The sequence below is a fragment of the Azospirillum fermentarium genome (assembly GCF_025961205.1).
Taxonomy (GTDB): domain Bacteria; phylum Pseudomonadota; class Alphaproteobacteria; order Azospirillales; family Azospirillaceae; genus Azospirillum; species Azospirillum fermentarium.
Window position 1 is genome coordinate 733,031 of record NZ_JAOQNH010000003.1, and the last position, 115,343, is coordinate 848,373.

Consider the following 115,343-nt stretch of genomic DNA (forward strand, 5'->3'; position numbering starts at 1 on the left):
GCCGCCCAGTACGCCCGTTCCGCCCCCGCCGGATCGCCCGCGCGGTGCAGCGCCTGCCCCAGATTGTAATGACATTCCGCTGTCCCGCCCCCGGCGGCGATGGCCGCCTGGAACAGGGTGGCGGCGGTGGCCGGGTCGCCCTCCAGGGCGGCGGCGATACCGGCCCGGTACAGGGCCCGGGGGTGGCGAGGCCCCGCAGGCGTCTCACCGGCCGTGGATGCACCGGAATCCGGGCCGGTCATGGGCCGCGCCCTTCCAACCGGGTCAGGGCCACCGGATCCAAGCCGGCCAGCCGCTGGGCCACGGCGGCCATCACCGCACCCCAATCGCCGGGGACCGGCTGGCGGAACAAGGTCATGGTGGGATACCAGGGGCTGTCGGTGCGCGCCAGCATCCAGCGCCAGTCGGGGCTGAACGGCAGCAGCGTCCACACCGGCACCCCCAGCCCGCCGGCCAGATGCGCCGCCACGGTGTCCACGGTGATCACCAGATCCAGATTGGCCATCGCCGCCGCGGTGTCGGCAACGTCATGGAGCAGCGGCCCCAGCGGCACCACCCCCGGCGGATCGTCGGGCGCGCCCCCCGGTGCGTCCTTGTGCAGGGAGAAGAAGGTCATGCCGGGCACCGCCAGCAGCGGCGCCAGCCGGTCGGGGGGCATGGAGCGGTCGCGGTCGCGGCTGTGGGTGGGGCGCCCGCGCCATGCCAGCCCCACCTTCAGCCGGCCGCCCGCCGCGGCGTCCAGCCGGTCGCGCCACAGCCGGCGGCGGAACGGGTCGGCGTGCAGATAGGGCACGGCGGCGGGAATGGTGTCCAGGCGCGTGCCGAACCGTTCCGGCAGGCTCATCAGCGGCACATGCATGGCGAACGGCAGACCGTCATGCACATGGGCAGGAGAGACGGACCGCGGCACCACCCGCACCCCCGTCCCGCCCAGGCTGAACCACAGCAGGGTGAACAGCGGCCCCTGCGCCTCGAACACCACCTCGTACCCCCGTTCGGCCAGCAGGGGCAGGTAACGGATGAACTGCAGGGTGTCGCCCAGCCCTTGCTCGGCGGTGACCAGCAGGGGGCCGCCAACGGCGTCGGGGTTTTCCCTCCTCCACACCGGTTGGGAGAAGGGGCGCAGGTCTTCGCCGAAACCCGGCCAGCGCCAGCGCCATTCGTGCTCCGCCCACCCCCGTTCGAAATCGCCGCGCAGCAGCAGGCACAGGGCGAGGTTCCAGTGGGCCGCGGGGAAATCGGGTTGAAGGATCAGCGCCTTGCGATAGCAGCTCTCGATATCCGCCAGGGGATCGAGCGCCTGCCGGGCGTTGCCCAGCGTCACCAGGGACGCCGCGGTTTCCAGGGTGCGGGCCTGATCGGGGGCCGCCGCTTCCGCCTCCCCCGTGCCGCCCAGCCACGCCAGCGCCAGCCCCAGGTTGCTTTCCGCCTCGCCGTAGCTGGGATTGATCGCCAGGGCGCGGCGGAAGCTGGCGGCGGCGGCACGGTAATCCCCGGCCCCCAGTTGGGCGTTGCCCAGGTTGCTGTGAGCCTCGGCCTCGCCGGGGTCGCCATCCAGCAGGGCGGTCAGCCGTTCGATGGATTCGGCGTGGCGGCCCAGGGCCTGCAAGGTGGCACCCAGGTTGGCGGCGGCGGCCCGGCTGCGGGGAAACCACTCCAGCGCCTGCCCGAACGCGGCCAGCGCACCGTCGAAGTCGCGCCGGTCGTAGAGAATCCGGCCCAGATGGACGGCGGTGTCGGCGGCCTGCTCCGCCTGTCCGTCGGCGGCCAGGGCGTGCGCCAGATTGTGGGCGGCCTCCACGTTGCCGGGGGCCATGTCCAGCGCCTGCTCCAGGAACACCAGCGCCTCGCCGGTGCGGCCCATCTGGGCCAGCACCGTGCCCACCAGCGCGCTGAGGTTGGCGTCCTGGGGACGGGCGGCCTGAAGCTGGCCATAGAGGGACAGCGCCTCTTCCAGCCGCCCCTGCTGGTGACAGGCGGCGGCACGGCGAACGGCGTCCTCGAACGACAGCGCGGGTGCGGACACGGATAAGCGTTCCTTATGCTCAATAGGCGAGTGTGACGCCGACGTGGAGGCGGTCGCTGTTGGTGTTGCCAAGGCCGGTGCCCGGCATGGCGTGGCCCCAGTCGAGGCGCAGGGAACCGTAGGGCATCTGATAGCGCAGCCCCAGCCCGACGCTGGACAGGGTCCAGGCACTCTTGGACCCGGCGAGCGGGCGCTTCTCCGACACCCGTCCGTAATCCCAGAAGGCGAACAGATCCAACGCGTCGTCCTCGGCACTGCCCAGACCCAGCAGGGCGGCGGGGGAAAGGGTCGGTGCGTGGAGTTCGTTGGTCAGCAGCACCCCCTGGTCGCCGTTGGCCTCCCGCTCGCCATAACCGCGCACGCTGTCCGCGCCGCCGGCGCCGAGCTGTTCCGACGACAGCAGGTTGGTGCTGGCCCACTGTCCCTGCACCCGCGCCACCCACGCGAGATCCTCGGGCAGGTCGAACCGGCGCTGGAGGCTGGCGCGCAGATAGGCGTAGCGGGCATCGGCATAGCTCCGCCCGATATGGGTGGACGAGGGACGGAACGCCGCGGTGGTGTTGTCGTCCGACAGCCCGCCGGGGCTGTAGAACAGGTTGACCGCCAGCCCGGTGCTGCCCCAGGTGTCGGGCCGGGTGGCGGAATAGCCCACCACCCCCTGGATGACCTCGGTGAAGCCCGACGACACGCTGATGCCGCCGAACTCCAGATCGTTGTTGGTGCGCTTGAAATCGGCACCGAACTCCAGGCTGTGGGTCACGGTGTCCAGCTTGGGCAGGCGCAGGGCGTAGCGGGCGGAGACCTGCGCGCTTTCCCCCGCCTGGCTCAGCGTGCCGCCCAGCTTGGGCAGGCTGCGGGAATGGCTGCCCATCAGCGTCAGCGTGTCCCGCCACGGCAGCGGGATCTGATAGGTCAGCGCGTGCGCGGTATAGCGCCCGTCGCCCGGATGCAGGAAGGCGTCGGGGCTGGTGGTGTACTGGTACGACATCAGGTGCCCCAGCCCCAGGGCATTGCCCCAGTTGACGCCGGCCAGCATGCGGTTCTCGCTGGTGGTCTTGGTGCCGGTGTTCTCGAACCCGCCGAACACCCGCAGCGGCAGCCGGTCGCGGGTGCGCAGCACGATGTCGCTTTCCCCCGGATTGGCGCCGCGCTGATAGACCAGATCGGTGCGGCGGAACGGGTTCTCGTTCAGCCAGTTGACGTCGTCCAGCAGGCTCTGGCCGCTGATGGTGTCCCCCCGCTTGGTGCGCACCGCCGACAGCAGCAGGCTGTCGGCGAACCACTCGTTGCCTTCGGTGGTGACGGCGCCGGCCTTGAATTCCATCACCACCATCTGGACGGTGCCCGACGCGATCTTCTGCTCCGGCACCACCACGTCCACCAGCGGGCGGTCGTGCTCGCGGAAATAGAGCACCGTCTTGCGCACGATCTCGTTGAGAAGGTCCAGCGTGACGGGACGGCCCAGATAGGGGGCCATCAGGGCGGTGAAGGCGTCGGCGTCCATCACCGCGCCGTCGGCGATGGACACGCCCGGGCGGCTCACGCCGGTCTTCACCACCTGATCGGCCCGCCCGACGAAGGCCAGACCGGTCAGGGCCGGCACCAGCACCTTCTGTCCTTCCGGCAGCGCCGGGGCCACCGGCGGGGCGGGCAGGTTCTGCTGCGGCGCCGGAGTGGCCGGCTGGTGCGGCGCGATGCGCTCGAAATTCTGCGCCAGGGCCGCAGGGGCCGTTCCCGACAGCAGCATGGCAGCAAGAAGAAGGCGGCGGCTGCCACGGGACAGGTTCGTCATGACCGGAAAGCTTCCTGTGTTGGATCGCCGAAAGGAACGGTGGGGACCGGTGGCGGATGGCGTCAGGGGGTGGGGCATGAACCGCACGTCCTTACCGGGCGGGCGGGTTGCCGCCGTCGGTGCCGTCTGCGGCCACGCCCCCGCCGCCCCGTGCCACCACCGTGCTCTGCACCGGCTCGTCGGCGCGGAAGGTGGTGAAGCTGGATGCGAAGGCCAGCGTCCCGCCGCCGCCCGTTCCTTCCACCGTGGCGGTGGCCGGGGAGGTGGAACCGGAGAAGCCCGCCGGCTGGCGGAACACCACCATGAAGCCACCCGTGGACAGGCTGTTTTCCACCGCACTGCCGATGGACGGCGCCGTGCCCAGGCCGGCATCCACCACCACGGGCGCATCGCCTGCCAGACGGCTTCCCAGGGGGGCCGTGCCGACCCAGCCGCCGGCCGAGGCCGTGTTCACGGCCGTGACCCGGTTGCCCGCGGCCGTGCCGGAGCCGGCGGATGCCGAACCCGGCCCCGACAGGCCCCCCGACACGCCGCTGGAGGAGCCCAACAGGGCGCCGCCGCTGCTGGTCATCGGCGTGGTCACCACCGGCAGCGTGTTGAGCAGCGCGGTGACGGACGTTCCACCGGTCCCCGACGGCGTGACCGTCAGCCGGCCCGCGGCGTTGCCGTTCGACGCCAGCACGTAATTGCCGGCATCCCGCCCGGTCAGCCCGGTCACCCGCAGGGTGTAGGACCCGATCCCCAGCGCCGACGGCGGGACGAGGTTGCCGGACGCATCGAAGGCCGACAGGACCGCGTCCACCTGATCCCCGTTCGCCAGCCCGTTCAGCGTCACGGTCCAGGAACCGGCGGTGCCGAAGGTGCTGGTGGCGTCGGGCACGGACCACGTGAGCGCCCTGCCCTCCACCGTGTACGAGGCGGCAGTCAGCGCGTAATTGCCGGCATCGCGGCCGATGAGCGACAGGCCGGTCACCGCCTTGCCGCTGTCAACCCCCTTGCTGCCGAGGATTCCGGTGCCGCTCAGCGCCACCTCGTCGCCGCCGGCGACACCGGCGAGGCTGAGGCCGGTGGTGCCGGTGGTGCCGTCATAGATTCCGCTGCCGGTGGCGGTCACCGCGCGGGTGGCGACGCTGTAGCCGGAGGTGCCGCTCAGCACATAGTTGGACGCCCCGCGGCCGGTCAGGGACAGGCCGGTGATGGTCTTGCCGGTCCCGGCGTTGCGGTCGGACAGCACGCCGGTCCCGCTGAGCGACACATCGTCGCCGGGCATCAGCCCCGCCAGGGACAGGCCCGACACCGCCGTGGTGCCGTCATAGACCTTGCCGCCGGTCAGGGTCAGCACCCGGGCGACGATGGTCAGGGTGGCGGTGGTGGACCCCAGGGTGTAGCCGCCGGCCACCGACAGTTTCGACAGGTCGAGGGCGATGGTGTAGCGCCCCACGCCGCTGCCGGCAAAGGCGGTGGTGGAGAACAGCGGCGTGCCGCTGAGCACCGAGGCCAGCGTGTCCGTCCCCAGCAGCCCCGACGCCCCATAGGTAAAGCTGGGCAGCGCGTCGCCATAGGTGATGGTCACGTCGAACGGCGACAGCGTCAGCACGGTGCTGCTGGGGGTGGTCGGCGTGGTCGGGGTGACCGGCGTGGTCGGTGACGTCGGCTCCGACGGGGGGGGCGGAGGCGGAGGCGGAGGAGGGGGAGGCGGAGGGGGCGGAGACGGCGGGTTGGGATCGGCGTCGCTGTACAGCAGTGTATTGGCGGAACCGGCCACCGATCCCGGCGGGGTGCCGGCATAGGTGGTGGTGTAGCGCACGGTTCCGCTCAGGCCGCCCAGGGTGTTGCCTGCCGGATTCCTGGCATAGACCAGCCAGCGCCCGTTCGCCGCGCTCAAGGCCGACGCGGAGCCGTTGTTGATGAAATTCCCGCCGGAGGTTGCCGCCAGCACCAGCGCCGCCCCGCTGCCCGATGCGGCCAGGGTGGCGCCGGGGTTGATGATGATATCCCCGCCGTCGGGACCGGCGTTTTCCACCGTGATGGTGCCGGCGGTGATGCCGTCGAGCGTGATGTCGCCGCTGGCCGTGTTGGTGTTGCCGGTGCCGGTGTCCAGGGTCAGTGTCACGGCCCCCGTCCCGGCGTCGATGGTCTTTCCCGCCGCCATGGTGATGACCGCGGCCCCGCTGTCGCGGGCGGTGTTCACCACCCCGGTGCTGGCCTTGGCGTTGGCCAGCACGGTGAAGGCGCCGTTGTCGGTGACGATGTTGGCGTTCAGCAGGATCGACCGCCCCGCCCACAGGCTGAAGGCGCCGCCGTTGCCCGCAGGGTTGTTGACGGTGATGTCGCTGTCCACCGTGATGTCGGTGTTTGCCTGCAAATTCAGCGCCGTGCCGGTGTTCAGCACCGCCGTCACCGCGTCGGGGTGGATGGTGATCGTCTGATCCTGGGCGCGGGCATAGGTCAGCAGAGTGACCGGCAACCCGACATAGACCCGCCCGGCAACCGAGGCGGACGCGCCGTTGTGGGCCAGGATAAGGGTTCCGTCGTTGCCGGCGGCGTACAGGGTCAACCCGCCGATGCCCACCCCGCCCAGAATCTGGCTGCCGCCCCAGCCGATAAAGCTGTTCACCGGCGATATCATGCCGGTGAGCGCTTTGCCGGTGCTGCTCCAGGCGGCGGCGCCGACCATCATGCTGGTCGGAGAGGAGGAATAAAGGGAGGCTGCATAGACATAACCCCCGTTGCTCAGAGGAACGACGGTGGCGCCCAGGCCGGCCATCATCGCCGAGCCGACGAGGCTGTTGCCGGCGGAGACGGCGCCGGTGATCCCTGCCGTTCCGCTGCCCCAGGTCATCGCACCGGCGTCCATCAGGACGCCGTTGTCCCAAAGGGCTGTGAATGCGGTGTAATCACCGTTGGCCAGCGCCTTGATTTCGCTGCCCACGCTATCGTTCGGGTTGGTCCCGACAAGGCTGTTGCTGGAGGAAACCGCCCCGGCAACCCCCACCGTCCCGTTCCCCCAGGTCACGGCGCCGACGCCGGCCACCGCACCATCCGTCCAGAAGGGACTCCCCACGGCATAATTGCCGTTGCCGGTCAGCGCGGTAACGGAATAGCCGACCCTGTCATTGGTGGAGATACCGACAAGGCTGTTGCCGGCGGAAACAAACCCGGTCATTGCCGCCGTACCGTTGCCCCAGGTCACCGCACCGGCGTTGGCCGCCGCCCCGTTCGTCCAATACGAACTGGCCGTGACATAGTTGCCGTTGCTCAAGGCGATGATCTGCGAGCCGATCCGATCCTGGGCACTCCCGCCGACGAGGCTGTTGGCGGAGGAGACGTAACCGGCAACGCCGGTGCTGCCGTTGCCCCAGGTCACCGCACCGGACTTGCTGACGGTGTCGTTCCAGTCGGGGCTGCCCACGACATAGTTGCCGTTGGTCAGCGGAACGATCAGCGAGCCGACATGGCTGAAGTGCGTCAGGCCCACGAGGCTGTTGGTGGTGGTAACGATGCCGGTGACGCCGGCGGTGCCGTTGCCCCACGTCGCCGCACCGTTCTCGGCCCCCATCCCGCCGTCCTTCCAGGAGGGGCTGCCGACGACGTAGTTGCCGTTGGTCAGCAGGGCCGTGACCGTCGTGCCGACCTTGTCGTCGGCATTGACGCCGACAAGGCTGTTGGAGGAGGAAACGACGCCGACGGCGGTCCCCGTCGCAGCACTGCCCCAGGTCACCGCCCCGGCGTTGCTCGCGCCACCGTTCTTCCAGGACGTGCTGGAGACGACGAAGTTACCGTTGCTCAGAATGGTGGCGGCGCTGCCAATCCTGTCCCCGGCGGTGCTGCCGCCGAGGCTGTTCGCAAACGGTCCTGCCAGGAAGGGCTGGTCCCCCGTCCATGTCGTGGCAGCGCCGTTGCCCCAGGTCACCGCGCCGCGGGCGCCGTTCCACTCAGGGCTCAGGATGAGGTAGTTACCGTTGTTCAGCGGGACGATCGACGAACCGATCCGGTCATTGGGGACCGAACCGAAAAAGCTTCCGGTAATGGCCGATGACGAATCCGTGCTGTCGTTGACCCCGGCAACCCCGACCGTGCCGTCGCCCCAGGTCACGATACCGGCATTCGCCCCGCCGTTGTACCAGGACGTGCTGGAAACCACATAGTTGCCGTTGGTCAGGGCCGTGACCGTCAGGCCGACCCCGTCATTGGCCAGAGCGCCGACGAGGCTGTTGGTGGTGGTAACGATGCCGGCGATGCCGGCCGAGCCGTTGCCCCACGTCGCCGCACCGGCACTGGTCCCCGGCCCGTTGCTCCACGAGGGGCTGTACGCCACATAGTTGCCGTTGGTCAGGGCCGTGACCGCGGACCCGATCTTGTCGCCGGCACTGCTGCCGACAAGGCTGTTGCTATCGGACACCAGCCCGGCGGTCCCCGCCGTGCCGTTGCCCCAGGTCGCGGCACCGGCACTGGCTTCCGGACCGTTGATCCCGACGGGAGCGGTCCAATCGGGACTTTGGACGACGTAGTTGCCGTTGCCGGTCAGGGCCGTGACCGCAGACCCGACCTTGTCGTTGGGGGTGCCGCCGACAAGGCTGTTGGCGGCGGAAACGATGCCGGCCACTCCGGCCGAGTTGCTGCCCCAGGTCGCCGCCCCGGCGCTGGTCATGCCGTCGTTGGCCCAGGACGGACTTTTGATGACATAGTTTCCGTTGCTCAGAACGGTGATGCCGCCCCCGCCGACGGCATCGCCGTTGTCGGAGCCGGTCAGCATGCTGATCAGCGCCCCGGTCAGCCCGTTGAACAGATACACCGCCCCGGCCGTGTTGCCGCCCACGACCGCGTTGGGATTGGTCACCACCACGTTGCCGTTGGCCAGGGAGGCGATGGCCGTGCCGTATCCCGACGTGGTGTCGCTGTTGGGATCGATGAGCTGGTACTGGGGCAGGAGACCGCCGGAGCTGCTGATGACGATGTTCTTGGGATCGAGCAGCAGCGTGCCGGCCTGTCCGTGATCCGACCCGGCGTCGCCGGTACCGGCGAACACCAGCGTGTCGTGGGACGACACCTCGATCAGCCCGCCGGCCCCAGTGCCCATACCGCGTGCCGAAGCCTTGCCGTAGAAGTCGGTCTTGCCCTCCGACCACACGATGATCCGCCCGCCGGCGGCCCCGGCCCCGGCCCCGTCGGCGTGCAGGCTGGTGGTGCCGCTGACCAGCACCGACCCGGCCTTCAGCATGGCCCCGCCGCCCTGGTAGTCGCCGCCCACGCGGATGCTGCCGCCCTGGGCGACGCCCGAGGTTCTCAGCACCGCATCCACCAGATTGATGGTGGAGCCGAACAGGTCGATGGACCCGCCGGAACCGCCAGCGGAACCGGCCCGGTGGAGGCCCGAGGTGAACAGGGTGGAGTCAGCCTCCCCGCTCGCCACCGTGATCGTGCCGCCATGGGCAAAGCCATGGGCCGACAGCTCCGAACCGCTGGTGGCGACGTAGCCCTTGCCATAGGCGACGTCGATCGACCCGCCGGCCCCGATCGTGCCCTCGGCGGCGATCCTGCCCTGGTTCGACACTTGGCGCGCCGCCACCTTCACCGTGCCGCCGCGGGTGCCGCTGGCCGACACCGTGCCGGCGTTGACGGCCATCTTCCCCTTGCCCGCCGACACGGTGACCGCGCCGCCGGAGCCGTCGGCGTTGGTGGCGGCGATGGTGCCGGTGTTCTGTACGTGGCCGTCGCCCGCCGACAGCCACGCCTCGCCCGCACGGGTCTCGCTGCCGGTGGCGCGCACGATGCCGCCGTTGTTGCCGGCCAGTGCGTAGATGTTGCCGCCCGCCGCCTTCAGCTCCGCCTGGGCCGCCTGGATGGTGCCCTGATTGTCCACCTTGCCGGGGCCGACCCGCACCATCACCCGGCCGTTGCCGGTGTCGTTGCTTTCGGTCAGCAGCACCTCGTGCCCACCGGCCAGCGCCGCCGTGCCCTTGGGTGCGGAGATGGTCCCCTTGTTCGATACCTCCCGCGCGATCAGCAGCACGTCACCGCCCGACGACGAGATGGAGCCGAGGTTTTCCACCCTGGCGGTGCTGTCACCCTTGAAGGTCAGCGCCCGCCCGCTCAGGAAGTCGTCGTTGGTGACGTCGTGGGTGCTGGCCACGAAACTGCCGCCGGTGGTCACGGTGCCCGTCGGACCCACGACCACCCCGTTGGGATTGATCAGGTACAGCGACCCGGTGGCGCTCAGCCGCCCCATGATCGACGACGGGTCACCGCCGGTCACGCGGTTCAAGGTGGCACCGCTGCCGTTGTCGAAGGCAACCGTTCCCCCCTGACCGATGGAGAAGCTGTTCCACGAGACGATGCCGCGTCCACCCGGCTGCGTCACCGTCATGGTGGAACCATTGGTGGTGATGGTCCCGCCGCCCGCGGTGAAACCACCCCCCTGGGGCAGAACCTGTCCTGCCGCCGGAACCGCGACCAGCAGGAGGCTCGTCAGGCAGGTCGTTTCAAGGGCTACTTTCCGCCATATCGTCGGCATCATCGCATCCGCCATCAGGTCTTGAGGGTTGGGCCGCTTCGGGTCAAAGGGGACTTGTCGTTCGAAGGTCCGCACGAGCGTGCAGGAAGGCACGAGGAAGCATTCCCATCACGCAAGCGATGAGTCCGCCGAAATAAATCTATGGTTTTCAGGTATTTTCTTGGCAGAAATACCAAAAATCGTCAAAAATACAAAGAAAATCCAATATTTATTATAATTATTTACTTCTATTGCTCGCGCTTCTCGATTGAAGCGCCGACATTATTCCGTCTTTCCTTCATCATCAGCAGGTTAACCTCCTGTGCTACCAACAGCGGCACCGCAGGGGATATCCGGCGGACAGGCAACCAGGACAGGCGGTATCAATGTTTCGGCGCCCCCTCCTAAAAGGCACCCTGGCACGCACTTTAATTACAAACAGAGGCTGTTGGAATTAAATATTTATAATAGATATTATTAGTTACGATTATATTCCAGTTCTCTTCCCGAACTCGATTCTTTATTCCTGCCAGCATGACGTATCCGTGAAGACGGTTACTCACACGCTGAAACAGCTTTTCTTGACATGCTCTTTGAATAAGCTTTATCAACCTGAGTTATGATGCTCCGCGGCTTTGATCTGAACCTTCTCGTAATCCTGGAAACGGCTCTTTCCGAGGCGTCCATCACACGTGCCGCCAAGCGCTTGCGCCTGACCCAACCGGCGGTTTCACAGGCGCTGGCACGGGCGCGGGAGCTGTTCGGCGACGAGCTGCTGATACGCAAGGGGCCGGGGATGGTGTTGACGCCCCGTGGCCGCAGCCTGCTGCCGGAGCTGAAGGAGTTTTGCACAAAGGCCGAAGCCCTGCTGTCTTCGACCGAATTCGATCCGCTCTCGGCGGAAAAGAGCTTCGTCGTCACCGCCAACGACGTATCGGAGCTGCTGATTCTGCCGCCTGTGATTGCCGCCGTTTCCCGCATGGCCCCCCGGTGCCGGTTCATCGTGCGGTCGGTGGAGCCGGTCTTCATCGACCACACCGTCGATCTGGCGGTCATCGGGGCGCCGCTTCCCGATGGCTCCTTCTCGTCGGCCGATCTTTACGAAGACCATTTCGTGATGCTTGCCCGCCCCGACCATCCGGCCCTGAAGGGGCGAATGTCTCCCGAAGCCTTCGCGTCCCTGTCCCACGCTCTTGTGTCCCCAACGGGCCAGGGGATCGCCGGCCCCATCGACATGGCCCTTCAGAAACTGGGATTGGCGCGGAAAATCGCCCTGTCCGTGACCCGGTTCACGACGCTTCCCAAAATTCTCGCATCGACGGACTTCGTGTCTGCCGTCCCATCCCGGTTTGCCGCACTTCCTGAAGTGCAAAGCTTCTGCCGGTCGCACCCCCTCCCGTTCGAAAGCCCCCGATTCCGTATGCGCCTTCTGTGGCATCGTTCGCGCGATACCGATCCGGCACACAAATGGCTGCGGGAACTCTTTCTCACGTAAAAAACGCTTAACTCCTCAGCCGCTGCCCTCCGGCGGATCGCCCATCAGCCCACCGCGAGGCAGGGGTGAACCTGCGCCGGATTTCCCGGAGTCATCCCAACCGCTTACCATACTATTGCACAAATTGCCTATGGCGCAGGGGACTTGATATATTGCTCTGATTTGGGCTTGGTTGGCGCGGCCGCTTGACCGCGCCCCCAGGGAGGATACGCTGATGGAGAACGCCAAAGCGGCGCACATCAACGAGTTGGTGCGTGTTTCCGAAGGCATCGCGTCGAACCGCGACGCCATCATCGCCGAATCCTGGCGGCGCTGCGTGGCGGACCACAAGCTGGACCCGACCATCGGACGGGAGGCCTATATCCTGCCCCATGAGCGGCTGTGCCTGCACCGCGATGCCATGGACGAGTTTCTGCGCATGGCCCGTTTCGGACTGGAGGCGTTGTACCGGCAGGTGGCCGGCATGGGTTATGCCCTGCTGCTGACCGACAGCAAGGGCATCACCGTCGATTTCATCGGCGACCGCGCCAGCGACAGCGACCTGCGGCGGACCGGGCTTTACCTGGGTGCCGATTGGAACGAGGGGCGGGCGGGAACCTGCGCGGTCGGCACCTGCATCGCCACGGGCGAGGCGTTGACGGTCCACCAGACCGATCATTTCGACACCACCCACATTCCCCTGACCTGCACGGCGGCCCCGGTCTTCGACAGCGGCGGGATGCTGGCGGCGGTGCTGGACATTTCCGCCCTGCGCTCGCCGGAACCGAAGATCAGCCAGTATCTGGCGCTCCAGATGGTGCGGTCCTACGCGCACAAGATCGAGAACGCCAACCTCTACAACAACTTCCGCCGGGACTGGGTGGTCAAGCTCTCCGCCTCCCTGGAATTTGCCGAGGTGGACCCGGATTTCGTGATCGCGGTGGACGGCGCCGGACGGATCATCGGCTTCAACCGCCGTGCCGGCCAGTTGCTCGCTGCCGAGGGCGGGAGCCGGACGCCGCTGCTCGGGCGCTCCTTCTCCGACCTGTTCGACTGCCACGTGGACGATCTGGTGCGGTTCGTCCGCTCGCTGCCGACCGATCAGCGCACCCTGCGGCTGCGGCGCAGCGGAACGCCCCTGTTCGCCCAGGCGATGCCGCCTCCGGCGATCACCGTGCCCCGCCCCCGCGGCACCGACGAGCAGCGCCTGCCCAAGCCGCTCCAGGCCATATCCGGCGGCGATCCGGCCCTGCACGGGGTGCTGAGCCGCGCGGCGAAGCTGGTGAACACGCAGATGAGCCTGCTGATCCACGGCGAGACCGGCACCGGCAAGGAGCATCTGGCCAAGGCCCTCCACCGGTCCAGCGTGCGGGCGGGCAAGCCCTTCATCGCGGTGAACTGCGCCGCCCTGCCGGAAGCGCTGATCGAAAGCGAGCTGTTCGGGTACGAGCCCGGCTCCTTCACCGGCGCCACGGCGCGGGGCAAGAAGGGGCTGATCCTGGAGGCCGACGGCGGCACGCTCTTCCTCGACGAGATCGGCGACATGCCCCTGTCGTCGCAGACGCGCCTGCTGCGCGTGCTGGCGGAGCGGGAGGTCACCCCCATCGGCCGTACCAAGGCGGTGTCGGTGGACATCCGCGTGATCGCCGCGACCCACCGGGATCTGGTGGATCTGGTCAAGGCCGGGCGGTTCCGCGACGATTTGTATTTCCGTCTCAACGGGGCGGTGTTCACCGTGCCGCCGCTGCGCCAGCGCGGCGATCTGGACTGGCTGATAAACCGGCTGCTGGCCGAGCGGGCCGGACGCGACGGCATCAGCTACACCCTGGCCGCACCGGCGCTGGCCGCCCTGCGCGCGCACAGTTGGCCGGGAAACGTCCGCGAGCTGGTCAACGCCCTGGATTACGCCTGCGCGGTCAGCACCGACGGGATGATCGAGCTGGCGGACATCCCCGAACCCGTGCAGCGCACCGGCGTGTTCGATGCCTGGCCGGCGGGGGCCACGGCCCTGGTGCCGGACCATGCCGACCCGCCCGCCCATCTGCGTGACCTGCTGCGGCGGCTGCACTGGAACGTGTCGGCGGTGGCGCGGGAAATGGGCGTGGACCGCTCCACCGTCCACCGGCAGATGCGCCGCTTCGGCATCGTTCCGCCGCACCGGCTCGACTGACAGCGCCACAATCCTAGGATTGGCACCGCCACACCTGTTGCATGCACCGTGCAACAGGGTGTGCCACAGGTGGGGTGGACGCAACACCATCACCCAACGCCCAAGCCCTTGGAAAACCTGCCGTTCAGCGGTGCCCACGGTTTGGCACGGCCTTTGCCATTGATCCCTCGCAACGCCAGTCCGGGGGGATCATCGTGGCACCAGCCGTGGGCATCATCGCCAATCCAGTTTCCGCACGCGACATCCGCCGGGTGGTCGCGAACGCGGCGAACCTTCAGATCGCGGACCGCGCGAACATCGTCCTGCGGGTGCTGGCGGCGCTGCGGTCCTGCGGGATCACGGACGTGGTGATGATGCCGGAGCACGGCGGCATCGGGCGCCATGTGGCGCGCGGGCTGGCGCGGGCGGCCGCCCACGGCGATGCCCCCTACCCTGCCGTCCACCGCCTGTCCATGCCGGTCACCGGCACCGTCGCCGACACCCACCGCGCCGCCGCCGAGATGCGCCGGGCGGACGTCGGGGCCATCGTCGTGCTGGGCGGCGACGGCACGCACCGCGCGGTGGCGGCCCACTGCGGCGCCGTGCCCATCGCCGGGATATCCACCGGCACCAACAACGCCTTTCCCGAACACCGCGAGGCGACCGTCACCGGGCTGGCGGTCGGGCTGGCCGTCACCGGGTGTGTGCCCGCCGCCGTTGCCTTTGCCGCGAACAAGCGCATCGACGTCGCCATCGATGGCGGCGTGGAGGACATGGCGCTGGTCGATGTGGCGCTGGTCACCGAACGCTGCGTCGGCGCCCGCGCCTTGTGGAAGCCCGAGAGCTTCCGCGAACTGTTCGTCACCTTCGCCGATCCCGAGGTCATCGGCATGTCGGCCATCGCCGGCCTGCTGGAGCCGGTGGGCCGGACGGAGAGCGGCGGGCTGATGGTCCGCCTCGCCGCCCCGCAGGGCGCGGCCACGGTGCTGACGGCCCCCATCGCACCGGGGCTGATGGCGCGGGTCGGCGTCACCGACTGGCGCCGGATGCCGGCGGGCGTGCCCTTCGTACCCGAGGTGAAGGCCGGCTCCATCGCGCTCGACGGCGAGCGGGAAATCACCGTTTCGGTGCGGAACCGCGTGTCCCTGACCTTGCAGGACGCGGCCTTCCTCACCGTGAACGTCGGCGGCTGCATGCGGCACGCCGCCCAGAACAGGCTGCTGGCCAGCGTCCCGGCGCCGGCCATGGCCGAACATTAAAATCTTTAGGGAGAAACATCCGTGAGCGACAACCCCTTTCCGCTGGCCAAGGCCGACCTGCTGCAAGCCTATCGGACCATGCGGACCATCCGCGAGTTCGAGGAGCGGCTGCACATCGACTTCGCCAAGGGCGACATCCCCGGTTTCGTGCATCTCTATGCCGGCGAGGAGGCGTGCGCCGCCGGCATCATGATGCACCTGAACGACAACGACCGCATCGCTTCCACCCACCGCGGCCACGGCCATTGCATCGCCAAGGGCGTGGACGTCCACGAGATGATGGCGGAGATCTATGGCCGTTCCACCGGCGCGTGCCGGGGCAAGGGCGGGTCGATGCACATCGCCGATCTGTCCAAGGGCATGATGGGGGCCAACGGCATTCTGGGCGCCGGGGCGCCGCTGGTCTGCGGGGCGGCATTGGCGGCCAAGGTGCGGGGCGACGGCGGCGTGGGCATCACCTTCGTCGGCGACGGCGCGTCGAACCAGGGCACCTTCCTGGAGAGCATGAACCTCGCCGCCGTGTGGAACCTGCCGGTGGTCTTCGTGGTGGAGAACAACGGCTACGCCGAATCCACCGCCATGGAATGGGCGGTCGCCTGCGACAGCTACATCGACCGCGCCACCGGCTTCGGCCTGCCCGGCGTGACGGTGGACGGCACGGATTTCTTCGCGGTGTACGAGGCGGCGGGCGAGATCATCAAGCGCGCCCGCGAGGGCGGCGGCCCGGCGCTGCTGGAATGCAACATGGTCCGCTTCTACGGCCATTTCGAAGGCGATGCCCAGACCTACCGCGCCAAGGGCGAGATCGAGAACCTGCGCGCCCACCGCGACTGCCTGAAGCTGTTCGCCCAGCGCCTGACCGAGGCCGGCACCGTCATCCCCGCCGAGCTGGAGGCCATCGACCGCGCCGTGGGCGATCTGATCGAAGACGCCGTGCGCTGCGCCAAGGCGGCCCCGCTGCCCGCCGCCGCCGACCTACTGACGGATGTGTACATCACCTATTGATGCCGTCACCCCCTTCAAGAAAAAAGCACCGGAGGAAACCATCGTGTCCCGCAAGATCAGCATGAAGACGGCCATCAACGAGGCTCTGGACCTCGAAATGCGCCGCGACCCGACCGTCATCCTGATGGGTGAAGACATCGTCGGCGGCACCGGCGCCCCCGGCGAGGACGACGCCTGGGGCGGCGTGCTGGGTGTCACCAAGGGCCTGTTCGCCAAGCACGGCAACCGGCTGATGGACACCCCGCTGTCGGAATCCGCCTATATCGGGGCGGCCATCGGCGCCGCCACCTGCGGCCTGCGCCCGGTGGCCGAGCTGATGTTCATGGATTTCATGGGCGTCTGTTTCGACCAGATCTTCAACCAGGCGGCCAAGTTCCGCTACATGTTCGGCGGCAAGGCCCAGACGCCGGTGGTCATCCGCGGCATGGTCGGCGCCGGCTTCCGCGCGGCGGCCCAGCATTCGCAGATGCTGACCCCGCTGTTCACCCACATCCCCGGCCTGAAGGTGGTCTGCCCGTCCAACGCCTATGACGCCAAGGGTCTGCTGATCCAGTCGATCCGCGACAACGATCCCGTCATCTTCTGCGAGCACAAGAACCTGTACGGCCATGAAACCGAGGTGCCGGCGGAATCCTACGCCATCCCCTTCGGCGAGGCCAACGTGCTGCGCGACGGCGGCGACGTGACCATCGTCAGCTACGGCCTGACCGTCCACCGCGCCCTGAGCGCCGCCGATGCCCTGGCCCGCGACAAGGTGGAGGCGGAGGTCATCGACCTGCGCACCCTGTCGCCCATCGACTGGGACACCATCATCGACAGCGTGGAGCGCACCGGACGGCTGGTGGTGGTGGACGAGGCGCACCCGCGCTGCAACCTCGCCACCGACATCTCGGCCTTCGTGGCGCAGAACGCCTTCGGCGCGCTGAAGGCCGGCATCCAGATGGTGACCCCGCCGCACACGCCGGTGCCGTTCTCGCCGTCGCTGGAAGACCTCTACATCCCCAGCGCCGACGCCATCGCCGCCGCCGTCCGCCGCACCCTTCCCCCGTCGCGCACCGTCGCCGCCGCCTGATCCCGGAGCAGCTTTTCCCATGACCACCGTGAACGAGCGCATCAAACCCATCGTCATGCCCAAGTGGGGCCTGTCCATGTCGGAGGGCAAGGTCACCGGCTGGCTGAAGCAGCCGGGGTCCACCGTCCGTCTGGGCGAGGATCTGCTGGAGGTCGAGACCGACAAGATCACCAACGTGGTGGAGGCCGGCGACACCGGCATCCTGCGCCGCGTGCTGGGCGAGCCGGGCATCGTCTATCCCGTCAAGGCTCTCATCGGCGTGCTGGCCGATCCCGACGTGCCGGACGGCGACATCGACGCCTTCATCGACGCGTACGCCGTGCCGGGTGCCGAGGGCGGGGGGGACGGAGCCGACGACGCCCCGCGCTACCTGTTCGCCGAAACGGACGCCGGAACGCTCCGCTACGCCAGGCGCGGCGAGGGGAAAACCACGGTGCTGCTGGTCCACGGCTTCGGCGGCGATCTCGACAACTGGCTGTTCACCATCGACGCGCTGGCCGAGAACGCCACCGTCTACGCGCTCGACCTGCCGGGGCACGGCCAGTCCACCAAGACGCTGGCCGACCCGACCCTGGCGGGCCTGTCGCAAGCGGTGCTCGCCTTCATGGAAACGGTGGGCATCGAATCGGCCCATCTGGTCGGCCACTCCATGGGCGGGGCGGTGTCCATGCGTGCGGCCCTCGACGCGCCGGGGCGGGTGGCGTCGCTGGCATTGATCAGTTCGGCGGGCCTGGGGCGGGAGATCAACCACGGCTACATCACCGGATTCATCGATGCGGCCTCGCGCCGCGACCTGAAGCCGGTGCTGGAGAACCTGTTCGCCGACGCCGGACTGGCCAGCCGTCAGATGACCGACGACCTGCTGAAGTACAAGCGGCTGGACGGCGTGGGCGACGCCCTGCGCGCCATCGCGGAGGCCATGTTCGCAAACGGGCAGCAGACCGCCACCCTGGGCGATGCCATCACCGCCGCCGCCGTGCCGGCCCTGGTGGTCTGGGGCGAGGAGGACCGCGTCATCCCCGCCGCCCATGCCGCGGCGCTGGGGACCGCCGCCCGGTCCGCGGTGATCCCCAAGGCCGGCCACATGGTGCAGATGGAGGCCGCCGGGAAGGTCAACGCCCTCCTGAAGGACCACATCACGGCACACGCCTGACCCCTTCCCCTGTCCGGCCCGGTGTGCGGATTGCCCCGCACGCCGGGCCGCGGAGACCAACCATGCCCGATCTCAAGGACAAGAGCATCGTCGTCACCGGTTCCGGCCGCGGGATCGGTGCGGCCATCGCCCGCGCGCTGGCCGCCGACGGCGCCCGGCTCGTCATCGCCGACCGCACGGCGGAGGATGCGGAAACGGTGGCGGAGTCCATCCGCGCCGCCGGCGGCACCGCCACCGCGGTCACGGTGGACGTCCGCGACCGCGCCGCGGTCCGCCGCATGATCGACACGGCGGTGGCGTCCCATGGACGCCTCGACGTTCTCTTCAACAACGCCGGCGTTGCCCAGACCAAGCCCTTTCTCGACATCACGGAGGAGGACTGGCGTTTCGTCACCGACGTCAACGCGCTGGGCGTGCTGATCGGCATGCAGGAAGCGGTGCGGACCTTCCGCGATCAGGGCGGGGGCGGAAAGATCATCAACACCGCCTCCATCGCCGGCAAGCAGGGGTACGAGCCGCTGGCCCATTACTCGGCCAGCAAGTTCGCCGTGGTGGCCCTGACCCAGGCCGCCGCCCGCGCCTTCGGCAAGGAGCAGATCACCGCCAACGCCATCTGCCCCGGCGTCGTCGCCACCGAGATGTGGAAGATCATCGACAAGGGCTTCCGCGACACCGGCCTGACCACGGCGGAGGACGAGGCGTTCAACCAGTTCGCCGCCGGTGCGGTGCTGGGCCGCCCCTCGGCGGCGGCGGATCTGGTGGGGGTGGCGCGCTTCCTCGCCTCGTCGGATTCCGACTTCATGACCGGCCAGTCCCTGCTGGTCGATGGCGGCATGGTCTTCGTCTGACCGCTCCGCGCCGCATCGAACATAAGACACATCAATCATAAGAACGGAGGAAACAACCATGGGCATGATGAAAGCCGCCGTATGGCATGGCCGCGGCGACATCCGGGTGGAGGAGGTTCCGCTGCCCGCACTGCCGCCCGCCGGATGGGCGCGGATCAGGGTTCACTGGTGCGGGATCTGCGGATCGGACCTGCACGAATACGTGGCCGGGCCGGTCTTCATCCCCGTCAACGAACCCCACCCCCTGACCGGCCTGAAGGGACAGTGCATCCTGGGCCACGAATTCAGCGGCGAGATCGTGGCGCTGGGCGAAGGGGTCACCGGCTTCGCCATCGGTGACACCGTGGCCGCCGATGCCTGCCAGCATTGCGGCACCTGCTATTACTGCAAGAAGGGGCTTTACAACATCTGCGAGAAGCTGGCCTTCACCGGCCTGATGAACAACGGCGCCTTCGCCAGCTATGTCAACGTGCCGGCGGAGCTTCTCTACACGCTGCCGCCCGGCTTCCCGACCGAGGCCGGGGCGCTGATCGAACCGCTGGCGGTGGGGATGCACGCGGTCAAGAAGGCCGGCAGCATCGTCGGCGAAACGGTGGTGGTGGTCGGGGCCGGGACCATCGGCCTGTGCACCATCATGTGCGCCAGGGCCGCCGGGGCGGGCCGGGTGATCGTGCTGGAGATGTCGGCGGCCCGCAAGCAGAAGGCCATGGAGGTCGGGGCCACCGTCGTCCTCGATCCCAAGGAATGCGATGCGGTGGCCGAGGTCAAGGCGCTGACCGGCGGCTACGGCGCCGACGTGTCGTTCGAATGCATCGGCCACCACGCCACCGCCAAGCTCGCCCTCGACGTCATCCGCAAGGCCGGCAAGGCGGTGCTGGTGGGCATCTTCGAAGAACCCAGTTCATTCAATTTCTTCGAAATCGTCGCCACCGAGAAGCAGGTCATCGGCTCGCTGGCCTACAACGGTGAATTCGCCGACGTGATCCGCTTCATCGCCGACGGGCGGCTGGACGTGCAGCCGCTCATCACCGGGCGGATCGCACTGGACGAGATCGTCACCCGCGGGTTCGAGGAACTGGTCCACAACAAGGACCGCAACGTGAAGATCATCGTTCAGCCCGCGGCCCTGACCGCCGCGGCGGAGTAACGGCCATGCCCGCGTCCCCCCGCACCCTGGTCCATCAGGCCGAAAGACCCTCCTGGCTGCGTGCCCGCATACCGGCCGGCGGCGCAAACGAGGACACCCGCGCCCTCGTCCGCCGGCATACCCTGCACACCGTCTGCGAGGAAGCCGCCTGCCCCAACATCGGCGAATGCTGGAGCAGGCGGCACGCCACCATGATGATCCTGGGCAGCGTGTGCACGCGGGCCTGCGCCTTCTGCAACGTGGCGACCGGACGGCCCGGCGCGGTGGATCCGCACGAGCCGGACCGGGTGGCCGAGGCGGTCCTCGGCCTCGGCCTGCGCCATGTGGTGATCACCTCGGTGGACCGCGACGACCTGCCGGACGGCGGGGCCGGGCAGTTCGTCCGGTGCATCGAGCGGATCCGCGCCGTGTCCCCCACGACGACGGTCGAGATCCTCACCCCCGATTTCCGCAACAAGCCGGGCGCCATCGAGAGGGCCGCCGACGCCCGCCCGGACGTCTACAACCACAATCTGGAGACGGTGCCGCGCCTCTATGCCACCGTGCGGCCGGGGGCGCGCTATTACCACTCGCTGCGCTTGCTCGACCGGGTGAAGGAGCGGCACCCGGAAACAGTCACCAAATCCGGCATCATGCTCGGCCTCGGCGAGGAGCGGGAGGAGGTGCTTCAGGTCATGGACGACCTGCGGACGGCGGGCGTCGATTTCCTGACCATCGGCCAGTACCTGCGCCCCACCCCGCGCCACCACCCGGTCGCCCGCTATGCCCCACCGGAGGAGTTCGCCGAGTACGAGCGCGTGGCGCGGGCCAAGGGGTTCCTGATGGTTGCCGCAAGCCCGCTCACCCGCTCGTCCTACCACGCCGGTCAGGATTTCATGGCCTTGCGGCAACGCGCCGGAAGGGGATGAGCCCGGACCGGAGCCGTCAAAAGGAAACCAGTATCCTGGCCTGAGCGGTGAGTGTTCCGCGGCTGGTTTCCGGTCCGTTGGTCAGCGCAACGCCGGCATTCACCCCCGCCTGGAGGCTCTGGCCGAGCGTGTAATCGACGCCGGCCCCCAGCCCCACCAGGGTGGTGTCGGCCCGCTCGCCGATGCCCTTGAGGGCCCCGAAATTGTAGTTGTGGCCATGGCTGGCATCGAGAAACACGAAGGGAGAGACGGCATCCTCCACCGGCCCGCCCCCAACGGCCCCGAGACGGCCCAGGGCGGCGAACGACGGCAGCCGTACCTCGTTGCGCAGCACGAAACCGGTATCGACGCAGCCATCGTTCAGCGTGTAGCCCCGGGTGGCGTAAAGCCCACCGATGGCAAGCTGTTCGGTTTCCGGTAGCGCCTTTCCGGCCAGTTGGCCGGTGAATTCGACGTTCCAGGAGACGCCGCCCAGCCAGGCAACGCCGGCAAGCGGGGCCGTCCGGCTGACCACCCCGTAGAGATAGGCGTAATCGGCGTCCTCGACACGACCGTTGGAAAAGCCGTTCCACGCTGCACGGCTGTTGCCGGGAACCACGCCGGCCCGGTTGACCACGGCGCGGAGGTCGATGGTGGTGGAGCCGCCGCCGGCCTGAGGCCAGGAACCGCCCCAGCCGACGGTCAGGTCGAACACCCCGGCTGCCCCGCTGGCGAGCCCGGTTCCCTGGCTCAGCACCTTCCGCGACAGCCACTTCGGCGTCACGCCGCCGTAAAGATCGCCCCATCCGGCAAGCCGCCCGTCGATGTTGGACAGCGCCGAGCGGTAGAGAATGGGCAACTCCACGGTGGTGTTGCGGATGGTGAGAAGGCCGCCGGCGCTGTCCTGCGACGTGGCGACGAAGCTGGGGGTCAGGCTCACCGCCTGCCGCGCAAAGGTGGGGATGATGATGCGCCCGGCATGGCTGGCGTAGGACGGGCGGCTGTTTCCCGACAGCGTCAGGGAGCCGGGGTCGGACACCGCATCGCGGCCGCCGGTCAACTGGTATGACAGGGTGAGGTCGTTCAGTGCCTCGACCCCCGCGGCGAAACCGACGAAAACGCGGTCGAGGTTCCGGCTGCGCAGGCTGCCGGTGTTGGACACACCGGCAAAGGCCTGCCATGGCCGGCGGCGGGAGATCTCCAGCGTCAGGTCGCTGGCCCCCGGATCGGACCCCGGTTCGAACACCCCGTTGAGCTGGCGGTAGGGGAAGCGGTTCAGCCAGTCGAGGTCTTCGGAAATGCGGTCGGCCTCGATCAGCGCACCGCTGGGCGCCCGCACGGCGGCGGCAAGGGCGGCGCCGTTTTCCGCCGCGGCACCATTCTCCTCCCTGACCCGAACCTTTCCGGTGCGGAAGGGCACGACGCGCAAATGCAGCACGCCCCCGGTGATCTCCTGGGGCGGGGCGGTGACCGAAACGAACGGCCACCCGGCCTCGCGGTAGGCTTTGGCGACGGCTGCCTGGGCGTCTGCCAGCCGCTTGCGCGTCAATGGCTGGCCGAGGAAGGGGCCGAGCGCGTCGGCAAAGCCCTGTTGTCCAAGCCCCTCCACCCCGGTAACGGTGATTCCCGCCGGTGGGGCGGGCATGACCGGATCGTTCAGTCCGATGAGGCGGAAGCCCGCCAGATCGACGCCCAGCGGGGTGTCGTCGGCCTCAAGCGCCGGAGTGCCGCCGGGGCGAAGGCCGCCGCCGCTTACGGCCGCCGGCGGCAGGTTGCGTTCGACCGTCACCGGCGCCTGGGCGAAGGCCGCCCCCGACAGCGGTTCCAAAAGGCTGAGCAGCACGGCCGGGGCGGCAAGCCAGGGTGACGGGGCACCAGGGCGGGCATGGCGGCGAGCGGCGGTGAAAGGCACGATGGTCATGACCGTATCCGTTCCGTTCGTCAACGCATGGAGAAGCGGAGGAAACGGCCAACGCGCGTGTTCTCCGGGTGCGGTGTCGTTGTGCACGCGCCGCCCGCCGCCGCACCGCCGGTGCAGGCCGCGGCAGAGCCGGCGGTTTCCTGGGAGGCGGGGGCTCCGGTGGATCCGCCGCCCACGCCTGTAGCGGTGGTGTTCGTGCTGTCGGGCACCGCCTGAGACGCTGGAGACGCGAAGGGGGATGCCGGGGTATCCCGGCTTTGGAAGGCCGTGGACACCGGCGCCGCCGTGACCACCACCAGATTGCGGGGCAGGACCGCATTGGTGAGCACCTGGGCCTGCTGCGCCACCACGGCCCCGGCGGTTACCGGAACCGTGGCGGTTTCGGCATTCTGCTGCCCCCCCGTCGTTCCCGCCGGCGTCACCGTCAGCACCGACGGGTTGAAGGAAAGGCTGTAGTTGGAGGACGCCGCCAGGGTGCCTTGGGTGATGGCGTAAGTTCCCGCCGGGGCCGCGGTGGTGGCGTCGGTGGCCAGGGCGCCGGTGAGCGTGTCGCCGTTGACCAGACCTCGGCCCCCAACGCTGTAGGTCAGGGCCGGGTTTGCGGTGCCGGCAAGACGACTCAAGCTATCCGCCGTCACCATGATCGGGCGGGCGCTCACCGTCAGCGTGCCACCGAGGTAGCTGACCGTGTAGTTGGACAGCCCGCTCCCCTGGGCCGACGAGGCCGTGATGCCGTAGCGGCCGGCTCCGGCGGTGGCCGCCGTGCCGCCGCTGGACAGGACCAGCGACGACACGCTGTCGCCGTTCTTCAGACCGGTGACCATGTAGCCGCTCAGCGCCGCCGTGTCACCGTAGGTCTTGGTCACGTCATGGGCGGTGATCGTCAGGGCCGCGGGATTCACCGTCAGCGTGCCGAGGTAGCTGACCGTGTAGTTGGACAGCCCGCTCCCCTGGACCGACGACGCCGTGATGCCGTAGCGGCCGGCTCCGGCGGTGGCCGCCGTGCCGCCGCTGGACAGGACCAGCGACGACACGCTGTCGCCGTTCTTCAGGCCGCTGACCGTGTAGCCGCTCAGCGCCGCCGTATCGCCGTAGGTCTTGGTCACGTCATGGGCGGTGATCGTCAGTGTGGCGGGGTTCACCGTCAGCGTCCCGCCGGTGTAGCTCACCGTATAGTTGGACAGCCCCGTGCCCAGGGCCGACGAGGCCGTGATGCCGTAGCTGCCGACCCCGGTGGCCGCTGCCGTGCCGCCGCTGGACAGGGTGAGCCCGGTCACACGGTCGCCGTTCTTCAGGCCGCTGACCGTGTAGCCGCTCAGCGCCGCCGTGTCGCCGTAGGTCTTGGTCACGTCATGGGCGGTGATCGTCAGTGTGGCGGGGTTCACCGTCAGCGTCCCGCCGGTGTAGCTCACCGTATAGTTGGACAGCCCCGTGCCCAGGGCCGACGAGGCCGTGATGCCGTAGCTGCCGACCCCGGTGGCCGCCGCCGTGCCGCCGCTGGACAGGACCAGCGACGACACGCTGTCGCCGTTCTTCAGACCGCTGACCGTGTAGCCGTTCAGCGTCGCCGTATCGCCGTAGGTCTTGGTCGCATCATTGGCGGTGATGGTCAGCGCGGCGGGGTTCACCGTCAGCGTTCCGCCGGTGTAGCTCACCGTGTAGTTGGACAGCCCCATGCCCAGGGCCGATGAGGCGGCAATGGCGTAGCTGCCGACCCCGGTGGTGGCGGCGGCCCCGGTGCTGGCCAGGGTGAGCCCGGTCACGCTGTCGCCGTTCTTCAGGCCCGTGACCGTGTAGCCACCCAGCGTCGCCGTGTCGCCGTAGGTCTTGGTCGCATCGTTGGCGGTGATGGTCAGCGCCGCCGGGGTCACGGTCTGTACGAAGTTTCCGTAATAGAACACGCGGTAGGCCGTGCCCTTGGTGCTGGTGACCGTGGCGTTCGCCGCGGTCAGGCTGGTGGTGGCCGGTGTCGCGGAAACGGTCACCGTCGGATCGACGGTGACCGCCCCGCCGGTCAGGGACAGGCTGTCGCCGGCCTTGCCGAAGACATAGGTTGTGGGACTGACTTCCCCGGACACCCCCGTAACCGTGCCCGTGCTGCTGCCGTAGACCGACGTCGCCGACAGTTCCTTGACCCGGAGGACCGGCTCCATGGAGTAGAGGACCGGGTAATAGCCGCTGCTGGGCGGTGCCCAGGTGCCGTCGAAGTCCCAGCCACTCGCCCCCGCCATGAAAGAGGCCGTGTTCTGGAACTCCGTCGTCGTCAGGCCGGTCACCCCCGTGACCGTGGCTTGGGAGCCGGCGTGGGCATTCGTCCCGGCAGCCGTGGTGTCGAAATAGGACGATGTGATGGTGCCGCTTGCATAAAAACCGGCGAACCCGCCGACCATCGATGATCCCGATACGGCTTTCGTCGTGTAGGCTTGGGTGATGGCGCCGGTATTCATGCCGACAAGGCCGCCGACGGACATGTTGCCGGATACCGCACCGCCTGTTGCATAGGAGTTGGAAATCGCCCCCGCGTTGTCGGCAACGAGGCCGCCGACGTCCGTGCCGATGGTGCCCGTCACCGCCCCCGTCGCGTAGGACAGGGAGATGCTACCGGAATTCTTGCCGACGAGGCCGCCGGCCGTGCTCCGTCCCGTCACGTCTCCCGTCGCGTAGGACAGGGTGATTTCGTTGGTGTTTTCGCCGACCAGACCGCCGACCATGTCGCCGCCGACCGTGGGTTGCGATACCGTCGCCGTGCTGTAGGATCGGGTGATGGTGCCGGTGTTCTTGCCGACGAGGCCGCCCACGGGAGCCCCCTGGACGCTCCCGGTGACGTAGGCGTTGGTGATGGTGCCGCCGTTCTGGCCGGCAAGGCCGCCGACGATATAGCCGGTGCCGGTGATGGCGATGTCGGTCAGGCCGAGGTTGCTGACGCTGCCGGCGGTGCCGATGACGCCGAACAGCCCCTGGTTCATCCCGGCATAATCTTCCGGCTTGATCGCCAGCCCCCGGATGACATGCCCCTGGCCGTCGAGCGAGCCGGTGAACGGCGTCGAACTGTTCCCGACCGGCACGAACCCATGCTTGATCCCGCTGGTGAGCCACACACCGGCGGCGGTGCTGCCGGCGGTCTCGCCGGCGTCCACGTCGGTGGCCAGCGTGTAGGCGGCGGACAGGTCCAACCGCATCAACTGAAGCTGGTGGGCGTTGGTGATGGCGGTGGAATACTCGGAGCGCAGGAAGGGCCGGGTCTGGCCCTCGACCAGATACCAGGTGTTGGTCAGGTCGAAATTGCCATAGGCCGCCGCACCGAAGGCGTCCGCCGTCTCGATGCCGATGACGTTGTCGACGGTGCCGTTGCCGGTACCGGCTCCGCCGGCCTGCCCCGTCGTGCCCTTGTCCCAATAGCTGGTGTTGATGCTGCCCTCGGCGTTCCGTCCGGCCAGGCCGCCCGCCTTGCAGTCGCTTGCCGTGCAACTGCTGCTCAGGGTCACCAGCCCCGTTGCATAGGCGTTGGTGATGGTGCCGTAGTACTTGTCGCCCACCAGACCGCCGATGAAATGCTCGCCGTCGGTGGCGTCGATGGCGCCGGTGACCGATCCGGTGGCGTAGACGTTGGTGACGGTGGCATCCTCGACCCCGCCCAGCAGGCCGCCGGCCTTGTTCTCCGTCGCCGTGACGGCGCCGGTGGCGTAGCTCTCCGACAGCGATCCCGACCCGCCCCGCAGGGTACCGATCAGGCCGCCAACGCCCGCCACCCCGCTTACCGTCCCCGTCGCGTAGGCTTTGGTCACCGTGTCGCCTTCAGTGTCGCCGATGAGGCCGCCGACACTGTTGGAGCCGCTCACCGCGCCGGCCGCATAAACGGTGTTGATGATTCCGTTCTGGGATTTGCCGACAAGACCACCGACGTTGTCGCCGCTTCCCGTCACGCTTCCCGTGGCATACGACTCCGTGACGGTGCCGTAGTTGCTGCCGGCCAGCCCCCCGAGGTTGACGGCGCTTCCCGACACGGTTCCCGTGGCATAGGACTGTGAAACGGTGACGGAGGTCCAGCCGACGAGGCCGCCGATGGCCTCGCCGTCTCCCGTCACGGTTCCCGTGGCGTGGGATTGGGTGATGGTCTCCTGGTTCCAGCCGACAAGGCCACCGACGTAGCGGCTGCCCGACACGGTTCCCGTGGCGTAGGAGTCCGTGACGGTGGCCGAGTTGAAGCCGACGAGGCCGCCGATATTGTCGGTTCCCGTCACGCCTCCCGATGCGTGGGATTGCGTGACGGTCCCGCTCTGGTGCCACCCGACGAGGCCGCCGATGTGGGTGTTTCCCGACACGGCCCCCGTGGCGTAGGACTGTGAGACCTCGGCGGTGAGGTAGTTGTCGCCGACGAGGCCGCCGACCTTGGTGTCGCCCGTCACGGTTCCCGTGGCGTACGACTCCGTGATGTTGGAGGCGTTCCACCCGACGAGGCCGCCGACACTCTCCCCGGTTCCCGTCACGTTGCCCGTGGCGTGGGATTGCGTGACGGTGCCCTGGTTCCAGCCGGACAAGCCGCCGACGTGGACGGCTCCCGACACGGTTCCCGTGGCATAGGACTGCGTGACGGTGCCGGAGTGGTAGCCGAGGAGGCCGCCGATGCGCTCGCCGGTTCCGGTCACGCTTCCCGTGGCGTAGGTCTGGGTGACGGTCCCCTGGCTCCAGCCGATGAGGCCACCCACATGGTTGGTGCCCGTCACGCTTGCCGTGGCATGGGACTGCGTGACGGCCGAGATGGCGGCGGTGGAGCCGACAAGGCCGCCGACCCGCTCGCTTCCCGTCACGCTTCCCCCCGTGGCGTGGGCATTCGTCACGGTACCGACGGTGGCGCCGGCCACCCCGCCGACCCTGGTCTTGCCGGTCACGGTGGCGTTGACGACGCCGAAGTCCCGAAGGCTGCTGCCGCTGCCGAGCGTTCCGAACAGGCCGATGTAATCGGTATCGGGGGCATTGACCGTCAGGTTGGAGACAGTGTTGCCCAAGCCGGCAAAGGTTCCGGTGAACGTGCCGGACACCGGCGCGCTGGTGTAGGTGGTTCCCGCCGCATCCAGGCTTTGCGCCAGCGCGTAGCGCCCCGTCAGCCCGGTGGTGTCGATGGCGTCGAGTGCCGCCATGTCATGGATGAGGGTGTAGCTCTGGAGCGAACCCGCCTCGCCGATCCGCAGCGTGGCGTTGGCTCCTCCCAGCGTGACCGATCCGGTGCCGCCGACGCTGTAGCCCTTGCCCGTGCCGTATTGCAGGACCAGCCCGGCGGCGGCCCCCGATGCGGTGACCGGGGCGTTGACGGCGATGTCGCCGGCTGCGGCCAGCGTCAGCACGGTGTCGGCGGACCACGCCACCGGTGCCGCCACGGTGATGGTGCCGGCCTGGCTGCCGCCGGCCCCGGTGGACACCGTGACGTTGGCCGACGCCAGGGCCGCCGTCAGGGTGGAAACACCGAGCACGCTGTCATCGCCGCTGGCAGAGAGGCCCGAGACGTTGCCGTCCGCCCCGGCGGAGATCGTCAGGTTGTAGGGATCGAGCAACAGCGTGCCGGTCCGGCCCGCCGCCGCGGTCAGATCCGCGGTGCCATGGAAGGACAGCGTTGCCTTGCCCGACACCTCGGCGCTGCCGCCGTTGCCGCCCGCACCGGCCCCCCGCGCGCTGACCGTGCCGAGGAACACCGTGCGCTCGTCCGACCACACCACCACGCTGCCGCCATCCCCGGCGGTGCCGTCGGCGGACAGCCGCGCCCCGGCGGCGACGGTGGCCGTCCTGGCGTTCGCCACATTGTCCTTCAGCGTCTTGCGGGCCGGGTCCGTGCCGCCCTGATAGTCGCCGCCCACCGCAACGGCGCCGCCGCGGCTGCCCGAGGCATCCACCGCCGCCGTGCCGGTCACCCGCACCGCCGCGCCGGTCACGGCCACCGTGCCGCCCTTGGCCCCCGTTCCCTTGGCCGACAGCGTGCCGGTAACCGTGGCCGTGCCGCCGGAAACCCGGATGTCGCCGCCCTGGACGGCGCCGTTTTCCCCCGCCTTGGTGGCGGTGACGGTGCCGCCCGCCTCCACCGTGCCGGTATCGCCGGCGGTCAGGTAGATGCGTCCCCCCTTTTCGGCGGTGCCGGTGGCGGTGACCACGCCGCCGGTGTTGCCGGCCAGAGCATAGACGTTGCCGCCGTTGGCGCGGATTTCCGCCGCCGCCGCCGCGATCCGCCCCGATGTCCGGGCCGCGGTGTCGGCCCCGCCGACCTTGACCTGGAACTTGCCGCCCTCGACGGCCCCATCCTTGACCAGCACCTCATAACCGGCGGCCAGACCCACGGTGCCGTTGGGGGCGGTGACGGTGCCGGTGTTGCCGACCTCCCGCGCGATCAGCGCCACGTCACCACCCAGCGAACCGATGGACCCGGCGTTGGTCACCGTCGCCTTGGAGGTGCCGGCAAAACTCTTGTCACCACCGTTCAGAAACGCCGCGTCGGGAATGTCGAGAGTGGAAGCGGTGAAGGAACCGCCGGTGACGACCCTGCCGCCGGGGCCGACCGCCACGCCGGCGGGGTTGACGAGATAGACCGAGCCGGTGGCCGTCAACGCGCCGTCGATGCGCGAGGGGATGTTGCCGGTGACCCGGTTCAGCGTCGCACCGCTGCCGTTGTTGATGGCGACGCTGTTCCCCGCCCCGATGGAAAAGCTGTTCCAGTTGATGACGGCATTTTTCGACGTCTGGTCGATGATGACGCTGGTGCCCGACGGGGTGGCGATGGACACCGCCCCGGCGGCCACCGACGGGCCGGCGGGCAGGGTCTGCGCCAGGGCCGGCACCGCCGCGCTTGCGGCCAGGGCGACACTGGTCATCAGCCCCCGGATCGACCGCCCGGAAAGGCCACGCGGCCCGCGCGTGGCGCACAGACCATCGGGCGCCGACGGCATCGGGGTTCCGGCAGCCTTGGCAAGACACCTCTTTCCGCTCACAGCCAACCCCTGTCGTTCCGCGTGGTGGCGCTCCGTCGGCACGTATTTCCCCAGCTCCATTCCCACGGTGGTGCGGAGCGGCTCAGGGTAAGGTTGCGACGTGCATCGCCGCGGAACGCTTATGGTTTAAACCATACGGAGGTGATCGGTCAGGCGGCACCCCATGAATATGGGGGCATGAAGGGAACGGCCCGCGATAAGGGGTTGTTGGGGTGCAAAGGGCCGATTATCGTCTGCCACGGGTCTGTTGATTTCACACCTGTCGGCGGCAGCCACAGCCGGTTAAGGGCGTGCCGTTCGAGCACCGCGGAGAACCCATGGCGCCGCCCGCCGATGATCCGATTCCCAGTTCCCGCCACGTTTCGGTCGTTCTGGTCGAAGACGATCCGCCGACGCGCGATCATCTGGCGCAAACCCTGGCTGCCGGCGACGGCATCGAGCTGCTGGCCGCCGCCGGCACGCTGGCGGCGGCACGGGCCGCGTGCGACCGTTTCATCCCCACGGTTCTGATCACCGATCTGCGGCTGCCCGACGGCCACGGCGCCGACCTGATCCGCGAGGTGCGGGAACGCTACCCGGCCACCGAGATCATGGTGATTTCCGTGCTGGGCGACGAGGACAGCGTGGTGACGGCGATCCGCGCCGGGGCATCGGGCTACATCCTCAAGGATTCCCAGCCGGTGGACATGGTGGACGCGGTTCACGGCCTGATCGAGGGGCGCTCGCCCATCTCCGCGTCCATCGCCCGCTACATCATCCGCCGGGTCCAGGACGGCTCGTTCAGTCCCGCCCAGAAGCCGGCGCCGCTGCTGACCCCGCGCGAGACCGACATTCTGTGGGGCATCGCCAAGGGCTTCACCTACAACGACATCGCCGACCGTCTGGGCCTGTCGCGTCAGACCGTGCCCTCGTACATCAAGAACATCTACCGCAAGCTGGAGGTGAATTCGCGCTCCGAGGCGGTCTTCGAAGCCATCGAGCGCAAGCTGATCCGGCTGGGAGAGTGAAACCGTGACCGCCGGCCCCGTGGAAACCTGCCGGAAGGCGCGGAGGCCACGTCCGGTGCGGTGGCGCGCCACCGTCATCCTGTTCTATCTGGCGGTTCTGACGGTGGGCATCGGCTCCCGGTTCTTCCATCTCTCCCCACCTCAGGGCGGTGTTCCCCTCGATCACGCCCTGTTCCAGCCGCTGGCGGGCGTCGGCCAGCCGGCGGACGTCCCGGAAACCACCGTCTCCCTGCCCCACAGCATGAAGGTGCCCGGTGCCGGCCGGTTCGGGGGTGGCCTTTACCGTCTGGAATTCACCTATTCCCCGGACAGCTCCGGCCCATGGTCGGTGTTGATCCCCGGTTATTCCGGCCGCATTCTCGTGCGGGTCAACGGCGCCTTGCTGTACGACAGCGATTGGACCCATTCGGGGCAGAGCGTCACCTTGATCTGGCCGGACATCATTCCGATCCCGGAGCCGGTGCTGAAGGACGGGACCAACACCGTGGACATCCAGGCGGTGATGCTGGTCGGGCGGAAAAGCTACCTCGGCAGCCTCCATGCCGGGCCGGACGCCCTGCTCCGCCCGGTGTACCAGCGGCATCATTTCCTTCTGGTCATGCTGCCGCGGCTGCTGTTCGGGTGGCAGATCGCCTTCAGCATGCTTCTGGCGATCGTCTGGATGGTCCGCCGCTCCGAATGGTCCTACATCCTGTGCGCCGGCATCCTGCTCTTCAACTCCGGCAGCAACCTTGCCTTCGTGATACCGGAATCGCTGGCATCGCCGTTGGTCATGCAGTTGTCCAACCTGTCGTTTTCCTGGGTGACGGCGCTGCTGGTCCCGTTCGCCTTCAGCTTCGTCAAGCGCCGGCCGCCGCGGGCCAGCCTCCTGCTTGCGGCCCTGCCCTTGGGAACGGTCGGGGGGTTCCTGCTTCTGCCCCCCGGCATCTTTCATATCCTGAACTGGTACGTGGCGGTGCCGGTTGCCATGGCGTTGGCGTGCTGCGCCGTTGCGGTGCTTCTCAACGCCGCCTTCCGGCACGGCAACGACGGCGCCCATGCGATCCTGGGCGCCACGCTGCTGGGCTTTCTGATGCTTTCCCATGAAATGCCGTTCCTGTACGGCGCCACCGGCGCGCGGCTGTCCATCAACCCGTTTTCCATCCCCGTGCTGATGCTTCTGAGCGTCACCAGCATCGTCCTGGTGTGGCGCTTCGCGGCGGCGCTCAACGCGGTGGACCAGTTCAACGCCAAGCTGCGCCGGGAAATCGCCGAGGCGGAAGCCGCCCTGCGCATCAGCCTGACCCGCGAGCAGACCCAGGAAAGGGCCATCGCGCTGGAGGCCGAACGCTCGCGCCTGACCCGCGACCTGCACGACGGGCTGGCCGGGCAACTGGTGTCGATGGTGGCGCTCAGCGGCCGGGCGGATGCCGATGCCCGCGATCTCGGCACGGCGGCGCGCAAGGCGCTGGCCGACCTTCGCCTGGTCATCGCCTCGACGGCCGAGGTCGGGGACGACCCCGGCATGATGCTGGCGAATTTCCGCGACCACATCGAACCCCAGCTCCGGGCCCTGGGCGTTGCGTTGGACTGGCGGATGCATGCCCTGCCGGAGGCGTCGGGGTGGTCGTCCTCCACCGTGCTGGAACTGTTCCGCCTGTTGCAGGAAGCGACCATCAACGCCGCCCGGCATTCGGGCGCCGGGCGGGTGATGATCGAGATCCTGCCCACGGACGGCGGGGTGCGCGTCGTGGTCGCCGACACGGGATGCGGCGGAGCCACCGACCGTCCCGGCGGCTATGGCCTTGCCAACATGCGCCGGCGCGCCCAGGCCATCGGCGCCCGGCTGTCCATCGACTCCAGTCCGGGCGGCACCTGCGTCATTGTGGATCTGCCCAGGCTGACAGCCGTGGCAGACCAGGCTGTTCTCTGAGATGTTCCCTGTTTTTGGGTCCGAACTCGGAATTTGGAAAGGAACCGGTGCGGTTCACGCGCGGGCGGTCCGCGACACCCGGACGGCGGTGCGGGACGCCCGCTTCCTCCACCAGATCACCACGCCGGTGACACTCACCACGGCGACGACGATCCCCATGACGGAGATCAGGATACGCCCCGGCAACCCCAGGATGCGCCCCGAATGCAGGGGGAACTGCGCCTGGATGAACAGGTCGGCCGCGGTCCCGGTCCACGGGAGATGCTCGCCCAACAGGCGGCCGTCGGCACCGTCGAAATAGAGCTGCGCCGGACCGACGCCGGCCGCACCGTGATCGCCGCCGGGGTGGAAAAAGCCCACGATGTGGAAACCGAACGACGGGGAATAGCCGACCGCCCCCACCGGTTCCTCCCAGCCGCGGCGGGCGGCTTCCGCCTGTCCCGCGGCGACGGCGGCGGCCAAGGGGACCACGGGTTCGATCGGCTGGTGCAGCGGGGCGCGCGGGCGGGTGTCGAACGGCGTCGGCGTCGGTTGCGACACCAGCGTCATCAGCGGCATGAAGGCTTCGCGGTACAGATTGAGCGAGAAGGCCGTGAAGGCGAGGATGAACAGAACCGCCCAGGTCCACAGACTGAACGCCCGGTGGATGTCCAGCGTGATCCGATAGGCCGATGAGCCGGCCTTGACCGTCCACGCCGGGGACCACCGCGCCCACCATGTCCGTCCGCCGGCCCCCGCCGTCCGCCGCGCCGGCAGGGTCAGAGAGAAGCCGCCGAAACAGTCGATGACCCAGCCCAGGGCGATGACGCCCATCAGCCACACGCCCCAGCGGTCGATACCGCCGATCTCGGGAATGTGCAGGCTGTAGTGAAGCTGATAGAGGAAGGAGATGAGGGTTTCGGTGGTGATGGGCCACGCCTGCCCCCACTCCCGCCGGCCCACCTCCTCCCCTGTCACGGGATCAAGGAAAAGCTGGTTGTACCCCGGCTCGAACAGCCGCCCCGTGGCGGGGTCCACCTTGGGCTGCACGAACAGCGGCAGGGTTTCCCCCGGTTCCGCCGCCAGCGGCAGATAGGTCACGCGGATGCGCGGGTCGCGTGCCTCCACCCGCCGCGCCGCCTCCAGCGCGTCCAGCGGCGGCCCTTGGGATGCGCTGTGGTGGAGATGGGGGTTGAGCCAGCCGTCCAGCTCATGATCCCAGGAAATCACCGCACCCGTGCTCCCGGCAAGGAACAGGAACAGCGCCGCCCCCAACCCGAACCACCGGTGCAGCAACATGACAGCCTGACGCATCGTAGCCTTGTCCTCTTATGGCGCGGCGTTTTTCCAGGAGATGGTCCGACGGCCCTGAAACCCGCCCCCCAAGGCCGCCGGGTCAGCCGCCGCTCACCAGCGCCGGCTGACCGTTGCCATCACGGTGCGCTGCTCGCCATAGTAGCAAGACCCATAGGCGCAACTGGCGACATAGGTCTTGTCGGCAAGATTGCGGGCGTTGACAGCCAGACTCCAATTGCCGATGTCATAGCCCACCATGGCGTCGATCAGGGCGTAGCCCGGCACCTCCTTGGGTGCGGTTTCGTTCATGCCGCGGTTGGGACCGACGTAGCGCACCCCCGCCCCCAGCTTGAGGCCCGAGGCGAAGCGGTAATCGGACCACAGCGATCCGCGGTGGCGGGACACCGCGTTCAACTGCTTGCCCACCTCGTCCGGGTTGCTGCTGGCGGTGACGTCGGCCTTGGGCGTCCAGGCGTAGGAGGCGGTGACGTTCAGGTTCGCCACCGGCTGTACCACCGCTTCGATCTCCACCCCGCGCACGGTGACCTCGCCCGTGCGGCGCGGCATCGAATCCGGGTCGTAGGTCACGTAATTCCGCCGCTTCAGGTCGAACAGGGCGATGGAATAGCTGTCACCGGTTCCCGGCGGCTGATAGCGCAGGCCGGCTTCGTACTGCCGCCCGGTTTCGGGCGCGAACGGCTCTCCCGTCACCGGATCGGTGGTGGTGCTGGGCATGAAGGATTCGGAATAGCTGACGTACGGCGCCAGCCCGCTGGGGTGCAGATACACCAGACCGGCGCGGTAGCTGGCCTTGCCGTTGGTCTGCGTGGTGCGGGAATCGTCCAGGCGGCTGTCGTTCCTGACATCCGCCCAATCGTACCGGGCGCCCAGCGTCGCCGCCCACCGCTCGGCAAGCTTGATCTGGTCCTGCGCATAAAGCCCGGTCTGCACCACCGTGGTGATCCCATCCAGATAGGGGGCGGCGGCGAACGCCCTGCCTGCGCCATAGACCGGGGCATCAAGATCCAGGGCCGCGGCCCGCCCACCGGAATAGGCGGCGGCATCCACCCGCGTGCGCTGGTAATCCAGCCCGAACAGGAGCGTGTGGCGCCACGCGCCGGCGTGCAGATCCACCTGCGCCTGATTATCGATGGTGATGCTTTGGGATGTTTCGGTGCTGCCGCTGGTGCGGCGGCTCAACACCCGGTAATTGGCCGGATCGGCGGCGTTGCCGTTGACCGCGATGAAGCGGCTGGCGTTCACCTGATGGTAATCCACGTCGATATGGCTGTAGCGCGCGTTCTGCCGCAGCGTCAGCCCGTCGTTCAGGCGATGCTCCAACAGGTATCCCAGCGCCCATTGATCCTGTTTCAGACGGTTGAAATCGGGGTCACCGGTAAAGACGCCGCTGGGCACCCTGGTTCCCGCGGGGGTGGGGATCAGCGATCCGACGGCGGGAAACGGGCGGGTGTAGGCCCCGGCATCGATGCGGGCGAACTGGGACAGCACGGTCAGCGTGGTGTCGGCACCCGGCTTCCAGGTAAAGGCCGGCGCGATGAAATACTTGTCGTTGGGCATGCCGCCGGCCGGCAGCTCGGCGTCCTGCACCACGCCGGTCAGGCGGTAGCTCAGGGTCTTTGCCGCGTCCACCGGGCCGGTGGCGTCGAACGCGAGCTGCCGGTGGGAATCGGACCCCACCTGCACCCGCACCTCGCGCATCGGCTCGTCCAGGGGCCGCTTGCTGACCACGTTGATCACGCCGCCGGGACCGTTCTGGCCGTAGAGCACCGAGGATGGGCCGCGCAGCACCTCGATCCGCTCGGCACCATAGCTTTCGGCCCGCCACACCGACCATGTATCGACGTTGCGCATTTGCAGCCCGTCGAGATAAAAGCCCGGCGTATACGCATCGAAACCGCGCACGGACACCCAGTCGAAGCGGGAATCGCTGCCGTAGGGGGCGATTTCGATGCCGGCGGTGTAGCTCAGCGCCTCCTTGACGTTGGTGGCCCCGATGGCCTGAATGCGGGCGGCGCTGATGACGGACACCGACTGCGGCGTCTCGATCAGCGGCGTGTCGGTCTTGGTGGCGGTGGCGCTGCGGGACGCCGCAGAGCCCTGGACCGGGCCCCAGGCGCTTTCCCGCGCCCCTTCCACCGTCACCGGCCCCAGCACCTCCGCCCCGTCCGCCTTGGGCGCCGGGACCAGGGTGACCGTGCCGGATCCGGTGACGCGGTGGGCGAAGCCCGATCCGGCCAGCAGGCGCGTCAGCGCCTCGTCCACCGACATGTCACCCTTCAGCGCCGGGGCGGTCTTGCCCGCCACATCCTCCGCCCGCAAGGCCAGCCGCAGCCCCGCTTGGTCGGCCAGCGCGGTCAGCGCCCGGTCCAGCGGCTGGGCCGGAAGGTCGATGCCGATCCGCCCGGCGGCGGCCTGGGCCGCGGCGGGCTGCGGCAGGGCCGGCACCGCCAGGGGGACGGTAAGCAGAAGTGCCAGGAACGAAACGGTGGAGCGCAACCCGATGACCATGAAAGCGGTTTCCTTGCCGACGCGGATGGAGCGGACGCGACATCGTGAAAATCAGTCGCGTTCTCATTTTCGACGACGACGGAGGGGCCACGGGTTTGCAGTAAAAAATTCGGTGCCGATGCTTTTTTATGGATGGCCTTTCACCATCCCCCGCCGGACACCGTTCAATAGATGACGGTCAGCCAGGGCAGATGCACGGTTTTCAGCCCCAGCCCTTCCGCCAGGGCCTGCGGCATCCCGGCGGGCTGGCGCAGGTCGAACACGCCGGTGACCGGCATCCGGCCCAGCGCCTCCCCCGCCACCACCACCCGCCCGCTCAGGTAGCGTTCCATCTCCGCCGCCACCGCGGCCAAAGGACGGCCATGAACGATCAGCTTGCCGCGCCGCCACGCGGTTTCCGTATCGGCGTCCACCGTGGCGACCGTGACGGGGCCATCACCCGGAACCGCGACGGCGCGGTGCCCGGCGGTCAGGCGGACCGGCGGCGCGCCGCCCGCCGCCACCTCGACCACGCCTTCCGCCACCGTCACCGCCGCCCCCCCGTCCAGCCGGCGCACGGCGTAGACGGTGCCGACGGCACGGGCCGACACGCCCCCCGCCGTCACGGTGAAGGGCCGGGACGGGTCGGGGGTGACCGCGAACAGCGCCTCCCCGGTGCGGATCTCCACCCGCCGCGCCGCATCCGTGAAGTCCACCAACACCTCGGCTCCGGCGTTCAGCGTCGCCCGGCTGCCGTCGGGAAGCACCGCCTCTTCCCGCCCTCCCGCCGGGGCGGCGTAGTCGGCGGGCGGCGGCATGGCCCACCGCCCGAGAGCGAGGGACAGCACGACGGCGGCGGCCACCGCCGCCGGGCGCCGCCAGGACCGGGATTTCGTCCGGGACGCGGTGCGGCGGTGCTCGGCGGCGGCGCGGGTGGCACCCAGATCGCGCCACAGCGCCTCGGCCTCCTGCGCCGCCGCTTCATGCTCCGGCGATCCGGCCCGCCACGCCGCGAGATCGGCGGAGGAACGGGCCAGCCGTTCCAGCGCCTCGTCCACCAGATCCCCCGGAGCGCCGGGCGTGTTGTCGTTGTGCTGCTGCATGGTCCCTCAGGCGGCTTCAGGCTCGGCCTGTCTTATAGACGAACGGCGGCACCGTTCCCGGAGCGTCCATTCCCATTATTTTTCAACCAGGCCGGCGGAATCCAGCCGGCGGCGGCAATGGCGCAGCGCCTGGGCGATGTATTTCGCAACCATGCTTTCCGACACCCCCAGCCGTGCGGCGATGGCGCTGTGGGTCAGCCCGTCCACCCGGTGCAGCAGCAAGGCCGTCCTGACCTTGGGCGGCAAGTCGTCCAGGGCCGCATCCAGCCGCCGCAGCCGTTCACGCGCCAGCAGCCGGGCCTCGGGCGACGGCGCCGGATCGACGGTGGCGTCGCCCGCCTCCGCCGGGGCAAAGATCCGCTGGGCGCGGCAGGCGCGGCGCTGGGCATCCACCGCCAGATTGCCGGCGACACGAAAGACGAAGGCCCGCGGATCGCGCACGTCTTCGGGTATGGCCGGCGCGTCACCATCCTCGGCCGCCGGGGCCGCCAGCCGCAGCCACGCGTCCTGCATCACATCGCCCGCCTGCCCCGCCAGCCCCGGACGGCGGGACAGACGGCGCACCAGCTCGTCGTAATGCACCAGGAAGGCGGTGAGCAGCCCCGGCGGCGCCCCCTTGCTCATGGATCGGAGCCCTCTTGCGCCCATGAAAAGACGCCGGCCCCGCTGGGGAGCCGGCACCGTGAGCTAACACAATTTGAGAGCGATTCGCAATCGCGCGTGTTGATCCGCGCCGCCGGGCGGATCGGACAGCCCCCGTCAGTTGGCGGGGGCGCCCAGCCGGTCCAGGTACGCCTGGGCGTCCGGCAGCCCCTCCGCCGCCGCACGGCGCAGCCAGCGCAGCCCGGCCTCGGTGTCCTTGGCCACGCCATGGCCTTCGTACAGCGCCACGCCGTAGTGGTAGCGGGCCAGGACGGAGTAGCCGGCCTCGTCGTTCTGTTCCGCCCCGCGCCGCATCAGGTCGGTGGCGGCCTGCGGATCCTTGGGCACGCCAAGGCCGGATTCATACAGCTCCGACAGCCAGATCATGGAATAGACGTCGTTCCAGCGGCGGATGCAGTCCTCGAAGATCCGCACCGCCGAGGCATGGTCGCCCGTCTTCGACGCGGCATAGCCGTACAGGCATTTGAACCGCTTGTCGGAGTCGATGTGCATTTCATAGCTGAGATCGCTGGTGCTCCGCCCGCCGTCCTGGGCCGGGGCGGCCCCCGGCCAGACGGCGAGCAGACCCCACAGGGGCAGAATCCATTTCATGCCATGTTCCTTCCGTTCGCCATTTCCCGGGCAGCGTCGAACACGATGGCCGGTTCGTCCAGCAAGGAGAAGTGCCCGCCCGGCACCATGCGCAGCCGGAACGCCCCCTGCGTCGCCGTGCCCCACGCCACCAGCGCCTCCAGCGGCACGCGGCCGTCCGCGCTGGCCCCGATGGTCAGGACGGGCATGTCCAGCGGCTGACCCAAGACATGGGCGTACCCGTACAAAAGCCCCAGATCGGCCCGCAGGATCGGCAGCGCCATCGCCATGAACGCCGGGTTGTCCAGAATCGCCGCCGGCGTCCCGTCCAGATGGCGCAGGTAATCGCACAGCGCCTCGTCCGACAGCTCCGGCAGGCCGCTGGACACCGGGTGCCAGCCGGGGGCATGGCGGGCCGATACGATCAGCCCCTGGGGCTGCGGTCCGCCATCGGCCCGCAGCCGGCGCACCGTCTCATAGGCCAGCAGCGCCCCCATGCTGTGGCCGAAGAACACCCACCGCTTGTCCGGCATCGCCGCGGCCAGAGCGGCGAAGGACCGGGCCAGGGCCATCGCCGCGGACGCCAGCGACGGCACGAACCCTTCGCGCAGGCGCCGGCCCCGGCCCGGCAGCTCCGCGGCGATCAGCGCGCAGCCGGCGGCACGGGCGGCACCGCGCCAGCGGAAGAAGCTCTGGGCGCTGCCCCCTGCGAAGTGGAAGCAGACCACCCCCACCGGCGGCGGCCCGCCGTCGCCGATCACCACGAAATCCGCCCCCCGGCCCGCCGCCGCGATGTCCGCCGTCACCGCCGTCACGGTGCGATGACCTCCAGCGTGCCGCTGATGACCTCCAGCGTGCCGCTCAGGTAGAGCTGCCGCATCAGGCTGCGCTGGATCTTGCCGCTGGTGGTCTTGCGCATGGCGGTCGGCGGCACGAACAGGATGCGGCCGATGGCGATGCCGTGCTCTTCGGCGACAGACGCGCGGATGGCCGCCTGGAACCGCTTGCCGTCGTCGGCCAGCCGGCGCTTGATGCTGCGGTCAACCTCGATGGCGGCGACGATCTCCTGCCGCTGGCCGTTGCCGCCGGGGCCGGCGGTATCGTGGCTGAACACCGCACAGCTTTGGGGCCGCGTGCCCTCGCACGCCTCCAGGATCGAGTATTCGATATCCTCGGGGTGCAGGTTGCGCCCGTCACAGATGATGACGTCCTTCAGCCGCCCGCCGATGTAGAGCTGGCGGTCCTCCGGCCCGAGGAAACCCAGGTCGCCGGTGCGCAGGAAACCCTTGCCCGGCCGGCCGTCCAGCCGGGCGCGGAAGGTCTTTTCCGTCGCCTCGGGGTTGCGCCAATAGCCGGCGGCGACCGAGGGGCCGGACAGGCAGATCTCCCCCACCTCCCCCGGACCGCAGGGGCGGCCGGTGACGGGATCGGCGATGACCACCTCCACCTCCCACGACGGCTCGCCGCAGCCGGCCAGGGCGCGGGCCCCCTCGGGCGTGGCGGGGGGCTCGATACGGCGGTCGGCCTCCATCCGGCGGACATCCACGGTGGTGATGCGGGTGGGCCGCCGCACCGGCCCGCCCGACACGAACAGGGTCGCCTCGGCCAGCCCGTAGCACGGCAGGAAGCTGTCGGAACGGAAGCCGTGCTTTTCGTGCAGGGCGGCGAAACGGGCCAGCGTGGCCGGACGCACCACGTCGGCACCGTTGAGCGCCACGGTCCAGCACGACAGATCGAGAGCGGCCAGCCTCTCTTCCGAATAGCGTTCCACCGCCAGGGCATAGGCGAAGTTGGGGCCGCCGGCCAGCGTGGCGCGGTAGCGGGAGATGGCCTCCAGCCACAGGGCCGGGCGGCGGACGAAGGTGTTGGGCGCCATCAGCACCGACCGGTTGCCCAGAACCACGGGCAGAAGCTGCCCGAGGATCAGGCCCATGTCGTGATGGTGCGGCTGCCAGAACACCATGTCGGTGGTGTGGTCCAGCTCCCACGAATCCCGCATCATGCGCAGGTTGGCCGTCAGGTTGCCGTGGGTGACCATCACCCCCTTGGGCGCGGACGTGGAACCGGAGGTGTATTGCAGGAAGGCGACCGCCCCCGGATCGGCGGCGGGGACGAGGGCATCGTCCGCCGGGCCGCCATCCGCGGGGGGAAGGGTGTCGGCCCCCACCCACGCCAGCGTTTCCGCCCCGGTCCCGGTGAAGCAGTCGGCCAGCCCGCCGATCTGCCCGGCGGGGGCCAGCGCCACGCCGGCACCGGAATCGGCGATGATGCCGGCGCAGCGTTCCACCCGGCGGCGGGTCGGCAGATTGACCGGCACCGCGATGCGCCCGGCCATCAGGCAGCCCAGAAAGGCGACGATGAAATCCAGCCCCTGGGGAAAGAACAGCATGATCCGGTCGCCGGCCGCGGTGATGCGCTCCAGGTGATCGGCCACGCCGCGGGCCCGCCGCCACGCATCGCGGTAGGTCAGGTGCCCGGCCTCGGCCCCATCGTCGTCCAAAAAGGTGAAGAGGATCCTGTCCGGGTGCAGCCGCGCCCGGAGGGCGAGCGCGTCGGGAACGGCCAGGGTTCCCATGGCGGACAGAAGCTCGTTCGGCGTCATCTGCGTTTTCTGAAACATGCGCGGTTTCCCATAGGGCCGGCGGGCGCCGTTCAGGCGGCGTGCCCGGCGACGGCGTGGGCCAGTTCGTCGATGGTCGGGTGTTCGAAGATCAGCGTCGGCGACAGGGTGAGGGTGAACGCGTCCTCCAGCACGCCGATCAGCGTGACCGCCGCGGTGGAGGTCAGGCCATAGGCGCCCAGGTTGACATCGCCCTCGATGTCGTCGGGCGGCAGCCCGGTGGTGTCGGCGATGAAGCCGGCGATGCGGCGGGCGATAGCGTCGGGGGTGGGGGCGTCGGGGATGGGGGCGTCGGGGATGGGGGCGGTCATGATGCCGTCCTTTCTGTGGCAGGGTCGGGGGGCCGCGGTGGGCATAGGAATTCCGCCAGCGTCAGGGCGGCAAAGCCGGACGGCCACCCCGCCCCGCGCCGCCGGCGGTTGAAGGGCACCAGCGTCCCGTCGCAGGGGATCAGCCGGGGACGAAGGTCGCGGACCGCCGCGGCGCGCAGCCAGCCGCGCACCGCGTCCGGTCCCGCATCGGGGGCGCCGGACAGGCCGGCGGCCTGCAGCTCCTCATCGGTGATGCCGTCCTGAAGGTAGAGGCGCTGCAGCACCGCCGCACGCCGGGCAACGCCGTCTTCCGCAAACGCCAGCGATGCGGTTGCGAAGGCCGGGTGGCGCCAGTCGGGCACCAGCCGCACATCGGCGGCGTCCGCCGCCCGCAGGGCATCGCGCAGGGGGGCATCCAGCGCCGCTTCGTCCGCCGTCAGGAACACCCCGCCGGCCATCACGAAATCGGCGCCCAGCGCCAGCAGGCCCCACACCGATTCCGGGGTGCCGCCGATGTCGCTCACCCCGACGAAGGGGGCCGCCGGTCCCAGCGCGTCCCGCCGGGCCAGCGCCGCGCGCAGCAGGTCGAACGGCGCCCCGCCGCCGCCCGGCATCCGCCAGGGGTGCAGATCGACGCACAGCGCGTCCACTGCCCTCTCCCCGTCCGGCGGACCGGCGAAGGCCGCCAGGGCATCGGCATCCTGGACACGGGCGATGATGCGGTTTCCCGCCTCGCGGCGGTACCGGCGCAAGGCCGGCGACGGTTCGGCGTAGCCGCGCGCCTCCACGCACCGGACGGCGTGGCGGTGCGCCAGATCCACCAGCCGCCCGTCGGCGTCCGGGTTCTCCGGGTCGGCGGTGATGGACAGGCCGAAGCGGCCCCGCACCTGGGGATCGGCGCCCAGCCCGGCCAGCGCCGCCTCCACGGCCGCCGTCTCCAGCCCCTCGGTGTCGAGCATGGACAGGACGCCGCCGCGCGCCAGGGCCGACACCAGCGCCGGGCCGGCGATGCCGCCGCCCAGCGATCCCGCCACCAGCGGCCCGCTGCACCCGAACGCTCGTGCGAAGCCCGCCGCCACCGGGGTTGCCTGTGCCCGGATGGCCGCGATCATGGGGGTGAGGATGGGGACCGTGCCGATTTCCTCGAACCGCTCCACCCCGGCCGCCAACAGGTATTCGACGCTGCGCATCCACAGGACCGGGCTGGCGACATGGCGCGACAGGGTGTCGGCGAAACACGCCGGATCATGGGGCCGGGCCGTCAGGTTGGCGATGACCGGGATGGCCGGGGTGCGGAACGTGACGGTGCCGAGAAAGTCCCGGAACCGCTCCCGCGCCGCCGCCATCGCCCCCGTGTGAAAGGCGCCGCTGACCCGCAGGGGGACGGCCCGGTGTCCCCGCTCGCCGCACAGGGCGGTGAAGGTGCGGACCGCCTCGTCGGGGCCGCCGACCACCACCTGCGTGGGGCTGTTGATGTTGGCGATCTCGATCCCGGCGATGCCGCAGCCGGCCACCAGCCGTTCCACGGCATCGGGATCGAGCCCGACCACCGCGGCCAGCCGCCCGCCGTCGGCCTCCGCCATCACCTCCGCGCGCTTCTGGACGAGGCGCAGCCCGGTGGCGAAATCGACCGCCCCCGCCGCTTCCAGCGCCGCGTATTCGCCGACGCTGTGCCCGGCGAGGAAGTGCGGGGCCGGACCCGCCCCGAACCGGGCGCGGTAGTCCAGGCACGACACCACATAGATGGCCGGCTGGGTGAATGCGGTGCGGTTCAGCACACCGTCGGGATCGGTCAGGCACAGGGTGGCGATGGAATAGCCCAGCACCGCGTCGGCCTCCCGCACCAGATCGGGGAAACGCTCGAACAGGCCCGCTCCCATGCCGCGGCGCTGGCTGCCCTGACCGGGGAAGACAATGGCCCTCATTCCGCTGCCCCCGCCTGAAGCGCCGGTTCCGCCGTCACGGCATCCGCCGCCATCGGAACCGGGCGTATCATGATGCCCTCCAGCGCCAGGGCCGGCGCCCCACCCGCTCCCCAGACATGGACGGACGCCGGGCCGGTACCCCCGCACCGCACCACGATGCGGGCCGGGCGGTGCGCCGCCACCGGATCGAAGGCGGCGGATGCGATGCGCCACGGCAGCCGCAACGCCCCGCCGTCCCCGGGGGACGAATGCCCGTGAAGGGCGTGCATGCCCAAAACCGCGGTGGCGAGCACCGCCGTCCACAGCGCCCCCTCCCCCGCCGGCCAGCCGGCGTCCGGCAGGCGCGCGGCCAGGAGCCCCGGCCCGCGTTCGAACCGTTCGGCACAGCGGAAGGGCCGGGCCAGATTGAGACCGCCCTCGGCCAGGGCGCCATAGACCGCATCCGCATCCACCGTTTCCAGCGGCGGCACGGGCGGCCCCGCGGTGGCGGGAAAGAGCGCCCCCACACGGGCCTGGAGCAGCACCCGCGGAACGCCGGCACCGGCCAGACCCTGCACCTCCAGCGCACCGCGGGCCAGGACGGTGCGGTGGGCGGTGACCTCGGCCGGGGGGCCGAAGGCCAGACCGGTCAGGCTGCGCCGCTGCTCCAGCGCCACGGCCAGGGCCGTCAGCGAGGACGGCGGGCGCACGGGCGACCACGCCCACGCCTCCCGCCACGAGCCGATCAGCCCATCCGCGGGAAGGGACGATACCGCCGGGGCCGGAACCGCCGGGACGGTGGGAGCGGCGGCGGTTCCCGGCTCGTACCACACCCGGTCCAGACGGAACGGACAGGCGGGCAGCGGCAACCGTGCCGGTGCGGTTTCGGCGGGGCCGTACAGGGCGGACCAATCCAGCGCCGCCCCCTTGGTTGCGCACCAATGCCGGCCCCACGCCAGCAGGGCCGCGTCATCGGGCCATGCGTCCGCCGCCGCGGGGGGCGTTGTGGACGAGGGACCGCCGCGGCGCGCCGAACCGCGGACCCACGCCGGGTCCGCCGCCACCGGGTCGGCCAGATAGCGGGTGAGCACGTCCAGCAGCCCGCGGCACCCGCGCGCCACCACCGCCAGCCGTTCCGGCAGGGCGTCGCGGCCCTCCATCAGGCTGCGGGCGATGCGGGCCGGGGTCACCGCCCCCATCAGGGCCGGGGCCAGCGCCGTCCGGCTGCACAGGTGGTCACCGCCGTCCACCACAGCCGGGGCCGGCGTGCCCAGCCGCTGCGCCACCTCGTGCAGCGTCACGCAGTCGCGGACGTCGGCCAGCCCCACCGTCCGCCCCAGCGCGGCCCCGGCGGCCCGGAGTGCCAGGGCAAACCGGGCCGGCGTCAGACCCAGCCCCGCCAGCGGCACCCCATCCGCCCGCCGGGCATCGGACGGCGGCAGGCCCAGCGCGGCAACCAGCGTCTTCAGCAGCGCGGCGTCGGGCACGGCAACGGTTTCGGCTTCCGCCAGGAAGGCGGCAAGCTGGCGCACGCGGGCCGTCAGACCATCCCCGTCATGGGCCGACAGCACAAAGAGACAGGGGCGACCGTCCTCCGCCCCATCGCCGCTGCCTGCCGGGGGATCATAGGCCGAGGAATCATAGGCCGAGGAATCATAGGATTGCAGCACCACATGGGCGTTGACCCCGCCGAAGCCGAAGGAGCTGACGCCGGCGTACAGAGAACCGTCCTCCCCATCCCCGCCGCCAAGGGAAGCGGTGGCGCAGGGAATGGTGAACGGCGTGCCGTCCAGGCGGATGTGCGGGTTGAGCGCCCCGTGGTGCAGGTTTCCCGGCACCGCGCGGTGACGCAGGGCCAGCAGCGCCCGGATCACCGCCGCGATGCCGGCGGCGGCCTCCAGATGGCCGATGTGGGATTTCAGCGCGCCCAGCGCGATCGGACCGCCCCCGGCGCCGTCGTCCCCCAGCGCCGTCTTCAACCCGTTGATCTCGATGGGGTCGCCCAGGGGGGTGCCGGTGCCGTGGGTTTCGATCAGGGCGGCGCGGCGCAGCGGCACCCCGGCCTTGTCCCACGCAGCGCCCACCACCGCCGCCTGCGCCCGGACGTTGGGAGCGGTGAAGCTGTGGGCCCGCCCGCCATGATTCACGGCGCTGCCGCGGATCACGCCGTAGATGAAATCGCCGTCCCGCTCGGCGTCGGCCAGCGGGCGGAGCACGGCCGCCCCCACCCCTTCGCCGCGCACATAGCCGTCGGCCTGGGCGTCGAAGGTGCGGCAGCGGCCCGACCGGCTGAGCATCCCGGCCTTGGCGAAGGCGATGAACAGTTCCGGGGCCAGCAGCAGGTTGACGCCCCCGGCGATGGCCAGGGTGCATTCCCCGGCGTGGATCGCCTGCACCGCCCGGTGGATGGCCACCAGCGACCCCGAGCAGGCGGTGTCCACCGCCTCGCTCGGCCCGCGGAGATCGAACAGGAACGACACCCGGTTGGCGATGGCCGTCAACGCGATGCCGGTGCCGCGGTAGACGTCGAGCGGCACGCGGTCGCGGCGCATCAGGGCCGGGTAGTCGGTGTGCCCCACGCCCACGAACACCCCGGCCCGGTGTCCGGCCAGGGTTCCCGGCGGGTGGCCCGCGTCCTCCAGCGCCGCCCAGGCGGTCTGGAGGAACAGGCGCTGGGCCGGGTCCATGGTCTGCGCCTCCCGCGGGGTGATGCCGAAGGCGCGGTGGTCGAAGCGGTCGGCCAGCGGCATGAACCCGCCCTGGTTGGCGTAGGTCCGGTCATGGCCGTCCTCCGGTTCCCCGAACACATCCTCCCACCGCCAGCGGGCGGGGGGAACGGGGCCCACGGCGTCGCGGCCCTGCACCTGATGGTCCCAGAAACCGCGCAGGTCGGGCGCGGACGGAAACCGCCCGTGGATCCCGACGACGGCAACGGGTGCCGCCGCGGGAACGGCGGCGGAAGGATCGGTGGAAACCGGATGCGGCACGGCCCTGCCCCCTTTCTCTTGCGGACCAGCCGGGTCAGTCGGCGGCGGCCATGCGGGCCTCGTCCGCCGCGGCGGCGTCGAAGGCCGCCGCCCGCGGCTCGACCGGGCGGGCGAACCCCGCCGCCCTGGCGCGCCGGGCGCCCTGGCGCCGCTCCACATCCAGATCGTGCATGTAGGTCGGCCCGTGCATTTCGTAATTGTTGCGCAGGGTGGACAGGAACTCGCGCTCGATCACCTTGATCTCGCGGGCGATGTCGGCCCTCTGCTCGTCCGGCGGCGGCAGGCGGTAGGCGCCGCTGAAATAATCGGCCACCATGACCGCCTGCTTTTCCATCATGTCCAGGAAGCCCCAGGTCACGGCCTGGAACACACCGACGAAGGCCACGTTGGGCACGTCGGGCAGGAACACGCGCTTGTACAGCGGGATGCGGTTGTCCTCGACCGTCAGGAAACCGGGATCGAAGAAGGGGAAATCGGTGCGGTAGCCGGTGGAATAGATGATCTTGTCCACCTCCAGGCTGGTGCCGTCGGCAAGATGCACGGTCTTGCCGTCGATGCGCCGCACCTCGGGCACGATCTTCAGCTTGCCGTCGCCGATGCGGTTGGCGAAGTTCTCCGACAGAGTGGGCAGGCTGGACATCATCAGATGGTCGGGCTTGGGCATGCCCATCTGACGGTTCTTGGCGATCACCAGATTGTACAGGCCGGTAAACATCAGCCCGAACAGCGGGTGGGGCAGCATCTTCTTCACCCACCAGCTGTTCAGCTTCCACATCACCTTGTCCATGCGGACGCCGAACAGGTAATGGGGCAGCACATAGACGCCGCGCCGCAGGGACAGATAGGTCATGGACGCGTCGTGGCTGACGTCCACGGCAATCTGCGCGCCGCTGTTGCCCACCCCGACCACCATCACCCGCTGGTCGCGGTAGCCGTGGCGGTAGCGGTAGAACTTGGAATGGACCGCCTCTCCCTCGAACGAATCCCGGCCGGCGTAGGTGGGATAGTTGGGGGTGTTGTGATGCCCGTTCGCCACCACCACGGCGTCGTAGAGCCGGACCTCCCCGTCCGCCAGCGTGACGCGCCAGAGGCCGCTGGGCAACCGTTCGGCCCGTTCCACCGCGCGGTTCAGATGGATGCCGCCGCGCAGGCCGAAGTAATCGACGAAGCTTTCCAGATAGGCGTGCACCTGCTGGTGCGACGGGAAATCGGGGTAGCTGGCCGGCATGGGAAAGCCGGTGAACTGGTACAGCCCCCGCGGTGTGTTCATGTTCATGTTGTACCAGACCGAGGTGTGCTCCCCGGTCGTGTCGAAGGCCCAGATGCCGCCGATGCGGTCGCGCTTGTCGAAGCAGTCGAACGCGATTCCCTTTTCCTTCAGCGCGCGGGCGGTGACGAGACCGCCCACCCCGGCGCCGATGATGCAGACGCGCAGATCGCCCGAACGTTCCGCCGCGCCATGCCCCGCCGTGGAAGGACCGGCGGTGGAAAGGCGGATGGGGGCCGGCGCCCGGCCCGTCGTGGTGTCGTCCATGCTGTTCCCCTTGGGATGAGGTTTGATGAGTCCGGCCAGATAGCCGGCCATGCGTTCGTTGCCGCGCCGCCGGTTGTGGGCCGCGCAATCGCGCAGGATCCCGTCCACGCCCAGGGCCAGCGCCCGGCGCAGGGTGGCGATGATGATGTCCACCTCGTCCCGCGCAATGGTCAGCGGCGGCAGGAAGCGCAGACAGGTGTTGTGGATGGGGCACACCGCCACCGCGACACCGGCCTCCCGGTCACGCAGCATCGCGCCCCACAGCAGATAGCCGAAGCTGCGCTCCACGAACGGGTCGTGGCCGGTCAGGTCCAGCTCGATGGTCAGCAGCAGCCCCTCGCCGCGCACATCGCGGACCAGGGGGAAATCGCGCTTCACCGCCTCCAGCGCCTGCTTGAAGTAGCGCCCCGTCTCCCGCGCGCGGATCATCAGGCCGCCGTCCTCGATGGCGCGCAGGCTGTTCAGGGCGATGTGGGCGCAGAGCTGGTTGACGCCGCGGGCCTCCAGATCCGCCACGCGGGCGGGGTTGGTGCGGCGGGCGCGGTCCATGACGGCCCCGCCGGCCAGCACCACCCCCATGGGAACCAGGGAGTCGCACAGCGCCGTGCCCAGCGCCACCAGATCGGGCGACGGCACCAGCCCGCCGCTGTGCAGCAGATGGCCGGTGACCAGATTGGTCTGGGTTTCGTCCACCCCCACCAGATAGCCGCCGCGGGCGCGGTGGCGGTTGACGAGCGCGATCAGATGCCCGGGCAGCGGGCGGGAGGCGTTGGCGTCCACCTGGATGGTCTCGAACCAGACCATGGCCACGGTGCCGCTCAGCAGTTCCGCCTCCAGCCGTTCCGCGGCGTCCGGGGCGGCGGGGTCGATGAACACCGTGTGCCGGTGAACCGGCAGGAAGGGCTTGCGGAAGATGTCGAACACCGTGTCGAAGGACGAGGCCGCCGTCAGCAGCGTGAACCCCAGCCCGCCGGTGAAGCACAGCAGCCGGCGCCGTTCCGGTGCCGCCAGCAGGCCCAGCGTCAGCGCCGCTTCCACGGCGGTGACGTTGCTCGACGCCGGCACCGCATGGGGCAGGCCCGTGCGTTCGGCCAGGAACGCGGCCAGATCGCGCCAGTAATCACGGGTCCGGTCATGGGCGCCGGCCACCGTGCCGATGACGTCCGGCGGGTTCAGGCCGCGGGGGCAGGTGCCGACGTTGACGAAGCAGTCGATGATGTCCCGCGGCGCTTCCCCCTCCTCGCTCAGGCGCGAGCGCACCCCGTGCGCCCCATGGAACCGTGCATCGAACCCGTGCTGCCGCGCCACCCGCGCATAGCCCGGATTGCCGTAGCGCAGGTGGGCGCCATAGGCGGCTTCGGGGCTGTCCCCGATCCGCCGCAGCTCCTCCCGGTCCGCCGGGGACAGGCGGCCGTCCAGGTGGGCCAGCAGGTGATCCCGCGCCAGCGCCAGGGTGAAACCGAAGCTGGTCATCACATGGCGCACATAGCTTTCGTTGGGCGTCATCAGCCAGGGGTTGCCCGCGGCCTCGTGCACCAGACAGGCGGCCACCGGCACCTGCCCGCCCGACAGGGATTCCCCCACCACGATCACATCCGGGTGTTCGGCCAGGGCCGGGGCGATCCAGCCGGCGGCCCCCCGCACCGGATCGTTCCGGTCCACCAGGATGCCCAGCACCCCGGCAACGCGCGCCGCGGCCAGGAACCGTCCGGCATCGGCGGCGGAGCCGGCGGGCGGCACCACGAAGGCGGCGGCGGCAAGGGCGCCGGGACCGGCGGCGCGCACCAGCGTCTCGGCCTCCGCCGTGTCGGCCAGCACGCGGATTCCGGGAACCAGCGCGTCGTCCAGCCCCCGCCGCAGGGGGTCGGTGTAATCCCCCCAGCGTCCGCCGGGGTCGAGCACCACCACCGTGCCCGTCCCCGTGGGAAAGCGGTTGCGCGCCCGGTGGCGCGACAGGCGCAGGGCGGCGTCGAACGCCTCTTCCAGCCCGGTCAGGAAGAAGGTGGCATAGGTGGCGGGTTCGGCCTTGCCCGCGGTGAACAGCCGGTTGAGAAGCACCGCGGTCTGCGCCGCCGGGGCCGACAGGATGGCGCAATGCCCCTGTTCGCCCGTCCGCACGTAATCGGCCAGTGCCCGCAGGCTGGCGGCGTCGGCGGCCCGGAAGACCGCGGGCACCCCGGCCCCGTCCGCATCCCCCGCCCCGGCCAGAAAATCCAGCAGCAGGCGGTTGAAGGCATCGTGGTGGGTAAAGCCCAGCAGGTGGCCGGCGTCGGGAAACTCCACCAGCCGCGCGCCCGGCACGCGCTCCGCGATCAGACGCCCATAGGACGGGGGCATGTAGCGGTCCTCCCCGCCCGCGGCCACCAGCGTGGGCACGGCGATGCTCTCCAGCCGGGGCAGCAGGGCGATGCCTTCGATGACGCGCTGGTAGATGGGCAGGGACGGGATGCTCCAGCCGCGGTTGATCTCCATGAACCGCTCGCTGCGCTGCAATTCGCTCATCAGCGTGCGGAAATCGGTGGCACCGTCGGGAACCGGCGTGCTGACCGTCACCGCCAGGGCCGAGCAGCGCGCGGGATAGGCAAGGCAGAAAGCCTGCGCCAGCACCCCGCCGAAGGAATAGCCCACCACCGGCAGCGGCTGCGTCACCCCCAGCCCGTCGAGCACCAGCGCCACGTCACGGGCCAGGGTGTCGAGCGTCAGCCCGTCGTAGATCTCCGCCCCGCCGCAGCCGGGCATGTGGATCATGATCAGCCGGTGCCGCGCCCCCAGATCCCGAAGCTGGAGCCGCCACATCACGCTGTAGTGCATGACCAGCCCACCCAGCAGCAGGACCGGCGGCCCATCCCCGTACACCGCGCATTCCAGCGCCGCCCCGCCGCCGGGGCGCGGCAGGGTGACGATACGGGCCTGATCGACGGCCCCCTGCATGGAGGCCAGCAGATCCCGGCTGGGTTCGTAACGCTTGGGCGGCTCTTGCGCACTGGCCCGCCACAGCGCCTCCAGATCGTCCATTCCGCCGTCGGGCGGCGGGGAAGCCGCCGGGACCGGAACCGGAGCCGCGGGCATGGACGCCGGCACGGACGGCGCGGCCGCCGCCGGGGCGCCGGCATAGACCGCCCGCAGCTCGGGTTCGTGGTTGGCGGCCAGCCAGCCGACGAACCGCCGCAGATCCTGGAACTCGAAGAACACCGTCGGCGGCACGGTGATGCCGTAGCGTTCGGTGAACAGGTTGCCGATCTCGGTGGAGGCGATGGAATCCAGCCCGTAATCCATCATCGGGCGGGTGGGCGAGAAATCCGCCGCGTCGATCTTCAGCACCGACAGCACCAGCGCCTGCAGATCCTCCTCCAGCCGCACGGCCAGGGATGCCCCCTCCGCCCCGCCGGGAACGGGAACGGGAGCGGGAGCGGAGACGGGAGGCGGTGCGTCCGCGCGGTCGAGCAGGAGAAGCGCGTCCTCGGCGCTGATCGACGGGCCGAAAGCCGGAAGAAGGGCGAGATTCATCGGTGGGCGCTCCCGGAAGACATGAGGCGGGCGGTGGTGCGGACGGCCGGGTCAGGCGGGGACGAGTTCCGGCAGCCCCTCGCCCAGCTTGGCGGTGGTAAAGTTCAGGGCCTTGATGAACTTCCACAGATCGACCTCGAACTGGTGGCGGGCGGTGGTCATGAACCGCTGCTGGCCCAGATCCACCAGCGACGGCTGCCGCTTCATCTGCTGGAAGGTGTCCCACGCGGGCGTGCGGTGGCGGCGGGCGCGGGCGTAGGTGGCGGCGAACCGCCCCATCATGTTGGCCAGATTGCCGATGCCCGAGGGGGTGTTGAGATAGCCGACGAACAGCAAATCGTCGCACGCCTGCGGCACCATGCGCAGGAACAGCGACCCGAATTCCCGCCGCCAGTCGAACGCGTCCGGCATCAGGAACGGCAGGTCGATGTCGTAACCGGTGGCCCACACCACCACGTCCACCGCTTCCGCCGAACCGTCGGTGAAATGGACGGTGCCGCCGTCGAACCGCTCCACATCGGGTTTCGGCGTCACGTCGCCGTGGCCGATGTAATAGAGGATCTGCGAATTCATGATCGGGTGGCATTCATGAATCGCGTGATCGGGTTCCGGCAGCCCGTAATCGGGGCCGCTGTAGCCCGCCAGCTTGAAGGTGCGCTGGACGTGCGCCCAGTATTGATCGGGGTCGGGGAACTTCGGCGCCTGCTCCATCAGCCATTCCTGGGTCGGACGGCCGTCGATGAATTTCGGCATGTAGTAGTAGCCGCGCCGGGTGGAGTGGAAGGCGCGGCCCGCCGCCTGCGCCGCGTCCACCGCGATGTCGCAGCCGGAATTGCCCCCGCCCACCACCAGAACGCTCTTGCCGCGGAAGAGGTCGGCGGACTTGTAGTCGGCGGCGTGCAGCATCCGGCCGCTGAAGCTGCCCCGGTAGGCCGGGATCAGCGGGCGCCGCAGCAGGCCGTTGCACACCACCACCAGGCCGTATTCCGCCTCCCCCCCGTCCTGGAACCGCAGGGTCCAGCCGCCGGGGCTGCGGTGCATGCCGGCCACCGCCGTGTTGAAGCGGGTCTTGCGGTCCAGCCCATGGGCCGCGGCCAGCCGCTCCAGGTAATCGAAGACCAGCGTGTGGCGGGGATAGTCGGGATAGTCCCGCGGCATGGGGAAATCGGCAAACTGGGTGTTGCGCCGCGAGCTGATGAGGTGGACGGAGTCGTACATCTTCGACGCCGGGCCGTCGGGCTGCCAGTTGCCGCCGAACCGGGCGGTGGCCTCGATGATCTCGAAATCCTCGATGCCGGCCTGCCGCAGGGCCTTGCCCACGCCGATGCCGCTGGCGCCCGCGCCGATGATGGCGATGCTCGTGCTGTGCATGATCGTCTTCAACCTCGTGAAAGTCCGGTGGTGGGGGCGGCCTCAGACCATCGCCCGCAACAGCGAGCGGGCCTCCTCCCGCGTGATTTCCTGGCGCGCGACACGCTTCAGAACGTCTTCCGGCGTCAGTGGGGGCGGCGTCAGTGGGGGCGGCGTCAGTGGGGGCGGCGTCAGTGGGGGCGGCGTAACGGTGGCCGGCGGCGGCGCGGAAGGCGCCGGGAGAGCCGGCGGATCGCCGATCCAGCAGCGCCGCCGCAAGAACGCGTATCCGGGCAGCGGCACCTTGCGCCACGATGCGTCCACCGGCGGCGGCGGTCCGCCACCGGCCCAGCGCCGGGCCAGCGCGTCCGGCGCCGTGCCGTTCTCATCCGGCGGCAGGCCGTCCGCCCGCCCGCGGAACACACCCGCGGCGGCCAGGGCACCGGGCGTGGCGGCGGGGTCCAGGAACAGGACGAGCGCCGCGCGCAGGGCGGTGAAGCCGCCGGCCACCACGGCCAGCCGCTCTTCGAAATGCTGGCGCCCGGCGGTCAGGGTCGCCGCCACCTCGCCGGGGGCGAAGCCGCGCCGCCCCAGACGGCCCGGCAGGTCCGCCGGGGTTTCGGCCCCGGCACGGTCAAGGAAATCCACGAAACGCCGCACCATGGCCGCAAGCTGTTCCGGTCCGCGGGCGGAGAAGGGGAACACCCACGGCCCCTCCCCCGCCGGCCCCGGGGGCGGCGGTGCGGGAACATGCTCCTCGACGATCAGATGGGCGTTGGAGCCCCCGGCGCCGAAGGAGCTGACAGCGGCCAGCCGCGGCAGGGGGTGCCCGCCGTCATCCACGGGCGCCGGCCAGACGGCGCGGTCCCGCTGCACGAAAAACGGCGTGGCGGCAAAGTCGATGTTGCGGTTGGGCGGATCGGCGTGCAGCGACGGTGCCAGCGTGCCGTGCTCCATCTGCAAGAGCACCTTGGTCAGGGCCGCCATGCCGGCGGCGGATTCCAGATGGCCGATGTTGGCCTTGACCGATCCCACCGGGCAGCGCCGGCCCGGCGGCAGGTGGGCGGCCAGCGCCTTGGTCAGGCCGCGGATCTCGATGGGATCGCCCAGGCTGGTGCCGGTGCCGTGCGCCTCCACATAGCCGAGCTGGGCATAGGGGGCGCCCGCCCGCTGGAAGGCGCGGCGGATCACGTCGGCCTGCGCGTCGGCGTTGGGAACGGTGAAACCGGATGTGCGGGCGCCGTGGCCGATGTCGCTGCCGCGGATCACCCCGCGGATGTGGTCGCCGTCGCGCAGCGCGTCGTCCAGCGGGCGCAGCAGCACCGCCCCCACCCCTTCGCCCGGCACATACCCGTCGCCGCCGTCGCCGAAGCTGCGGCACTTCCCTTCGGTGGAGGCGAAGGTCAGGTCGGACAGCATGCGGTACTTGTAGGGATGGACCGACAGGTTCACCCCCCCGGCGATGACCATGTCGCATCCGCCGCCGCGCAGCAGGTCGCAGGCCAGATGGATGCTGGTCAGCGACGACGAGCACATGCTGTCCACCGCGAACGACGGCCCGTCGAGATCCAGGCAGAACGACACCCGGTTGGCGATGGATGCGTAGGACGAGTTGGTCAGCACCCGCGGCCGCTCCACCCCCGCGGCGGCGCCATAGAACTGGTATTCACCGTACATTACCCCGGCGATCACGCCGACGCGGCGGCGGAGAGCCGCCCCGCCGCGGGCGCCCGACAGGGTTTCGGGGCTGTAGCCGGCATCCTCCACCGCGTGCCACGCCGCCTGCAGGAACAGCCGCTCCTGCGGGTCCATGCGTTCGGCATCGCGGGGGGAGATGCCGAAGAACAGCGGGTCGAATTTGTCCACGTCGGACAGGAAGCCGCCCCAGCGGGCGTACAGGCCCTGGGCCGCCCCCTCCTCCACCGCCCAGCGTCCGGGGATTTCGGTCACAAGGTCGTGACCGGCGGCCAGATGGTCCCAAAAAGCGTCCAGGCCGTCGGCCCCCGGATAACGCCCGGCAAGCCCGACGATGGCAATATCGCCGGCCCGCGGTGCCGCGGGGGCGGCGGGGACCGCCGGACGGGGGACGGCTTCGGCCGGGGGCGCCGTGTCCGGACGGGACGGCGGCGGCACCTCCCCCGCGCACAGGCGGGCGGCGTCGGCGGCGTGCTCGTCCATCATCATCCGCGCCAGGGCGCGCAGGCTGCGGCTTTCGAACAGGGCGGTCTTGGGAAGGCGCGGGAAATGGGGGTCCAGCAGCGCGTTCAGCTCCATCACCAGGATGGAATCCAGGCCGAAGGCGTCCAGGGCCGCATCCGGGTCGATCCGGCCGGGCGGCGTTCCCGTCACCGCCGCAAGCTGGCGGGTGAGAAAGGCCAGAAGCACCGCTTCCGACGCCCCCTCCTCCTCCGCCCCGTCCGGCGGAGCGGACGCGGGCACGGTGGACACGGGCAGGGCGGGAACGGGGGATGACACCGGGGCAACCGCCCTCAGCAGCCGCGCCACCGCATCCCGCCGCCCCCGCACGGGAATCAGCAGCGGCCGGCCCGCGGCCAGCCCGGCGTGCAGCGCCGCCACGCCGTCGTCGGCGGGCAGCAGCGACAGGCCGTTGCGGGCCAGCCATTCGGTGACATGGGCGGGGGCCTGCATCCCGTCCTCCGTCCGCCACAGGGGCCAGGCGATGGACAGGGTGGCGCCGCGGCGGGCGCCCGTGCGCACCAACTCCTCCCGCCGTTCGGCGAAACGGTCGAGCCAGGCGTTGGCATAGGCATAGGCGCTCTGCCCCACGTTGCCGTACACCCCGGCCAGGGACGAGCACAGGACGAAGCGCTTCAGCGGATCCTTGCGCGTCAGCTCGTCCAGCCAGCGGGCCCCGCGGACCTTGGCGTTCAGCACCGCGTCCCAGTCCGCCGCCGTCTGCCGCGTGAAGAAGGCGTCGCGCAGCACGCCCGCGCAATGGATGATGCCGGTGACGGGGCCGAACCGTTCGCGCACCGATGCCAGCAAGGCTTCCGCCTGGGCGCGGTCGGCGCAGTCGGCCTGCCAGTAATGGGCCGTGGCGCCGTGACGGCCGAGGTCCGCCGCCACCTGTTCCGTTTCGGGACCGGCGGGGGAGCGCCCGGCCAGGGCGATGCGCACGCCGGGCACCCGCGCCAGTTCCGCGGCGAAACGGCGCCCGATGGCCCCCAGCCCGCCGGTCAGCACCACCACGTCCCCGGCGGCGAACGCCGGCTCGCCGGCGGAGGACGGCGGCGGGGACGCGATGAAGCGGGTGCGCCGGACCATGCGCGCCGCACCGGTGCGGCGCACGTCGGTCACCCCGTCCCGCGGGGCGCGGGCGGCCTCGTCCAGAATGGCCGGGGCATGGGGAAGGGCGCGGTCGAGCTGCAGCACGGTGCCGGTCACCGCCGGCACCTCCAGATTCAGGGAGCGCAGCAGGCCGGTGACGGCGGCGCCCGGCGGCGGCGGCGCATCGCCACCGTTCCACGGCAGCACGGCCAGCACATGGACCTGCGGGCCGCTGGTGTGGCGGCACAGGCTGCGCAGAACCTCGGCGCAGCGGGCAACGGCGTCCAGCTCCTCGTCGGGCGGGCCGGCGATGGTAAAGACGATGACGCCGGGCAACGCCTGCTGCGCGGCGAGCAGGCGCCAGAGCAGGGCCGGATGGTCCGGGCTGGCCGGATCCCATTCGACGGTATGACCGCCGTGCCATTCGAACCGGCTGCTTTCCTGCGCCCGCCAGACCGCGCCAGCCCCCGCCGCACGCAAGGCGCCGCACAGACCGTCATCCCCGCCGAACACCAGCATGGCCGGCGCCCCATGGGGCGCGGGACCGGCGGGCAACGCCTCGTCCACCCACACGGGTTCGAGCAGATGCAGGGTCTCGGCGCCGGCATCGCCACCGAAGCGGCGGAAGGTGAAATCCTCCATCTCCACCAGCGCGGCACCGTCGGGGCCGAAGAGGGTGATGTCGAAGGATTCCATCCCCGCCGGGGGCGACGGGCGGCGGCGCACATGGACGAAGGCCCGTTCCCCCAGCCCGCCGCCGCGCAGACGCACCGAGGCCGCGCTGTAGGGGACGAAGGCCGCCGGTTCCCCCGCCCGCAGCGATGCCGACGACAGGAAGGCGCTTTGCAACGCCCCGTCCAGCATGGCGGGATCGAGCGGGCCGAGCGCCCCGCCGGGCCGCCCCTCGGGCCGCCGCCGCAGTTCCACCACCGCCTGCTCGTCGCCCAGCCACGCCCGCTCCAGGCACTGGAAGCTGGGGCCGTAGCCGATGCCCAGCCGTTCGAACACCGCGTACCAGCGGCGGGCGTCGTCCGGCGTGGTGCAGCCGGCGCGCGCCGCGTCCAGGGACGGCGCGGCGGCAGGCGTCCAGGGCAGCGCCTGCCCGCGGAAATGCACCGTGCCGCCACCGTCGGACGTGGCCTCCAGCGCCAGACGGGATCCGCCGTCCCGCCGCACGGTGCAGGCGACGGCGCCCGTGGCCTCCCCCTCCTTGAGACGGAAGGGCTGGGCCCAGGTGAGGTTGCGGAACTCTACCGCCCCATCCAGGCCGCAGCGCGCCGCCACCGTCTGGACGTGATGAAGGTAGGCGGCGGCGGGCAGCACCGGGGCGCCCTTGATCCGGTGGTCGCGCAGGAAGAAATCATCCGCCGCCACGGGGAAGGGATGGCTTTCGGTCCCGGTATCGGTTCCGGCATCCACCCAATGACGGTCGCGGGCGAAGGGATAGAGCGGGGCGGCGGCGGGCCGCGGATCCCCCGTCCACAGCGCACGCCAGCCGATGGCGGCCCCGCGGACCCACGCGGCGGCAAGCGCCGGGGCCTGCGGTTGCGCCGGCACCGCGGCGCCCTGCCCCGCCCGGCCGCGGTGGATGGCCGCGGCACCGTCCGCGTCCGGGGCATCGCTCAGCGCGCGGGCCAGCAGCGCCGCCAGCGCCGTCCGGTCCGCCGCCGCCACCGCCAGCCGGTGATCGAAATGCCGGCGCCCGCATTGCAGCGTGAAGGCCAGCCGCGCCAGCCACGCCGGCCCGTCCCCGCCACCGTCCGCGGTTTCCACATGGCGGGCCAGCGCCGCCACGGCGTCGCGCAGAGCCTCGGGTGTGCGGGCGGAGACGGGGAAGACCAGCGGCCCCGCGGCGGCGGATGCGGCCCCGTCCGCCATGGCCTCTTCGACGATCACATGGGCGTTGGCCCCGCCGGCGCCGAACGAGCTGATCCCCGCCCGCAGCACCCCCGCCGCCGGTTCCGGCTGCCAGACGCTCAGCTCCTGGGGAATGAAGAACCGCGTCCCTTCCAGCCCCAGCGCCGGGTTGAGGGTGCGGGAATGGAGGGACGGCGCGATGCGCCGATGGCGCATCTGCAGCAGCACCTTGACCAGGGCGGCGATGCCGGCGGCGGATTCGAGATGACCGATGTTGGATTTGACCGAGCCGACGGCGCAGCGGTGGCCGGTGCCGGTGGTGCCCATGGCCTGTTTCAGCCCGTCGATCTCCACCGGGTCGCCCAGCATGGTCCCGGTTCCGTGGGCTTCCACATAGCCGATGCTGGACGGATCGACGCCGCAGCCGTCCAGCGCACGGGCGATCAGGCGCGCCTGCGCCCGCGGGCTGGGCACGGTGTAGCCGTTGGTGCGGCCCCCGTGGTTGACGGCGCTGCCGCGGATCACGCCCCAGATGCGGTCACCGTCGCGGCGGGCGGCATCCAGCGGTTTCAGCACCACCGCGCCGACGCCCTCGCCGGGGACGAACCCGTCGGCACCGTCGCCGAACGACCGGCAGCGGCCCGTGGAGGACAGCATCTGCTGCTGGCAGAGCTGCACGTATTTCGACGGGTGAAGGTACAGGTTGACCCCGCCCGCGACCGCCGCCCGGCATTCCCCGCGGGCCAGGCTCTCGCACGCCAGATGCAGCGCCACCAGCGACGACGAACAGGCGGTGTCCACCGCCAGGCTGGGGCCGCACAGGCCGAGCGCATAGGAAACGCGGTTGGCTACCGACCACGGCATGGCGGCCGGCACCCCGGTCCCCCCCGCCTGCCAGTGGCCGGGGCCGAGAAGGGCATAGCTGTTGGTGGTCACCCCGGCGAAGACCCCGACGTCGAGTCCGCCGTCGCCGTGCAGGCTCTCCGCCCGTTCGCCCAACAGGGCGGCATCCTCCATGGCGTGCCACGCGCACTCCAGGAACAGCCGCTCCTGCGGGTCGATCAGGGCGGCATCGCGCGGCGGAATGCCGAAGAACTGGGCGTCGAACAGGTCCGCCCCGTCCAGGAAGGCGCCCCATTTGGCGTAGCTGCGCCCGCTGGTCCGCGCGGGCGTGCCCGCTTCGAAGAAGCCGGCCAGGGGCCAGCGGACGGGCGGGATCTCCCCCACCAGATCGGCGCCGCGGGCCAGGGCCTGCCAGAAATCGTCCAGCGTCCGCACACCCGGCAGCCGCGCGCCCACACCGACGATCGCCACGCTGAACGGGCCGCCACCGCCGCCGGCATCGAGAAAGGGGAGATCGGGCCATTCATCATGGTCCATCCCCGCGCCATGGTTTTCCCCCTCGTCACGGGCCACTGCCACCGGAACCGTGGGCGGCGGGGCGAAAGCCGGCGGGACGGGGCCGGCGGCCAGCCGCAGCACCGCGTCGGGATGGGTGCGCAGCAGGTGGGCGCAAACATCCTCCACCGTCCGGCAATCGAACAGGAGCGTCTTGGGCAATCCGGGAAACAGCGTCTCGGCGTGGCGGTTGAAGGCGACCACCGCCAGCGAATCCAGCCCGGCCTCATCGAACGGCGTGCCCGGCCCCAGACGGCCGTCGTCCAGCCCGGTGATGCCGCGCAGCAGGCCGAGCAGGTGCGCGGCAAGAGCGTCGTGAACCCGCAAGTCCTCCGCATGGCCGGTCATGGGCGATCTCCCGTTTCGGATGGGGTGGTGTTTTGAAGGACCGGCCCGCCGCCGGGGCAGCCGGCCCCCTGCCGCACCCGGTCTGTGCCGGGCGGCCTGCCGCGATGGTTGGGATCGGTCGGGTCAGAGAGTGATCGAGGCCGCCGGGTAGAACAGCGTGTTCAGCACCAGCAAAAGCGCCCAGAGACCGATTTCCAGCGTTTCGGTGATGGGCTGGATCCGGCGGAACGCGCCGTAGATGTGCACCACCAGCATGAAACCGTAGACACAGAACAGGACGTCGAACGCATAGCTGAGGCCGGTGCCCGTGGTCACCCCCCGAAGCATCAGGATCTCCACCACTAGGATGAAGGCCCCCAGGCAGCGCCCGAAATACACGGCAAGATCAAGATCGTCGGGAATACGCCACAACATCAGACGGGCCCACATCAGCGGAGCAACAAAAATAGGCAGCGCAAAGAACGATGTCGTGATGATCATCAGGTAGAAAAGATAGTCAGACGCATGTTGAGAGTACAATCCGAGCATAAACGCTTCCTCCTCCAGCGACGACAATCACGCCGTCTATGGAATCCAATTTTTAAGTTGATTTTTAAGCACCCAGCATCGCACACAGGCATCACTGATGCCTTCATGCATAATATGCGCCCCCATACACTATCGATTATCGCTGTATTTGGGGTTGTGCATCGGTGACTTGTTTGGCAGGGGAGCCTGTTTCTGTCAACGCGATTGCAAGAGGATCATCCCAAAGTATCAAGCCAGAGAATGGCGCGCGTCAGAGACGCATATGCATGTATGTAACACCATCATACGTTTGAAGTATCGAGTCCACACTCCCGTCCCACGCGGCGGGCCGGGCACGACGAAAAACGCCGGCAGCGGGGCTGCCGGCGTTCCGGGACTCCGTTCACGGCAGAGGTGGCGGGGTTACGGCACCCCGCCGTCCAGCGTCAGCAGGGACCGGTACAGGTCCGGGCGCCGGTCGCGGAACACGCCCCACGACCGGCGCTGGTGGGCAACCGCATCCAGGTCGAAGGTGGCGGTCAGCACCGTCTCCTCGCCGCGGCCCGCCTCAGCCACCTTGGCGCCGGTGGGATCGGCGATGAAGGACGAACCGTAGAAGGTGATGCTGGTGCCGTTGCGTCCCGCCTCGGTGCCGATTCGGTTGGACGCCACCAGCGGCATCAGGTTGGCGCCCGCGTGCCCCTGCATCACCCGCTGCCAGTGGCCACTGGAATCCAGCGTGGAATCATGGGGCTCCGACCCGATGGCGGTGGGGTAGAACAGGATCTCCGCTCCGGCCAGCGCCATGGCGCGGGCGCATTCGGGGAACCATTGGTCCCAGCAGATGCCCACCCCGATTCGGCCCGCCCGCGTGTCCCACACCCGAAAACCGGTATCGCCGGGGCTGAAATAGAACTTCTCGGTATAGCCGGGGCCGTCGGGGATGTGGCTCTTGCGGTAATTGCCCAGCACCCGCCCATCGGCGTCGATCACCGCCAGACTGTTGAAATAGCTCTGGCCCGCCCGCTCGAAATACGACAGCGGCAGCACCACCCCCAGCTCCGCCGCCAGAGCCGCGAAATGGGCGATCAGCGGGTTGCCGGCGAAGGGGGCCGCCAGATCGAAATAAGGGTGATACTGGTCCTGGCAGAAATAAGGCGCCTCGAACAGTTCCTGGATCAGCACGATGTGGGCGCCGCGGCCCTTGGCGTCCCGCACCAGCCGTTCGGCGCGGGCGATGTTGCCGGCCCGGTCCCAATCGCAGGCCATCTGGGTTGCCGCTACGGTGACGTTGCGCATGACGGACGGCATCCTTTCTTCCACGATGAAAGCCGCTGAAAAACGGCCCGACCATACGGGCTTTGCAGCAGCCGTTCAATAAAACAGCCCCGCCGGCCAGACGTTCGTCATCAAAGCGCAACACGAATGCCCCGCCTTGTTTTGCGGATATGGCGCTCAGCGGCGCAAGGGATCGGTTTCCAGCCGGTGCATCTCCTGCTCCCGGTTCAAGAGATCACGCTGTTCAAACGGCGACAGCCGGCCCATGGCGTCGTCGTGGCGCAACCGGTCCAGATCGGGGCGCATCAGATCCTGCTTGAAACGGGCGGTGGCGTCCTCCGATCCCGATGGTGCCGGCAACGGGATGGGGCGCGGCGGGCCGGGATCGTTCAGCATCGGCGGGGGGGTGGAACTGCCCCGCCGGGGCCGGGGCGGCTGGTCCGTCCCCCTGCCCTCCCCCTCCGCCGCCGGGGACGCGGTGACGGAGCCGGGCCGGGCGATGGACGGGACATAGGATTGGGTGGTGACGGGCCGCGGAGTCCAGCGCGCCTCGGCGGGCGGCTCCGGCGCACAGGCGGCCAGAATCAGCGCAGCCGCCGCAAACCCGTGTCGCATATGCATCATCGGATCCTCCCTCCCCCTTGAAAACCGCGGCGAAATGCCCCGCGGCACCGCCACACAAAGGGGGTAATCCATGTGATGAAAGACTTGCTTAACCTTGCATTAAAAGTTAGAGATTATGACGTTCGACAGGTTATACCGGTACCCGCTCCGCCAAAGATATAATCTTTCGTCAGTGCGGGGGTGCCCCTTTCGGGAGTGCAAGAGAGTCATGGCCCATTCCGTGTCCCGCGCCCTTTCCGCCATCCGCCGGTACGACCTCGACCCCGACCAGATCGACCGCACCATCCTCGCCGCCATCAACGTCACCCTTTGTCTCGCGTCCGGTGGTAACGATCAAGTCGCCGAAGGGTTCAACCGCGACGTGGCCATGAGCGGCCGGGCCTTTGGCCACCCCCTGTCCGACATGCCGGCCTGACGGCATCCTCTCCCTTGATCGGACAGAATCGGCATCGACGCCGATAATAAAAACTCACAGGACTTCCCCGGCTTCGTACGTACCAAGGAAAGCGTCGGCACCATCCGGCGGCCTTCGCCCACAGTTGGGGTACGTATGGGTATGGACGACAGAAGCGCACGGGCCATCGCCTTTTCCCTGTGGCACGAACGCAGCGGACTCGGACAGGCGCCGGACTCCTTTTCCCCCGCATCGGCCATCGCTTCGCTCTACCTGACCGCGGGGCACGCCATGCTGGCGCAGCACCGCAACGCCAGTGCAGCCCTGTGCGCCCGCTGCGCCCTGACCCACGCCCCGTCCCTGGCCGCCGCCCATCACCTGCTGGGACAGGCACTGGCGGCCCTGCACCGGCCCCATGCCGCCCTGCGCAGCCTGCGCGCCGCCGCGTCCCTGACCCCCCACAGCGCCGCCGTCTACCGCGACATCGGCCACACCCTGTCGGTGGTGGGGCACATGGACGCGGCCATGAACACCCTGCGCCTGGCCGCCCTGGTCAAGCCCGGCGATCCCGCCGCCTGGGTGGAGGCGGGTCAGGTCTACCGCCGCGCCGGGCTGCCGGGACAGGCCGCGGCCTGTCTGGTCCAGGCCCACCGGCTGCACCCCAACCGCGGCGACACGCTGGTCCAGCTTGGCCTGGTGCTGCATGGGGAGGGGGAAAGCGTGGGCGCCACCGCCTGTTTCCGCATGGCGCTGACCATCGACCCGTGCCACGCCCCGGCCATGCGCGCGCTGGCCGAGGTGTCGGGGCATTCCATCTGGTCCCGCCGTGCCGACCCCGCCCCGCCGGAGCCGGCGGTTCCGGCCTCCCCCGGCGGGCGGCGGCTGGCGGTGCCGGAATGGGCGGGCCAGCCGCTGGCCGGGCGCAGCCTGTTCCTGTGGACCGGCGGCGACGACGAGGATGTGGTGGCCGCCAGCCGCTATTCCGACCTGATCCGGGCGGCGGGCAGCGTAATCATCGAATGCGGGCGGCGGCACCTGTCGCTGTTCGCCCGCTCCTTCCCCCGCGCCGTCATCCGCCCGCGCCAGCCCGACACCCACGCGATTCCGTGGGAGATGGTGAACTGCGACCTGCACGCCTCCGGCGCCACGGTGCTGCGGCGGCTGCCGTCGTTTCCGCCGCGCTCGTCCTGGCTCTACGCCGACGACCGGCGCATCGCCGACTGGCACGGGCGGCTGGCGGAGGTGGGCGGCAGCCGGCTGCGGGTGGGCATGGCATGGCACGGCGTGCCGGGGGCGGAGCCGGAACGCTGGGGCGCCGTGCTGATGGCGCCCGGCGTCACGCTGGTGTCGCTGCAGCCCGGCGGCGGCAACGCCGAGATCGCCGCCGCCGAGCGGCGCTTCGGGGTGCCGGTCCACCGCTGGCGCGGCCTGGACCTGATGGAGAACATGGAGCAGTCCGCCGCCCTGATCGCCGCCCTGGACGTGGTGGTGGCCCCGCCCGGCCCGGTGGCCGATCTGGCCGGCGCCCTGGGCGTGCCGGTGTGGTGCCTGGACCCGGCGCCCGTCCTCGACCGGGGCTGGTCCGCCCGCCGTCCGGCGCTGCACCCGTCCACCCGCCGCCGTTTTTGCGCCCACACCGCCCGTCACACCCGCGATGCGCTGGTGCGCATCGGCCAGGACGTGCGGCGCCTGACCCGCGGCGCGGCGGCAGACGCATAAACCAGCGGTACGGAAAAGCGGCAGACCGTCAGTTCAGACGGTCCGCCGCCCTGTCGGCGTCGTCATCGCGGGCCTGCACACCGCCCCCCGTGCCGAAGGCGGCGTCGAAGATGCGGTCGGCCAGATCGTCCGGCGGCTCCTCCCCCGCCCTGGCCTCGGCCAGGGCGAGTTCCATCGCCACCATGGCATCCAGCCGGGCTTGCGCACCGGGCGACCGGGCCAGCAGCGCGCGGGCCGGCGCGGCCAAAGCCGGCGGCCACCGCTCCAGGTCGCCGCCGAACCGGTCGAGATGCTTCTGAAAATCGTCGTCAGTCATCAAAGGCGTCCTTCGCGGCCTGGGCGCTGGCCCGCAGCAGGCCGCGAAGCTGCTGACGCGCACGTTTGAGCAGCGATTCTACCGCCCCCAAACTGATTTGCATAACCGAAGCCGTGTCGGCGGCACTCAGCCCCTCGAAATAGAACAGGGTGACCGCCGCCTGCTGCTGCGGCGGCAGACGGCGGCAGGCGTCACCCAGCCGGGTGGCCATCTGGCGGCGCTGGATCAGGCTGACCGCATCGGGGGCGGCGTCGGCGGGTTCGGCCACCGCCTCCAGATCCTGCCCCACGGGCCGCCGGCGGTGGTCGATGCTGCGGTTGACGATGACGCGGTAGAGCCAGGTGGTGAAACGCGCGCCCTCGTCGCTCCACTGGGCGCGGCGCTGCCAGATTTGCAGAAAGGCATCCTGGGCGATGTCCTCGGCTTCGGCGTCGCTGCCCGACAGGCGCCGGGCCAGCGCGTAGGCGCGCTTCAGGTGCCGGCGCACCAGCCGGCGGTAGGAGTCCTGATCGCCGGCGCGGATGCGCGCCATCAGCGCTTCGTCGGGCATGTCGGTCCCGGACGCCGCCATGCCGGGCGACACCGGCGCCAGATGGCAGCCGATGCCGCCCGCCGGGCATTCCTCAGCCAAAGAGAGAGCCGTTCGCATGTTTCATCGACCTTTCGATGACCGATGCGGACGGTTCTTTAACCGTCGCTCCGGGGGGTGTGTGACGGCCAGCACCGCGTTCTGCGGGGCGGGGGGTGCCATGGGTTTGGGCAACGGTCTTCCATGCCTCCGTCATCACGCCAAGCTGGCGCGCCACGCCGTCCGCCGCCGCCACCGGATCGGGGCGGGCGGGGATGCTGGCCGCCTGATGGATCATGACACGGTAGAATCGCCGCAAATCCTGCGCGACGCCGCCGCCGCGGCCCATGTCGAGCACGGAATCCAGCGCCGTCAGGATGGTGATGGTGCGGTCCAGCTCGGCGAAGGCGGTGTCGAACCGCCGGGAACGGGCGGCTTCGCGGGCGCGCTGGACGTTGGCGGTGGCCCGTTCGAACAGGCGGGTGACGGCGATCAGCGGCGGAACCGTGCTGTTGGCCGTGGCATAGGCGGACAGGGCTTTGCTGACGGAAGGATTGGTCATCATGGCACGGGATTCCTTATGGCTCAGTCGTCGCTGCTGTCGGCCTCCTGCTGCAGGCGCTGCAGCAGGATGTTGGCGGTTTCCGCTTCGGCCTCCAGCCGGGCGTAATAGGCGGTCAGGCGGGTGCGGTAATCCTCGGCCTGGGCCTTGATGTCGTCGGATTTGGTGGTGAGCGTGGTGTTGGTGGCTTCCATCTGCGACACCAGCGTGGCGATGCGGCCGTCGTCGGCAGCGGCCAGCGCATCCAGCGTGGTGAACAGGCGGTCGGCGATGCCCTGGGTGAAACCGACATCCACGCTGGCGCTGGCGCTGCCGGTGTAGACCAGGGTGATGCCCTCATACGCCGTGCCCTTGTTGCCGATGATGCGGCTGCCCGACACGGTGAACAGGCTGCCGTCGCCGCCCACCGATGCCGACGTCAGGTTGCCGCTGTCGCCCACCGTGATGTCGAGGGTGAAGGACAGGCGGCTCTGGGTGCCGGTGTAGCGCAGAAGCTGGAGGTCGCTGGACGATGAAGTCATGGTGAGGCCGAGAAGCTGGCGCACCCCGTCCACATTATCGACCAGCATGGAATTCAGCGTGGTCTCGTCCAGGTCCAGCGCGTTGTTCGCGTCGAACGACAGCCCCAGATCGGCCAGCGACAGCGACCCGTCGCCGGTGGCGACCTTGGTGTTCAGCGCCTGATAGACGGATTTCACCGTCTGCCGCAGCAGGCTGTCGGCGAACAGGGTGGCGTCGTCGCTCTTGGTGCCGTCGCTGCTTGTCGCCTGCTGCGCCAGCGCGAAATCACGGAAGCTGTTGTAGGCGTCCACGAAGTCGGTGATGGCGTCCTTGATGGACGACAGGTCGGTGGATATCTCGGCGGTGATGGTGGTGCCCGGCTGGGCGGCATAGAGGTCGAGGGTCAGCCCGTCGATGGCGTCGTCGATGGAGTTGCCGGACCGGGTAATGGTCACCCCGTCCACCACCACGATGGCATCCTGGGCCGCCACCAGTTCGTTGGCCACCGCCCCGTCACCGTCGATGATGCCCAGCCCGCTCAGCACCGAGCCGGAGGAGTCGGCCAGCGTGATCGCCTTGCCGGTGTCGTTGGCGGTCAGGATGAGCTGATAGGAACTGTCCGACACCTTGACGATGCTGGCGGTGACGCCGCTGGTGGATTTCTGCGCGTTGATGGCGTCGCGGATCTCGGTCAGGCTGTCGCTGTCGTCCACGTCGATGGACAACGATGTGCCGTCCTCCACCCCGATGGTGAAGGAGCCGGACAGGCCAAGCGCCGTGGAGTTGCCGGTCTGGGTGTCGCCGCCGATCTTGTGGCGGGTGGCAAGCTGCTGCACCGCGATGGTGTGGGTGCCGACCTCGGCCCCATCCGCGGCGGTGACGGACAGCACATCGTCGGCGCTGACCGACGACGTGCTGCTGGACAGGTACGCGGTGCGCTGATCGAACAGGTTGGTGGTGCTGCCGGTGGAGGCGGTGCGGTTGCGCAGGCCCCCCAGCGCATCGTCCATGTCCTGCAACAGCCCCTGAAGCTCGGTGTAGGCGGCGATCTTGGCTTCGTTGGCGGTGATGGTCTGGTCGATGCGGTCGGCGGGTGACAGCCGTTTGGCAACCGCCGCTTCCACCAGGGCGGAATAGTCGATGCCGGTGCCGGAATCGGTGGATTGCAGGACCGTGGCCCCCGTGGACGCCGCGGTCGAATACGACGTGGAGGCTGTGGACGAGACGGTGGTCATGGTGCAACGGTCCTTCTCTGGGGATGCCAAGGGTAAGTTTCACCCTCTCCCCGGCGGGGAGAGGGCCTGTTACCAACAGTCACACCCCCGCCACGGCGTTTACCGCAGCAGCGACAAAAGCTGTTCGGGCATGGAATTGGCCTGGGACAGCACGGCGATGGCGGCTTGCGTCAGAACCTTGGTGGCGGCGAGGTTGGTCTGTTCCTCCGCCACGTCCACATCCATGATCGCCGACTGCGCCGCCTCGGTGTTTTCGATGGAGGTGTCGAGCACCTCGCCGCGGAATTCGAAGCGGGAGATCAGCGCACCCACGTCCGCCCGCGCGGTGGACAGGCTTTCCACCGCCGTGTCCAGCGCCGTCAGCGTGCTTTCCGCCGTGGTGGAGGTGCCGATGTCCAGGCCGTTGATGCCCAGCCCGGTGGCGTTCACGTTGGCGATGGTGACGGTGATCTTGTCGGTGGTCTCCGTGCCGACGCGGAAATCCACACCGGTGGACCAGTCGCCGGTACCGTCCAGCAGCGGATCGTCGTTGAAGCGGGTGCCCGAGGCAATGCCATCGACTTCTTCCAGCAACTGCTGGAATTCCGCGTCCAGATAGCCGCGTTCGGTGTCGGTCACCGACCCCGATTGCGATTGCGTCGCCAACGAGCGCATGCGCTGCACGATGTCGGAGATGCGCGACATGCCGCCGTCGGCGGTTTGCAGGATCGACGATCCGTGGGCGGCGTTGGTGGCCGCCTGCTTCAGGACGGTCACGTCCGATTGCAGCGAGGTGCCCACGGCCAGGCCGGCGGCGTCGTCGGACGCCTTGGTGATGCGCGACCCGCTGGCGATCTTCGACACCGAGGTCGCCTGGTTGTCGGAATTGATGTTCAGGTACCGCAGGGCCGAGTTGGCGGCGGTGTTGGTGCTGATGACGGGCATGACGGCTCTCCTTGATGTCTGACGGCGCCGGACGGGGGCCGGGCGGGAGCGGTCCCTCCCTTTCAAGGAAAGGGACGGTGGATCAATGGCTTGGCTTCTGTCTGGGAGTGCTCCGGCGTGATAGCCTCTTTTGGGACACACGGGACGCCGGGCAAAAACTGGCGCGGTTTTTTTCAGACGTTTTCCGTCAGGCCAGCAGGTCGTTGAGGTTGGTGCTTTGCAGAACCTTCATCAGGCTCATGGTCGCTTCCAGCGATGCCTGAAGCTGGGACAGGCGCACGGTGGCCTCGGCCAGATCGACGCTGCGCAGGTCGTCCACCTGGGTTTCCAGCACGAGCTGGGTGTCCACATGGCGGTCGAGCGTGCGCTCCAGTGTGCCCGAGGCGGTGCCCAGGCGCGCGCGGATCACCGACATGCCGTCCACGCCGTCGGCGGCCAGGGTTGACGCTTCGTCCAGCGCATCCCCATCCACCGGATCGGTGCTCATGGTGGACAGCAGGGTGAAGGCGCGCATGGCCTTTTCGATGGCGGGATCGTCGGCGGTGGCGCCGTATTCGATGACCAGATCGTCCGCCGCCTGGAAATAGGACAGGCTGCCGTCGCCGCTGTACCAGCTGGTGTCGGCGGTGGATGGCACGGTGACGGGGGGATAGCTGGACGTGTCACTGTTGACCGGGGCGGTGTCGGTGCGCGATCCGGCGAACAGGTAGCGCCCCTCAAGCCGGGTGTTGAGCAGGGCGACGAATTCCTTCATCAGCCCGGCGGCTTCCTCCTGCACCCCGGCCGCCGCACTGCCGGCCACGCCTTGCAGGCTGGTGATCAGGCTTTGCAGGCGGTTGGTGACGTCGATCATGCTGCCGACGGTGCTGTCCATGGTGTCGATGCGCCCGGACACCACCTCGCCCTCGTCGATGTAGCGTTCGGTGCGGCGGTAGGTGCTGTCCAGATCGACGATGCGCCCGCTGTCGGACGCCACCCCCTTGAAATCGGTGGATTTCAGGCCGCTGGACGCGGAGATCTGCGCCGTGGCCACCCGTGATTCCGCCTGCATCATGTAACGGACCAGGGTGTTCTGGTGGTTGGCGGTGGCGATGCGTTCCATGGCCCCGGCTCCTTATTTGATCATGCTGAGCGCCGTCTCGAACATCTCCTGCAGCACCTCCATGACGGCGGCGGCGGATTCATAGGCGGACTGGAGCGACGAGATGACCGCGGTTTCCTCGTCCACGTTCACCCCCGATTGCGAGGTCAGCGTGGTGGTGAGGCTGTCGGAATAGGCGGTGGCGTTGTCGGATGCGGTGTCGGCGGCGGACGCCGCGGTGGCGATGCCCTGGATGATGCCGGCGGCATAGGCGGCGGCGGTGCCCTGGCGCGCCGACATTCCCCCCGCCGCGTCGAACGGCAGCGTGCCGGTCAGAACGGCACTCAGCGCGCCGGCCGTGGTGGCGTCGCCCGAGGTCAGCGCCGTGTCCCCGGCGGCAAGGCCGCCGGCGGTGGACAGCACCGCGGTGGGCAGCCGGCTGCTGTCGTTCAGCAGCGCCGACGACACCCGCAGGTCGCTGGCCCCGGTGCCGGTCAGGATGTCGTTGAAACCGAAAAAGGCCGACAGCCCCGTGGACCCGCTGCCCACCGCCGTGTCGCCGCCCAGCGCAATGCCGGTGGCGCCGTCGGTGGCGGCGATGGTCAGTGTGCCGTCGCTGCCGATGCCGGCGGTGGCCGTGCCGGTGGCGTTGATGGCATCCATCAGATCCTGCACCGTGGACAGGGTGGACAGGTCGATGTCCACCACGTCCGCCGCCGTGCCGTCGCTGTTGGTCACCGCCAGGCGCAACGTGCCGGTGCCCGACAGGCTGTCCGCCGCCGACACCGTGACGGTCGAGGTCAGCGGCGACGGCGCCGGAACCGTGCTGCCGGCGTTGGCGGCGGTGTTCAGCGCGTCCTTCAGCGTGGCGGCCAGTTCGTCCAGCCGCGCCTGCTGGTTGGGCAGCGCCTCGTCGCGCAGGTCCACCAATGCGGCCAGCGTGCCGGAGGTGAGCGCGCCGGTGATGTCCTTGCCGCCGACGCTGATGGCGGAAAAGGTGGTGTCGGCGTTGACGCTGGACGCGGGCGTGTAGGACAGGCCGTGCACCGCGCTGTCCAGCAGTGCCGTGCCGCTGGACGTGGAAATGCGCAGGCTGCCGTTGCTGTCGGTCTGATACCGGACGTCGATGTCGCCGGCCAGCGTCTGGAGTGCTGTGTTGCGCTGGTCCTCCAGGTCGCCGGTGTTCTGGCCCAGCCCCTTGGCCTTGACGATCCGGTCGTTCAGGGATTTCAGGGTGTTGAGCGTTTCGTTGATGCGGTCCACCGTGCCGGCGATGTCCTCGTCGGCCTGGGCGCGCAGATCCTGCACCGTGGACGACAGGTCGCGCAGGCTCTCGGCCATGACGTTCACATTGTCCACCACCGCCGCCTTGGCGCTGTTGCTTTCGGGGGAGGTGGCGAGGGTGGCCAGGGAATCCGCCAGATCGTCGATGGCGGCGGCGATGCTGGTGCCGCTGCTGCCGTCGGTGCTGCCCAGCCGCTGCTGCAACAGGTCCAGCGACGCCGCCATGGTGCCGGTGTAGCCCACATCCGACGTGGCCCCCACCAGCGTCTTCAGCAGATACTGGTCCACCACGCTGGACACCGACGCGATGTCCACCCCGGTGGCGTAGGTCATCGCGATGGTGCGGCTGGTCTGATGGGCGGTCTTGCGGGTGTAGCCGTCGGTGTCGGAATTGGCGATGTTGGCCGTCGCCACCGCCATCGACACTTCGCTGGCGCGCAAGGAGGATGCGGCGATGGTGCCGGCAACGCGCAGGGACATGGTTCGGCCCTCCCCTTCCCTCTTGTTCCCAACCGCCGGGTCAGGCGGTGATGTCGGCGGTGTGGCGCACCGTGCGCCCGGTCAGCATCACGCCCACCCGCCCGCCGCGGGTCGCGGTGGCGCCATAGACCCCGGTGGGGGCACGGGTGGCGGCACTCAGCGCGGCACCGATGGCGTTCTGCCGCACCTGACGCGCCCTGGCGTCGGCGGCGAAGCGGGCCATCACGTGGCGCACCGGCCCCAGCGCATCACGGGCGGCCAGACGCACGGCGGCGCGCTGGGCCGGCGGAATGCGCTTGCTGCGCCCGGTGTCGAGCGCCTGTTGCAGCGCCTCCCGTTTCCGGCGCAGCAGCATCTGCATCTCGCCCGCCGCCAGCACGGCGGCCTGGGCCTGCCCGTTGCGGGCGGCGGTCAGGGCGCGTTCGGCCAGGGCGGCGATGGCGGTGGAGAATTCGGTGATGACGCCCACGGGGTCGGGGGACAGGTCGGCCATGATGGGATGCTCCGTCACATGCGTTTCTGAATGCGGCTATAGGCGGCCATGGCGATGCGGGTGGTGGCGGTGCGGTGCAGGGCGGTGCGCACCGCCGTCTGGGTGCCGCGCAGGCCCGCCAGCAGCGTCTGCACATCGTCGATCAGCGCCAGCCGCGCCGCCCGCCCAGCACCGCCGTTCAGCACCGCGGCGGCACGGGCGCGGATGCGGCGCGCCTCCACGAACAGGGTGTCGGCCTCGGCGAACAGATCCGGGGGAACTGGTGTCATGGCGCCCTCCTCACCGCTTCATGCTGATGAGGGTGTCGATCATGTCCTGGGCGGTGGTCATGACCTTGGACGCGGCGGAATAGGCCTGCTGGGCGACGATCATGCGGGTGAATTCGTCGGTCAGCTCGACGGTGGAGCTTTCCAGCGCCCCCGCCTCGATGGTGCCGGACCCGCTTTCCCCGGCGGTGCGCAACTGCACCTGCCCGGATTCATAGGTCTGCATGAAGGTGCTGCCGGTTTCGCTGTCCAGCCCGTCGGCGTTGGCGAAGGTGGCGATGGGGATGCGGTACACCGCCCGCGTTTCGCCGTTGTCGAACACCGCCCGCACCGTGCCGTCGCTGTCGATGGTGGTGCCGGTCAGGGTGCCGGGGGCGTGGCCGTTCTGGGTGGTGGATTCCACGCTGACCGACGGCTCGCTCTCTTCCGATGCGTGCTGGGTCAGCCCGTCGTTGCCGCCCACCGTGCCCAGATCCAGCGTGATGGAGGTGTCGGCGGCCCCCGTTGCCCAGCCGCCGACGGTCAGCGTGGGCGTGGTGGGGGAAAAGCCGGCGGGCGTGCCGTCCTCGTTGAAGGTGATGGTCACGGGCACGCCGCCCACGGTGCCGGTGGTGCTGGACGAATCGCTGGACAGCGTCGGATCGTCGGCGTCCAGGCTCCAGGCGTTCTCGCCGGTCTTGGTCCAGGTGAGCGTGATGGAGTGGCTGTTGCCAAGACTGTCGAACACCTCCACGTCGGAGGTGAAGCTGTCGCCCGTATCGGCGTCCGAGGGCAGGTTGGCGTCGATGCCCAGGGTGCTGGTGGCCTTGGGCGTGCCCTTGATGTTGGTGGTGTTGATCGCCTCCAGGCTGTCCACCGACCCCTTGTTGCGGGCGGCGATGGCGCCGTCCTCGTCCAGCGCCCAGCCGTAGAGGTAATAGCCCTCGGAATTGCTGAGATAGCCGTCGGCGTCGGTGGAGAAGGAGCCGTTGCGGGTGTAGCGGATGGCACCGTCGGCGGAATCGTCGGACACCACGAAGAAGCCGCTGCCGTTCACCGCCAGATTGGTGGTGACCGCCGACGACTGGATCTCCCCTTGCGCCGAGACGTTGCGGGTGTTGTAGGCCAGCACCCCGCCCGTGCGCTCGTCCACCGCTTCCGTCTGGTTGATGAAGGACTGGAAGCTGGTGCCGGTGCTCTTGAAGCCCGTGGTGCTGGAATTGGCGATGTTGGAGGAGATGGAGGCAAGCGCCTTGCTTTGCGCCATCAGCGCCGAGGTGGCGCTGTACATCGCGTTGGTGATGCTCATGGAAGCACCCCTGTGATCGGATGTTCGGGAAATGTGGGGAAGGCCGGCGGGGCGGCGGCGCCTAGCTCACCGACAGAACCGCGTCGGCCGTGATGGTCACGCCGCTGCCGAGGTCGAGAACCGTGGCGGAGGAGGAGGTATCGACGGCATTCACCACCGCCTTGATGCGGGTGGTGGTGGACACGGCGGCGTTGGCGGTGTCCACCGCATCCACGCTGAGGGTGAAGCTGCCGTCCGTATGGACGGTGCCGTCGGTGCCCACCCCGTCCCAGGTGAAGGAATGGGTTCCGGCAGAAGAATCGCCGGTCTGGCGGTAGACGACGCTGCCGTCCTCGTCACGCACGGTCAGCGCCACCGTCTTGGCATCGCTGTCCAGGTCGTATTCCCAGGACGCTTCACCGTCCTGAAGCGCGGTGGTGTCGCCCTCCGCCTCCACCGTGCGGCCGATGTAGCCGATGGCGGCGATGCCGGACCCCAGTTGGGTCATGGCGGTGGTCAGCGCGTCCAGCTTCTCCCCGTTCGACACGTCCTGTTCCAGACTGGCGAGCTGGACGAGCTGGCTGGTGTATTCGTTGGCGTCCACCGGGTTGGTGGGATCCTGGACTTCAAGCTGTTTCAGCAGCAGGGTCAGGAAGGACTGGTAATTGGCGGCCAGCGAACCGGCGGACGAGGACGACGAGGTGGTGGTGGTTGCCGCCGCCGATGTGGTGGATGAAATCTGCATCGTCCGCCTCCCGCGGGCAGACGGGGGGCGTTCGCGGAAAACGGGGGTTCCGCGGGCGTCACGCCGGTGTCTGCCATGGTGAATGGGCGCCGGCCCCCGGTGGGGGCGTTGGGCCGCTGTCGTCCTTGTTCATGGCTATCCACGGGGACGGCGGAAAAAACTGGCTGACTTTTTTCGCGGGGAAGCGGCACAAAAGACGGACGGCAACAGGGGGCGCTGCGATGGACCGTTTCACCGTGTCATTGGACGAGGAACTGCTGGCGCAGTTCGACGACTACATCCGCCGCCGCGGCTACGGCAACCGGTCGGAGGCGGTGCGCGACCTGCTGCGCCGGACGCTGGAGGGCGAGCGGCTGGCGGACGAGGATGCGGGCGATTGCGTCGCCTGCCTCTCCTACGTCTTCAACCATCATGAACGGGAACTGGCCCGGCGGCTGACCGAGCACCAGCACGCGCACCACGACCTCACCGTGTCCACCATGCACGTGCATCTGGACCACGAGACGTGCATGGAGGTGGCGATCCTGCAGGGGCCGACGCCGGACATCCGCCGCTTCGCCGATTCCGTGATTTCCGAAACCGGCGTGCGGCACGGGGCGCTGAGCGCGGTGCCGGTGGACATGGCCGGGCACCACCATCACCCCGGCGGCCATCACCACCACCCCCACACCCACGTGCGGCCCAAGACGTAACGGCGGCTCAGGCGGCGGCCTGCTCCGCTACCTCGTCCATGGTCAGGAGGGAAACCTCGGGCTCCGGCAGATCCACCCCCACCATATCCCCCATCACATGGTCCTGCACCATCAACAGCCGCCCGCTGTCGGACAGCAGGACGTTGTAGGTGCGCCGCACGATGGTGGGCGAGAACACCGCCCGGTCGGTGAAGGCCACCGACAGCAGCGACGATCCCGGCCGCATCATCTCGTCGATGTAGGGCGAGGACAGGTCGCGGGTGTATTCGGGCAGATAATCCTCCGACGGGCGCCCGACGATGGACGCCTGATAGTGCTTCAGATACGTCGCCAGTCCGGGCGAGGTCATCAGGCAGACGCCGTTGGCGTCCAGCAGCGAGGCATAGCCGGGGTGGCTCATCACCAGCGCCCGCACCGCATAATCCAGCGGCAGATGGTCAAGCTCGCGGAACAGCCCGCGCAGACGGGTCTGCATCATGGGCAGCGGGTCTTGCTTCCCGCTTTCCCAGCGGGAGATGGTCGCCTGGTCCACGTTGAGCAGGCGTGCCAGTTCGATTTGGGTCAATCCCCGTTCCCGGCGGTAACGGCGGATCAGGTCGGGCCACACCATGAGATCGATCCCTGCAAAGTCGGTCGCGCGCCCATAGTAAAGCAGTCCAAAATTTAAGACATAATTTATACGACACGCGGCCAAATGTTGCATTACCAGCGGTGGAAAACGAAACCTTCAACCACCCGCCGCCGGTATCAACTCCAGAACCGTCCGGGCTTCCCGGTGGAACGGCACGCCCAAAGCGTGCAAACGGGCCGCCAGCGCCGGCACCGCCGGCAACGGCAACCCCGCCCGCGCCATCAGGGCGGCGTCCGACAGAACCGCCCGTGCATCGCCTTGCGCCAGGACGGTGCCGCCGGCGAACAGCGCGGCATCGTCGGCGAAGGCATAGGCCAGATCCACATCGTGGGTGGAAAACACCAGCGTCATGCCCGACGCCGACAGATGCTCCAGCGTGGACAGCAGCGCCGTCTGACCGGCGTGGTCGAACCCGGCGGTGGGTTCGTCCAGCACCAGCACCGCCGGCTGCATGGCCAGGATGCCGGCGATGGCCACCCGCTTGCGCTGGCCGTGGGACAGCATGTGCGGCGGGCGATCCTCCAGCCCGGTCAACCCCATGCGCGCCACCACGTCGGCCACCCGCCGCGCCACCTCCGCCGCCCCAAGGCCGAGGTTGAGGGGGCCGAAGGAGATGTCCTCGGCCACCGTGGCGGCGAAAAGCTGGTCGTCGGCCTCCTGCAGCACCAGCCCGACCCGGCGGCGCCACGCGGTCAGCCCGGCCCGCCCGGTGTCCCCCGGCACGCCGTCCACCAGCACCACACCCGCCCGCGGGCGCAGCGTGCCGTTGAGGTGCAGGAGAAGCGTCGTCTTCCCGGCCCCGTTGGCGCCCAGGATCGCCAGCCGCCGCCCGTGCCGGGCCGACAGCGACAGCCCGCGCAGCGCCGGCTCCCCGCTGCCGGGGTAGCGGTAGTCCAGCCCGCGGGCCTCCAGAATCACATCGTCCACGGAATCACCCATCCCCCGGCCAGGATCAGCGCCGGCAGCCCCAGCGCCAGCGCCCATTCACCCGCACCCGTGCGCCGGCCCGCCGCCAGCACCGGCAGCCCGCCGTCGTAGCAGCGCGCCGACAGCCCCACATCCATCCGCCGCGCCGCGTTCATCGCCCGCCCCAGCAGCCCCGCCGCCAGCAGCGACAGCGAGCGCAGGTGCCGCCGCCAGCCGCCGGCATAGCCCAGCCGGAACGCCTGCGCCCGCGACCCCGCGGTCACCGTGTCGCCCAGCAGAAACAGCAGGCGGTAGGTCAGCAGCGCCACGTCGGCCACCGCCGCCGGCAGCCCCAGCCCACGCAAAAGCCCGATCAGCCGGCTGGCCGGCGTGGTCAGGGTCAGCAGCGCCAGCGCCGCCACCGCCGCCAGCGACCGGCCCACCGGCACCAGCGCCGTTTCCACCCCGCCGGGCACCCAGCCCAGCGCCAGCCCGCCGCGCCAGTCCAGCGTCAGGGCCAGCGCCGGCAGGCTGGCCAGCAGAAACCCCGCCGGGGGCAGCAAGGCGGCGGCCAGGGCCGCGGGCGGCACGCGGGCCGACAGCAGCGCCAGCCCCACCGCCGCCGCGAACACCGCCGCCGGGGCCAGGGGCGGCGCCCCGGCCATGGCCGCCAGCATCAGCCCCAGGCTCAGCGCCAGCTTGCCGCCGGTGCCGCGGTCCTTCCACGCCGACAGATGGGCCGCCCGGTCAAGGGCGCGCATCGCGCGCGCGCCGCTGCGTGCCCTGCCGTCCGGTGTCCCCGTCCCGCCGGCGGGACCGGCGGCCCATGTAATAGCCCAGCAGCCACGCCCCCACTGCGGCCTGCCCCGCGAACAGCAGGCTTTCGATTTCCTTGCTGGGGGGCTCCCACAGGGGTTCCCACCAGGGGGTGTAGCCGGGCCTCACCTCTTCGATCACGCCGGACGCCTTGTCGTCGGAGCCGCCGAAGCTGGGCTTCTCCTCCCACGGCATGACCAGCGGCAGCAGGACGATGGCCGCGGCCAGCCCCAGGACGATGCGGTTGTCACGCAACATGGCCGGAATCCTTCTCTTCACCGCGCATTTCCGCCAGCAGGCGCAGGTCGTCGGCGCTGTTGCGCGACAGCCAGTTGACCACCGCCACCGTCAGCAGCCCTTCCACCACCGCCAGCGGCATCTGCGTCACCGCAAAGATCGACAGGAATTTCACCGACGCCCCCGTGAAGCCGGTGGCCGGATCGGGGAAGGCCAGCCCAAGCTGCAGCGCCGTGGTGACATAGGTGGCGAGGTCGCCCAGGAACGCCGCCAGGAACACCCGCACCGGCACCGACAGCCCCACGGCCCCGCCGCCGCGCACCATGGCCCACGCCACCCACGGGCCGACGATGCCCATGGAAAACACGTTGGCCCCCAGCGTGGTCAAGCCCCCGTGGGCCAGCAGCAGCGCCTGGAACAGCAGCACGATGGTGGCCATCAGCGTCATCACCGACGGGCCGAACAGCGCCGCCCCCAGCCCGGTGCCGGTGGGATGCGAGCAGCTTCCCGTCACGCTGGGCAGCTTCAGCGCCGACAAGAGGAAGGCGAAGGCGCCCGACGCCCCCAAGAGCAGCCGGGCCTCGGGCTTTTCCCGCACGATGCGGCGCAGGCGCACCGCGCCCACAATGACGAAGGGTGCCGACGCCGCCGCCCACCCGGCGGCGTGGAGAGGAGGCAGAAAGCCTTCCATGATATGCATGAACCAGACACTCCCAGTTGATCCGGGAGGCCAGGGGAACGATGGAGGGGAAAGCCGGCAGACCCGCGTCCGGTCCTCTGGGCGCGGGGCCGTCCTGATTCCACGCCACCGGGACACCCCGCCCGGAGGAACGACACGAGACAGCGGACGCCGGCAGGTCTCCTGGCTTGCGGGTCGCCGCCACCGCGCCGGCCTTCCCGGCCGTCACCGGCCAGTGGCACATCAGGGGCGCGGCGGCTCACCGCCTACAGTTGCGGGGGCAGCCATGGCTTGCGCGAGCCCCAAGGGGCCTGCGGCACCATGTTCCCTTTTCATCGCCGGCCCCCGCGGACGGGAGCCGGAGAACCGGCATCACGCCCGCGACGGTACGGGGCGGGGGCGGATGTTGTCAAGGAAGGCGTACAACCCTTCGGCTAACGCCCCAGCTTCGCCGTCTTGGCCGGGTCGATCCACCAGGTGTCGGGGAACAGGGTGCTGCGGAACTCCTGGTCATACTTGCGGGGCGTCGCGGGGATGCCGAAACGGTCCCACGCCGCCACCCAGCTTTCCGGGTTGTACCAGTGGGGCACCATGTAGAAGCTCCACAGCAGCACGCGGTCCAGCGCGCGGGTGGCGGTCTTCAGCGTGGCCTCGTCCCTGGCGGCGATGACCTTTTCCACCAGCGCATCCACGATGGGGTCGCGCACGCCGGGGTAGTTGAACGATCCCCGCTCCCCCGCCGTGGCCGAGCCGAAGAAGGCCCGCAGTTCGGTGGCCGGCGGGCTGGCGAAGCTGAAGTTGGTGACGATGACGTCGAAGTCGAAATCGTCCGACCGCGCCTCGTACTGGGCGGAATCGACGCTGCGCAGGCTGGCGTCCACCCCGGCCCGGCGCAGGGTTTCCACATAGGGCTGGATGATGCGGGACAGGCCGCCGCCCGCCACCTCCAGGACTTCCACCGTCAGCGGCTGGCCGGCGGCGTTGGCCAGACGCCCGTTCTTCGGCTCCCACCCCGCCTCTTTCAGCAGGCGCAGCGCCTCGCGGGTTTCGGCGCGGTTGTTGCCGGCGGGGTCGCCCGCGGGGGGTTGGAACGGCTGGGTGAACAGCCGCGGCGGCAGACGGTCCCGGTACGGTTCCAGCAGCGCCAGTTCGTCCGGCCCCGGCACCCCGCTGGCGCCATAGTCGGAATTGGGGAAGTTGGACAGGGTGCGGTGGTACTGCCCGTACAACAGCGTCTTCTGCGTCCAGGCGAAATTGAACAGCATCCCCAGCGCCTCGCGCACGCGGGGGTCGGCGAACTGGGGCCGGCGGGTGTTGAAACGGAACGCCTGCGCCCCCAGCGGCAGCGCCGAGGGGATCACCCGCTTGACCACCCGCCCGTCGGCCACGGCGGGAAAATCATAGCCGGTGGTCCAGCGCTGCGCCCGGTTTTCCACGCGGATGTCGTAGCCGCCGGCCTTGAACGCCTCGAACATCACGTCGTCGTCGCGGTAGAAATCCTGTTTGATGGTGCCGAAATTGTACAGGCCGCGGTTGACCGGCAAATCGCGGCCCCAGTAATCGGCCACCCGCTCATAGGTCAGCGCCCGCCCCGGATTGACCGCCACCGTGCGGTAGGGGCCGGAGCCAAGCGGCGCCTCCAGCACCGTCTTACCGATGTCGCGCCCGTTGGCGGTCCACCAATGCCGGGCCTCCGGCGCCATGACGGTGGCAAAGTCGATGACCGGCTTGATCTCCCCCCGGCTGGACAGGGTGATGCGCACGCGGCGGTCGTCCAGCGCCTCCACCGCCGTCACCTTGGCCAGGGCCGATTTGATGATGGGGCTTCCGTGGGCCTGGATGGCGTCCCAGGTGAAGGTCACGTCGGCGGCGGTGACCGGCACCCCGTCGTGCCAGCGGGCGCGGGCGTCGATGGTGAACACCGCCTCGCTGCGGTCGTCGGCCACCTGCACGCTTTCGGCCAGCCGGGCATAGGCGGCGTCAAGCTCCCACCCCGACCCCACCATCAGCGGATCGTGGGTCAGCCCGACCAGCCGCGGCAGCACGCCGCGCACCGGGATCGGGTTCAGCGTGTCGAAGGTGGGGGGGAAATTGGACGCCACCGTGACGGTGCCGCCCTTGGGCGCGTCGGGGTTGACGTGGGGAAAATGGGTGAAGCCCGTCTGGAACATCGGCTCGCCGAACTGGCGCAGCGCCGTGACCGGCGGCTCCAGCGTGGCCGCGGCGGCCGCTCCCGCCCACAGCAGCAGGGCGGCGGCGGGAAGGAGGCGGCGGGCCGTCATGCTCCGGCCCCCTCGACCCGCTGGCGGCGGTTTTCCAGCAGGTGGGCATCGACCATGCGCAGCAGGGAATCCAGCCGCTTGTCGTTGCGCATGATGCGGCGCACCGTCTTGCCGTTGCGGGGATCGGCCAGCATCCACGCCTCCGCCGCCTCGTAATGCTCGGGGTGGATGGACAGGATGTAGAGCGCCGCCTGTTCGGCGGACGTGATCGCCGGCTCGTTCAGCGTCTCCAGCACGGCGGCGATGTACATGGGCAGCAGCTCGGCGAATTCGACCCTTTCATTGTCCTGGTCGTCGTCGGGCACCGGGTCGCGGCCCATGTCCTCAATCATCTCCCGCCGCTGTTCCGGCGTCAGCTCGAAAAAGGCGCCCAGCCCCATCATCAGGTCGCACAGGGTCTTCTTGCGGACCATCCAGTTGCCGCCCGCCGCCACCTGGGCGGCCAGACCGCCCAGGAACTCCTTCAGCGGGTCGGGGGCGGTGTCGTAAACGGAACGGGCCAGCGGGGCGATGGGGGCGGAGGTTGGCATGGGCGTGGGCGCCTTCTTCGTCAAAGGGCGGGATCAGGCGGCGGGAAGATCGCCGGCCAGTGCGGCGATGGTATCCTGATGGGTGCGGGCGTCGCCGGCGGCGATGACCTGCCCGGTGGACGCGGCACTCAGCGGCAGCCCCTGCCAGTCGGTCATGAAGCCGCCGGCCCCGGTCACCACCGGCACCAGGGCCGCAAAATCATAGAGCTTCAGCCCCGCTTCCACCACCAGATCGCAGTGCCCCGCCGCCAGCAGCCCATAGGTGTAGCAGTCGCCGCCGTACACCGTGACCTTGGCCGCCGTCTGCACCCGGCGGAAGGCCGGCAGATCCTCGCCGGGGAACAGGTCGGGCGACGTGGTGCCCAACAGCGCCCCCGCCAGCCCCCGCGCGCACGGGCGCACACGGGCCGGCTGGCCGTTGAAGGTGGTGGGGTGGCCGGCGGCCCCCACCCAGCGGTCGCCGATGATGGGCTGGTCGATCACCCCCAGCACCGGCGCCCCGTGGCGCAGCAGCGCCACCAGCGTGCCGAAGATGGGCCGCCCGCTGATGAAGGATTTGGTGCCGTCGATGGGGTCGATCACCCAGACGTATTCGGCATCGAGATTGGTGGTGCCGAATTCTTCGCCATAGATGCCGTCGCCGGGACGTTCGGTGGCGAGGATGGCGCGGATGGCCTGTTCCGCCTCGCGGTCGGCGATGGTGACGGGGGAGTGGTCGGCCTTGTCGTCCACCGCCACGGGCGTGCGGAAATAGCGGCGGATCACCGGCCCGCTGGCGTCCACCAGACGCCGGGCGAGGTCGATGAAGGCGGTGGGGCACGGTTCGGTCATCACGGCGGGTTCCCGGCTGTCGTCGGTCAAAGGCTCCCGCATCCTAAACGCCCGCCCGCCATGCGCAATGAAGAGTTTGCCGCAACCCCCGCCCTATGGCACCAAGGATGGCCGACGGCCCCCAAGGGATAGCCAACCATGATCCCCGATCCTCATCCCCACCGCCCCAACGTCTATGCCGCTGCCCCGCTGGACCGCGCCGCCCACCGACGCAAGGATCCGGGGTGGCTGGAAGCCGCCCTGGCCGATTCCGCCGCCCGGATTCTGCCCCTGTGGCGCGGCCAGAACCTCGTGACCGGCGGGACGGAGTCGCCCCGCGCCGCCTTCCTGCCCGGCGCCGTGGCGCAATCCTTGGCCGCCGCGGGCGTGCCGCCGGTCTTCCTCGGCCTGTACCGGGACGCGCCGCTGTTCGCGCTGGACCTGAGCCCGGAGGCCGATCCCCTGGCCCTGCCGGAACTGGCGGGGACGGAGGCCGCCTTCTTCGACCTGCGGGTCACCGGGCCGCTGATGGAGGGGGGCGAGGCGGCGGTGTGCGCGGGTGCCCGCGGGCTGACGTGGTGGAACGCCCGGCACCGCTTCTGCGGCGTCTGCGGCGCGCCCGCGGAATCGGCGGAGGGCGGGCACGTGCGGGTCTGCAGCAATGCGGATTGTGCAACGCACCATTTTCCGCGGACCGATCCCGCCGTCATCATGTTGGTGCATGACGGGGCCGGGCGCTGCGTGCTGAGCCGGCAGGAGAAGTGGCCGCCGGCCATGCATTCGGTGCTGGCCGGGTTCGTCGAGCCGGGCGAAAGCCTGGAGGACGCCGTGGCGCGCGAAGTGTTCGAGGAGGTGGGGCTGCGGGTCGCCGACGTACGCTACCGCTCGTCGCAGCCGTGGCCGTTCCCGGCGTCGCTGATGCTGGGCTTCACGGCGCGGGCGGTGGACACCGCCATCACCGTGGACGGCAGCGAGCTGGAAAGCGCCATCTGGGTATCGCGGGAGGAGATCCGCGCCATGCCCGCCGTGCCGCCGCCCGACGCGCCGTTCCGTCTGGCCCGCCCCGATTCCATCGCCCACCGGCTGATTGCGGAGTGGGCCGCCGGAAACGACTGAGGAGAGCGCCTGATGAGCCGTCTGCTGAACCGCCTGGGCCTGTTCCGCGACATGATGGGGGCGACCGCCGCCACGGTCCGCCGCCGGGTGCGGGGCCGCCCGCTCAACCCCGTCTGGCCGGGGTGGATGGAGGCGGCGCAGGAGACGTTGCGGCGGCAGACGCTGCGTGCCTTTCACATGACCGGCCCCGACGGGACGGGGATCGAACGCTCCCGCGCCGCCATCGACACCATGGAGGCCAAGGCCCCGGTGCTGCGGCGGGTGGAGATGACGGCGGACCATCTGGGCGGGCGCCCGGCCCGGCGCGCGCGCGGGGGCCGGATCGCGCGGCACGCGCTGTTCCTGCACGGCGGCGGCTACGCCTATTTCGCCAAGGGGCACGACGGGCTGATCGCCGCGGTGGCGGAGGCGCTGCAGGCCGACACCTGGGCGCCCGACTACCGCCTGATCCCCGAACACCCCTGGCCCGCCCAGTTGGAGGACGCGCTGGCCGCCTATGACGCCCTGCTGGCGGCGGGCATCAAACCGGAAAAGCTGGTGGTCGCGGGGGATTCCGCGGGCGGCCATCTGGTGCTGGCGCTGCTACTGGCGGTGCGCGACAGCGGGCGCCCCCTGCCCGCCTGCGCCATCGCGCTGTGCCCGTGGACCGACACCGACCCGGCCCGGCTGGAGGATTACCCCAGTGCGCGGACCAACGCCCGCACCGACTGGGTGTCGGTCGCCATGGCCGAACGCTGGGCCGCGTGGCTGCGGCGGGATCAGCCGGACCATCCCTATCTGTCGCCGGTGCGCGCCGACTGGCACGGCATGCCGCCGCTGCTGGTGCAGGGCGGCACGGCGGAGATGCTGATCGACGTGATCGCCGCCTTCGTCGAAAACACCCGCCGCTTCCCCGATAGCCGCGTGGACTACGAGCCGGTGGAGGGCATGCCCCACGATTTCCAGGCCTATGGCGAGGTGCTGCCGGCGGCCAAGGCGGCGCTGGAGCGTGCCGGTGCGTTCGCCGCCCGCCACGCGCCGTAACGGGTCACGTCTTCACCGCCCCCGTCTTCACCGCTTCCAGATTGAACGCCGCGGCCAGCAGGGCGCGGGTGTAGTCCTGTTGCGGGGTGGCGAAAATGGCCTCGGTCGGCCCCTGCTCCACCACCTGCCCGTCCTTCATGACGATGACGTGGTTGGACAGCGCCCGCACCACCCGCAGATCGTGGCTGATGAAGAGATAGGCCAGATTGTGCCGCGCCTGCAAATCGCGCAGCAGGTCCACGATCTGCGCCTGCACCGACATGTCGAGCGCGCTGGTCGGTTCGTCCAGCACCAGAAAACGGGGTTTCAGCACCAGCGCGCGGGCGATGGCGATGCGCTGGCGCTGGCCGCCGGAAAACTCATGAGGAAAGCGGTGGCGGCTCTCGGGCGCCAGCCCCACCTCCTCCAGCGCGGTGGCGATGATGGAATCGCGTTCGGCCCGCGTGCCGATGCCGTGGATGTCCAGCCCCTCGCCGATGATCTGGCCCACCGACAGGCGGGGCGACAGGCTGCCGAAGGGGTCCTGGAACACCACCTGCATCTGCCGGCGCAGCGGGCGCAGCCGCTTGGCCTGCCAGCCCTGGATGTCGGTGCCGTCGAAGCGGATGGCCCCTTGTGAGGCGGTCAGCCGCAAGAGCGCCAGCCCCAGCGTGGTCTTGCCCGACCCGGATTCGCCCACCACCCCCACCGTGTGGCCGGCGCGCACGCTCAGCGACACCCCGTCCACCGCCTTCACGTACCCGGCGGTCCGGCGCAGCACGCCCTTTTTAATCGGGAAATGCACCTTGATATCGGAGGCGGCCATCACTTCCGGCGCGTCCCCCGCGGGGGTGAGCGCGCTGCCGCGGGGTTCGGCGGCCAGGAGCTTTTGCGTGTAGGGGTGTTGCGGGGCGGCGAACACCTCGGCCACCGCACCCTGCTCGACGATCTCCCCCTGGTTCATCACGCAGACGCGGGCGGCCATCTTGCGCACCACGCCCAGATCGTGGGTGATGAGCAGCAGCGCCATGCCGAAGCGTTTCTGAAGATCCTTCAGCAGTTCCAGGATCTGCGCCTGGATGGTCACGTCCAGCGCCGTGGTGGGTTCGTCGGCGATCAGCAGATCGGGTTCGTTGGCCAGCGCCATGGCGATCATCACCCGCTGCCGCTGCCCGCCCGACAGCTCGTGCGGATAGGCGCCGAGCCGCGTTTCCGGCTTCGGAATGCCCACCAGCCGCAGCAGCTCCAGCGTGCGGCGGCGGGCGGCGGCGCGGTCCAGCCCCTTGTGCAGGAACAGCGCCTCGCTCACCTGCCGCTCGATGGTGTGGAGCGGGTTCAGGGACGTCATCGGTTCCTGAAAGATCATGGCGATGCGGTTGCCGCGCACCGACCGCAGCGCCTTCTCGTCCGCCCGCACCAGTTCGGTGTCGTGGAAGCGGATGGACCCCGACGGATGGCGGGCCATGGGATAGGGCAGAAGCTGGAGGACCGACAGCGCCGTCACCGACTTGCCCGACCCGGATTCGCCCACCAGCGCCATGGTTTCCCCCCGCGCGATGTCGAACGACACCCCGCGCACCGCCGGGATCGCGGTCCCGCCCTGGCGGAACTCCACCGACAGGTTGCGGACGGTCAGAAGGGTGGTGGTCATGGCTTCCCGCTTCCCATTTGCGCGATGGTCTTGCGCGGGTCGAAGGCGTCGCGCACCGCCTCCCCGATGAAGATCAGCAGGCTCAGCATCACCGCCAGCACGAGGAAGGCGGTCAGGCCCAGCCACGGCGCCTGCAGGTTCGCCTTGCCCTGCGCCAGCAGCTCGCCCAGCGACGGCGACCCCGGCGGCAGGCCGAAGCCCAGGAAATCCAGCGCCGTCAGCGTGGTGATGGAGCCATTCAGGATGAAGGGCAGAAAGGTCAGCGTCGCCACCATGGCATTGGGCAGCACATGGCGGATCATGATGGTCAGGTCGCCGGCCCCCAGCGCGCGGGCGGCGCGCACGTAATCGAAATTGCGCGCCCGCAGGAATTCCGCCCGCACCACCCCCACCAGCGACATCCACGAGAACAGCAGCAGCAACCCCAGCAGCCACCAGAAGTTCGGCGTCACCACGCTGGACAGGATGATCAGCAGGAACAGGGTGGGCAGCCCCGACCAGATTTCGATGAAGCGCTGGAACAGCAGGTCGGTCAGCCCGCCGAAATACCCCTGCACCGCCCCGGCGGCAATGCCCACCACCGACGACAGCGCCGTCAGCACCAGCCCGAACAGCACCGAGATGCGGAAGCCGTACAACAGCCGCGCCACCACGTCGCGCCCCTGATCGTCGGTGCCCAGCCAGTTTTCCGCCGACGGCGGGGCCGGGGCCGGGACCGGCAGGTTGTAGTTGATGGTGCGGTAGGAATAGCGGATCGGCGGCCACACCGCCCAGCCCTTGGCGGCGATCAGCTCCTGCACGTAGCGGTCGCGGTAATCGGCGTTGGTGTCGAATTCCCCGCCGAAGGTGGTTTCCGGGTAATCGTGGAAAACGGGGGTGTACCAGGCGCCGTCGTACTTGACCAGCAGCGGGCGGTCGTTGGCGATGAACTCGGCGAACAGCGTCACCGAGAACAGCACCAGAAAGATCCAGAACGACCACCAGCCGCGGCGGTTGGCGCGGAAATTGGTCAGGCGGCGGGCGGTCAGCGGCGACAGGGGGCGTCCCAACAGGCGGGCCATGGTCACACCCTCCGCGCGTCGAAATCGATGCGGGGATCGACCACCACATACATGATGTCCCCCAGCAGATTCATCAGCAGCCCCATCAGGGTGAAGAAATAGAGCGTGCCGAACATCACCGGATAGTCGCGGTTGATCGCCGCCTCGAACCCCAGCAGCCCCAGCCCGTCGAGGGAGAAGATCACCTCGATCAGCAAGGCCCCGGTGAACAAGATGCCGATGAAGGCGCTGGGAAAGCCGGCGATGACGATCAGCATGGCGTTGCGGAAGATGTGGCCGTACAGCACCCGCCGTTCGCCCAACCCCTTGGCGCGGGCGGTGATGACGTACTGCTTGTTGATCTCTTCCAGAAAGGAATTCTTGGTCAGCATGGTCAGACCGGCGAAGCCGCCGATCACCATCGCCATCACCGGCAGCGCCATATGCCACAGATAGTCCAGAATCTGCCGCCACCACGGCATGTCCGCCCACCCCTCCGACACCAGCCCGCGCAAGGGGAACCAGTCGAGATAGCGCCCGCCCGCGAACACCACGATCAGCAGCACCGCAAACAGGAACGACGGGATGGCGTAGCCGACGATGACCGCACCCGAGGTCCACACGTCGAACGGATGCCCGTCGCGCCGGGCCTTGGCGATGCCCAGCGGGATCGACACCAGATAGGTGATGAGCGTGGTCCACAGCCCCAGCGAGATCGACACCGGCATCTTGTCCAGCACCAGATCCATCACCCGCCGGTCGCGGAAATAGCTGGTGCCGAAATCGAACTGGGCATAGTTGGTCATCATCAGGACGAACCGCTCGTGCAGCGGCTTGTCGAAGCCGAATTCCTTTTCAAGCTGCTTGATGAAGGCGGGGTCCAGCCCCTGGGCGCCGCGGTAGCGGCTGCCCGCCTCCCCGCCCCCGGTGCCGCCGCCGGCGGCCGGGGCGCTGCCGGCGTCGCCGCCGCCGCTGCCGCCGATGCGGGCGGTGGCTTCCACCGCCGTGCCCTGCATGCGGGCGACGATCTGCTCGATGGGACCGCCGGGGGCGATCTGCACGATCAGGAAATTGATGACCATGATCCCGAACAGCGTCGGGATGATGAGCAGCAGGCGGCGGATGATGTAGGCCAGCATGGGCGGCAGCGCCTCCGTAGGCTCGTCAGCGGGGCATCAGCGGCGCAGGGCGCCCGCCTTCTGCGGGTCGAGCCACCACGTGGTGGGGAAACCGTGGGAATATTTGGCCTGTTTTTCAGGGTACGCAAAACGGTTCCAATAGGCCAGCCGGTCCTCGTCGTTGTACCACAGCGGCACCACGTACCAGCCCCACAGCAGCACCCGGTCCATGGCCCGGCTTTCCGCCTGGATGGTGGGCAGGTCGGTGCCGGTGGTGATGCGGTCCAGCAGGGCATCGACCACCTTATCGCGGATGCCGGCGAAGTTCCCCTGCCCCTTCACGTCGGCGACGGCGCTGGAGTAGTAGGATTTCAGCTCCGGCCCCGGCGGGGGGAAAAAGGTCAGGCCCAGGTTCACCGCGTCGAAGTCGTATTCGTCGGTGCGCACCTTGTACTGGGCGGTGTCGATGACGCGGATGGTGGCGGTGATGCCGGCCTTCTTCAGCGTCTCCACATAGGGTTCGTACAGGCGCACGAAGGCCGGATCGGACAGCAGGATTTCAAAGGCGAAGCGCTGGCCGCCGGCGGTGTTGACCATGGCGCCGTTCTTCAGTTCCCAGCCTGCGTCCTTGAACAGCCGCAGCGCCTCGCGCAGGTTGGTGCGGGTCAGGCCGTTGCCCTCGGTCGCGGGGGGCTCGAACGCCTTGGCCAGCACCTCGGGCCGCAGCGTATCCTTGAAGGGGGCGAGGATGGCCGTCTCCTCCGGCGTCGGCGCGCCGCTGGAGCCGTATTCGGATTTGGGGAACCAGCTTTTCAGCCGCTTGTACTGGCCGTACAGCAACTGGCGCTGGGTGGTTTCGAAATCGTACAGCCAGTTCAGCGCCTCGCGCACGCGGATGTCCTGGAACTGCGGGCGGCGGGTGTTGAACACCAGCCCGGACAGGCCGGCGGGGGTGTTGTCAGGGGTGGTGCGGCGGACCACGCGCCCGTCGCGCACCGGGTCGGCGTCATAGCCGGTGGCCCAGCGCTGGGCGCGGTTCTCTTCGCGGAAGTCGATGCGCCCGGCCATGAAGGCTTCGAACATCACCGTGTCGTCACGGTAATAGTCGTAGCGCACCTCGTCGAAATTGTTCATCCCGCGCATGATGGGCAGATCCTTGGCCCAGTAGTCGGCCACGCGTTCGTACGTGATCGACCGGCCCGGATCGATGGCCTTGATGCGGTAGGCGCCGGACCCCAGGGTCGGTTCCAGCGTCGTCTTGGTCAGGTCGCGCCCGCCGCTGGTCCAGTAATGCCTGGGCATGGGCGTCAGCCCCGCCGCCGCCATCACCGTCTTCATGGTGTCGCGGGTGCGCAGGGTGCACATCAGGCGGCGGGGGGTTTCCGCCGTGCATCCCTCGATATCGTCGTAGAAGGAGCGCAGGAACAGCCGCCCCTCCTTGCGGATGAAGTCGAAGGCGAAGACGAAATCCTCCGCCGTGATCGGCTGGCCGTCGTGCCACCGCGCCTCGGGCCGCAGGTTGAAGGCGACCCAGCTCTTGTCGGCGGGGTATTCCACCGTCTCGGCGATCAGGCCATAGGCCGACGACAACTCGTCGCCTGAGCCGGTCATCAGGGAATCGCTGATCATCCCGATGCCGGCCGGCCACGTCCCCCGCTCGATCAGCGGGTTCAGGGTGTCGAAGCTGCCGAAGGCGCCCAGCGTCACCGACCCGCCCTTGGGCGCGTCGGGGTTGACATAGGGCCAGTGGGGCATGGCGGGGCCGTACAAGGGTTCTCCGAACTCGGCGATGGCCCAGGCGCGCGTCACCCCGTTGGCCAGGGTTTCCGCCTGCGCCGCCGGGAACGCCGCCAACACCCACAGCACCGCCGCCGCTGCCGCCATGCTGGCCGCCGTCCTCACCGTCATCATCCGCCCCCACACCCGTAAAAGAGACTGTCCGTGTCCCAAGGTTGGCATCCACCCCACCCATATTCAAGGCGGGAGCGCCCTTTGCGACCATCGGCCAAGCTCACGCCCGGGGCAAGGGCCTTTCCCGTTTGTTGCCCGGACGGTGGGCAACAAAGTTGCTTTGCGTCGCTTTTGCAGCCGACGGCGGCGGGGCATTGCTTTTTGAAATCCTATCCATCGGCACCCTTGCACTTGATTTCAAATGCAAATATGTCTTTTCAAGAATAAATGATGGCAAAGATCACAGTAATTCTGCGGTCATTACTGCGCAGATGCGGAACTTATTGTGCCTTGCAACATGAAATGGCCGGCCATTTTCCACCGGCCCCTTCACAAACGCCCCATCCGTCGCCCGGTTACGGAGTTCTGCCCCATGCCGCTTTTCGACCATATGGACTTCGACGCCCATGAACAGGTGATTTTCTGCGCCGACGCCGATGCCGGCCTGCGCGCCATCATCGCCATCCACGACACCACGCTGGGGCCGGCGCTGGGCGGCTGCCGCATGTGGCCCTATGCGTCGGACGCCGAGGCGCTGACCGACGCGCTGCGGCTGTCGCGCGGCATGACCTACAAATCGGCCATGGCCGGGCTGCCGCTGGGCGGCGGCAAGTCGGTCATCATCGGCAACCCCCGCACAGGCAAGAGCGAGGCGCTGCTGCGCGCCATGGGCCGCAGCGTGGAGCGGGCCGGGGGCCGCTACATCGTGGCCGAGGATTCCGGCACCAGCGTCGCCGACATGAAGGTGATGGCGCAGGAGACCGCCCACGTGTCGGGCATCCACGACAAGGCCACCGGCGACGGCGGCCAGCGCAGCGGCGACCCGTCGCCGGCCACCGCCTACGGCGTGTTCACCGGGCTGAAGGCGGCGGTGCGCCACAGGCTGGGCCGCACCGACCTGGACGGGCTGACCGTGGCGGTGCAGGGGGTGGGCAACGTCGGCGGCCATCTGGCCCGGCTGCTGAAGGATGCGGGCGCCCGCCTGATCCTGGCCGACATCGACACCCCGCGGGTAACGGTGCTGGCCCGCGAACTGGGGGCGGAGGTGACGACGGTGGAGGGCATCTTCGATGCCGCGGCGGACGTGTTCGCGCCCTGCGCCCTGGGCTCCGTGCTCAACGACGACACCATTCCCCGGCTGCGCTGCGCGGTGGTGGCCGGAGCCGCCAACAACCAGTTGGGCCGCCCCCATCATGGGGAAGAGATCCGGCGGCGCGGCATCCTCTACGCCCCCGATTACGTCATCAACGCCGGCGGCATCATCGACATTCACCACGAGCGCACCGGCTACAACCCGGAGAAGGCCATCCGCCACATCGAAGCCATCGGCCCGACGCTGGCCGAAATCTTCGCCCGCGCCGACACCGAGGGGCAGCCCACCGGTGCGATTGCCGACGCCATGGCCCGCGAACGCATCGGCAAGCGGCGGTGACTATTCCAGGGCGCCGCTGCCGATGGCGCGCAGCGACAGGGTGACCCGGCGGTTGCGGGCCAGGCTGACCGGATCGGTGCCCGGCGCGATGGGGCGGGTGTCGGCGTAGCCGGCAGCGCTCAGGCGGGTGGGCGGGATCTGCTGCTCCACCAGCAGCCGCACCACCGCCGCCGCCCGCGCCGCCGACAATTCCCAGTTGGAGGGGAAGCGGGCCGAGGTGATCGGCACGGAATCCGTGTGCCCCTCCACCACCAGCGTGCCGGGGACGGCGCGCAGCAGCGGGGCCAGATAGACCAGCAGCGCCCGCCCCTCCCGCGTCAGGTCCGCCTGCCCGGTGGGAAACAGGATGGCGTCGCCGATGTCGATGGCGATGCCGTTCTGCTGCACATGCACCGCCACGCCGGGGGGCATGCCCATGGCCTCCAGCCGTTCACGCCACTGGTCGCTCAGCCGTTCGGGGGTGGGGGCCGCCACCTGTCCGGGCTCCAGCCGCGGGCCGGGATCGGGGGGGACCGCATCCTCCGCCACCGGTGCGGGCGGGGGCGGCGGGGCCGGGGCGGTTTCCTGCGCGTGTTCGGCCACGGGGGTGTCGGCGGGCGGCGGCTCGGGGGGCAACTGGTCCTTGACCGAGGTGATCGCCATCAGCATCACGAACACCGAGAACAGCAGCGTCACCATGTCGGAATAGCTGAGCAGCCAGATTTCCTGATCGTCGTCGGCGGGCGGGGCGGCATAGCCGCGGTCGGGCTGCCACGTGGCCGGAATGGCACCGTCCAGCGGCTCCAGGTGCTGGCGCGCGTCCGGGGGGAGAGGGTCAAGGGGCGCCATGAAGCTCGTCCCGGCGTTCACGGGTGAATTCGGCCAGGGCATCGGCCACCACCGTCGGCGACCGGCCCAGCCGCACCAGCAGGATGCCTTCCAGCAGGACGTTCAGATTCCCGACCCGGCGGGCGGTGCGCTGTTCCATCTTGATGGCGATGGGCTTGAAGACGACGTTGGCCAGCACCACGCCGTAGAAGGTGGCGACCAGCGCCACCGACATGTGCGCCCCCACCTCGCCCACGCTGGCGGTGCCCAGGCTGGCCATCAGCCCGATCAGCCCCACCAGCGTCGCCAGCAGGCCGAAGGCGGGGGCCAGACCGGCCAGGGTACGGAACAGCTTGGCCTCCACCGTTTCCCGCTCCACCAGCTTCTGGATGCGCCAGTTCATCACGTGCAGGATGTCGTTGACCGGCGCGCCGTCGGCCACGAGCTGCAGGCCCAGCTTCAGAAACGGGCTGCGCACCCGGCCCAGCACCGCTTCGGCATCGCGCACCTGGGCGCGGTGGTGGCAGCGGGCGAACTCCAGCAGGTCGGCGATGTCCTGATTGATGGGGGCGTCGTTGCGGAAGATCGCCGACAGCGCCGACAGCGCCGACAGCAGTTCCGACGTGCGGAAGGCCAGGAACGCCGCCACCGCCACCCCGCCGCCGACGATGGCCGCGCCCGTGGGGTTCCACAGCACCTGCGCCCCGTGCTCGGCGCCGATGTAGGCCAGCAGCCCCGCCGCCCCGGCCACGCCGAGCACGGTGGAGATCATCACGCCCGCCGGGCGGTGCCCCGCGGTTTTGGGTTTTGCCGGTGCCATGATCCGCCCCCCGCCCTACCCGCGCCCCAACAGCCGGGCCAGCAGGCCGGGGGGTTCGGGGGGGGCCTCCTCCGCCCCTTCGCCGCCGGGTCCGGCGGCTTCCACATCCGGCGGCGGGGCGGGTGTGGCGGACGCGGCGGGTGCCGCGGCCCGTTCGTCGGCGGCGTGGCCCTGGAACAGCCGCACCCCGGCCCCCAACGCGGTGTCCAGCAACGCCGCCGTGATGCAGCGCCACAGCACCAGCCGCCCGGCGCCGAACCGTTCGACGCCGGCGGCCAGATGCGCGGCGTCGGGGGCGTCGCACCCGATCACCTTGACGAAATCCACCGCCGCCCCGCCCAGATCCAGGGTTGCCAGCGCCTCCAGCGGCACGCGGTCCAGCGCCACGCCGAACCCCAGATCGGCCAGACGCGCCGCCGCCGCCGCGAAACGGGCCGGGGACAGCCCGGCTTCCCAACTGGCAAGTTCCACCGTCAGCCGCCCGCGCACCTCCGCCGGAATGGCGCGGACCAGATCGCCGAAACCGTCGTCCAGCACGGTGGCGCTGTGCAGGTCGAAGGAAAAACGCCGCCGCGTGGCGCCGCGGTCGCGGGCGATGTGGCGCAGCAGCCCGCGGTCGAGCATGGCTCCCACCTCGTGCCGCAGCCATTCGTCCCGGTGCAGCGCCAGATCCAGGCGGGAATCCAGCTCGTCCAGCGACACCGCCAGTTCGGTCAGCACCGGCTTCGGCGCCGCCGGGTCGGCGAAGGACCACAGGGTTTCTTCCCGCAGCAGCGGTTCCACATTGGCCCCGGCCAGGGTGCGTTCCATCTCCAAGAGCCGGCCCAGGGTGGCGCCGGACACCGGCGGGGTGACGGTGGCCGAGGCCGCCGGCGCGTCCGCAGCCCCCGGCATCAGGTCGGCGATCAGCCGCGGCACCTCGGTCCCCAGGTCGTAGACCCGGCACTGCACCAGCCCATAGCTGTGATGGCGCAGCACATGGGACAGCGCCGACGCACCACGCTCCAGCGCGTCCCGCGCCGCCACCGGCGCGATCACCAGCACCCGGAATCCCGGCAGGCGGAACACCTCGCGCGGGTGGGGGCCGGCCCAGCTTTCCAGATAATGCAGCAGCGACAGGGAAAAGCGCGGATCGTCGGCGTGCTCGATGGCCCCCATGTCCACCAGCAGCGCCGCCATGCCGGCACCGTGGGCGCGCAGATCCAGCAGGCGACGGACCAGGGCGGGATCGAGAGGGACCGCAGCGGGGGAATGGGGCTTCATGGTCGTATGCTCCGCAAGGGGCGCGGACAGGCCAGACAGAAGATCGTATTTGAACGATTTTCGCGCCACTTCCCCAATCCTGCAATGGTACGCTTTTACACACCTCCCGCCGACAATTCGATGACCTCGTTGGTGATATCCTCTTGACGCAAACGCCGCTCTGCCGCAGTCAGGCTGGTCAGCGTCTCGTCCACGTTGCGCCGGGCCGACACCATGACGACCAGACGGGCGGCGTTTTCCGCGGCGAAGCTTTCCATGGCGGCGTGCATCAACTGGGCGAACAGGTATTCGTCCGCCAGCCGTTCGACCAGCCGTTGCGGCTCCAGATTGACCAGCGGCGGCGGCCCGGCCGCCCCCGATCCGGTCACGCGGGCCGGGTCCACCGGCAGCAGCCCGTCGCGCACGATGCGTTCGGCGGCCCCCTCCACCCGCGGATAGACCACATCGATGCGGCCCAGGGTGCCGTCCAGAACACCGGCATAGATCGCCTCGGCCACGGCGCGGGCGGTGGCGGGCACGGCGTCGGTGTGGGTGGCCATGGCCACCGACCAGCCGACCGGCCGACCGCGTTCCTGCGCCAGCAGGACACCGCGGCTGCCCACCACCCACAGCGTTCCGGCGTCCGCCACCGCCGCCAGCAGCCGTTCGGTGAAGGCGCCGGTGAATCCGTGCTCGGGCGTGAACAGGATGACGGTGGTGTGCGCATGGAACCCGTTGCCGAACACCGGGCGGATGCCCCCGGCGGGCAGCCGGTCGAGCAGCGCCACCCCGCGGGCCAGGGCCGCGGCCATGATGCCGGCATAGGCACGGATGGCCGGTAGCGCGTCCGCCGCCTGCCGCTGGCGCACGGCGGCCAGCGAGCGCATGGCGTCCACCACCTGCCGCAACCCTTCGATGTTGCGGCGCCGGGCGGTGACCTCGGCCAGCCGTTCGGCCATGGCTATTTCCCCCCGGTTGCCAGTGCCTGGCGCACCGCGTCCATCAGCCGGTCGCGGGCGGCGGGATCGATGCCCGCCACCGCCCCGGCCAGCGTGGCGCGGAAGGCCGGAATCCGCTCCAGCGGCAGCGAATCGAGCAGCCCTTCGGTCAGGGCCAGCAGGGCCGCCACCTGCAGCGCCAGCGGCTGCGGCGCCAGCCGCGGCTGGGCCAGCAGGGCGCGCATCCGCCGCCCATGGTCCACGGCACGGGCGGTGCGGGCGTCCACCATGCCGCCGAAGCGGGTGAAGGCTTCCAGTTCCAGGAACTGGGCGTAATCCAGCCGCAGGCTTTCGGCCAGGGTGCGCAGGGGGCCGGGCTGGGTCTTGCCCCCCACCCGCGACACGCTGCGGCCCACGTCCACCGCCGGCTTCTGCCCCTCGTGGAACAGCTTGGCGTCCAGGCAGATCTGCCCGTCGGTGATGGAGATCAGGTTGGTGGGGATATAGGCGCTGAGGTTGCCGGCCTGCGTCTCGGCGATGGGCAGTGCGGTCAGGGAGCCGCCGCCGAGCGCGGCGGTCAGCTTGGCCGCCCGCTCCAGCAGGCGGGCGTGGAGATAGAACACGTCGCCGGGGTACGCCTCCCGCCCCGGCGGGCGGCGCAGCAGCAGCGACAATTGCCGGTGAATGGCGGCGTGCTTGGTCAGGTCATCGACGATCACCAGGGCGTGGCGCCCGGAATCGCGGAAATACTCGGCCATGGTAAAGCCGGCGAAGGGGGCCAGCCATTGCAGCCCCGGTGCGGCATCGGACGGCGCCACCACGAACAGGGTATGGGCGCCCGCCCCGCCACGGCGCACCGCCTCCACCACCTCGCGCACGCTGGAGGATTTCTGGCCGATGGCGATGTAGACGCAGACCACATCCCCGCCGGTCTGGTTGAGGATGGCATCCACGGCGATGGCGGTCTTGCCGGTCGCGCGGTCGCCGATGATGAGTTCGCGCTGTCCGCGGCCCAGGGGGAACAGGGCGTCCACCACCAGCGTGCCGGTGGCCATGGCCTCGGTCACCGCCGCCCGCGCGGCGATGGGCGGGGCCGGGCGTTCCACCGGGTCCAGCCGCTCCGCCGCCACCGCCGGCCCGTCGTCCAGCGGGCGGCCCAGGGGGTCGAGCACGCGGCCCAGCACCCCCTCGCCCACCGGCACCGACAGGATCTGCCCGCTGCCGCGCACCCGGTCGCCGGCCATCAGGTGGGACGAATCCCCCAGCAGCACGCAGCCGATGGTGTCCTCGTCCAGATCCTCGGCCAGGGCGGCGACGTCGCCGGGGAACAGCAGCACCTCCCCCGCCCGCGCGTCGGCGAGGCCGGAGACGCGGGCGATGCCGTCGCCCACCGATTCGATGCGGCCCACGCTGTCCACCCGTGCCGTGGTGTCGGCATCGGCCAGCCGCGCCCCGGCCTCGCCGGTCCAGGCGTCAAGGGACTGGGAGAGGCTCGGCATCGGCAGGTTCCTTTCGCGCCCGCTCCGCCGCCACGGCGGCATCCAGCACGCCGCGCCAGGATTGGGCCAGCACCAGGGCGGGGAAATGCAACTCCACCCCCGCCACCAGGGCGGGGTCGGTGTGGATGTCGAGCGGGACCGGACGGCCCAGCACCGCCGACAGGTGCGCCCCCCACGCCGCACGGGTGGCGGCGTCCACCGGATGGGCGGCGACGACCGTCAGGGTGTCCCCCGGCGGCAGCAGGCGGGCGCGGCGTTCGTCGGGTTCCGCCGCCAGCGCATCGCAGGCGCGGGCGAACAGCACCGGGGTCGCATCCGCCGCCACATCGGCCACCAGCCGTCCGGCGAGTGCGGCGGCCAGGGTGACGGCGCGGCCCTTCAGCCCGGCCAGCGCATCGGTGCGTTCCTGCGCCAGCCGGGCGCGGGTGTCGGCCAGCAGCCGGTCTGCCTCGGCCTGGGCGGATTTTGCCAGGGCGGCGCGCTCGGCCTCCGCCGCCGTGTGGGCTTGGTCCAGCAGGCCGGCGCGTTCGGCCTCCAATGCCGCGCGCTCGGCGTCCACCGCGCGGCGGGCCTCCTCGGCGGCGGTGCGTTCGGCGGCGGCGGCCGTGTGGATGCGCGCCTCCTCCGCCTCCCGCGCGGCGATCACGGCCAGCACGGGGCGCCACAGGAACCGGCGCAGCAACCACACCAGCACCAGGAAATTGACCGTCTGCAGGGCGATGGTCCAGCCGTCGATGGTCATCGGCCGTCCCCCTCAATTCTTCTAAGGCAATCGAATGAAAGGTCTCTTTTCCAGATTTTAGGATTACCGTCATTCCCGCGAAGGCGGGAATCCAGTGCGCGCGTCCGCGCGCCATATGAGTCACGAGGACTCATGTCGCCGCTGTCGCGGCTCTCGCTGGATTCCCGCCTTCGCGGGAATGACGAAAAACCCAAGAGAGTTCCGAGAACCTTCATCCGACCGCCCTGTTCATTCGTCTTGGTCAAAGCGGCCCCGATCAGGCGAAGGGGTTGGCGAACAGCAGCAGCAGCGCCACCACCAGACAATAGATCGCCATGGTCTCGATCATCGCCAGCCCGACGAACAGGGTGCGCGACAGGGTGTTGGCCGCTTCGGGCTGGCGGGCGATGGCCTCCATGGCGGCGGCGACGGCGCGGCCCTCGGCCAGCGCCGGGCCGATGGCCCCGAAGGACACGGCCAAGGCCGCGGCCAGGATGCTGATCATCTGGACGGTCATGGTCTCATCCCCTCTCGATGGTTCCGGCGGCACCGGCGATGAAGACGGCGGCCAGGATGGTGAAGATATACGCCTGAACCAGCCCGGTCAGGGTTTCCAGCAGCATCAGCGGCACCGGCACGAACAGCCCGGCCAGCGCCAGCACGATGCCGATGACGAACTCCCCGCTCATGACATTGCCGAACAGGCGCACCATCAGCGAAAAGGCCCGCGTCACCTCCCCCAGAAGGTTCAGCGGCAGCATCAGCACCGTCGGATGGGCGAAGCCGGCCATATAGCCGCGCACCCCCCGCCCGCGCACGCCATAGAACTGGGTGGCAGCGAACACCACCAGCGCCAGCGCCGCCGCGGTTTCCAGCGACGCGGTGGGCGGATGCACGCCGGGCAGCAGCCCCGACAGGTTCGCCACCGCCAGATAGAGAAACAGCGTGCCCAGCAGCGGCAGATACCGCCGCCCATCGGTCTGCATGGCGTCCGACACCTGCCCGGCAATGGTCAGGACGGTCAGCTCCAGCACCGTCTGGCGCCGCCCGCCCCCCGCCGGGGACAGGCGGTGGGTCAGCAGCGCCGACGCCACCGCCATCACCGCCATCAGCCCCCAGGTGGTGACCACCGGCAGCGTCACCGGCACCGGCCCGATGGTGAAGACCACGGCCACCGTCAGCGGTGAGTCGCTCATGATCCCCTCCCCCGGCGCAGCATCACCCGCCGCGCCCCTTCGAAACCCGCCAGGGCGGCCAGCAGCACCGGCGCCCCCTGGAACGCCGCCACCACGAACACCCCGGCGGCCAGCGCGAAACGGCCCAGATGCAGCGCCACCCCGGCTAGAGCGTGTTTCCGTTGACCGGAAACACGCTCTCTCTCTGCCTCTTCCTCAAACGCCGGCGCCGCATCCGCGGCTTGGCTTCCGCGGCACGTGCCGCCCAGCAGCAGCCGCACCTCCGCCGCCAGGGCGCGGAAGAAGACCGCCCCCACGGCGGCCCCGGCCGCCAGCCCCGCCAGGATGGGCAGGGGCGACAGGTCCAGCGGTGCGCTCATTCCCGGCCGATCCTTTCCCACGCCAGCCGGCAGCCGACGACGACGCCGGCGAACAGCAGCGACACGCTCCAGAAAATGCCCGAGTCCGGCCAGCCCAGCGTCCGGTCCAACCAGCGCCCGGCGAACAGCCCCAGCAGGGACGGCGCCACCACCAGCCAGCCCAGCGCCCCGATCATCGCCAGATTGCGGGCCAGGGGCCGTTCCCCCGTGGACAGCCACAGGGCACGGCGTTCGCGGTGCCGGCGCACCGGGTCGGCCAGATGATGGCCGTCGGGGTCGGGGGGACGGGTCATGCCGCACCTCCTCCGAATCCATCGCCGAGCGCATGATCCGACGGCGGGCGCCCGGCGCGCAGATAGCCCAGCATGTGCCGCACCGCCGTCCAATGGAGCCGCTGGGCGCCGGTGCGCGCCCCCGCCTCGTCGCTTTCCGTGCGGCGGAAACGGGCCAGCACCTCGGTTTCCAGGTGGGCGAGGTCGCCGCCGGGCACGGCCTCCGCCGTGGCGACGGCGATGGTGTCGCCGGCACTGACGGTCAGCACCCCGCCACGCACGGCGCAGAATTCCTCCCGCCCCGCGCCGTCGCGCCACGCCAGCACCGACACCGTCAGCGCGGTCAGGAAATCGGCGTGGCCGGGCAGGATGCCGAAGGCGCCGCTGGGGTCTTCGGCCCGCAGATGGGTGATGCCGTCGCGGCGCACGGCGATGGCGGTGGGGGTGGTGACGGTCAGCTTCATGACGCCGCCTCCCGCTGCTTCAGGCCCGTGCGGGCGTCGTCGAGCGAGCCGGTCATGTAAAGCGCCTGTTCCGGCCAGTCGTCGGTTTCGCCGTCGAGAATGGCGCGGCAGCCGGCAATGGTGGCGGCCAGCGGCACCGACATGCCGCGGCGCCCGGTGAAGGGTTCGGTGACCAGGAACGGCTGGGTCAGGAACCGCATCAGCCGCCGCGCCCGCCCCACCACCCGGCGGTCGGACGCGCTCAACTCCTCGATGCCCAGAAGCGCGATGATGTCCTGAAGCTCGCGGTACTGGGCGATGGTGCGGCGCACCTCCTCGGCCAGCCGGCAATGAGCCTCCCCCACGTGCAGCGGGTCGAGCAGCATGGAGGTGGAGGTCAGCGGATCGACGGCGGGGTACAGCCCCTCCGCCGCCATGGCCCGCGACAGCACGATGGAACTGTCCAGATGGCTGAACAGTTCGGCCACCGCCGGGTCGGTGAAATCGTCGGCGGGGACATAGACCGCCTGGATCGCCGTCACCACCGCACCGGGGACCGAGGCCACGCGCTCCTCAAGCGCCGCCACCTCGGTCGCCAGGGTCGGCTGATAGCCCACCCGCGACGGCAGCCGGCCCAGCAGCCCCGACACCTCCGCCCCCGCCTGGACGAAGCGGAACACGTTGTCCATCAGCAGCAGCACGTCGCGCGCCGCCTCGTCGCGGAAATACTCGGCCATGGCCAGCGCGGTCATCCCCACCCGCCAGCGCGCCCCCGGCGGCTCGTTCATCTGGCCGAACACCAGGGCGGTGCGGGCCAGCACGCCGGAGCGGCCCATCTCCTCCCACAGCTCCTGTCCTTCGCGGCAGCGCTCGCCGATGCCGGCAAAGACGGAAATGCCGGTGTAGCGTTCGACCATGGTGCGGATCAGTTCCATCACCAGCACGGTCTTGCCCACCCCCGCCCCGCCGAACATGGCGGCCTTGCCGCCGCGGGCCAGCGGGGCCAGCAGGTCGATGACCTTGATGCCCGTTTCGAACGGGTCGCGGCGGGGATTCTGCCGGGCCAGGGGCGGGGCGGGGCGGTGGATGGGACGGCGCGGCGCGTCGGCGGGCAGCGGCGCACCGCCGTCCGCCGGGTTGCCCATCACGTCCACCAGCCGCCCCAGAACCCCGTCGCCCACCGGCACCGTCAGCGGGCCGTGCCAGCGGCGCACCGGGGTTCCCCGGCGCAGGCCGGCGGTATCCTGGAGCGCGATGGCGCGGACGGTGGTGGTGTTCAGGTGCGACTGCACCTCGGCGGTCAGGGCGGCGGGCCGGTCCCACAGCACCGCGATGCCTTCATTCAGGGCCGGCAGCCCGTCTTGCGCGAACCGCAGGTCGAGCACCGACCCGCGCACCGCCACGACGGCTCCATCGCCTTGTGTTTGCACGCCGTCCGTCATGATCCCGTCCCGGACCGTTTCGACTGCCGCTTCATCAACGGTACGCCGGGACGGGGGGGAGGGGTATGATTCGTATCACCGCGGCCGGCCCGCCCGCGGCATGGCTGCCGCGCGGGGAAAGCGGATCACGCCGCCAAAATCACGCCGCCAGAATGGCCCGCAGCCCTTCGAACGCCGGGTCCAGAACGGTGGCGTCGGCGTCGTCGGGATAGACGGCGTAGATGGGCAGGGTCAGCGGGTGTTCCTCCGCCAGGATCTCGCCCATGCCGGCATCCACCAGCGGCTGCACCAGCGGGCGGGGGAAATGGCCGGTGCCGCCGCACTGTTTGACGAAATCAAGCCCCAGCGTGCCCACACCGATGGACACGGGGGACGATTGCGCGTCGGGGCGCTGCAGGCTGATGTTGCGGCGGAAGGTTTCGCCCCAATCGATATGGACGTACGGCGCGTCCCCGCCCCCGTCGCCCGCCGGCATGCGGAACAGCACCAGTTCCTCTTCCAGCAGCAGATGCACCGACAGCCCCGGCAGGGCGCGGGGGGAATAGAGAACCGCCAGATCCAGCGTGCCGTCCTGGAGCCGCTGCAACAGCCCGTCGGGCAGACCCACGTCGCAGCGCAGCGCGATGTCGGGGGCGTTCTGGCGCATCCAGGGAATCCAGCGGTTCAGCAGGCGGTTCCACACCCCCGCCTCGCCCCCCATGCGCAGCAGCGCCCGGTGGCCGGCGGGCAGTGCGGCTTCCTGGCGGGCCACTTCCCACAGGCGCAGCATGGCGGCGGCGTGGCGCTGGAAGCGGCTGCCGGCGGCGGTGAGGCTGGCGCCGGTCTTGTTGCGCACGAACAGGCGGCAACCGAGACGCTGTTCAAGCTGGCGGATGCGGGCGCTGACCGTCGATTGGGTGACGTGGAGCCGGGCCGCGGCGGCGACGAAACCGCCCGCGGCCACCACTTCCAGAAACGTCCGGGCCATTTCGATATCCATGCCGCCCTGCAGCCCTTTGAAAAACACCGTTCGCCGCCGCCACTATAACGCATCGGTTTTACCGATGATATCCATCAATAAATTTCGCTTTTGGCACCATAGTCGTAGGGTTAGCTTCCGCCATCCATTCAGGGCCGGCGGTCCACCCTCCCCCGCGGCAGGTACAGCCGGAAGATGTGGTGCATCTTTCGGCATCGGTGCGATTGAGCCTCGCCGGGCATTCCCTGAACCCGTAGACCTTGAGGAGTGCTGACGTGTCGATCACCCGTGTCGTTTTCTTTGCCTCTGCTCTCGCCCTGAGCGCGACCGCCGCCTATGCCGACGGCGACGCCGCCGCCGGTGAAAAGGTGTTCAACGTCTGCAAGGCGTGCCACACCATCGAGGCCGGCGGCCCGAACCGCGTCGGCCCGAACCTGCACGGCATCGTCGGCCGCAAGGCCGGCACCGCCGCCGGCTTCGCCTATTCCAAGCCGATGCAGGATTTCGGCGTCACCTGGGACGAGGAAAAGCTGAACGCCTACATCACCGATCCCAAGGCCACGGTGCCCGGCAACAAGATGGCCTTCGCCGGTCTGAAGGACGACGCCAAGCGCGCCGACCTGATCGCCTACCTCAAGAGCCAGTCCCAGTGATTTCGTGATCCGGCGGCCGCCCCGTTCCCCCGGCCGGGCGGCCTGACGGATCACGGCACGCTGTGTGGGGTCCCCTCCCCGCACGACGGGAGGACGGTGCCGCGGCGGGTTATCCCCTTATCCCGCCGCGGCACCGTCCATCTCGGCAGCCGGAACGGCGTTCGGATCGCCGAAGGCGGTTTCCCACGCCAGACCCGGCAGGGCGATGGACCGGCGCCCGCCACGGTCGGCACGGCACACGATGTGGCCGCGCTGTTCCATATAGGTCAGCAGCCGGCGGGCACGCCCCGCGGACCGGCTGCCGCAGGCCCGCGCCACCTCGTGGTCGGACGGGCACGGGTCGCCGTTCAGCGCCGCCCGCGCGATCATCAGATACACCCCCTGGATATCCTCCGACAGGCCGGACGCGATGGCCTGCACCTGTTCCCAATCGGGAACCTGGGCGGTGGCGGCATCGTCCACCCCCGCCCGCGCGGCGGCCAGACGGCGGCGGAAGGCCGGCAGGTCCAACGGCGGCCCCGCCACCCGGCGGATGCGGCAGCGCACGAGAAAATCCTGATACAGCACGGCCACCGAGCGGAAGGCGGCGTCGGGATCGGCCAGCACCTCCTCCATCACCGCGTCGATCTGCGGGCCGGGATCGGGCGGCGGTTCGGCGGGCACGGCGTCGGCGGCGTCCCCGTCCGCAGCGGCGGCGGTTTCGCTGGCCAGCAGGATGGCCGGGCGCACGCGGGCAAGCTGTGCCATCACCTCCGCCGTTGACGGCGCGGCGCGGCGCGGCGGCGGGGGCGGCGGCAGGGCCGGTCCGGTGCTGGTCAGAATAAGGCCGCGGGCATCCTCCACCGGCGTTTCCGGCAGGGGCAGCAGGCGCGGGCTGCCGCTGCGGGCCGCGGTCTCCACCGTACCGATGCGGATGGGCAGGGGCCGGCGCGACAGCGCGGGGCCAAGGGCGACGAAATGCCCGCGCTCCAGATCGCGGAAGCTTTCCGCCTGCCGCCGCTCCATGCCCAGGAGGTCGGCGGCGCGCGCCATGTCGATGTCGAGGAAGGTGCGGCCCATCAGGAAGTTGGAGGCTTCCGCCGCCACGTTCTTGGCCAGCTTGGCCAGACGCTGGGTGGCGATGACGCCGGCCAGCCCGCGCTTGCGCCCGCGGCACATCAGGTTGGTCATGGCGCCCAGGGACAGCTTGCGCGCCTCGTCCGACACCTCCCCGGCAGCGGCGGGGGCGAAGAGCTGCGCCTCGTCCACCACCACCAGCACGGGATACCAGTAATCGCGGTCGGCGTCGAACAGCCCGCCCAGGAAGGCGGCCGCCGCGCGCATCTGCGCCTCGGTATCCAGACCCTCCAGATTGAGGACGACGGACACGCGGTGCTGCCGCACCCGCCCGGCGATGCCCTGCAGCGCCCCTTCGGTGTGATCGGCGGCGTCCACCACCACATGGCCGAAACGGTCGGCCAGCGTGACGAAATCCCCCTCGGGATCGACGATGATCTGCTGCACCCAGGCCGCCGACTGTTCCACCAGCCGGCGCAGCAGGTGCGATTTGCCCGACCCGGAATTGCCCTGCACCAGCAGGCGCGTCGCCAGCAACTCTTCCAGATCCAGCGCCGCGGGCGTGCCGCCCGTGGTCGTCCCCATCTCGATCGCCAGCTTCATGCCCGTCCCAACAAACCGTCCTGCCCGGAAAGCCGGCCTCTATACAGCAAAACCGCCGCCCGTGGGGAGCGGCGGTTTCGCAACAGTCCGGCGGGAAACGGTTACTCCGCCGCCACCGCTTGGGCTTCCATCATCGACCCGGTGTTCTGGTAGCGGACGTGCCAGGAGAACGCCTCTTCCAGCAGGTGCGGCGTGTGCCCGCCCCGCTTCAGGGCGCGGCGGAAATAGTCGTCGGCCATGGCGCGGTAGGTGGGGTGGACGCAGTTGCGGATGATGATCTCCGCCCGTTCCCGCGGGGCCAGGCCACGCAGGTCGGCCAGCCCCACCTCGGTCACCAGAACGTCCACGTCGTGCTCGTTGTGGTCCACGTGGCTGACCATGGGCACGATGGACGAGATGGCCCCGCCCTTGGCCAGCGACTTGGTGACGAACACCGCCAGATAGGCGTTGCGGGCGAAGTCACCCGACCCGCCGATGCCGTTCATCATCTGGGTGCCGTTGACGTGGGTGGAGTTGACGTTGCCGTAGATGTCGCACTCCAGCGCCGTGTTGATGCCGATGACGCCCAGGCGGCGGATGACCTCCGGGTGGTTGGAGATCTCCTGCGGGCGCAGCAGCAGCCGGCCCTTGTAGCTGCCGATCCTGGGCAGCACCTCGGCATACTTGTCGGCGCTCAGCGTGATCGACGAGCCGGACGCGAAGGTCAGCTTGCCGGCGTCGAACAGGTCAAAGGTGCTGTCCTGCAACACCTCGCTGTACATGGTCAGGTCGTGGAACGGCCCCTCGATCAGGCCGTGCAGCACGGCGTTGGCGATGGTGCCGATGCCGGCCTGCAGCGGGTTCAGGCTGCGCGACAGCCGGCCCTTGCGCACCTCGCTCTCGAAGAACTCGATCAGGTGGCCGGCGATGGCCTTGGTCTCGTCGTCGGGGGGCAGGATGTTGGCCGAGCTGTCCGCCTTGCGCGTCACCACGATGGCGGCGATCTTCGACGGGTCGATGGGGATATAGGGCAGGCCGGCGCGGCTTTCCGGCGTCACCACCGGGATCGGCTCGCGGAACGGACGGCGGGTGGGGATGTAGACGTCGTGCAGCCCCTCCAGCTCCAAGGGCTGGGTCAGGTTCAGCTCGATGATGACCTTTTCCGCCAGGATGGCGAAGGTGGCGGTGTTGCCGATGGAGGTGGTGGGGATGATGCCGCCGTTCTCGGTGATGGCGCAGGCCTCCACCACGGCGATGTCCACCGGCCCCATCTGGCGCGAGCGCAGCAGTTCGACGGTTTCCGACAGGTGCTGATCGACGAACATCACCTCGCCGCGGTTGATGGCGCGGCGCAGGACGGGATCGGCCTGGAACGGCAGGCGGCGGGCAAGCACGCCGGCTTCCGTCAGGATCTTGTCCACGTCGTTGCCCAGCGAGGCGCCGGTCATCAGCGTGATCTTCAGATTGTCGGTAGCGGCCCGCTCGGCCAGCGCCAGAGGCACGGCCTTGGCGTCACCGGCGCGGGTAAAGCCGCTCATGCCCACAGTCATGCCGTCCTTGATCAGCATGGCCGCTTCTTCCGGGGAAACCACCTTTCCCCAGAGCGACTTCAAACGGATTCGATCCTGATACATCAAGCGTCCCTACGGTTTCTTGGCAATTCTTGGGCAGTGCCAGGGGAGCGTTTCCGTTTATCTTTTCTTTCTTCATGCGTACGGCGAAATGATGTGTCCCCACAACAGACAGAATGGAATATCAGCGTCCTCTTACCCGCATACCGGTCCGTATGGTATCAAGCCCTTTCCGCTTGGCTCAGAATCCAGCGGCGGAACGCGGCCAGCGGCGGGTATTGCCCCCGCGCCGGGGGATGGACGAGGTAGTACGAGCGCGCGCTGCGGTAGGGGGGAACCACCATGGGCACCAGGGTGCCCGCCTGCAACTCCGCCTGGATCAGCAGCGTGGGCAGCAGCGCCACCCCCAGCCCGGCGATGGCCGCCTGGGCGGTGATGGCGAACTGTTCGAAATGCATGCCGGTGCCGGCGTGGCGCCCGATGCCGTGGGCGGTGAACCATTCCATCCACGCATAGGCACGGCTGGTGGTGTGGAGCAGCGGCAATGCGGCGATGTCCGCCGGCCCCGCCACCGCATGAGCCGCATGGAAGGCGGGGGAGGCCACGGGCAGCACATCCTCCCCCATCAACCGGTCGCAGACGGCACCGGGCCAGTCGGGATCGCCGAAATGGATGGCGGCGTCGATCTCCGCCCCCCGAAAATCGAAGGGTTCCAGACGGGTGATGACGTGCAGGATCACCTCCGGGTTCCTGGCCTGAAAATCGGGCAGCCGCGGCACCAGCCAGCGGGTGCCGAAGGTGGGCAGCACCGCCAGCGCCAGCACCCCGCCCTTGGGGGCAGCGATGACGCGCAGGCTGGCCGCCCCGATGCGGCGGAGCGCGTCGGCCACCGATTCCGCGTAATCCTGCCCCGCCGGCGTCAGGGCGACGCGCTGCCCCTCGCGCACGAACAGCGGACATCCCAGCAGGTCTTCCAGCGCCTTGATCTGGCGGCTGACCGCCCCTTGGGTCAGGCCAAGCTCCTGGCCCGCCGCGGTGAAGCTGCCGGTGCGGGCGGCGGCATCGAAGGCGGTCAGTGCGCTCATGGACGGCAGGTGGCGGCGGGGCGGCGGCATGAGGGGTTGCTCTCGGGAGTGGCGGTCGGATCATGAGAATAACTCATGACCAACGGAAAGGAAGTCGGTTGCGGCCCGCCCCCATCCCGGCCACACTGCCGGGCGTCGGGTGCATGATCCAGGGAACGGGTTGAGAGCCATGAAAACGGGCGGGCAGTTGATCGTCGCGGCGCTGGAAGCGCAAGGGGTGCAGCGCGTCTACGGCGTGCCGGGCGAAAGCTATCTGGCGGTGCTGGACGCGCTGCACGATTCCTCCATCCGCACGGTCATCACCCGCCACGAGAGCGGTGCCGCCATGATGGCGGAGGCGGAGGGCAAGCTGACGGGCCGTCCCGGCGTGTGCTTCGTCACCCGCGGCCCCGGCGCCACCAACGCCGCCGCCGGCATCCACGTGGCGCAGCAGGATTCCACCCCCCTGGTGGTCTTCGTCGGCCAGATCGAGCGCGCCATGCGCGGGCGCGATGCGTTCCAGGAGGTGGACTACCGCCAGATGTTCGGCGGCATGGCCAAATGGGTGGCGGAGATCGACAGCGCCGGGCGGGTGCCGGAGATGATCAGCCGCGCCTTCCACACCGCCATGAGCGGGCGCCCCGGCCCGGTGGTCCTGGCCCTGCCCGAGGATATGCTGGTGGAAACCGCGGATGCGCCGGTGGCCGCCGCCGCCGTGGCCGCCGAATCCGCCCCCACCGGTTTCCAGACGCAGGAGGCCGCCCGGCTGCTGGCGGCGGCCAGGCGCCCGCTGGTGATCGCCGGGGGATCGCGCTGGACCGCGGACGCGGTGGCGGCGCTGCGGCCGTTCGCCGAGGCGTGGCGGGTGCCGGTGGCCTGTTCCTTCCGCCGGCAGATGCTGTTCGACCACACCCACCCGCTCTATGCCGGCGACGTGGGACTGGGCATCAATCCGAAGCTGGTGGCCCGCATCAAGGACGCCGACCTGCTGGTCCTGCTGGGCGGACGGCTGTCGGAGGTGCCGTCCCAGAGCTATGGGCTTCTGGGCATCCCCGACCCCGGCGTGCCGGTGATCCACGTGCACCCCGGTGCGGAGGAACTGGGCCGCGTCTACCGCCCCGCCCTGGCGGTGAACGCGGTGCCGGGCGCCTTCCTCGATGCGCTGGCCTCCCTGCCCGCCACCCCGGCGGCGGCGGACTGGGCCGCGGCGGCCAACGCCGACTACCACGCCTGGAGCGACACCCCGCCCACCACGCCGGGGGCAGTGCAGATGGGGGCGGTGATGGCGTGGCTGCGCGACACGCTGCCCGAGGATGCGGTCATCACCAACGGCGCCGGGAACTACGCCACCTGGATTCACCGGTTCTGGCGCTTCCGCCGCTTCGGCACGCAACTGGCGCCGGTGTGCGGCAGCATGGGCTATGGCCTGCCCGCCGCCGTCGCCGCCAAGCTGGCGGCCCCGGAGAAGACCGTGGTGTGCTTTGCCGGCGACGGCTGCTTCCAGATGACCGGGCTGGAATTCGGCACCGCCGCGCAGGAAGGGGCCAACATCATCGTGGTGGTGGTGGACAACGCCATGTACGGCACCATCCGCATGCACCAGGAACGGGACTATCCGGGCCGGGTCACCGGCACCGCGCTGCGCAACCCCGACTTCGCCGCCTTGGCCCGCGCCTATGGCGGCCACGGCGAAACGGTGGAGCGGACCGAGGAGTTCGCCCCCGCCTTCACCCGCGCGCAGAACGCCGGGCGTCCGGCGATCATTCATGTGAAGATCGACCCTGAAGCCCTCACCCCCACCCGCACCCTGTCCGAAATCCGCGCCGCGGGGAAACCGCGCCGATGACCGGCCTATTCGGCACGCCCCCCATCGGTACGGACCAGGGTGTAGCCGGAAAACCGCAGCACCGGGCGGCCATCCTGCCAGCCCGCCACCAGCGGCCCGCCCTGGAGCGTGTCGCCGCCCATGGCCGCGGCGGCATCGTCCGACAGGGGGGTGAGCACCACGCTGCCCTCCCCCTTGTCGTAGCCGAAGGTGCGGCTGCTGCTGCGGACCCGCGCGGTCAGCACGCCCCGGTCGATGGTCAGGTCGAAGCGGTGGATGGTCAGCATGTCGTCGCCGTCGCTGCCGGTGTAGGTGCCCAGCCGCCCGCGCCAGGCATCGGGGATGGGGCCGTCCTCCAGCCGTTCGAACACCAGGGGGGCCTCACGCCCCTCCACCACCCCATAGCGGCGCCCGTCCACCGTCGCGAAACGCACGGCGGTGCCGGGCAGCGCGACGTCGAACAGCCCCAGGACCGCGGTGTGGACGGCGAAACGGTCTCCCGCCACCGGAATCAGATCCACCGCGCGGCCCAGCGCCGTGGTCTTCAGCCGGTTGCCCGCGGCGGTCATAGTGACGCGCTCGCCGAAAATGGCGTAATCACCGCTCAGCGCCGCCAGGACCGCGGGCGGCAGGGCCTGTTCCGCCGGCTCCGTCACGGGCGGCGGCGGGGGCGGAGCGATGCCGGTCTTGGCCTCCCGCGCCAGTTCCAGCGCCTTGGCGGCGACGGTCTTGACCAGTTCGGCGGCTCCTTCGTCGTTGGCCAGCACCACCACGCCCAGCTTGTGGGGGCGCGAGACAGCCACCAGGGCGTGGAAGCCGGGTGTCATGCCGCCGTGCCACGCCACCGGCCCGACACCGGGCACGTCGATCCCCGCCAGCAGCCAGTCGAGCCCCAGGCGGCGCCCGAAATTCAGCGGCAGGCCGGCGTATTGCGGCTGGAACATCTGGTCCAGCGTGGCCGGGCGCATCAGCGGGCGGCCATCGGGGCCGCGCCCGCCGTTCAGGACGAAGCGCAGGAAGCGCGCCAGATCGGCGGCGTCGGTCACCAGCCCGCCCGCGGGATCGTCGCGCAGGCCCACCGGCGGCACCGGCTCGCCCCGGCGGTGGCCGGTGACCACGGGGCCGCGGGCCGTGGCGGTGCGTTCGAACGCGCTGGCGGTCATGCCCAGCGGGGCCAGCAGGGCATGGTCCATCGCCGCGGCGAACGGCTGGCCGCTGGCCCGCTCGATCATCCGGCCCAGAACGGCATAGCCCAGGTTGGAATAGATGTAGCGGGTCTGGGGCGGGGCCAGCGGCGGCGTGCCGCGCACCAGCGCGTCCACGGCGGCCAGCGGCTGGGGTTCGGCCACGAACATGCCGCGCAGGTGGTTGGGCGACAGGCCGCCATGGTGGGCCAGCAGGGCACGCACGGTGACGGGCCGCCCGGCCTCCTCCCGGACCACGCCCGGCAGCACGGTGGACACCGGGGCGTCCAGCCCGATGTCGCCCCGGTCCACCCGGCGCATGATCTCGGTGGCCGTCAGCAGCTTGGACACCGAGCCGACGCGGAAGCGGGCGCCGGTGTCCAGGGGCTGCCCCGCCGCACCCTGCCCGTACGCCCTGGACCACAGCACGCCGTTCTCATCGGTGACCGCCACCACCACGCCGGGGACCGCGGCGCGGGCCATCGCCCGCGGCACCAGCCAGTCGAGGGTCTCGGTCATGAAGCGGGTGTCGCCCGGCGCCACCGGCCCGGCCCGTTCCGGCATGCCGGCGCAGGCGGCCAGGACGAGACACGCGGCCAGGGCCAGAAACCGGGCGCCCAAAGGACGGCCCCGCACGGGATGAACATCAGGCATCAAACCGCATCCTTGTGGAAAAGCCGTCCCCTGCCGTTCTCCTACAGGGTGTGGACCGGACCGGCAAGGGGCGCCGTGCCGCAGCTCCGGCGGCCCTTTCCGGGGATCCCCCGTTCTTTTCCTGTTTCCCTTTGTTTTCCCGCTTCCTCGGGCCGATTTTCGGGCCATCCTTCGCGCTGACGACCTGTCTGGAGTTTTGCCGATGTCACCCCATGATCTTCTCTCCCGCCTCGGCGTCACCCTCGCCGCCCCCGGCATCCCCGGCCTGACCGCGCGGTCCCCCATCGACGGGGCGGTGCTGGGCACGGTGCCCACCGCCACCGCCGACGATGTGCAGGCCGCGCTGGAACGGTCGCACGCCGCGTTCCTGGCGTGGCGGGCGGTGCCGGCCCCGCGGCGCGGCGAGCTGATCCGCCTGCTGGGCGAGGAGCTGCGCGCGGCCAAGGACGACCTGGGCCTGCTGGTCACGCTGGAGGCCGGGAAGATCGTTCAGGAGGGCCTGGGCGAGGTACAGGAGATGATCGACATCTGCGACTTCGCGGTCGGTCTGTCGCGCCAGCTCTACGGCCTGACCATCGCGTCGGAGCGGCCCGGCCATTCCATGCGCGAAACCTGGCATCCCATGGGGCCGTGCGGCGTCATCAGCGCCTTCAACTTCCCCGTGGCGGTGTGGGCGTGGAACGCGGCGCTGGCGCTGGTGTGCGGCGATCCGGTGGTGTGGAAGCCGTCGGAAAAGACGCCCCTGACGGCGCTGGCCTGCGCCGCGTTGTTCGAACGGGCGGTGGCCCGCTTCGGCGATGCGTCGGCGGACCTGCTGATCGTGCTGAACGGCGGGCGTGACGTGGGCGAGGCGATTGCCGCATCGCCGCTGGTGCCCATCGTGTCGGCCACCGGCTCCACCCGCATGGGCCGCGCCGTGGCCGCGGTGGTGGCGGAACGGTTCGGGCGCCCGATCCTGGAGCTGGGCGGCAACAACGCCATGATCGTGGCGCCCAGCGCCGATCTGGACATGGCGGTGCGGGCCATCGTGTTCTCGGCGGTCGGCACCTGCGGCCAGCGCTGCACCACGCTGCGCCGGCTGATCGTCCACCGCAGCGTCAAGGACACGCTGGTGGCCCGGCTCGCGGCGGCCTACGCCACCATTCCCATCGGCGACCCGCGGGAGGCCGGCACCCTGATCGGCCCGCTGGTGGACGAAGGCGCGTTCCAGGCCATGCAGCAGGCGCTGGAACAGGCCAAGGCCCAGGGCGGCACCCTCGTCCAGGGCGGCGCGCGGGCGCTGGCCGACCGCTTCCCCCATGGCTGGTACGTGGCCCCGGCCATCGTGGCGATGCCGGAACAGTCGGCGGTGGTGCGGCACGAGACCTTCGCCCCCATCCTCTACGTCCTGGCCTATGACACGCTGGACGAGGCGATTGCGCTGCAGAACGCCGTGCCCCAGGGGCTGTCGTCCTGCATCTTCTCCACCGACGTGCGCGAGACGGAGCGGTTCCTGTCGGCCACCGGCTCCGACTGCGGCATCGCCAACGTCAACATCGGCCCCAGCGGGGCGGAGATCGGCGGCGCCTTCGGCGGGGAAAAGGAAACCGGCGGCGGGCGCGAATCCGGCTCCGACGCGTGGAAGGGCTACATGCGGCGGCAGACGGCGACGGTGAACTATTCCTCGGCCCTGCCGCTGGCCCAGGGCATCCGGTTCGAGGTGGGGTAAGGGGATGGGTGGTACGTCCCTGACGCACGGGCTGTGGGGGCGCACCGCCCCCGCGGCCCCGGCCACCAAACCGCTGGACGGCAGCACCCGCGCCGACGTGGCCATCATCGGGGCCGGCTTCACCGGCCTGTCCGCCGCCCTGCACCTGGCCGAGGCCGGCACGGACGCCGTGGTGCTGGAGGCGGAGGAGCCGGGGTTCGGCGGGTCGGGCCGCAACGTCGGTCTGGTCAACGCCGGCCTGTGGCTGCCCCCCGCCGACATCGCCGCGGCGGTCGGGGTGGAGACCGGGCAGCGGCTCAACGCCGCGCTCGGCGCCTCCCCCGCCCTGGTGTTTTCCCTGATCGAACGGTTCGGCATCGACTGCGAGGCGGTGCGCAACGGCACGCTGCATCTGGCCCACGCCCCCGCCGGCTTTGCCGATCTGGCGCGGCGCCACGCGCAGCTTTCGGCCATCGGCGCCCCCGTCACCCTGCTGGACGAGCGGGAGACGGAAGCGCGCACCGGCAGCCGTGCCTTTTACGGTGCCCTGCACGACGCCCGCGCCGGCACCATCCAGCCGCTGGCCTATGCCCGCGGGCTGGCGGCGGCGGCCCTGGCGGCGGGGGCGCGCATCCACACCGGCACCATGGTGACCGGGCTGGAGCGGGGGGCCGGCGGCTGGACCGTCGCCACCGCCCGCGGCACGGTCACCGCCGACACGGTGATCCTGGCGACCAACGCCTACACGGGTGCCCTGGCGCCCGGCCTGTCGCGGACGGTCACACCGGTGCATTACTTCCAGTGCGCCACCGAACCCCTGCCCGAACGGACGCTGGCGGAGATCCTGCCGCGGCGCGAGGGCACGTGGGACACCGGCATGGTGATGGCGTCGTTCCGGCTGGACCGGGCGGGGCGGCTGATCGTCGGGTCCATCGGACGGCTGGACCACGCGGGTGCGGTGGCCCACCGGACGTGGGCGGAGCGGGTGATGCACCGCGCCTTCCCCCAGACCCGCGGGCTGGCGCTGGACGGCGGGTGGTTCGGGCGCATCGGCATGACCGCGGACCACATCCCCCGCTTCCACGAGCCCGAACCGGGGCTGCTGGCGGTCATCGGCTACAACGGACGCGGCGTCGGGCCGGGCACGGTGTTCGGCAAGGCGCTGGCCGCCTTCGCCCGCAGCCGCGACGCCGCCGACATGCCGCTTCCCCGCACCAGCCCCCACGACTGGCCGTGGCGCCCGGTGCGTGCGGCGTTCTGGGAAGCCGGGGCGGTGGCGTGGCACACGGTGGACTGACGTCCGGCCCTCACCCAACCCTCTCCCCGGCGGGGAGAGGGCCGGCAGGCCGCCTCTTGCGGCCCTGCCCCGCCATCCGACGCACGGCGTTGACCAGCGGCATCTCGATCAGGCGGTAGACCGCCACCGCCGCCACGACACCCGCCACGCAGACCACGGCGGCAAAGGCGATGTCCCATCCCCCGCCCATGGGCAGGCCCGCCGCCTTCCACGCCACGCGCAGGACACCCAGCGTGAACAGGTGCGACAGGTACAGCGCATAGGAGGCATCGCCGATCAGCCGCAGCACCGGCACCACCGGCATCCGCCCACGGTTTTCCAGGCACAGCACGCCGGCCACCAGCAGCACCGCCGGCAGCCCCCACGCCGCCAGCCGCGCCGGGCCGGACACCGCGTAATCCTCCATGAACAGGGTGGTCAGCAACGGGATCAGCACGGGGAACGCCAGCACCCCACCCCATCCCAGCACCACCGAGCGCAGCCACCCGGCCCGGTACGCCACCCCCAGCAGCATCCCCGCCACGAATTCCAGCATCAGCGGGTCGGTGTAGGTCACCCACACCGCACTTTCGGGGCGCACCGCCAGCCCCAGCAGCACCAGCCCCCCGATCACCGCCGGCACCGCCACCAGCCGCACCGCCGCGGTGCAGCCCACGAACAGGGCGAACACCCCATAAAAGAACATCTCGAACTGCAGCGACCATCCCGGCACCAGCACCGGAAACACCATCCCCGGAAACGCCGGATGGAAATCGGGGATGAAGAGGAACGAGGCCAGGATGTGCCCCCCGTCGGTGGAGCGGTTGTGCAGCGCCTGCGGCAGAACCAGCCCGGCCACCACCGCCAGGGCCGTGAACACCCAATAGAGCGGCACGATGCGGATGATCCGCTTGATCAGGAAATCCATCGGCGAACCCCGCCCGTCGCCGGCATCGCCGCGGGCGGTGATGGTCCACATGATGAAGCCGCTGATGACGAAGAAGATGTCCACCCCCGCCACCCCCACATGCCCGAACGGCCCCAGCCCACGGAACAGCGCCGGAAACTGGTCGATGGCATGGAAGTACAGCACCATGAACGCCGCCAGCCCGCGCAGGTACTGGATGCCGGTGATGGTCTTCATCAGGGGGGCCTCATCGGTGGTGCGGTCTTGGCCGATGAGCTTGATGGTTTGTGCGGCCGGGCGGCTTTTCAAAAACTCTTCATGCCTACCCCCTTGACGGGGGTAGGCCGGCGGAAAAGGGGCGGGGCGGCCCGGAGGGGCCTACCCCCACCGGACTCACAGCACGTTGAACAGGTAGAGCAGCAGGATCACCGGCAGCGGAATCCCGATCAGCCACAAAAGCACGCCACGCATGGCCCAACCTCCCGTCTCATCAATGGTTGCCTGAGGGGATAACGCCAGGGCCGCGCGGTTGGTTGCATCCCCCGCTGGGGGTCATCCCCCTGGAAAAACTCGCCGCCCATACCCACGCTCAAGACAGGGCACTTCACCGGAACGGGCGCGAGGAGGACCGGATGACGCGGATATTGTTGCTGGGCGCGGGCAAGATCGGCAGCATGATCGCCCACCTCCTCCATTCCAGCGGCGACTACAC

The 115,343-nt window shown here is 70.0% G+C and carries 83 protein-coding genes, 2 pseudogenes and 1 riboswitch (2 of these 86 running past the window's edge); of the genes and pseudogenes, 22 read left to right on the forward strand and 63 right to left on the reverse strand.

All coding sequences use genetic code 11. From position 1 onward, the window contains the following. The 4 genes and pseudogenes from M2352_RS26645 to M2352_RS23540 form a co-directional block, all read right to left on the reverse strand. Positions 1-242 (reverse strand): annotated as a pseudogene (locus M2352_RS26645) (O-linked N-acetylglucosamine transferase, SPINDLY family protein) (its annotated part extends 1,102 nt beyond the left edge of the window); the annotation flags it as partial. Beyond that, on the reverse strand, positions 239-2,026 hold the full coding sequence (locus M2352_RS23530; protein ID WP_264666966.1) for a tetratricopeptide repeat protein: 1,788 nt from the start codon (positions 2,024-2,026) through the stop codon (positions 239-241). The gene M2352_RS23530 and the pseudogene M2352_RS26645, both read right to left, overlap by 4 nt. A gap of 19 nt (positions 2,027-2,045) precedes the next feature. Next, complete coding sequence (locus M2352_RS23535; protein ID WP_264666967.1) at positions 2,046-3,818, reverse strand: ShlB/FhaC/HecB family hemolysin secretion/activation protein; 1,773 nt, start codon at positions 3,816-3,818, stop codon at positions 2,046-2,048. Positions 3,819-3,909: 91 nt separating this feature from the next. Then, positions 3,910-10,335, reverse strand: a complete 6,426-nt coding sequence (locus tag M2352_RS23540; protein ID WP_264666968.1) for a two-partner secretion domain-containing protein — start codon at positions 10,333-10,335, stop codon at positions 3,910-3,912. Between the two features lie 595 nt (positions 10,336-10,930). Here M2352_RS23540 and M2352_RS23545 point away from each other — a divergent pair. From M2352_RS23545 to lipA, 9 genes and pseudogenes are all read left to right on the forward strand, one after another. Then, positions 10,931-11,806: a LysR family transcriptional regulator gene (locus tag M2352_RS23545; protein WP_264666969.1), complete on the forward strand. Its 876-nt coding sequence runs from the start codon at positions 10,931-10,933 to the stop codon at positions 11,804-11,806. Positions 11,807-12,020: 214 nt separating this feature from the next. Next, positions 12,021-13,955 (forward strand): sigma-54-dependent Fis family transcriptional regulator, encoded by a 1,935-nt coding sequence (locus tag M2352_RS23550; protein ID WP_264666970.1) that lies wholly within the window; start codon positions 12,021-12,023, stop codon positions 13,953-13,955. A gap of 194 nt (positions 13,956-14,149) precedes the next feature. Then, complete coding sequence (locus tag M2352_RS23555; RefSeq protein WP_264666971.1) at positions 14,150-15,193, forward strand: ATP-NAD kinase family protein; 1,044 nt, start codon at positions 14,150-14,152, stop codon at positions 15,191-15,193. A gap of 21 nt (positions 15,194-15,214) precedes the next feature. Then, on the forward strand, positions 15,215-16,198 hold the full coding sequence (locus M2352_RS23560) for a thiamine pyrophosphate-dependent dehydrogenase E1 component subunit alpha (protein WP_319802065.1): 984 nt from the start codon (positions 15,215-15,217) through the stop codon (positions 16,196-16,198). 43 nt (positions 16,199-16,241) lie between these two features. After that, on the forward strand, positions 16,242-17,270 hold the full coding sequence (locus M2352_RS23565; protein ID WP_264666972.1) for an alpha-ketoacid dehydrogenase subunit beta: 1,029 nt from the start codon (positions 16,242-16,244) through the stop codon (positions 17,268-17,270). A gap of 19 nt (positions 17,271-17,289) precedes the next feature. Beyond that, complete coding sequence (locus tag M2352_RS23570; RefSeq protein ID WP_264666973.1) at positions 17,290-18,423, forward strand: acetoin dehydrogenase dihydrolipoyllysine-residue acetyltransferase subunit; 1,134 nt, start codon at positions 17,290-17,292, stop codon at positions 18,421-18,423. Between the two features lie 62 nt (positions 18,424-18,485). After that, a complete protein-coding gene (locus M2352_RS23575; protein ID WP_264666974.1) occupies positions 18,486-19,271 on the forward strand; it encodes an SDR family NAD(P)-dependent oxidoreductase in 786 nt (261 codons plus the stop codon). A gap of 58 nt (positions 19,272-19,329) precedes the next feature. Next, positions 19,330-20,418, forward strand: a complete 1,089-nt coding sequence (locus tag M2352_RS23580; protein WP_264666975.1) for a 2,3-butanediol dehydrogenase — start codon at positions 19,330-19,332, stop codon at positions 20,416-20,418. Further along, positions 20,415-21,326, forward strand: a pseudogene (gene lipA / locus M2352_RS23585) (lipoyl synthase); the annotation flags it as partial. The gene M2352_RS23580 and the pseudogene lipA, both read left to right, overlap by 4 nt. A 16-nt stretch (positions 21,327-21,342) precedes the next feature. Here lipA and M2352_RS23590 read toward each other — a convergent pair. After that, positions 21,343-23,226, reverse strand: a complete 1,884-nt coding sequence (locus M2352_RS23590; protein ID WP_264666976.1) for a ShlB/FhaC/HecB family hemolysin secretion/activation protein — start codon at positions 23,224-23,226, stop codon at positions 21,343-21,345. A gap of 20 nt (positions 23,227-23,246) precedes the next feature. Continuing rightward, a complete protein-coding gene (locus M2352_RS23595) occupies positions 23,247-30,155 on the reverse strand; it encodes an MBG domain-containing protein (RefSeq protein WP_264666977.1) in 6,909 nt (2,302 codons plus the stop codon). Positions 30,156-30,514: 359 nt separating this feature from the next. Between M2352_RS23595 and M2352_RS23600 the strand changes: the two genes are divergently transcribed. Beyond that, positions 30,515-31,204, forward strand: a complete 690-nt coding sequence (locus M2352_RS23600) for a response regulator (RefSeq protein ID WP_264666978.1) — start codon at positions 30,515-30,517, stop codon at positions 31,202-31,204. A 4-nt stretch (positions 31,205-31,208) separates the two neighbouring features. Then, on the forward strand, positions 31,209-33,116 hold the full coding sequence (locus M2352_RS23605; RefSeq protein ID WP_264666979.1) for a sensor histidine kinase: 1,908 nt from the start codon (positions 31,209-31,211) through the stop codon (positions 33,114-33,116). 54 nt (positions 33,117-33,170) lie between these two features. Here M2352_RS23605 and M2352_RS23610 read toward each other — a convergent pair whose 3' ends face one another. From M2352_RS23610 to M2352_RS23685, 16 genes are all read right to left on the reverse strand, one after another. Next, positions 33,171-34,409 carry a PepSY-associated TM helix domain-containing protein gene (locus tag M2352_RS23610; protein WP_264666980.1) on the reverse strand — a complete coding sequence of 413 codons (1,239 nt, stop codon included), beginning with the start codon at positions 34,407-34,409 and terminating at the stop codon, positions 33,171-33,173. Positions 34,410-34,502: 93 nt separating this feature from the next. Continuing rightward, on the reverse strand, positions 34,503-36,920 hold the full coding sequence (locus tag M2352_RS23615) for a TonB-dependent siderophore receptor (protein WP_264666981.1): 2,418 nt from the start codon (positions 36,918-36,920) through the stop codon (positions 34,503-34,505). 164 nt (positions 36,921-37,084) lie between these two features. Continuing rightward, positions 37,085-38,002, reverse strand: a complete 918-nt coding sequence (locus M2352_RS23620) for a FecR family protein (protein ID WP_264666982.1) — start codon at positions 38,000-38,002, stop codon at positions 37,085-37,087. A gap of 75 nt (positions 38,003-38,077) precedes the next feature. After that, positions 38,078-38,626, reverse strand: coding sequence for a sigma-70 family RNA polymerase sigma factor (locus tag M2352_RS23625; RefSeq protein ID WP_264666983.1), 549 nt, complete (start codon positions 38,624-38,626; stop codon positions 38,078-38,080). Between the two features lie 135 nt (positions 38,627-38,761). Then, on the reverse strand, positions 38,762-39,256 hold the full coding sequence (locus tag M2352_RS23630; RefSeq protein WP_264666984.1) for a tetratricopeptide repeat protein: 495 nt from the start codon (positions 39,254-39,256) through the stop codon (positions 38,762-38,764). Continuing rightward, positions 39,253-40,050 carry a thioesterase II family protein gene (locus M2352_RS23635; protein WP_264666985.1) on the reverse strand — a complete coding sequence of 266 codons (798 nt, stop codon included), beginning with the start codon at positions 40,048-40,050 and terminating at the stop codon, positions 39,253-39,255. Before M2352_RS23635 ends, M2352_RS23630 begins: the two co-directional genes overlap by 4 nt. Then, on the reverse strand, positions 40,047-41,855 hold the full coding sequence (locus M2352_RS23640) for a fatty acyl-AMP ligase (RefSeq protein WP_264666986.1): 1,809 nt from the start codon (positions 41,853-41,855) through the stop codon (positions 40,047-40,049). The genes M2352_RS23635 and M2352_RS23640 overlap by 4 nt, the downstream gene beginning before the upstream one ends. 32 nt (positions 41,856-41,887) lie before the next feature. Continuing rightward, complete coding sequence (locus tag M2352_RS23645) at positions 41,888-42,166, reverse strand: acyl carrier protein (RefSeq protein WP_264666987.1); 279 nt, start codon at positions 42,164-42,166, stop codon at positions 41,888-41,890. Then, the gene (locus M2352_RS23650) at positions 42,163-44,091 is read right to left on the reverse strand and encodes an acyltransferase domain-containing protein (RefSeq protein ID WP_264666988.1); all 1,929 of its coding nucleotides are present in this window, start codon (positions 44,089-44,091) and stop codon (positions 42,163-42,165) included. Before M2352_RS23650 ends, M2352_RS23645 begins: the two co-directional genes overlap by 4 nt. Then, the gene (locus M2352_RS23655) at positions 44,088-47,057 is read right to left on the reverse strand and encodes a polyketide synthase (protein WP_264666989.1); all 2,970 of its coding nucleotides are present in this window, start codon (positions 47,055-47,057) and stop codon (positions 44,088-44,090) included. Before M2352_RS23655 ends, M2352_RS23650 begins: the two co-directional genes overlap by 4 nt. A gap of 34 nt (positions 47,058-47,091) precedes the next feature. Then, positions 47,092-52,098, reverse strand: coding sequence for an alpha/beta fold hydrolase (locus tag M2352_RS23660; RefSeq protein WP_264666990.1), 5,007 nt, complete (start codon positions 52,096-52,098; stop codon positions 47,092-47,094). Between the two features lie 51 nt (positions 52,099-52,149). Next, positions 52,150-53,469, reverse strand: coding sequence for a flavin-containing monooxygenase (locus M2352_RS23665; RefSeq protein ID WP_264666991.1), 1,320 nt, complete (start codon positions 53,467-53,469; stop codon positions 52,150-52,152). A 42-nt stretch (positions 53,470-53,511) separates the two neighbouring features. Continuing rightward, a complete protein-coding gene (locus M2352_RS23670; protein ID WP_264666992.1) occupies positions 53,512-60,339 on the reverse strand; it encodes an SDR family NAD(P)-dependent oxidoreductase in 6,828 nt (2,275 codons plus the stop codon). A 123-nt stretch (positions 60,340-60,462) separates the two neighbouring features. Further along, positions 60,463-60,867 (reverse strand): hypothetical protein, encoded by a 405-nt coding sequence (locus M2352_RS23675; protein WP_264666993.1) that lies wholly within the window; start codon positions 60,865-60,867, stop codon positions 60,463-60,465. A gap of 402 nt (positions 60,868-61,269) precedes the next feature. Further along, positions 61,270-62,145: an N-carbamoylputrescine amidase gene (gene aguB, locus M2352_RS23680; protein ID WP_264666994.1), complete on the reverse strand. Its 876-nt coding sequence runs from the start codon at positions 62,143-62,145 to the stop codon at positions 61,270-61,272. A 156-nt stretch (positions 62,146-62,301) separates the two neighbouring features. Next, positions 62,302-62,748, reverse strand: a complete 447-nt coding sequence (locus M2352_RS23685; protein ID WP_264666995.1) for a hypothetical protein — start codon at positions 62,746-62,748, stop codon at positions 62,302-62,304. Positions 62,749-62,956: 208 nt separating this feature from the next. On the opposite strand from M2352_RS23685, the gene M2352_RS23690 reads away from it, so the two are divergent. Beyond that, positions 62,957-63,163 carry a hypothetical protein gene (locus tag M2352_RS23690; protein ID WP_264666996.1) on the forward strand — a complete coding sequence of 69 codons (207 nt, stop codon included), beginning with the start codon at positions 62,957-62,959 and terminating at the stop codon, positions 63,161-63,163. A gap of 141 nt (positions 63,164-63,304) precedes the next feature. Beyond that, a complete protein-coding gene (locus tag M2352_RS23695; protein WP_264666997.1) occupies positions 63,305-64,861 on the forward strand; it encodes a tetratricopeptide repeat protein in 1,557 nt (518 codons plus the stop codon). Positions 64,862-64,889: 28 nt separating this feature from the next. Here the strand turns inward: M2352_RS23695 and M2352_RS23700 are convergent, their stop codons facing one another. The 11 genes from M2352_RS23700 to M2352_RS23750 all read right to left on the reverse strand — a co-directional run bounded on the left by M2352_RS23700 (position 64,890) and on the right by M2352_RS23750 (position 74,583). Beyond that, positions 64,890-65,177: a hypothetical protein gene (locus M2352_RS23700; protein ID WP_264666998.1), complete on the reverse strand. Its 288-nt coding sequence runs from the start codon at positions 65,175-65,177 to the stop codon at positions 64,890-64,892. After that, entirely contained in the window at positions 65,170-65,826 is a 657-nt protein-coding gene (locus tag M2352_RS23705) for a sigma-70 family RNA polymerase sigma factor (protein ID WP_264666999.1), read from the reverse strand. The genes M2352_RS23700 and M2352_RS23705 overlap by 8 nt, the downstream gene beginning before the upstream one ends. Then, on the reverse strand, positions 65,801-66,310 hold the full coding sequence (locus M2352_RS23710) for a flagellar export chaperone FliS (RefSeq protein WP_264667000.1): 510 nt from the start codon (positions 66,308-66,310) through the stop codon (positions 65,801-65,803). Before M2352_RS23710 ends, M2352_RS23705 begins: the two co-directional genes overlap by 26 nt. A 20-nt stretch (positions 66,311-66,330) precedes the next feature. After that, positions 66,331-68,043: a flagellar filament capping protein FliD gene (fliD, locus tag M2352_RS23715; RefSeq protein WP_264667001.1), complete on the reverse strand. Its 1,713-nt coding sequence runs from the start codon at positions 68,041-68,043 to the stop codon at positions 66,331-66,333. Positions 68,044-68,142: 99 nt separating this feature from the next. Continuing rightward, entirely contained in the window at positions 68,143-68,967 is an 825-nt protein-coding gene (locus M2352_RS23720; protein WP_264667002.1) for a flagellin, read from the reverse strand. Positions 68,968-69,154: 187 nt separating this feature from the next. Beyond that, a complete protein-coding gene (locus M2352_RS23725) occupies positions 69,155-70,069 on the reverse strand; it encodes a flagellin N-terminal helical domain-containing protein (RefSeq protein ID WP_264667003.1) in 915 nt (304 codons plus the stop codon). A 12-nt stretch (positions 70,070-70,081) separates the two neighbouring features. After that, positions 70,082-71,812: a flagellar hook-associated protein FlgK gene (gene flgK, locus M2352_RS23730; RefSeq protein ID WP_264667004.1), complete on the reverse strand. Its 1,731-nt coding sequence runs from the start codon at positions 71,810-71,812 to the stop codon at positions 70,082-70,084. Positions 71,813-71,852: 40 nt separating this feature from the next. Next, on the reverse strand, positions 71,853-72,305 hold the full coding sequence (locus M2352_RS23735) for a hypothetical protein (protein ID WP_264667005.1): 453 nt from the start codon (positions 72,303-72,305) through the stop codon (positions 71,853-71,855). Between the two features lie 14 nt (positions 72,306-72,319). After that, complete coding sequence (locus tag M2352_RS23740; RefSeq protein WP_264667006.1) at positions 72,320-72,574, reverse strand: hypothetical protein; 255 nt, start codon at positions 72,572-72,574, stop codon at positions 72,320-72,322. Between the two features lie 10 nt (positions 72,575-72,584). Next, the gene (gene flgE / locus M2352_RS23745) at positions 72,585-73,859 is read right to left on the reverse strand and encodes a flagellar hook protein FlgE (RefSeq protein WP_264667007.1); all 1,275 of its coding nucleotides are present in this window, start codon (positions 73,857-73,859) and stop codon (positions 72,585-72,587) included. 61 nt (positions 73,860-73,920) lie between these two features. Continuing rightward, positions 73,921-74,583: a flagellar hook assembly protein FlgD gene (locus M2352_RS23750; RefSeq protein WP_264667008.1), complete on the reverse strand. Its 663-nt coding sequence runs from the start codon at positions 74,581-74,583 to the stop codon at positions 73,921-73,923. A 221-nt stretch (positions 74,584-74,804) separates the two neighbouring features. On the opposite strand from M2352_RS23750, the gene nikR reads away from it, so the two are divergent. Next, on the forward strand, positions 74,805-75,275 hold the full coding sequence (gene nikR / locus M2352_RS23755) for a nickel-responsive transcriptional regulator NikR (RefSeq protein ID WP_264667009.1): 471 nt from the start codon (positions 74,805-74,807) through the stop codon (positions 75,273-75,275). Positions 75,276-75,282: 7 nt separating this feature from the next. Here the strand turns inward: nikR and M2352_RS23760 are convergent, their stop codons facing one another. The 8 genes from M2352_RS23760 to hisN form a co-directional block, all read right to left on the reverse strand. Further along, on the reverse strand, positions 75,283-75,885 hold the full coding sequence (locus tag M2352_RS23760; RefSeq protein WP_264667010.1) for a helix-turn-helix domain-containing protein: 603 nt from the start codon (positions 75,883-75,885) through the stop codon (positions 75,283-75,285). Between the two features lie 117 nt (positions 75,886-76,002). Then, positions 76,003-76,833 (reverse strand): energy-coupling factor ABC transporter ATP-binding protein, encoded by an 831-nt coding sequence (locus M2352_RS23765; RefSeq protein ID WP_264667011.1) that lies wholly within the window; start codon positions 76,831-76,833, stop codon positions 76,003-76,005. Beyond that, the gene (locus M2352_RS23770) at positions 76,821-77,573 is read right to left on the reverse strand and encodes a CbiQ family ECF transporter T component (protein WP_264667012.1); all 753 of its coding nucleotides are present in this window, start codon (positions 77,571-77,573) and stop codon (positions 76,821-76,823) included. Before M2352_RS23770 ends, M2352_RS23765 begins: the two co-directional genes overlap by 13 nt. Continuing rightward, positions 77,560-77,886, reverse strand: a complete 327-nt coding sequence (locus M2352_RS23775; protein ID WP_264667013.1) for an energy-coupling factor ABC transporter substrate-binding protein — start codon at positions 77,884-77,886, stop codon at positions 77,560-77,562. The genes M2352_RS23770 and M2352_RS23775 overlap by 14 nt, the downstream gene beginning before the upstream one ends. Beyond that, positions 77,876-78,565 carry an energy-coupling factor ABC transporter permease gene (locus M2352_RS23780; RefSeq protein WP_264667014.1) on the reverse strand — a complete coding sequence of 230 codons (690 nt, stop codon included), beginning with the start codon at positions 78,563-78,565 and terminating at the stop codon, positions 77,876-77,878. Before M2352_RS23780 ends, M2352_RS23775 begins: the two co-directional genes overlap by 11 nt. A 135-nt stretch (positions 78,566-78,700) precedes the next feature. Next, positions 78,701-78,930: riboswitch (cobalamin riboswitch) on the reverse strand. Positions 78,931-78,978: 48 nt separating this feature from the next. Beyond that, positions 78,979-80,826, reverse strand: coding sequence for an extracellular solute-binding protein (locus M2352_RS23785; RefSeq protein WP_264667015.1), 1,848 nt, complete (start codon positions 80,824-80,826; stop codon positions 78,979-78,981). Next, positions 80,823-81,356: a hypothetical protein gene (locus tag M2352_RS23790; protein ID WP_264667016.1), complete on the reverse strand. Its 534-nt coding sequence runs from the start codon at positions 81,354-81,356 to the stop codon at positions 80,823-80,825. The genes M2352_RS23785 and M2352_RS23790 overlap by 4 nt, the downstream gene beginning before the upstream one ends. Before the next feature lie 33 nt (positions 81,357-81,389). Then, positions 81,390-82,187 (reverse strand): histidinol-phosphatase, encoded by a 798-nt coding sequence (gene hisN / locus M2352_RS23795; RefSeq protein WP_264667356.1) that lies wholly within the window; start codon positions 82,185-82,187, stop codon positions 81,390-81,392. A gap of 138 nt (positions 82,188-82,325) precedes the next feature. On the opposite strand from hisN, the gene nudC reads away from it, so the two are divergent. Both nudC and M2352_RS23805 read left to right on the forward strand, forming a co-directional pair. Beyond that, entirely contained in the window at positions 82,326-83,282 is a 957-nt protein-coding gene (gene nudC, locus M2352_RS23800) for an NAD(+) diphosphatase (RefSeq protein ID WP_264667017.1), read from the forward strand. Between the two features lie 12 nt (positions 83,283-83,294). Then, a complete protein-coding gene (locus M2352_RS23805) occupies positions 83,295-84,305 on the forward strand; it encodes an alpha/beta hydrolase (protein ID WP_264667018.1) in 1,011 nt (336 codons plus the stop codon). Positions 84,306-84,309: 4 nt separating this feature from the next. Here the strand turns inward: M2352_RS23805 and M2352_RS23810 are convergent, their stop codons facing one another. Genes M2352_RS23810 through M2352_RS23825 form a run of 4 tightly spaced genes read right to left on the reverse strand, consistent with a single transcriptional unit; the run spans position 84,310 to position 90,004 of the window. Continuing rightward, positions 84,310-85,935 (reverse strand): ABC transporter ATP-binding protein, encoded by a 1,626-nt coding sequence (locus tag M2352_RS23810; RefSeq protein WP_264667019.1) that lies wholly within the window; start codon positions 85,933-85,935, stop codon positions 84,310-84,312. After that, positions 85,932-86,996: an ABC transporter permease gene (locus tag M2352_RS23815; protein WP_264667020.1), complete on the reverse strand. Its 1,065-nt coding sequence runs from the start codon at positions 86,994-86,996 to the stop codon at positions 85,932-85,934. The genes M2352_RS23810 and M2352_RS23815 overlap by 4 nt, the downstream gene beginning before the upstream one ends. Positions 86,997-86,998: 2 nt before the next feature. Continuing rightward, a complete protein-coding gene (locus tag M2352_RS23820; protein WP_264667021.1) occupies positions 86,999-88,114 on the reverse strand; it encodes a microcin C ABC transporter permease YejB in 1,116 nt (371 codons plus the stop codon). Positions 88,115-88,150: 36 nt separating this feature from the next. Continuing rightward, positions 88,151-90,004 carry an extracellular solute-binding protein gene (locus M2352_RS23825; protein WP_264667022.1) on the reverse strand — a complete coding sequence of 618 codons (1,854 nt, stop codon included), beginning with the start codon at positions 90,002-90,004 and terminating at the stop codon, positions 88,151-88,153. Positions 90,005-90,416: 412 nt separating this feature from the next. Between M2352_RS23825 and M2352_RS23830 the strand changes: the two genes are divergently transcribed. Next, positions 90,417-91,475, forward strand: a complete 1,059-nt coding sequence (locus tag M2352_RS23830; RefSeq protein WP_264667023.1) for a Glu/Leu/Phe/Val dehydrogenase dimerization domain-containing protein — start codon at positions 90,417-90,419, stop codon at positions 91,473-91,475. Here M2352_RS23830 and M2352_RS23835 read toward each other — a convergent pair whose 3' ends face one another. From M2352_RS23835 to M2352_RS23895, 13 genes are all read right to left on the reverse strand, one after another. Beyond that, entirely contained in the window at positions 91,476-92,303 is an 828-nt protein-coding gene (locus M2352_RS23835) for an OmpA/MotB family protein (protein ID WP_264667024.1), read from the reverse strand. Next, entirely contained in the window at positions 92,290-93,102 is an 813-nt protein-coding gene (locus M2352_RS23840; RefSeq protein ID WP_264667025.1) for a motility protein A, read from the reverse strand. Before M2352_RS23840 ends, M2352_RS23835 begins: the two co-directional genes overlap by 14 nt. A gap of 15 nt (positions 93,103-93,117) precedes the next feature. Beyond that, complete coding sequence (locus M2352_RS23845) at positions 93,118-94,365, reverse strand: hypothetical protein (RefSeq protein WP_264667026.1); 1,248 nt, start codon at positions 94,363-94,365, stop codon at positions 93,118-93,120. Positions 94,366-94,460: 95 nt separating this feature from the next. Beyond that, positions 94,461-95,303 carry a F0F1 ATP synthase subunit gamma gene (locus tag M2352_RS23850; RefSeq protein ID WP_264667027.1) on the reverse strand — a complete coding sequence of 281 codons (843 nt, stop codon included), beginning with the start codon at positions 95,301-95,303 and terminating at the stop codon, positions 94,461-94,463. A gap of 2 nt (positions 95,304-95,305) precedes the next feature. Beyond that, on the reverse strand, positions 95,306-96,781 hold the full coding sequence (locus M2352_RS23855) for a F0F1 ATP synthase subunit alpha (RefSeq protein ID WP_264667028.1): 1,476 nt from the start codon (positions 96,779-96,781) through the stop codon (positions 95,306-95,308). Further along, positions 96,756-97,523, reverse strand: coding sequence for a F0F1 ATP synthase subunit B family protein (locus tag M2352_RS23860; protein ID WP_264667029.1), 768 nt, complete (start codon positions 97,521-97,523; stop codon positions 96,756-96,758). Before M2352_RS23860 ends, M2352_RS23855 begins: the two co-directional genes overlap by 26 nt. A 256-nt stretch (positions 97,524-97,779) precedes the next feature. Further along, positions 97,780-98,019, reverse strand: a complete 240-nt coding sequence (locus tag M2352_RS23865) for a F0F1 ATP synthase subunit C (RefSeq protein ID WP_264667030.1) — start codon at positions 98,017-98,019, stop codon at positions 97,780-97,782. A gap of 4 nt (positions 98,020-98,023) precedes the next feature. Continuing rightward, positions 98,024-98,698: a F0F1 ATP synthase subunit A gene (locus tag M2352_RS23870; RefSeq protein WP_264667031.1), complete on the reverse strand. Its 675-nt coding sequence runs from the start codon at positions 98,696-98,698 to the stop codon at positions 98,024-98,026. After that, a complete protein-coding gene (locus M2352_RS23875; RefSeq protein WP_264667032.1) occupies positions 98,695-99,057 on the reverse strand; it encodes an N-ATPase subunit AtpR in 363 nt (120 codons plus the stop codon). Before M2352_RS23875 ends, M2352_RS23870 begins: the two co-directional genes overlap by 4 nt. Beyond that, positions 99,054-99,350: an AtpZ/AtpI family protein gene (locus M2352_RS23880; protein WP_264667033.1), complete on the reverse strand. Its 297-nt coding sequence runs from the start codon at positions 99,348-99,350 to the stop codon at positions 99,054-99,056. The genes M2352_RS23875 and M2352_RS23880 overlap by 4 nt, the downstream gene beginning before the upstream one ends. Beyond that, a complete protein-coding gene (locus M2352_RS23885) occupies positions 99,347-99,793 on the reverse strand; it encodes a F0F1 ATP synthase subunit epsilon (RefSeq protein ID WP_264667034.1) in 447 nt (148 codons plus the stop codon). Before M2352_RS23885 ends, M2352_RS23880 begins: the two co-directional genes overlap by 4 nt. Continuing rightward, positions 99,790-101,214, reverse strand: a complete 1,425-nt coding sequence (atpD, locus tag M2352_RS23890) for a F0F1 ATP synthase subunit beta (protein WP_264667035.1) — start codon at positions 101,212-101,214, stop codon at positions 99,790-99,792. The genes M2352_RS23885 and atpD overlap by 4 nt, the downstream gene beginning before the upstream one ends. A gap of 139 nt (positions 101,215-101,353) precedes the next feature. Then, positions 101,354-102,181, reverse strand: a complete 828-nt coding sequence (locus tag M2352_RS23895; protein WP_264667036.1) for a LysR family transcriptional regulator — start codon at positions 102,179-102,181, stop codon at positions 101,354-101,356. A gap of 266 nt (positions 102,182-102,447) precedes the next feature. Between M2352_RS23895 and M2352_RS23900 the strand changes: the two genes are divergently transcribed. Then, positions 102,448-102,825, forward strand: coding sequence for a c-type cytochrome (locus M2352_RS23900; protein ID WP_264667037.1), 378 nt, complete (start codon positions 102,448-102,450; stop codon positions 102,823-102,825). Between the two features lie 117 nt (positions 102,826-102,942). Here M2352_RS23900 and M2352_RS23905 read toward each other — a convergent pair whose 3' ends face one another. The 3 genes from M2352_RS23905 to M2352_RS23915 form a co-directional block, all read right to left on the reverse strand. Continuing rightward, a complete protein-coding gene (locus tag M2352_RS23905) occupies positions 102,943-104,484 on the reverse strand; it encodes an ATP-binding protein (RefSeq protein ID WP_264667038.1) in 1,542 nt (513 codons plus the stop codon). 101 nt (positions 104,485-104,585) lie between these two features. Next, complete coding sequence (locus tag M2352_RS23910; RefSeq protein WP_264667039.1) at positions 104,586-106,097, reverse strand: acetyl-CoA hydrolase/transferase family protein; 1,512 nt, start codon at positions 106,095-106,097, stop codon at positions 104,586-104,588. 158 nt (positions 106,098-106,255) lie between these two features. Next, on the reverse strand, positions 106,256-107,149 hold the full coding sequence (locus tag M2352_RS23915; RefSeq protein ID WP_264667040.1) for a LysR substrate-binding domain-containing protein: 894 nt from the start codon (positions 107,147-107,149) through the stop codon (positions 106,256-106,258). A gap of 139 nt (positions 107,150-107,288) precedes the next feature. Between M2352_RS23915 and M2352_RS23920 the strand changes: the two genes are divergently transcribed. Continuing rightward, positions 107,289-108,944 carry a thiamine pyrophosphate-binding protein gene (locus M2352_RS23920; RefSeq protein WP_264667041.1) on the forward strand — a complete coding sequence of 552 codons (1,656 nt, stop codon included), beginning with the start codon at positions 107,289-107,291 and terminating at the stop codon, positions 108,942-108,944. Between the two features lie 5 nt (positions 108,945-108,949). Here M2352_RS23920 and M2352_RS23925 read toward each other — a convergent pair whose 3' ends face one another. Beyond that, on the reverse strand, positions 108,950-110,761 hold the full coding sequence (locus tag M2352_RS23925) for a serine hydrolase domain-containing protein (protein ID WP_264667042.1): 1,812 nt from the start codon (positions 110,759-110,761) through the stop codon (positions 108,950-108,952). A gap of 202 nt (positions 110,762-110,963) precedes the next feature. On the opposite strand from M2352_RS23925, the gene amaB reads away from it, so the two are divergent. Then, complete coding sequence (gene amaB, locus M2352_RS23930) at positions 110,964-112,469, forward strand: L-piperidine-6-carboxylate dehydrogenase (RefSeq protein WP_264667043.1); 1,506 nt, start codon at positions 110,964-110,966, stop codon at positions 112,467-112,469. A 4-nt stretch (positions 112,470-112,473) separates the two neighbouring features. Next, on the forward strand, positions 112,474-113,745 hold the full coding sequence (locus tag M2352_RS23935) for an NAD(P)/FAD-dependent oxidoreductase (RefSeq protein ID WP_264667044.1): 1,272 nt from the start codon (positions 112,474-112,476) through the stop codon (positions 113,743-113,745). Positions 113,746-113,755: 10 nt separating this feature from the next. On the opposite strand, the gene M2352_RS23940 is transcribed toward M2352_RS23935, so the two are convergent. Then, a complete protein-coding gene (locus tag M2352_RS23940; RefSeq protein ID WP_264667045.1) occupies positions 113,756-114,868 on the reverse strand; it encodes an acyltransferase family protein in 1,113 nt (370 codons plus the stop codon). 395 nt (positions 114,869-115,263) lie between these two features. Here M2352_RS23940 and M2352_RS23945 point away from each other — a divergent pair, with 395 nt between their 5' ends. Further along, positions 115,264-115,343, forward strand: the 5' end (the start) of a protein-coding gene (locus M2352_RS23945; RefSeq protein ID WP_264667046.1) for a saccharopine dehydrogenase family protein. Its footprint extends 997 nt past the window's final position; 80 of the gene's 1,077 nt are visible here — the first part of the coding sequence; it begins with the start codon at positions 115,264-115,266; the stop codon falls past the right edge of the window.

Coding starts and splice junctions, on each gene's coding strand:
- M2352_RS23820 (WP_264667021.1), bottom strand. CDS start 88,114: ATGCTGGCCTACATCATCCGCCGCCTGCTGCTCATCATCCCGACGCTG.
- M2352_RS23940 (WP_264667045.1), bottom strand. CDS start 114,868: ATGAAGACCATCACCGGCATCCAGTACCTGCGCGGGCTGGCGGCGTTC.
- M2352_RS23595 (WP_264666977.1), bottom strand. CDS start 30,155: ATGCCGTCGGCGCCCGATGGTCTGTGCGCCACGCGCGGGCCGCGTGGC.
- M2352_RS23850 (WP_264667027.1), bottom strand. CDS start 95,303: ATGGCCGAACGGCTGGCCGAGGTCACCGCCCGGCGCCGCAACATCGAA.
- M2352_RS23925 (WP_264667042.1), bottom strand. CDS start 110,761: ATGCCTGATGTTCATCCCGTGCGGGGCCGTCCTTTGGGCGCCCGGTTT.
- M2352_RS23790 (WP_264667016.1), bottom strand. CDS start 81,356: ATGCCAACCTCCGCCCCCATCGCCCCGCTGGCCCGTTCCGTTTACGAC.
- M2352_RS23630 (WP_264666984.1), bottom strand. CDS start 39,256: ATGAAATGGATTCTGCCCCTGTGGGGTCTGCTCGCCGTCTGGCCGGGG.
- M2352_RS23700 (WP_264666998.1), bottom strand. CDS start 65,177: ATGACTGACGACGATTTTCAGAAGCATCTCGACCGGTTCGGCGGCGAC.
- M2352_RS23845 (WP_264667026.1), bottom strand. CDS start 94,365: ATGAAGCCCCATTCCCCCGCTGCGGTCCCTCTCGATCCCGCCCTGGTC.
- M2352_RS23695 (WP_264666997.1), top strand. CDS start 63,305: ATGGACGACAGAAGCGCACGGGCCATCGCCTTTTCCCTGTGGCACGAA.
- flgE (WP_264667007.1), bottom strand. CDS start 73,859: ATGAGCATCACCAACGCGATGTACAGCGCCACCTCGGCGCTGATGGCG.
- fliD (WP_264667001.1), bottom strand. CDS start 68,043: ATGACCACCGTCTCGTCCACAGCCTCCACGTCGTATTCGACCGCGGCG.
- M2352_RS23690 (WP_264666996.1), top strand. CDS start 62,957: ATGGCCCATTCCGTGTCCCGCGCCCTTTCCGCCATCCGCCGGTACGAC.
- M2352_RS23825 (WP_264667022.1), bottom strand. CDS start 90,004: ATGATGACGGTGAGGACGGCGGCCAGCATGGCGGCAGCGGCGGCGGTG.
- M2352_RS23735 (WP_264667005.1), bottom strand. CDS start 72,305: ATGGCCGACCTGTCCCCCGACCCCGTGGGCGTCATCACCGAATTCTCC.
- M2352_RS23685 (WP_264666995.1), bottom strand. CDS start 62,748: ATGATGCATATGCGACACGGGTTTGCGGCGGCTGCGCTGATTCTGGCC.
- flgK (WP_264667004.1), bottom strand. CDS start 71,812: ATGTCCCTGCGCGTTGCCGGCACCATCGCCGCATCCTCCTTGCGCGCC.
- hisN (WP_264667356.1), bottom strand. CDS start 82,187: ATGACCGAACCGTGCCCCACCGCCTTCATCGACCTCGCCCGGCGTCTG.
- M2352_RS23885 (WP_264667034.1), bottom strand. CDS start 99,793: ATGAAGCTGACCGTCACCACCCCCACCGCCATCGCCGTGCGCCGCGAC.
- M2352_RS23910 (WP_264667039.1), bottom strand. CDS start 106,097: ATGTATCAGGATCGAATCCGTTTGAAGTCGCTCTGGGGAAAGGTGGTT.
- M2352_RS23770 (WP_264667012.1), bottom strand. CDS start 77,573: ATGCGCGCCCTTGACCGGGCGGCCCATCTGTCGGCGTGGAAGGACCGC.
- M2352_RS23860 (WP_264667029.1), bottom strand. CDS start 97,523: ATGACCATCGACGGCTGGACCATCGCCCTGCAGACGGTCAATTTCCTG.
- M2352_RS23725 (WP_264667003.1), bottom strand. CDS start 70,069: ATGGAACGCATCGCCACCGCCAACCACCAGAACACCCTGGTCCGTTAC.
- M2352_RS23740 (WP_264667006.1), bottom strand. CDS start 72,574: ATGACACCAGTTCCCCCGGATCTGTTCGCCGAGGCCGACACCCTGTTC.
- M2352_RS23815 (WP_264667020.1), bottom strand. CDS start 86,996: ATGGCCCGCCTGTTGGGACGCCCCCTGTCGCCGCTGACCGCCCGCCGC.
- M2352_RS23615 (WP_264666981.1), bottom strand. CDS start 36,920: ATGGTCATCGGGTTGCGCTCCACCGTTTCGTTCCTGGCACTTCTGCTT.
- M2352_RS23750 (WP_264667008.1), bottom strand. CDS start 74,583: ATGCAGATTTCATCCACCACATCGGCGGCGGCAACCACCACCACCTCG.
- M2352_RS23720 (WP_264667002.1), bottom strand. CDS start 68,967: ATGCCCGTCATCAGCACCAACACCGCCGCCAACTCGGCCCTGCGGTAC.
- M2352_RS23535 (WP_264666967.1), bottom strand. CDS start 3,818: ATGACGAACCTGTCCCGTGGCAGCCGCCGCCTTCTTCTTGCTGCCATG.
- M2352_RS23870 (WP_264667031.1), bottom strand. CDS start 98,698: ATGAGCGACTCACCGCTGACGGTGGCCGTGGTCTTCACCATCGGGCCG.
- M2352_RS23610 (WP_264666980.1), bottom strand. CDS start 34,409: ATGCGTCAGGCTGTCATGTTGCTGCACCGGTGGTTCGGGTTGGGGGCG.
- M2352_RS23550 (WP_264666970.1), top strand. CDS start 12,021: ATGGAGAACGCCAAAGCGGCGCACATCAACGAGTTGGTGCGTGTTTCC.
- aguB (WP_264666994.1), bottom strand. CDS start 62,145: ATGCGCAACGTCACCGTAGCGGCAACCCAGATGGCCTGCGATTGGGAC.
- nikR (WP_264667009.1), top strand. CDS start 74,805: ATGGACCGTTTCACCGTGTCATTGGACGAGGAACTGCTGGCGCAGTTC.
- nudC (WP_264667017.1), top strand. CDS start 82,326: ATGATCCCCGATCCTCATCCCCACCGCCCCAACGTCTATGCCGCTGCC.
- M2352_RS23785 (WP_264667015.1), bottom strand. CDS start 80,826: ATGACGGCCCGCCGCCTCCTTCCCGCCGCCGCCCTGCTGCTGTGGGCG.
- M2352_RS23600 (WP_264666978.1), top strand. CDS start 30,515: ATGGCGCCGCCCGCCGATGATCCGATTCCCAGTTCCCGCCACGTTTCG.
- M2352_RS23830 (WP_264667023.1), top strand. CDS start 90,417: ATGCCGCTTTTCGACCATATGGACTTCGACGCCCATGAACAGGTGATT.
- M2352_RS23760 (WP_264667010.1), bottom strand. CDS start 75,885: ATGGTGTGGCCCGACCTGATCCGCCGTTACCGCCGGGAACGGGGATTG.
- M2352_RS23540 (WP_264666968.1), bottom strand. CDS start 10,335: ATGATGCCGACGATATGGCGGAAAGTAGCCCTTGAAACGACCTGCCTG.
- M2352_RS23865 (WP_264667030.1), bottom strand. CDS start 98,019: ATGACCGTCCAGATGATCAGCATCCTGGCCGCGGCCTTGGCCGTGTCC.
- M2352_RS23805 (WP_264667018.1), top strand. CDS start 83,295: ATGAGCCGTCTGCTGAACCGCCTGGGCCTGTTCCGCGACATGATGGGG.
- M2352_RS23840 (WP_264667025.1), bottom strand. CDS start 93,102: ATGGCACCGGCAAAACCCAAAACCGCGGGGCACCGCCCGGCGGGCGTG.
- M2352_RS23895 (WP_264667036.1), bottom strand. CDS start 102,181: ATGGCCCGGACGTTTCTGGAAGTGGTGGCCGCGGGCGGTTTCGTCGCC.
- amaB (WP_264667043.1), top strand. CDS start 110,964: ATGTCACCCCATGATCTTCTCTCCCGCCTCGGCGTCACCCTCGCCGCC.
- M2352_RS23640 (WP_264666986.1), bottom strand. CDS start 41,855: ATGTTTCAGAAAACGCAGATGACGCCGAACGAGCTTCTGTCCGCCATG.
- M2352_RS23935 (WP_264667044.1), top strand. CDS start 112,474: ATGGGTGGTACGTCCCTGACGCACGGGCTGTGGGGGCGCACCGCCCCC.
- M2352_RS23660 (WP_264666990.1), bottom strand. CDS start 52,098: ATGAATCTCGCCCTTCTTCCGGCTTTCGGCCCGTCGATCAGCGCCGAG.
- M2352_RS23650 (WP_264666988.1), bottom strand. CDS start 44,091: ATGAGGGCCATTGTCTTCCCCGGTCAGGGCAGCCAGCGCCGCGGCATG.
- M2352_RS23810 (WP_264667019.1), bottom strand. CDS start 85,935: ATGACCACCACCCTTCTGACCGTCCGCAACCTGTCGGTGGAGTTCCGC.
- M2352_RS23710 (WP_264667000.1), bottom strand. CDS start 66,310: ATGATGACCAATCCTTCCGTCAGCAAAGCCCTGTCCGCCTATGCCACG.
- M2352_RS23645 (WP_264666987.1), bottom strand. CDS start 42,166: ATGACCGCCCCCATCCCCGACGCCCCCATCCCCGACGCCCCCACCCCC.
- M2352_RS23580 (WP_264666975.1), top strand. CDS start 19,330: ATGGGCATGATGAAAGCCGCCGTATGGCATGGCCGCGGCGACATCCGG.
- M2352_RS23545 (WP_264666969.1), top strand. CDS start 10,931: ATGATGCTCCGCGGCTTTGATCTGAACCTTCTCGTAATCCTGGAAACG.
- M2352_RS23915 (WP_264667040.1), bottom strand. CDS start 107,149: ATGCCGCCGCCCCGCCGCCACCTGCCGTCCATGAGCGCACTGACCGCC.
- M2352_RS23920 (WP_264667041.1), top strand. CDS start 107,289: ATGAAAACGGGCGGGCAGTTGATCGTCGCGGCGCTGGAAGCGCAAGGG.
- M2352_RS23620 (WP_264666982.1), bottom strand. CDS start 38,002: ATGCAGCAGCACAACGACAACACGCCCGGCGCTCCGGGGGATCTGGTG.
- M2352_RS23780 (WP_264667014.1), bottom strand. CDS start 78,565: ATGCATATCATGGAAGGCTTTCTGCCTCCTCTCCACGCCGCCGGGTGG.
- M2352_RS23835 (WP_264667024.1), bottom strand. CDS start 92,303: ATGGCGCCCCTTGACCCTCTCCCCCCGGACGCGCGCCAGCACCTGGAG.
- M2352_RS23880 (WP_264667033.1), bottom strand. CDS start 99,350: ATGACCCGTCCCCCCGACCCCGACGGCCATCATCTGGCCGACCCGGTG.
- M2352_RS23875 (WP_264667032.1), bottom strand. CDS start 99,057: ATGAGCGCACCGCTGGACCTGTCGCCCCTGCCCATCCTGGCGGGGCTG.
- M2352_RS23665 (WP_264666991.1), bottom strand. CDS start 53,469: ATGCACAGCACGAGCATCGCCATCATCGGCGCGGGCGCCAGCGGCATC.
- M2352_RS23570 (WP_264666973.1), top strand. CDS start 17,290: ATGACCACCGTGAACGAGCGCATCAAACCCATCGTCATGCCCAAGTGG.
- M2352_RS23575 (WP_264666974.1), top strand. CDS start 18,486: ATGCCCGATCTCAAGGACAAGAGCATCGTCGTCACCGGTTCCGGCCGC.
- atpD (WP_264667035.1), bottom strand. CDS start 101,214: ATGACGGACGGCGTGCAAACACAAGGCGATGGAGCCGTCGTGGCGGTG.
- M2352_RS23590 (WP_264666976.1), bottom strand. CDS start 23,226: ATGACCATCGTGCCTTTCACCGCCGCTCGCCGCCATGCCCGCCCTGGT.
- M2352_RS23705 (WP_264666999.1), bottom strand. CDS start 65,826: ATGCGAACGGCTCTCTCTTTGGCTGAGGAATGCCCGGCGGGCGGCATC.
- M2352_RS23675 (WP_264666993.1), bottom strand. CDS start 60,867: ATGCTCGGATTGTACTCTCAACATGCGTCTGACTATCTTTTCTACCTG.
- M2352_RS23625 (WP_264666983.1), bottom strand. CDS start 38,626: ATGAGCAAGGGGGCGCCGCCGGGGCTGCTCACCGCCTTCCTGGTGCAT.
- M2352_RS23855 (WP_264667028.1), bottom strand. CDS start 96,781: ATGCCGAGCCTCTCCCAGTCCCTTGACGCCTGGACCGGCGAGGCCGGG.
- M2352_RS23905 (WP_264667038.1), bottom strand. CDS start 104,484: ATGAAGCTGGCGATCGAGATGGGGACGACCACGGGCGGCACGCCCGCG.
- M2352_RS23670 (WP_264666992.1), bottom strand. CDS start 60,339: ATGACCGGCCATGCGGAGGACTTGCGGGTTCACGACGCTCTTGCCGCG.
- M2352_RS23775 (WP_264667013.1), bottom strand. CDS start 77,886: ATGTTGCGTGACAACCGCATCGTCCTGGGGCTGGCCGCGGCCATCGTC.